This window comes from Bosea sp. 685 (assembly GCF_031884435.1).
Taxonomy (GTDB): Bacteria; Pseudomonadota; Alphaproteobacteria; order Rhizobiales; family Beijerinckiaceae; genus Allobosea.
Genome location: NZ_CP134779.1, coordinates 2,799,045 through 2,913,527 on the forward strand (window position 1 = coordinate 2,799,045; position 114,483 = coordinate 2,913,527).

Consider the following 114,483-nt stretch of genomic DNA (forward strand, 5'->3'; position numbering starts at 1 on the left):
GCCGCGCAACTGCGGCCTGCCTGACAGGTTTGGCTCTCGCGGGATGCATGGGACAAACGATTCCGGCCGCGGAGTCGATCACCAAGCCGACCATGGAGGCCTTCGCGCATTTGAGCGCCTGGCGGCCTTGGCAACCCAAGGCCGAAGAGCGGCCGCCGCAACCTCAGATCGCTCTCGTGGAAACGATGCCGGCGATAGAGCCTCAGCCGATAACCGCTCCATCGACCAAACGTCTCCAGCCGAGCAAACCACAGCCTGCCCCAACGCGCCTCGTCATGCCAAGGCCAGCCGCGCCCCAGCCAAAGCTCATTCCGGCCTCAGCCGCGGAGACCTCCGCGCCGCTGCCGACGGCAGTGTCCTGCCAGACATTCGCGCAGCCAGGCCAGCGGGTGCGCATGGAATGCAACCCGGTCAACTGAGGTCACAGGGCCAGCCGCTCCCAGGGATGCGGCCGGGAATGCTTAGTCTCCGCCGCGCTACGTTACGCAGCGCGGCGCGCCTGCATCTCGTATTCCAAAATTCAAATCGGAATTATGCGATCACGAGCCCATAATTTCGCATCCGCAGCACGCATTAAATAATGAACGACGGCCTGCCGGTAAATTCAGGCCACTGACAAAATCGTACCCGGAATCGCCGCCAACCTGAACAAATGCGCTGGGTACGCGTTGCTCCTGCATACCGCTACTTGCGGATACTGGAGGATCACATGCTCAAACGTCACATCACCCTCACATCCATCGGTTTCGTCATGCTCGCGACGACCGCCATCGCTCAGACCAGCGCTCCGGCCGCGCCGTCGCCGTCCAGCCCGGCGCCAACCCTGTCGACAGGCAGCACCAAGGCCCCGGACCAGAATCTGGCGGGTCAGGGCAAATGGCGCGCCTCGAAATTGATCGGCGTCGACATCTACGGCCCCGACGACAAGAAGGTCGGCGACGTCACCGAACTGCTGTTCGACAAGACCGGCAAGATCGAAACGGTGACCGTCGGTGTAGGCGGCTTTCTCGGCATGGGTTCGAAGGATGTCGCGCTTCCCTTCGAGCAGGTCACCTGGAGCGACCAGCCCATAGCCGCCGCCATGCCTGCTCCCGCTCCAAGCGGCGGCACAGGTACTTCGGGAGGCGGCATCGCTTCGACCCCGACCGCGTCGGCTCCCAAGGCTCCCGCGATGTACCCCGATCATGGCAAGATCAGCATGACGAAGGATCAGCTCCACTCCGCTCCGGCGGTCTCTTACAGCGGAAGCTGATCACCTCCGCGTAGACTCTACCGCACAGTTTTGCGTCGGACCCGCCTTCTCCGGAAGGCGGGTCTTTTCGCGACCAGTCAGATCAGCTCGGATCATCTGCCAAGGCGGGCGCGACGAGAGACGGGATCGCTTCCGGCAGATCGTCGGCGATCAGGCCCGGACCGAGCGTCTCGCCAGCCTTGCCGTGTAGCCAGACCGCCGCACAAGCCGCCTCGAAAGCCGGCATGGCCTGCGCCAGCAATCCGGCGATGAGGCCGCCGAGCACATCGCCCGATCCCGCAGTCGCCAGCGCCCAGGAGCCGGTCGCATTGATCGCCGCCCTGCCATCGGGACCGGCGATCACGGTGTCGGGCCCCTTCAGCACGACGACCGCGCCCGAGGCGGCAGCGGCGAGCCTCGCCCGCTCCAGCTTCGACGCCTGCGTGACGATTCGCTCATCGTCGCCAAACAAGCGCGCGAATTCGCCTTCATGCGGCGTCAGCACGCAAGGCTTAGCCCGGCGGAGCAACCATCCCGGCCGCGAGGCGAGCAGCGTCAACGCATCGGCATCGAACACCGTCGGAATGTCGGCGCGCAGCACAGTCATCACGGCAGATCTAGCCTCGGCATCGAGCCCCAGAGCCGGCCCGATCAGGATGGCGCCAAGACGCTTGTCGTCAAGCAGGCCCTGAAGCGCGGCCTCCGTTGGGATCGGCCGCTGCATCAGGGCGTCCGGTCCGCGTGCCGCATGGGCCATCAGCGCTTCGGGGCGGCAGGCAATCGTGACGAGACCCGCGCCGATGCGCAGCGCCGCCCGCGCGCCGAGCCGCGGCGCGCCGACCCCGGACAGGCCGCCAGCGACGACGAGAACGGTTCCGCGGCGGTATTTATGCGTATCGCGCTGATGCCTCGGCCAGAGCTCCCGCCACAAAGCCGGGCCATTGCGGAACATGGCAGGCTGCAACCCGCCCGCGCCGAAGACGATCTCCGGGGTCAGGCCGATCTGGGCGAGCGTGACGACCCCGCACAGCCCGCGCCCGGGCTCGAGCAGATGGCCGGGCTTCAGCCGAAAGAAGGTCACGGTCTCGTCGGCCCGCACGACTGGCCCTTCAGCCCGGCCGCTATCGCCCGACAGCCCGCTCGGCACATCGACCGCGACCACCGGCCTGTCTGCCGCATTGATCGCTAAGACGAGCCCGGCAGTATCTCCGGTCAAAGGCCGGTTGAGCCCCGCACCATAAAGCGCGTCGATGATCAGGGCGTGATCGTGCGGCGCGACCGCCGCGATCGGCTCGATCGCCCCGGTCCAGCGCGCGGCCATGGCGGCTGCGTCGCCCGTCAGGACCGAACGTTCGCCAGCCAGCGCGACGGTGACGCCAAAGCCGCGCTCGCGCAGCAGGCGCGCCGCGACGAAGCCGTCGCCGCCATTGTTTCCGGGTCCACAGAGAACCAGCACGCCGTCGCCGGGCCGAGCCCGCCGGCTAACCGCGTCGGCGACCGCCCGCCCTGCCCGCTCCATCAGCGCGAGCCCCGGCGTGCCGGCCGCGATCGTCGCACGATCGGCCGCCGCCATATCGGCCACGCCCAGCAGCATCAGCCCGGTTTTGTCAGCTCGATCCACGAAGGCATCATCCAGAAGCCGCTCATCTCCGGCAAGCACGGAGTGGCGCAAAGGTGATTGCTCTTAAATTAATCAAATGATCAATTTATGTGCTATTTTATGCCCTATCATCAGGCGTTGGGAGGCTTTCTTCCACGTGGCGGGGGGCATACGCCGATGCTATGAGCAAGAAGAGCGGGTGTTTCGCTCGCCTGACGAGACGCTGGGGCCGTCGCTGACGGAACCCTCGATGTTTTCGGCGGCGAGCAGGCGGTTCGCAAGCCTGGAGGGAAGTCCAGGTCTCATCACGCGCGAGGGAGGCCGGTCGGCGCATGAAGAAGATCGAGGCGATCATCAAGCCGTTCAAATTGGACGAGGTGAAAGAGGCGCTTCAGGAGGTCGGCCTGCAGGGCATCACCGTTTTGGAGGCCAAGGGCTTCGGACGCCAGAAGGGCCATACCGAGCTCTATCGTGGCGCCGAATACGTCGTCGATTTTCTTCCCAAGGTGAAGATCGAGATCGTGCTCGCTGACGAGATGGTCGAGGCCGCCATCGAGGCCATCAAGAAGGCGGCCCAGACGGGCCGCATCGGCGATGGCAAGATTTTTGTATCGACGGTGGAGGGGGCGATCCGCATCCGCACCGGAGAGACCGGCGCGGACGCGATCTAAGGGCTTCAATCCCGACCCATAGGTTCTGCGTCACGGTGGTTTGGACACACCGCGGATCAGTCAATGTTGAGAAACTGCTTTCAAGAGGAATGCTGAGATGAAGAGCGCCAAGGATGTCCTCAAGGCGATCAAGGACAACGACGTCAAGTATGTCGACTTCCGCTTCACCGACCCGCGCGGCAAGTGGCAGCATGTGACGTTCGACATCACGATGATCGATGAGGACATCTTCGCCGAGGGCACGATGTTCGACGGCTCCTCGATCGCGGGCTGGAAGGCCATCAACGAGTCCGACATGCTGCTGATGCCGGATCCGACGACCGCCGTCATGGACCCGTTCTTCTCCGCCGCGACCATGGTCATCACCTGCGACGTGCTCGAGCCCGCCACCGGCGAGCCCTATAACCGCGACCCGCGCGGCATCGCCAAGAAGGCCGAGGCCTATCTGAAGTCGACCGGCATCGGCGATACCATCTATGTCGGCCCCGAGGCCGAATTCTTCGTCTTCGACGACGTCAAGATCGCCGCCGACCCGTACAATACGGGCTTCAAGCTCGACAACGTCGAGCTGCCGATCAACGGCATGACCGACTATGAAGGCGGCAATCTCGGCCACCGCATCGCCACCAAGGGCGGCTACTTCCCGGTTCCGCCGCAAGATTCGGCGCAGGATATGCGCGGCGAGATGCTGGCTGCCATGGCGGCCATGGGCGCCAAGGTCGAGAAGCACCATCACGAGGTCGCCTCGGCTCAGCATGAGCTCGGCCTGAAGTTCGATACCCTGACCCACATGGCCGACACCATGCAGGTCTATAAATACGCGATCCACAATGTCGCGCAGAGCTACGGCAAGACCGCGACCTTCATGCCCAAGCCGATCTATGGCGACAACGGCTCGGGCATGCACGTCCACCAGTCGATCTGGAAGGGCGGCAAGCCGATCATGGCCGGCAACAAATACGCCGACCTGTCGCAGGAGTGCCTCTGGTACATCGGCGGCATCATCAAGCACGCCAAGTCCCTGAACGCCTTCACCAATCCCTCGACCAACTCCTACAAGCGCCTCGTCCCGGGCTATGAAGCCCCGGTTCTGCTCGCCTATTCCGCGCGCAACCGCTCGGCCTCCTGCCGTATTCCGTGGACGACCTCGCCCAAGGCCAAGCGCGTCGAGGTCCGCTTCCCCGATCCGATGGCGAACCCCTATCTCGCCTTCGCCGCAATGCTGATGGCCGGCCTCGACGGCATCATCAACAAGATCGATCCGGGCCCGGCGATGGACAAGGACCTCTACGACCTGCCGCCGCGCGAGTTGAAGAAGATCCCGACCGTCTGCGGTTCGCTGCGCGAAGCGCTGGATTGCTTGAAGAAGGACAACGCCTATCTCAAGGCTGGCGGCGTCTTCAACGACGACTTCATCGAAAGCTATATCGAGCTCAAGATGCAGGATGTGATGCGCTTCGAGATGACGCCGCACCCGGTCGAGTTCGCGATGTACTACTCCTACTGAGCCATCAGGCTCAGGCGGAATCAAGCTTCCTCCCGACCGCGCCTCTCGCGGTCCACCTGTGAAACCGGGGCAGAAATGCCCCGGTTTTTTTGTGCTTGGCGCAAGGGTGCCAGCTGAAACTTGCATAATGAAAGTCGGCGCAAATTGACTATCATCATGCAAGTCACTGAACGGGAATCGCCTGATGCGACGCAAGGATTTCGGCGCGATGAGCTGCCCGATCGCACGCAGCCTGGAGCGCGTCGGGGAATGGTGGAGCATCCTGATCCTGAGGGACGCCCTCGCCGGCATCACGCGCTTCGACGGCTTCCAGGCCAGCCTCGGCATCGCGCCGAACATGCTGACGCGGCGGCTCAATGGCCTCATCGAGAGCGGCCTGCTGGAAAAGCGCCCCTATAGCGACCGTCCGAAGCGCTTCGACTACCTGCTGACCGAGCGAGGACGTGATGTCCGCCCCGTGCTGCAGGCGCTGCTGGCCTGGGGCAACCGTCATTTCGCGCCGGAAGGTGCGAGCGTCATCATTCTGAACGGCGAAACCGGTACTGCGGCCGAGCCAGTCCTGGTTGATCGCATCAGCGGCCGGCCACTCTCGGACCCGGTCTTCCGCAATGCACCCGGTCCTGCCGCGACGGCAGCGATCCGCCTGCGCTACGCTGCCGCGGCGGAGCCGAGCGCATGAGCGCGGTTCACCCCCCGACGAGCGCCATGCCGCCGGCCCATAGCGCGCGCACCTTGCGGCTGCTCCAGGATCCGATTCTGCCGATGCTGCTGCGCATGGCCTGGCCCAATATCCTGATCATGCTGGCGCAATCGGCAACGGGCCTGATCGAGACCTGGTGGATCTCACGGCTCGGGACCGACGCGCTTGCCGGCATGGCGCTGGTCTTCCCTCCGGTTATGCTGATGCAGATGATCTCCGCTGGCGCGATGGGGGGCGGTATCTCGTCCGCCGTGGCGCGCGCGCTCGGAGCCGGTCGCCGCATCGAGGCTGACGCCATCGTTCTGCATGCGATCCTGATCAATCTCGCGCTCGGCCTGTTCTTCTCGGTCGTGATGCTGGCCTTCGGCCGGCCGATCTACCAGGCGCTCGGCGGTACGGGTGGCGAACTCGAGGCGGCGCTAGCCTATTCCGACGTGGTCTTTGCCGGTACCGCCCTCCTCTGGATCATGAATGGGCTCGCCAGCGTCATCCGTGGCACCGGCAACATGCTGGTTCCGGCGCTGGTGATCTGCGTCGGCGTCGCGCTGCTGGTGCCTCTCTCGCCACTGCTGATCTTCGGCTGGGGGCCGGTTCCTGCGCTCGGCGTCGCCGGCGGCGGGGCTGCGCTGGTGTTGTTCTATCTCGGCGGCATGCTTGTGCTGGGCTGGTATATCCTGTCGGGCCGCAATGTCGTGCGCTTCACCTGGATTCGTCTGCGCTGGGCGATCTTCGCCGACATCCTGCGCATCGGCGCCGTCGGCTCCATCACCTCGCTCTTCACAAACCTCACCATCGCGCTGTCGACGGCGATGGTCGCGGCCCATGCCGGGGTCGATGCGGTGGCCGGATTCGGCACCGCGGCGCGAATGGAATATCTCCTGATCCCGTTGGTCTTCGGCCTCGGCGCGCCGCTGGTCGCACTCGTCGGCACCAATATAGGCGCCGACCAGCCCGGGCGGGCGATGCGGGTCGCGATGATCGGCGGCGGCATCGCCTTCGTCATGACTGAGGCGGTCGGACTGGCGGCGGCGCTCTGGCCCGCCGCCTGGCTCGGCCTGTTCACGACGGCTCCGGGCGCGATCGAGACGGGCGGCCAGTATCTGCGCTATGTCGGCCCGACCTACGGCTTCTTCGGGTTGGGTCTTGCTCTCTATTTCGCGTCGCAGGGCGCTGGCCGGTTGTTGTGGCCCGTGACGGCGGGCTTCGTCCGCTTCGCCATCGCGCTCGGTGGCGGCTGGCTCGCGCTGCGCCTGAGCGGTTCGCTTCAGGCGTTGTTTGCCGCGCTGGGCCTGGCGCTCGTGGTCTACGGCGTGATGCTGTTGACCGCGGTCCGGTCGGGAGCCTGGTTCCGCAAACCGCGCTGACCTCAGGCCGCGATCACGCCTGCGCCGTGTCCGCCGATGACGCCGCGATAAGCTGCGGCGGTGCGCTCGACTTGCTCAGGAAGGACAACGCCTTCCTCAAGGCCGGCGGCGTCTTCAACGACGACTTCATCGAGAGCTATATCGAGATCGAGATGCAGGATGTGGCGGGCTTCGAGATGACGCCGCACCCGGTCGAGCTCGCGATGGACTACTCCGCCTGAGCCTTCAGGCTCTGGCGGCATCACGCTTCCTCCCGACCGCGCGTCTTACGGTCCACCTGCAAAACCGGGGCAGAAATGCCCCGGTTTTTTCTGTTGCCGCCAATACGAAGCCCGGTCTCCGATATTTCACTTTCGGCGATCGTCTTTACCTTGCCGAAAAGCTGTTGCGGTAAGGATAGTGCGCTAGGCCCCACGTAGAGTTCTCCATGACCGACATTGCCGTTGACCGCACAACCGGCCGCTTGATCAATGTCGGATGGCGCGAACGCGCGCTCATCGGCGTGCTCGACAGCTATGGCGCGCTATCGCGTCCGCTCATGCAGCGCGGCCTCTACAAGGCCTGCCGCCTCGTGGGCTCTGCTGCCTGGGCCAATCGAACGGCGCGCATCGTCTTGGGGCAGGACGCCGAGGTTCTCTTCCCCGCCCGCGATCCCTACTGGAACCGGATGCTGCTGCGGTCCTACGATCATGAACCTGAAATGGCCCGCTTCCTGCGCCAGCTTGCCGCGGTAGAGTACGGTTTCGTCGATTGTGGCGCGAATATCGGCTACTGGTCGGTCTTCGTCGCCGCGCCCTCATGCGGCGGCGGCAAGCCCGTCCTCGCGGTAGAAGCGTCGGCCACGACCTTCGCCATGCTCGCAGCCAATGCCGAGCCTCATGCCGAAAAGATCAAGATCTTCCACCGCGCCATCCTCGATCGCTCGGACATCGCGGTCTCGCTGAGCGATGCCGCTCATGAAGCGCGTGGCATCGCCGCTGAAGGCCAGGGATCGAGCGGCGAAATCGTTTCCTCCATCACCATTGATGATTTGCTCGAACGGGAGGGTTGGTCGGGGCGCAGGTTGGTCGTGAAGCTGGACGTCGAAGGGGTGGAGCGCGAGGCCCTCATGGGCATGGAACGTGCCCTCGCCCAGGATGCATTGGTGATCTACGAGGATCACGGCTCCGATCCAGCGCACGCGCTGACGCGCCATATTATCGAGGAGCGCGGTCTTCTCGTTCATCTCTTGTGCGACGACGCCATCGTCGCCATCAAGCGGGCGGATGAGCTTGATGCCTACAAGCGCGATCGGACGAAGGGCTACAACCTGATCGCGCTCAGGCGGAAGGAAAGTTGGCCGGAAGCTTTCGTTTGACGCCATTCCTGCAAGCTATGCTCGACCTCAGGCCGAAGCAGTCAGCGGCGCCTCGTCCGCGATGACGCAGCGATAGGCGTCGATAGTCCGCGCCACATGGCGCTCGATTGTCAGCGGGTCGGCCCAGTAGCGGCGATAGGCAGCCTCCCCCATGGCGGCGGTTACGGCATCGTCTTTCATCCGCTCGAGCGCCACCGCCAGTCCCTCGACATCGCCGCCATCGACCAGAATCCCGTCCTCGCCATCGACGATCCAGCTCGCTGGCCCAGTGGTGCGCGCCAGTACGACCGGCACGCCGAGCGAGCGCGCCTCGGCAATCACCAAAGGCCCCGGCTCGTACCAGAGCGAGGGCAGCACGAGGCAGCGCGCCTGGGCGATCTCGTCGAACACGCGCTCCGCTGGAACCCAGCCGCGAATTTCGGCGTCAGGATTGATCCGCCCGATCTCCTCCGCCAGCGGCCCCTCGCCGACGAAACGCACCGGCATGCCGGCGCTTAGCGCTGCACGCGCCAATATGTCGCCAGCCTTCTCCTGCGTGAAACGCCCCAGAAACAGCGCATGCCGGTTGCTCGCAACGTCCGCCGGCGGGCGCCTCTGCGCCTCCATCATGTTTTCGACCACGACATGGCGCGCGCTCTTCGGCAGGAACGGCTCGGCGAAGCGCCGGGCGAAATCGCTGACATGGATGAAGAGCGGCGCCTTGAGACTGCGCATAGCCTCGTCCGAGCGCCATTGCCGGGCGACGCGCACCAGCTTGTGGACGTAAGAGGCGCGGTCGCAATTGCTGGCGATGCAGCTGACCGACATCGGCTCGCGCGTACAGGGGGCCCCCGCCTTGAAGTCGAAATAGCCACCGACGGGACAAAACGAGAAATAGTCGTGCATGGTGATTGCGACCGGCAGCCCGCTCTCGCCCGCCGCCGCGATCGCGGCCGGGCTGAAGGCTTTGGTCCATTGATGCAGATGGACCAGCGTCCCGGCGGGCTGGCGCGACAAGAGCGCGCTCAGGAAGGCATGGGCCGGCGCATTCCAGATGCCCTGGCGCGCCGCGGCCAGCTTGCTGCCGACTTTCCAGATCTCTTCGCCCCGGAACATTTCGACCTGGATGCGCGGATGATCGAGCCGGTCGGAGACGGGGCCGATGGCGCAGGCGAAGACGATCTCGACGCCGGCCTCGGCCAGCCCCCGCGCACTCTCGATCGCGACCTTGGCTGCGCCGCCATTGACCGAGCCAAAATCGCTGATGATCACGCTGCGCATGCCTACACTCCCGCGACCTTCGCCCGAATGATCCTCGGGAGAAGCGGACCCCGCCAGCGCGACAATGCGTCGAAACGAAAAGCCTGAACGCTTCCCGGAGCCGAGGGATCGGAGCGCACCCTACAGGGCGAAAGGTTGATATTTCGTCGGAGGAAGCCGGGCGCGCCGCCTCAGCGCAGTATGAGAGCCGCGAAACCGGCGACCGCCGCGAGCGCGGCAAACAGCCAGACGAGATGCGAGGTGTGCGGTGCCTGGGAGGAGAAGTTGGGAAGCGGGCCGAGATCCTCGTGGCCGAAAGCCTCACCGGCCATGCGAGCCGCCCGTTCGAGGCCCGCGACTCTGATGTTCGGCACTGACTGACGCAACGTCACAACAACCTCCTATAACCGGGACCCTATCGCCTCGCGGCGATCCGCATAACCCCGGTAGCCATTTGATGATCCTCGCTCCGGTGTGGTTAACGCAGACTGAACAGAGCTGGTTCCAGACTCATTTGCCGAGTCTCGTGACGAATGCGCGACACTCTGTCCACAGCGCCGCATCGTATGGCGCGCCCTGTCGCATTTTTCCTCAAGCCATTTGCGCCTATAGGCAGTGTCGCAGCGCGGTTTGTATCTGCCTGCGCTATCATTCGCAGTTGCGAATCAGGGAATCGACCACGGCCATGACGGAGAACGGCGATCTTTTCGGCGGGGATGGCGACCGGCAGCCACCGGCGCAGCCAAAGCCGGAGCCGCGCGCCGTGGCTTCCGCTCCCGCCAATCCCGCAAAGCCCTCTCCCCCCCGGCGCCGCCACGCAACGGCACCTTGTCTGAAGCCGGCTATGACGCCTCGGCGATCGAGGTCCTCGAAGGGTTGGAGCCTGTGCGGCGCCGGCCCGGCATGTATATCGGCGGCACGGATGAGCGCGCCCTGCACCATCTCTTCGCCGAGGTGATCGACAACGCCATGGACGAAGCCGTGGCGGGACACGCCAGCTTCATCGATGTCGAGGTGCTGGAAGACGGCTCGATCGCCGTAACCGACAACGGCCGCGGCATTCCCGTCGACCCGCATCCGAAATTCCCGGGCAAATCGGCGCTCGAAGTCATCATGACGACGCTGCATGCCGGCGGAAAATTCGACTCCAAGGCCTATGAGACCTCCGGCGGCCTGCACGGCGTCGGCGTCTCCGTGGTCAATGCCCTGTCCGACCGGCTCGAGGTCGAGGTCGCGCGCGGCAAGATGCTCTACCGCCAGCACTTCTCGCGCGGCTTGCCGCAGGGCCCGTTGGAGACGGTCGGCGCGGTCGCCAACCGGCGCGGCACGCGCGTGCGCTTCCACCCCGATGCCCAGATCTTTGGCGAGGGCGCGCATTTCGTGCCCGCACGCCTGTTCCGCATGGCCCGCTCGAAGGCCTATCTCTTCGGCGGCGTCGAAATCCGTTGGCGCTGCGCGCCCTCGCTGCTGCAGCCTGAAGGCGATGTCGCGGCGGAAGCCATCTTCCGATTCCCAGGCGGCTTGCGCGACTATCTTGGGCGCGAGATCGAGGGCAAGGACCTCGTCGCCGAGCCGATATTCTCCGGCAAGATCACCAAGGATGGCGGCCATGGCTCGCTCGAATGGGCGATTGCCTGGCTTGCGACCGGCGAGGACGGCTTCTCCTCCTCCTATTGCAACACGATCCCGACGCCCGAGGGCGGCACGCATGAGCAGGGCCTGCGCGTCGCGTTGCTGCGCGGTCTGCGCGACCATGCCGAGCGCATCGGCCAGTCCAAGCGCATGGCCCAGGTCACCTCCGACGACGTGATGGCGACCTGCGCCGCGATGCTCTCGGTCTTCATCCGCGAGCCGGAGTTCCAGGGCCAGACCAAGGACAAGCTGGCGACGCTGGAGGCAGCCCGCATCGTCGAGAACGCGGTGCGCGACGCCTTCGACCATTGGCTCGCCGCCGCGCCGCAGCAGGCCTTGCGCCTGCTCGACTGGTCGGTCGACCGCGCTGAGGAGCGCTTGCGCCGCCGCCTCGAAAAGGAAGTCTCGCGCAAGACCGCGACCCGCAAGCTGCGCCTACCCGGCAAGCTTGCGGATTGCTCGAGCGCGGGCGCCGCCGGCTCCGAGCTCTTCATCGTCGAGGGCGATTCCGCCGGCGGCTCGGCCAAGCAGGCGCGCAACCGTGCGACGCAGGCCATTCTGCCGTTGCGCGGCAAGATCCTGAACGTCGCCAACGCCACCCGCGACAAGCTCAACGCCAATCAGCAGCTCGCCGATCTGATCCTGGCTCTGGGCTGCGGCATCGGCCTCCAGTTCCGCGAGGATGACCTGCGCTATGAGAAGGTCATCGTGATGACCGACGCCGATGTCGATGGCGCCCATATCGCCTCGCTGCTGGTGACCTTCTTCTGGCGGCAGATGCCGCGCCTGATCGAGAAGGGCCATCTCTACCTCGCCGTGCCGCCGCTTTACCGGCTCCAGCATGGCGGCAAGTCGGTCTATGCCCGCAACGACGCCCATAAGGACGAGCTGATCGAGAGCATCTTCAAGGGCAGGAAGCCGGAGATCAGCCGCTTCAAGGGCCTGGGTGAAATGATGCCGGCCCAGCTCAAGGAAACCACCATGGACCCGGCCAAGCGCATCCTGCTCAAGGTCATGGTCGAGCACGAGGCTCGCGACGAGACCTCGGAGACGGTCGAGCGCTTGATGGGCAACAAGCCGGAAGCCCGCTTCATCTTCATCCAGGAGCGCGCGGCCTTCGCCGGCGAGCTCATCGACCTGTGAGGCGCCAGGCCTGGCAAGCCCGGCCAGGCCATTGGCACCCCTTCGTTTTCGGGAGCCTGCCCGTCATAGCTGCCGGGCTGCCAAGACGGATCGGAGCCGGCACCTTGCCGGCATGTCGAACAAACCCTCCCGCGATCCCCGCCACGTCTTCGCGAGCCATGCGGCTCGCTCCCCGCAAGCCTGGCCGGTAACCGCATGGGGCAGCCTCCTCCCTCTCAAGCTCGACGCCACGGCGATCTGGTTTCCCCCGGCTGGGACGACATCGGAATTTTCCACGCCATCGCCACGAGCGGGGCGCTGGCCGTGGCGGCGGCGCAACTCGGGCTGAGCGAAGCGACGGTCGCCCGAAGGCTGAAGGCTTTCGAGGCAAGGCTCGGGCTGCAACTGTTCCGGCGCGCCGCCAATCGCCTGATCCTGACCGAGATCGGCCAGGCCCTGACGCGGGATGCAAGCGAGGTCGCCGCCGCCGCCGAGCGTTTTTCCAGCCGGGCGCGGGCAGCGCGCGCCTCGGACAGTGCGCCGGTCAAGATCACCGCCACGACCTCGATCAGCCTGTTCCTGACGATGCATGCGACGACGATTTCCGCCGCCGCCGGAGGGATCGAAATCGTCATCATCAGCACCCGCGACAAGCTCGACCTCGCGCGGGGCGATGCCGACATCGCGTTGCGCATGAGCAAGGTGCCGGAACAGCAAGGTTATTTTGCCCAGAAAATCGGGCGGCTCGTGCAGGCGCTCTATGTCCGGCGGGATATCGACCCTGCGACGGCGCCGATCATCTCGGTCAGCCGGGACGTGTCGTCGCGAATCGAAGAGCACATCCTCGAATGGGCTGCAGGCCGCCCTGTCGCGGCGCGCGTCGGCGATTCAGCGGCGCGCTACGAAAGCGTCCGCTCGGCCGGCGCGGTCTCGATGGTCCCGTGCTTCATGGGCGACGCCGATGAGACGCTGGTGCGGCTGCAGCCGCCACCGGATCGGACTGCGGACGAGATATTCCTGGTCTCGCATGAGGTTTCGCGGCAGCGGCCCGCCGTTCTTGCCGTGCTGGGCGCTTTGCGAGAGCTGTTTCGCAGCAATCGCGCCAGACTCAGCGGCCAGTTGAGCCCAGAGATCGACACCGCACGGCTCTAGCGGTTTCATAGATGACGCCGGATCGCGGCAAGGATTTGCTAACCGTCTTTTTACCGCTGATGGCGCAAGGTCATCGTGAAGGGTGCCTTGGCGCCCAAACGGTGCGGAGCGGGCCAGATGCGGCTGATCGAACTCTTCTGGAAGAACGAGCGCGGCACTATGGTCGCCAACGTCGCCAAGGCGGCCGCCGTGATCGGTTTCCTGTCGGTCGTCGCGGTGAATTTCGTCTCGACCCAGACCGCCAAGCTCGACACCGAGCGTCTGACGCAGATCGCCTCCGCTGCCTCGAAAGGCAAGCCGGTCGATCCGATGATCACGGGCTCGCTTCAGAAGACGGCGAACCAGACCCGTCTCGACCCCTGCGTGGTCCCGCGCTGAGATTTTAGGGCGGTTTCCGATCTGATGAGATCGTTCGATTGCTCTAGCTAGGCCATTGTTTTAACGCGATTTCTTCATGCGAGCCGGTGTCCGCTTCGCTCGAAAGCGCTTTATCCGAGCCAGGCCAGCAACTCGCCGGTCACGGCATCCGGCGCCTCAAGCGTCGAGAGGTGGCCGCAGCCCGGCACGACCACCAGCCTGGCATTGGCACCGATCCCGGCCGCGATCTCCTGTGCCTCGCTCAGTGGCGTGATCAAATCCTCCTCGCCGACCAAGGCGAGCGTCGGCACGCCAATCGCCGCCAGTCCGAGCCGCGAGTCGGGCCGCGTCATGATCGCGCGCTGCTGCCGGATAAAACCGTCCACACCGACCTCTTCCGCCATCCGCCTGACGAACAACCGCAGGGCCTCGTCGGCAAGGCGCGCCGGCGCGACCAAGCGCTGCCAGAGCAAGGTCGTGACATTGTCGAAGGCCCCCTTCTGCGCCAGGGCGATCATCTGTTCGCGCGGTGTGTTCGTCTCCGGCGTCGCCGGCTTGGCGCTGGTGTCGAGAAGCGCCAATCGCGTGACGCGCCCCGGCGCCTGCCGCATCACTTCGAAAGCGATATAGCCGCCCATGGACAGGCCGCAGAGCGCGAAGCGCGGCGGGGCCGCAGCGAGCAGCCGTCGCGCGATGGCGTCGAGAGTTTCGTCGCGCGCGTGCTCGGCGACGAGGATCGGCCTGCCCCCAGTGGCCAGAGCCGGCCATTGCGGCGCATAGAGGGAGGCGTCGCAGCTCAACCCCGGGATCAGAACAAGCGGTTCCTGCATGGCGTCGATCATATCCGTGATGGCCTCGTTCCAAATTCAAAGCGCGATGCCGTTCGAAAGCCATGCCCCAGTTTTCGACATCACTCTCTAGTTTATTGACTTCGCCGCGCTTTTTCTGCATTGCACGGAAGTCCGAAGGCGCGCTGGAAAGAGATGTCGCGCCACCGTCGCGGTTGATAGGTCATCCCGCCTCGAGTAACCGACCCTGAAGAAGCGCAACAATCGATGTCATTTGCCGAACTCGGCCTGAGTGAAAAGGTTCTGACTGCGGTCACGACTGCAGGCTACACCACGCCGACCCCGATCCAAGCCCAGGCCATCCCCCACGTTCTCGCCCGCCGCGACGTTCTCGGCATCGCCCAGACCGGTACAGGCAAGACGGCAGCCTTCACCCTGCCCATGCTGACCATTCTGGAAAACGGCCGCGCCCGGGCCCGGATGCCGCGTACCCTGATCCTGGAACCGACACGCGAGCTCGCCGCCCAGGTCGAGGAGAACTTCTCCCGCTACGGCGTCAACCAGAAGCTCTCCGTCGCGCTGCTGATCGGCGGTGTCTCCTTCGGCGACCAGGACGCCAAGATCACCCGCGGCGTTGACGTGCTGATCGCGACGCCCGGCCGCCTGCTCGACCACGTCGAGCGCGGCAAGCTGCTACTCACCGGTGTCGAGCTCCTCGTCATCGACGAGGCCGACCGCATGCTCGACATGGGATTCATCCCCGACATCGAGCGGGTGTGTAAGCTTGTGCCCTTCACGCGGCAGACCTTGTTCTTCACCGCGACGATGCCGCCCGAGATCACGCGCATCAGCGAGCAGTTCCTGCACAATCCGGTGCGCATCGAGGCCTCGCGCCCGGCAACCGCGGCGACCACGATCACGCAGCGCCTGATCGCCTCTAACGGGCAGGATTTCGAGAAGCGCGAGACATTGCGCAAGCTGATCAAGGAAGCCAAGGATCTGCAGAACGCGATCGTGTTCTGCAACCGCAAGCGCGATGTAGCAACGCTGCATAAGTCCTTGCAGAAGCACGGTTTCCCGGCCGTCTCACTTCATGGCGACATGGACCAGTACGCCCGCATGGCGGCGCTGGAATCCTTCCGCACCGGCGAGAACCCGATCCTGGTCGCCAGCGACGTCGCCGCCCGCGGGCTCGACATCCCCGCGGTCAGCCATGTCTTCAACTATGATGTGCCGACCCATGCCGAGGATTACGTCCACCGCATCGGCCGCACCGGCCGCGCCGGCCGCGAGGGTGCCTCTTTCACCATCGTGACGCGCCATGACGAGAAGCTCGTCACGGCGATCGAGAAGCTGATGGGCCAGCCCATCGCCTGGGAAGGCGGCGGCGTCGATACATTGCCGCCCGGCGCTCCGCGCGAGGAGCGCCATGGCGGTCGCGGCGGACGTGGAGAGGATCGCCGTCCGGCGCGTGGCGGTGGCCGTGGTCGCCCCGAGCGCGGCCCTCGCGCCGAGCCCGAGACGACACCGCGCCCGATCCGGGTGGAACGCCCCGCCTCCGATGACGAAGCCGCGCCGCGCCGCCGTCGCCCCGAGGCGGACGGGCCGACGAAGACCAAGATCCGTGGCGAGAGCCCCGCTCCTCAGGCCGCCAAGCCGGAGCGGGCGCCGGAACCTCGTTCAGCCAAGCCGGAGCGCGGCCCCGAGCCTCGCGCCGCCAGGCCTGAGCGCGCTGCTGAGCCGCGTCGGCGCGACGATGATGATGGTCCCAAGGTCAAGGGGCTCGGCGATCATGTGCCGGCCTTCCTGATGCGTCCCGTCAAGGTCGGCTGAATCCCAGAGTCCATAACAGCCTCTAATAAGATCTGACCTTAGGGCATAACCTGGCATTAACTCAGAGGCGTCATGTTTCCCGAATGGCTGCTGTTAGCGCAGCGGCCATGAACGGGCGCATGCCGCCGTTGAGACGGACAGGATGTCCCGCTTCGATGTGCAATCGAGGCTGTCATGGTCGAAAGCCATGAACCGGCTTCATGTCCGGGCTATCGGCAATGAGCGACCACGCGCAGATTTCCGCTCAATCCTGTGATCTGGCCGATCAGGTCGTCGCGGCGATGCGCGAACACGGTTCCCCGGGTTATCCGCGCGCTTTCGAGGTCTGGTACGCCCATCTCAGCGGCGAGATGCCGGCCGTGAGCATGGCGATGAACGCGATCCTCGCCGGCAGCGAGGGCAAGGTCGGTGTCGCCGACATCGACAATCTCTATGAGCGCTTCATCGGCAATGACCGGCTTGCCAAGCAGGCCGAGCGCACGAGCCTCCAAGTGCTGGGCGAGATCGACGGGCTGATGTCGCTGGTCGACAAGACGCTTGTGTCCAGCGAGCGCTATCATGGCCGCCTCTCGGCCATGTCGGAGGACGTGCCGCCGCCGGCCGACCGGCTGAGGCTGCGCGAATGGGTCGAGGCGCTGGTGCTGTCGACGCGCGAGGAGGTCTCCCGCAAGACCCAGCTCGAAGCCCAGCTCCGCAACAGCTCCAACGAGATCCGCAATCTCCGTGAGGCGCTGGAGATGACCCGCGCCGAGGCTCTGACCGATCCGCTGACCGGCCTCGCCAACCGCCGCCATTTTGAGGAAATGCTGCAGAAATCGATCGATCAGGCGACTTTGCGCCGCGAGCCCTTCGCGCTGGTCATGGCCGATATCGACTACTTCAAGAAGTTCAACGACGCCCATGGCCATCTCACCGGCGACCAGGTGCTGCGCCTCGTTGCCCGCACCATGAGGGACAAATTCAAGGAAAAGGCGGTGATCACCCGCTTCGGCGGCGAGGAATTCGCGATCATCCTGCCGGAGGCCGACCTCGTCGCCGGCAAGTTCGGCGCCGAGACCGTGCGCCAGGCCCTGCTGACGCGCGAACTCGTAAAGCGCTCGACCAACGAGAATCTCGGCCGCATCACCATCTCGCTCGGCGTCGCAGGCTATCGTCGCGGCGATACCGCCGGTTCGCTCGTCGACCGCGCCGACCAGGCCCTGATGCAAGCCAAGCGCGACGGCCGCAACCGCACCGTCACCGAAGAGGCGCTCGAAGCCTTGAGCCGCGTAGCTTGAGGCGAGACGCCTTTTGCCGCGCCGCCTCGCGCGCGAGATCCGTCCAGATTCTCAACGTATCCAAGTCATCCAGCGCGGCATCCGGCAGGCTCCAATAGCCGAGCGCGCGCTCACGGCTGCGCGCTTCATAGGTAAAAGGCCGGCAGCCAGCGGCAACGAAGCGCTCCAGCGTCGCAGGAGAGATCTTGAGATAGATGTCACCCTTGAAGACCAGGGCGAAGATCGTCTCGCCGTCATAGACACCGAGACCGCCGAACAACCTGCGCACCCGCACCGGCAAGATATCTGCGAAGAGTTCGCGGATGCCTTCGGCATCCATCGCGGCGGGCTCAGTGCGCCGCGAGCGCGCTCTCGGCGCGGGGCTTGATCTCGACCGATTCGCCGCAGCCGCAGGCCGAGACCTGGTTCGGGTTGTTGAATACGAAGGTCGAGGAGAAGCGGTCGGTCTTGAAGTCGAGCTCGGTGCCGAGCAGGAACAGCACGGCCTTGGCGTCGACGATCACGGTCGCGTCCTTCTCGGAAACGACTTCGTCGCCCTTGGCCGTCTCGCGCGCCACCTCGAAGGTGTATTCCATGCCGGCGCAGCCGCCCTTCTTGACGCCGACCCGCAGGCCGAGCGCCGGAGCGTCGGGATTGTCGAGCGCCGACTGCGCCATGATCTCGCGGATGCGCGAGGCGGCCGCGTCGGTCAGGGAGACCACCTTCAGGCCTGGAATCGAAAACATCAGAGTGTCCCTCCTCGATCGGGTTAAAGGCCCGATGAAGCAAGATTGCAGTCCACAACATAAGGATTGGTGAGCACAACGTCGAGATGCCGGAGTGCACGGCCGTCCTTTCACTGCGCGCATTGCGTGAAGCGCCCGCTCATGCACTGTGGCCGCCTCGAAGAAGGGACGAAGACGACAGACGATGACCTACCGCACGCACCGCCCCGAAGCGCTCCGCGCCCTCATCCGCGACATGGTCACCAAGGCCGGCTGGACGGAAGCCGAGGCGCGGGAGACCGCCGACCATCTCGTCCTGGCCAATCTGAGCGGCCATGACAGCCATGGCGTCGGGATGATCCCGCTCTATTTCCAGTCGCTGGCCGACGGCAATCTGAAGCCGCAATCCAGGCCCCAAGCCCGGCTCGACGCTGCTCCCTTCCTGATCGTCGATGCGCAGGTCGCGCTCGGCCAGCCCGCTGCCCGCAACGCAGTCGAGCAGGCTGGCGCAATGGCGAAGGCCGGCGGTGTCGCGATCCTGAACCTGCTCGATTCCCACCATATCGGCCGCATCGGCCATTATGCGGAAGTTGCTGCCGAAGCCGGGCTGATCTCACTATTCTGGGTCAATGTCGCCGGACGCGCACCGATCGTCGCCCCTTTCGCCGCCAAGGAAGCGCGCTTCGGCACCAACCCGCACGCGATCGGCATTCCGGTGCCGGAGGGCGATCCGATCATCCTCGATTTCGCCACCAGCCGCATGGCCCATGGCAAGGCCCGCGTCGCGCTGAACAAGGGCGTTCCGGTGCCGCCGGGCTACATCATCGACGGCGAGGGCCGGCCGACCACCGACCCCAAGCACGTCTTCCAGCACGCCATCCCGGACCTGCCGCTGGGCGCGCTCCTACCCTTCGGCGACCATAAGGGGGCAGGCCTCTCACTGATCGCGGAACTGCTCTCGGCCGGGCTGATGGGCGCCGCCCGCATCGACGAGAAGCCGCAGAAGAGCTGGATCATCAATTCGCTCTTCGGCGTGCTGATCGACCCTGCCCGGCTGGAGCCCGACGCCTCGCTCCGCAAGAGCCGGATCGAGAGCTATCTTGCCTTCGTGCGCGCCGCCAAACCGCAGGACGAGGCCAATCCCGTCCTGGCGCCGGGCGACAAGGAGCGCGCGACGCGGGTCGAACGGGCCACGGCCGGCATTCCGCTCGACGACGAGACCTGGTCGCAGATCGGTGCGGCGGCGAAGCGCTTCGGCATCGACGCCGAGAGCTACTGAACAGGGCAGCGACGATGACGCTCGCTGAATACGACGCCTTCTGCGCCACCCTCCCCGCCACGAGCCATGTCGTGCAATGGGGCGATGCCCATGTCTGGAAGGTCGGCGGCCAAGTCGGCGGCAAAGTCTTTGCCATCGCCAGGGAGAGCGCGGACGAGGCCTTCGCGGTGACCTTCAAATGCTCCTGGGCGAGCTACGACATCCTGAAGGAGCAGCCGGGCCTGCGCCCTGCCCCCTACCTCGCCTCACGCGGCATGAGCTGGATCCAGCGTCAAACCGATGAGGGCATGCCCGATGAGGTCTTGCTGGACTATCTGCGCGAGAGCCACCGGTTGATCGCCGCCAAGCTGAGCAAACGCGTCCGCGCGGAACTCGGCCTCGAGGCTTGAAACGCGCGGTATCCCGCCGCGATTTCGGACCAGACGAGACTCCTTAGAGCAGCGCCTCGCCGCGCAGCACCGGCACGCAGGAACCGCCGACCGTGGCGCGGATGCCGTCGGGCGCGCGCCAGGCCTTGAGCTTGAGCAGGCTCGGCCGCCCCATCTCGACGCCCTGCGTCAGCGTGAACTCTGCCGTCTCGCCGCCCTGAAGGGATAGCAGGAGCGCAGCCGTCGTGGCGCTGGCGCTGCCGGTTGCGGGATCCTCCCAGGTGCCGCCGAGCGGCGCGAACATCCGCGCCCGGATCGTGGCGCCGTCGCGGGCATAGATGAACAGCGCGAGCCGGCCCTCGAGCGCGGGCGTCGCGTCACGCAGGGCCCGGAAGGCCGCGATGTCCGGCAGCGCCTTCGACAATGCATCCGCGGCGACCTCGGCAAGGACGAAATGCACACCGACCGAAGCGCGGACCGGACGATGGTTGGCGACCACGATGTCGGAGGGCTGGAGACCGGCGCAGGCCGCGATCCCCTCGACCAGCAACTCTATTCCCGTGGAGAGAGCCTGGGGCGCGGCGATGGTGGCGCCCTGAACCTCGCCTTGCGCGTTGCTGGCGACCCTGACCTCGACCAGCCCGGCCAACTCCTCAAAGCGCAGCACACTGTCGCGATCCCGCCCATGGCGGGCCAGGACGAAGGCAGTGCCGACATTGGGATGTCCGGCGAAGGGCATCTCGTGACTGCGCGTAAAAATGCGCACGCGGGCGTCGTTGGCGGCATCGCTCGGCGGCAGGACGAAGGTCGTCTCGCTGTAGTTCATCTCCGCCGCAAGCGACTGCATCTCAGCATCCGAGAGACCGCGCGCATCGGTGAAGACGGCAAGCTGGTTTCCGCCGAAACGGGTCTCGGTGAAGACGTCGACGGTCTCATAGGCATATTTGCGCATGGCTGGCTCCGGCGGGCGGCATCACGCCCCGGCTTCAGATGCCACCGTTTCGCGGCTCGCAGAAATGAACAAAGCGAATGCGATCGATCAGAGCAGGAAATGGAGCCCAAAACCGAGAATGATGAAGCCGGCCGCGACGACCTGCGCCACGAAAAGCGGCTTCAACCGAAAGGCTTGTTCCGCATGCAAGCCGGCGCGCTCCGCGCGGGACATACGTTCGCGCGCCTTGAACTGCGCGGCAAGGCCGCTGCTCGCCCCGTCGCGTTCCAGGTCCATGCGCACCGCGATGAAGCCGATGACGAGGCCGAGGATGCCGAGACCGAAGAAACCGACCAGCCGCAAGGCGCCATAGGTCACGCCAAGCAGCAGCGCCGCCAGGATCGGAAAAGCGACGTAATCCCACTTCGTCATGCGCATGATGCCATCATGCATGCGCAGCGGGAGAGCGTCCAGCTCACCACATATCGAGTGCTACTCTCGCCTCGTCGGACATGCGCGACTGGTCCCAAGGCGGATCGAAGGTCATGTTGACGGTCACGCCCGAGACGCCCGGCACGGTGCTGACAGCGTTCTCCACCCAGCCCGGCATCTCGCCGGCGACGGGACAGCCCGGCGCGGTCAGTGTCATGTCGATCGCGACCTGGCGATCATCAGCGATGTCGACGCGATAGATCAGGCCGAGTTCGTAGATGTCGGACGGGATTTCGGGATCGTAGACCGTCTTCAGCGCGGCGACGATGTCGTCGGTGAGCCGATCGATCTCCTCGGGCGGCAGGCTGGAGCTCGCGCCCATGGTCGGCGCATTCGGCTTCAGTTCCTCGGCAGTATCGGTCATCGCTCATTCCAGTTCAGGCGATCAGCCGTCACGCAAACAGCGTTTCGGCCTTCCGCAGGGCTTCGACCAGTTTATCGACTTCCTCGAGCGTGTTGTAGAGCCCGAATGAAGCGCGGCAGGTCGATGTCACTCCATATCGGGCCAGAAGCGGCATGGCGCAATGGGTGCCGGCCCGAACCGCGACGCCGGCCCGGTCGATCACGGTCGCGACATCATGGGCATGGGCGCCCTTCATCTCGAAGGCGATGATGGCGCCCTTCTGCCGGGCCTTGCCGAATATGCGGATCGAGTTCATCTCGCCGAGCCGCTTCATGGCGTAGTCGTTGAGGCTCGCCTCATGCGCCGCGATGTTCTCACGGCCGAGCGCCATCATGTAGTCGAGCGCCGCGCCCAGACCGACCGCCTCGATGATCGCCGGCGTGCCGGATTCGAAGCGGTGCGGCGGGTCGTTATAGGTGATCGCGTCCTCGCTGACGGTGACGATCATCTCGCCGCCGCCTTCATAGGGCGGCAGCTTTTCCAGCCATTCACGCTTGCCCCAGAGCACGCCGGAGCCGGTCGGCCCATAGGTCTTGTGCCCGGTGAAGCAGTAGAAATCGCAGCCCAGCGCCTGCACGTCGACAGGCAGATGCACCGCACCCTGGCTGCCGTCGACGACCAGCGGGATCTTGTAGGCCCGGCAGATCGCCGCGACCTCCGCGATCGGCACGATCGTGCCGATCGCGTTCGAGATATGCGTCAGCGAGACCACCTTGGTGCGCGGCGTGATCAGCTTCTCGAACTCCTCGACGAGGAAATTGCCGTCCTCGTCGACCGGAGCCCATTTGATCACCGCGCCTTGCCGCTCGCGCCAATAGTGCCAGGGCACGATATTGGAGTGGTGCTCCAGGATCGAGAGGATGATCTCGTCACCCTCCTGGATCTTCAGATAGCGCCCGAGCGAGGATGCGACCGTGTTCAGCGAGCCTGTCGAGGAGCGCGTGAAGACGATCTCCTCCAGATGCGCCGCGTTGAGGAAGCGCCGGACGCTCTCGCGGGCCGCCTCATAGGCTTCGGTCGAGGCGTTGGCGAGGTAGTGCAGGCCGCGATGGACATTGGCGTAGTCCTCGCGCATCAGCTTCGTCATCGCCTCGATCACGACCTCGGGCTTCTGCGCAGAGGCCGCATTGTCGAGATAGACCAATGGCTTGCCGTAGACTTCTCGCGACAGGATGGTGAAATCCTTGCGGACCGCCTCGACGTCGTAAGGTTTCGCCATCGCGTTCATGTCACGCCTTTCCCGGCTCGCGCGGCTTGTCGACAAGGGCGCCGGCATGGCCCCAGTTCTCGCGCTCGATCTCCTGGATCACGATATGCGTGTTCGCGGGATTCTTGCCGAGCACGCGCACCAGCGTGTCGGTGAACTCCTTGACGATCTCCGCCTTCTGCTCGCGGGTCGCGCCCTTGGTGATCTGGAGATTGATGTAGGGCATCAGACCGCGCTCACCACCGAGGAGGCTTCGCGCAGGGAAAGCCAGGCTTCGATCTCGGCCATGACGAAGGCGCGCAGATCCTCGTCAGTCACGAACTCGACCGCCTCACCGGCGAAAGCCTGCAGCACCAGGGCTTCGGCCTGCGGCCGCGGCAGGCCGCGCGCCATCAGGTAGAAGAGTTGCTCGCCATCCATCTGCGCGACGGTCGCGCCATGGCCGCAGACCACGTCGTCGGCGAAGATTTCGAGCTCCGGCTTGTTGAACATCGAGGCGCCGTCGTTCAGCAGCAGCGTGTTGCTCTTCATGCCGCCATCGGTCTTCTGCGCATGGGGGCGCACGATGACCTTGCCCTGGAAAACACCGGTGGCCTCGCCGCCGATGATGTTCTTGAACAGCTCGCGGCTGACACCGTGAGGCACCGCATGGTCCATCACCAAAGTGACGTCGGAATGCTCGGCTCCGCCAAGCAGATTAACGCCCCGCAGGCCGATCTCGCTGTGTTCGCCGGCATATTTCACGAAATATTGCTGGCGCAGCGTGGCCGCCTTGCAGACCAGCGCAAAGCTCTCGAACTTGGCGTGAGCGCCGACTGTCGCGAGCAGGCTCTGCACCTGCACGGTCTCCGGAACCTGGCGCGTGACGAGGCGCAGATGCTGCACATCGCTCTCGTCACCGGTCTCGAAAACGATCGCGCCGTTGATCTGGGACGCCTTGGGCCCAGTGCTTTCGCTGACTTCGATGATCGTCGCCTTGACACCCTTGGCCGCGAGCACGACCGAGCGGTGGAAGATCGCAGTCTCCTCCTCGCCTGAAGCCAGCGAGACGATAGCGATCGGCTGATCGAGCTCGACACCTTCCGCAATCTCGATAAAGACGCCGTCGCGCATCAGCGCGGTATTGAGCATCAGGCCGGTATCGCTATCGGCGATGCTCGGCCCCGACAGGACGCGGGCCAGGTCCTCGCGGGCCGAGACCAGCGCCTCGGTCAGCGGCTGAACGCTCACGCCTTCGGGCAGGCCTTCAAGCGTCGAGAACTCGGGCGCGAAAGCGCCATCGACCAGCACGAGCCGGACGCCGTCGAATGGCAGCGCCGCGAGCCGGGCGGTGATCGCCGGCGTGACACTGGCAGCGGTCGCCAGCGGCTTCGCCTCGCGCAGCAGACCGCGCAGATCGGTATAGCGCCAGGATTCGAGCCGGCGATGCGGCAGGCCCTTGGCCTCGAAGCCGGCGAAGGCATCCTCGCGCAGCTTGCGCACGGGCAGTGTGCCGGGCAATTCGGCCTTCACATTGGCGAATTGCTGCGACAGGGCCTGCTCGGCCGCCGTCTTCAGCGGGGTGACTATGGCCATCACGCCGCCTCCGCATAGGCCGCATAGCCGCTCTTCTCGAGCTCCAGCGCCAGTTCCTTGCCGCCGGTCTTCACAATGCGACCCTTTGACATGACGTGCACCGTGTCGGGCACGATATGCTCGAGCAGGCGCTGATAATGGGTGATGACGAGGAAGCCGCGGCTCTTGTCGCGGAGCGCGTTCACACCCTCGGCGACGATGCGCAGCGCGTCGATGTCGAGGCCGGAATCGGTTTCGTCGAGGATGCACATCGAGGGCGAGAGCAGCGCCATCTGCAGGATTTCCATGCGCTTCTTCTCGCCGCCGGAGAAACCGACATTGAGCGGCCGGCGCAGCATGGCCTTGTCGATGCTGAGCGCATCGGCTGCGCTGTTCACGCGCTTGATGAAGTCGGGCGTCAGCAATTCGGCCTCGCCGCGCGCCTTGCGCTGCGCGTTCATCGCAGCCTTCAGGAACGTCATGGTGGCGACACCGGGGATCTCCAGCGGGTACTGGAAGGCGAGGAAGATGCCGGCGGCGGCGCGCGCATCGGCCTCCATCTCCAGCACGTTCTCGCCGTTCAGCAGGATCTCGCCGTCGAGGACCTCATAGTCCTCCTTGCCGGCGATGACATAGGAGAGCGTCGATTTGCCGGAGCCGTTGGGGCCCATGATCGCGGCGACCTCGCCGTCATTGACGGTGAGGTTGAGGCCATTGAGGATCTGCTTGTCTTCGTCAGCGATCTTGACGACGAGATTGCGAATTTCGAGCATTGTTTCGTTCCTGTGTCATCCCGTGCGCGGTGCAGCGCGAAGCGATGCGCCGCAGACACGGGACCGTTTTGTCCAGTGATAGTCCTGCAGGCGGTCCCGCATCTGCGAAGCGGCACTGGGCGCCGCATCGCGTGCGGGATGACCGCCCTTATCCAACGGAGCCTTCCAGCGAGATCGTGATCAGCTTTTGCGCCTCGACGGCGAACTCCATCGGGAGTTGCTGCAGCACCTCCTTGACGAAGCCGTTGACGATCAGCGCCACCGCATCCTCCGCCGAGAGGCCGCGCTGCTGGCAATAGAACAGCTGGTCCTCGCCGATCTTGGAGGTCGTCGCCTCATGCTCGAAGATCGCGGTCGCGGTCTTGGCCTCGATATAGGGGATGGTGTGCGCGCCGCACTGGTCGCCGATCAGCAGCGAATCGCAATTGGTGAAGTTGCGCGCGCCCGTCGCCTTGCGGTGGGCCGAGACCATGCCGCGATAGGTCGAGTCGGATTTGCCCGCCGCGATGCCCTTGGCGATGATCTTCGAGGTCGTGTTCTTGCCAAGATGGATCATCTTGGTGCCGCTATCGACCTGCTGCGCGCCATTCGACACCGCGATCGAGTAGAACTCGCCGCGCGAGCCGTCGCCGCGCAGGATGCAGGATGGGTACTTCCAGGTGATCGCCGAACCGGTCTCGACCTGCGTCCAGGAGATCTTCGAGTTCTTGCCCCGGCAGTCGCCGCGCTTGGTGACGAAGTTGTAGATGCCGCCCTTGCCCTCGGCATCGCCGGGATACCAGTTCTGCACGGTCGAGTATTTGATCTCGGCATCGTCGAGCGCGATCAATTCGACCACGGCGGCGTGAAGCTGGTTCTCGTCGCGCTTGGGCGCGGTGCAGCCTTCGAGATAGCTCACATAGGAGCCCTCATCGGCAATGATCAGCGTGCGCTCGAACTGGCCGGTGTTCTGTTCGTTGATCCGGAAATAGGTCGACAATTCCATCGGGCAGCGCACGCCCTTGGGGATGTAGACGAAGGAGCCGTCGGTGAAGACGGCGCAGTTGAGCGTCGCGAAATAGTTGTCGGTCACCGGCACGACGGTGGCGAGGTATTTCCGCACCAGCTCGGGATGTTCCTGGATCGCGTCCGAGATCGAGCAGAAGATCACGCCGGCCTCGGCCAGCTCCTTCTTGAAGGTGGTGACGACCGAAATCGAGTCGAACACCGCATCGACCGCGACCCGGTTTTCCGGCGCAACCCCGGCCAGAATCTCCTGCTCACGCAGCGGGATGCCGAGTTTCTTGTAGGTCTCCAGGATCGCCGGATCGACCTCATCGAGCGATTTCGGATCGGCGCCCTTCTTCGGCGCGGCGTAGTAGTAGATGTCCTGATAGTCGATCGGCGGGTACTGCACGCGCGACCAGGCCGGCTCGGTCATGGTCTTCCAGCGGCGGAAGGCGTCGAGCCGCCATTCCAGCATCCATTCCGGCTCGTTCTTGCGCGCCGAGATGTAGCGCACCGTGTCTTCGGTCAGGCCCTTGGCGGGCTTGTCGACCTCGATCTCGGTGACGAAACCGTATTTGTATTCGGTCACGTCGATCGACTTGACCTGATCAATGGTCTCTTGGACCGCTGCCATTGCCTACTCTCCAGTCGCGGGTTCAAGGCCCGCCGGTTTGGTCATCTATCGGAACATTCAGGCGGCCGCCTGAATCTCCCGGCCCTTGGTCGCGGCCAGTGCCTTCGCATAGGCCGCCAAAAATTGATCGATCTCTGCCTCGCAGGTGGTCCATCCGAGGCTCGCCCGCAAGGCCCCTGCGCTCATGGCAGGGTCGACGCCCATGGCGTCCAGCACATGCGAGCGCTTGACCTTGCCCGACGAGCAGGCCGAGCCGGAAGACAACGCGACGCCATTCAGGTCGAGCATGATCAGCGCCGTCTCCGCCCGAGTTCCCGGCGTGGCGAAGGCGCTGGTGTTGGGCAGGCGCGGCGCGGCGCGGCCGAAAATCACGGTATCGGGCGCGAGAGCCTGAAGCCCGGCCTCCAGCCTGTCGCGCAAGGCGGAAAGCCGATCAGCCTCCGCCTCGATGGCCTTGGCTGCAATCTCCGCCGCCATCCCGAAGCCGACAATGCCGACCACATTTTCGGTGCCGGCGCGCCAGCCGCGCTCTTGCCCGCCACCACGCATGGGCTTGTCGGCAAGCTCCAGCGCCCCGGTGCGGAAGACGAGCGCGCCGACGCCCTTCGGCCCGCCCAGCTTATGGGCGGACAGCGTCAGAACATCGACGCCCAACCTATTGATATCTATGGCGATCTTGCCGGCGGCCTGGACCGCGTCGCAATGCGTCAGCGCCCGGAAACTCCTGGCGAGGGCAGCAATCTCGGCAATTGGCTGGACCACGCCGGTCTCATTATTGGCAAGATGCAGCGAAACCAGCGCGCGCGCGCCTGGCTGCTCCGCGGCAAACCGCTCTAGCCGTCCCGCGAGCCAATCCTTGTCGGCCAGCCCGTCCGCATCGACCGGGATCGCCTCGGCCGCACCGACCGGGAACCGATGCCCGTCGCGAATGCAGGCATGCTCGGTTGCGCCATGGAGCAGCAGCGAAGCCGGCGTCCTCACGCAGTCGCGCCCGCCGCTGCAATCCATCAATCCAGGCGACAGCACGGTCGCATTGGCTTCGGTGCCACCGCTGGTGAAGACGACATTGGCGGCCTTCGCCCCGACGAGCACGGCAACCTGCGCCCGCGCCTGCTCGATCGCGGCACGGGCTGCCCTGCCCTCATTGTGAACCGAGGATGGGTTCCCAGGCAGCATCAGCGCGCACGCCATCGCCTGCGCCACGTCCGGCCGCACCGGCGTGGTCGCATTGTGGTCGAGATAGGCGCGGGTCGCTCCCGTCACGATCTCACTGGCTCCGATCCTGCCTCGCGGAAGACGGTCGGCACGAAATGCTTGAAATTGCACCCATGCGCCGTGCTATAGCCGCCCGTCCGAACCGGCCGTGGCTGGGACGACGGCTGCGCCGAAATGATGCGCTACCCGTCGGTTCCCGTATTGTTCACGGCTGTTAGAACTATTCTAAGCGCTTGATGTAGGGCGCGAGCGGCGGGGTCGTCAAGGGCGACCGGGCATTTTCGGCGGCATTTGCGCGCTGTTTTGCCCGGCGCGCGCGGCCTTGGCCCAACAAAAGGCGAGACGACAATGCCAGAGGTGATTTTCAACGGACCGGCCGGCCGGATCGAGGGCCGTTACCAGCCCGCCAAGAAGCGCGGCGCGCCGCTCGCGATCATCCTGCATCCGCACCCGCAGTTCGGCGGGACGATGAACAACCAGATCGTCTACAACCTGTTCTACACCTTCGTGAACCGGGGCTTTTCGGCGCTGCGATTCAATTTCCGCGGCGTCGGCCGCAGCCAGGGGCATTTCGACCACGGTGCCGGCGAGCTCTCGGACGCGGCCGCGGCGCTCGACTGGATGCAGGCGCTCAACCCCGAGGCCAAGAGCTGCTGGATCACCGGCGTCTCCTTCGGCGCCTGGATCGGCATGCAGCTCCTGATGCGCCGCCCCGAAATCGAGGGCTTCATGTCGATCGCGGCGATGGCCAACCGCTATGACTTCTCCTTCCTGGCGCCTTGCCCCTCCTCTGGCCTGTTCGTGCACGGCTCGGAAGACCGCGTCGCGCCGGTGAAGGAGGTCATGGCGGTGATCGAGAAGGTGAAGACCCAGAAGGGCATCCTGATCGAACATGCGGTGGTCGAGGGCGCCAACCATTTCTTCGACGGCCGTGTCGACCAGCTGATGGAGCAGGTCAGCGCCTATCTCGACCGCAATGTCGGCCCCGAGATCCCCAAGGAAGAGCGCGAGGCTCAGGAGCAGGAGTAGTCCTCAGCTCCGACCGCCCCTCGCCATCATGCTCGCCCTTGTGGCGAGCATCCATGTCTTGAATACCGCTCTCGACGAGTGAAGACGTGGATGGTCAGGACAAGCCCGACCATGACGGGCGGCCCCGATCGGGCCATGATGGCTCGCCTGCCGCGCGATGGTTGCGAGCCATGCCAAACGAACCAGCCAGCCGATTGATCATGCCATGACCAGCTTCAAATCAGACCTTCTCCATGTCCTCTCCGAGCGTGGCTACGTCCACCAGATCTCGGATCCCGAGGGCCTGGACGCTGCTGCGCTCAAAGGGCCAATCAGCGCCTATATCGGCTTCGACGCGACAGCGACCTCGCTTCACGCGGGCTCGCTGATCCAGATCATGATGCTGCACTGGATGCAGGCGACCGGCCACAAGCCGATCGCGCTGATGGGCGGCGGTACTTCGATGGTCGGCGATCCCTCCTTCAAGGAGGAGTCACGCAAGCTGCTGACGGTCGAGGACATCGAGCGCAACCTCACCGGTATCAAGCGCGTCTTCGCCAACTATCTCGATTTCGGCGGCGAATCCTCGTCGACGAACTCTGCGACGATGATGAACAACGCCGACTGGCTGCTCGGGCTGAACTATCTCGAATTCCTGCGCGACGTCGGCCGACACTTCTCGGTCAACCGCATGCTGTCCTTCGACAGCGTCAAGACACGGCTGGAGCGCGAGCAATCGCTGTCCTTCCTCGAATTCAACTACATGATCCTGCAGGCCTATGACTTCGTCGAGCTGAACAAGCGCACGGGCTGCATCCTGCAGATGGGCGGCTCCGACCAGTGGGGCAATATCGTCAACGGCATCGACCTCGGGCACCGCATGAGCAATGTCCAGCTCTATGCCCTGACCTCGCCGCTGCTGACGACATCGTCTGGCGGCAAGATGGGCAAGACGGCCTCGGGCGCCGTCTGGCTCAACGCCGAACTCATGGGCGCCTATGATTTCTGGCAGTTCTGGCGCAACACCGAGGACGCTGATGTCGAGCGTTTCCTGAAGCTCTACACCACGATGCCGATGGCCGAGATCGCCCGGCTTGCGGCGCTGGGCGGCGCCGAGATCAACGAGGCCAAGAAGATCCTCGCAACCGAGGTCACAGCCATGCTGCATGGCCGGGAGGCTGCCGAGGCGGCGTCCGAGACTGCGCGCAAGACCTTCGAGGATGGCGCGCTTGCAGACGATCTTCCCAGCGTCGCCGTGGCAAGGTCCGAGCTTGAGGCCGGTCTTGGCGTGCTGACCGCCTTCGTCAAAGCCGGCCTCGTGCCCTCGACCGGCGAGGCGCGGCGGCAGGTCAAGGCGGGCGGCCTTCGGGTCAATGACGCTGCCGTCACGGACGAGCGCGCAACGCTGACGCTCTCGGAGCTCTCGGGCGAAGGGGTGATCAAGCTGTCCTTCGGCAGGAAGAAGCACGTCCTGCTGCGGGCGCAGTAGAGCATTTTCGAGCGAAGTGGACACCGGTTCGCGTGAAGACAATGCGATAAAACAAGGAGGCAGAGCATTTCCGCGATTCGGAGAAACGCGGAAATGCTCGCAACATATCGGCCCAAAATGCGGGCTTTGGTTTCCGAAGAAGCCATCGCAACACTGGAAACGAGAACGCCGGAGCGGGTATTAGACCGCTCCGGCGTCGTGGCTTCAGCGCCCCGGCGCCGGGGCGACCTGCGGCTGCTGGATCGGCGAGCCGCCGAGCGGATCGACGAAGCGGCGCAGGATGCCGGGTGCGAGCGCCGAGAGCGGATTGATCGTCATGGTCGGAGCGCTTGCGGCGCCCGATATCCGGAAGTTCACGGCGAACAACCCGCCATACTGACTGCCACCCCCGAGCAATGCGCCAACGACCGGCACCTGGGCGAAGGCGTTGTTGAGGGCGTAGCCCGGCACGAAAGTGCCGCCAATATCGACCCGATCCCGGCCATAATCGACATTGCCCTGCAAGGTGAAGCCGAGCTGCTGTCCCCAGATCACCATGTCGGACACATCGAACCGGCTGGCTGAGCGGCTGAAGACGGCCCTGAGCTTGGTGAAAGCGACTTCGCTGACGTCAATCCGCAGCGGCGCCGGCGCCGGCCCCGCGCCACCGGTTCGATCCCCAGCCGGCGCCGCTCCCGGCTGCTCGCCGACGACCCGGCGCAAAGCCGGCTCGTCACGCACGACGAAGTCGCGGAACAGCAATTCGCCGCCCTGGCGCGTATCGCTCGGCCCCATGCTCAGGATGAGGTCGCCACCATAGGCGCGCCGGTAGAGATCGGCGAAGCGCAACAACGCGCCGCCATTCTCGGACTGGATGACGATTGCGCCCGGCGTATCGCCTTGTCGCCCCTGCTTGGCTGTGACTTCGGCCCGGCCGATCCGGCCCTGGAAGGCAAGCGCGCGCGTCTCGCCGCCGCGCTTCGACAGTTTGAGCGAAGCATTGCTGATTGCCTCGCTGTTGAAGCCGGTCAGGATCGGGACGTCGAGGTCGATATCGAGATCGCCGCCCTTGGCCGCATTCTTGTCGCCGCGCGCAGCTGGCCCCGACGCGCTCTGCAGGTCGCGGATGAAGGGGCGCACATCCGCCACAGCGCCGCGAATGACAAGCTTGGTCACATTGCCGTCGCGCTTGGCATCGACCTTGAGATTATCGCCCGGCGAGATCTTGAGCTGGGACAGCGTCGCGTTCTCGAAACCGTTCTGCTTATTCAGTTCGATCCGGCCCTTGATCAGGGCCGGCGCCGCGTCCAGCACGAAATCCTCAAGGTCGGGGCCATTGGCGTCGGCGACATAGCTGAAGCTCACACGCCCTGCCCGACCGGCCGCCTTGTTGAGGCCCGGAATGACACCGTCGAGCGTCGCCTTGGTCAGATCGATCTCGACGCGCGGTGGCGTATCGACGCCCTTGCCCAGCGCCTTCGCCACCTTGACCTGAACAGGGCCGCCGATGCCGCTCTCAGGCCCTAGCCCGCGCCTCTGGCGCGCGGCGCTGTCGAGCTGCATGGACAAGCTCGCCTCGCCCTTGCCGTGGCTGTCCTGGCGAACCTCGATCTGGCCGCGATCGCCACCGATGCGAGCCTCTCCCTTTATCAGCAAGCCGGCCTTGTCGAAGTTCCAGCTCAGATTGCCGCCTTCGAGCTTGTCGTTGCCGAGCATCACATCAGACGAAATATTGGACAGCGTGCCGACGCTCTGCACCACGACCTCGCTGGGCTTGGGGTCGTCGGCCAATGGCAAGTTGATGACGGTCTTGAGGTCGGTCATGCCCTTGATCGCGGCAGGGTCGAGCGGTCCCGATGAGAAATCCTTCAGGGCCGGGAAGGTGAACAGCGCCATCAGCGCCTCCATCGGCCCCGTCGAGCGGAACGCCACGCGCGCCGGCGCTCGCTGCATCCAGGTCTCGGCCATGCTAAAGCTGCCCTCGCTCAGCATGAGTTGCCTGCCGCTGCCCAGATCAGCCGCAGCCTTGGCGATCTGGAGCTGCACCGTTCGCCCTGTCGTCTTGCCTGAGACGACACCGTCGACCAGCGGCGGAAGCCCAGGCCCGGGCAAATAGCGCACCTGATTGGCCTCGATGACAACGCTAAGTGCGCCATCGGGCAAGCCAGCCCCCTGCAGGAAACGGGCGTGATCCTCGGCCGGCAAATCGAGTTCGACCGCGAGACTCCCGATCCGGCCAGCCGCGAATTGCCGCGACAACGCGGTATGGACATCGGGCGAGGTCCAGCGCGGCCACAGTGCCAGCACGGCTCGGACATCGGAATCTGTGGCCTTGATCGAGAAGCGTTGTGTCGGCGATTCGCCGGTCTTCTGTACCAGCCCCGTCATCTCGGCCGTGATCGCGGGCCCCTTCACCGACATGGCGTCGATCCGCACCTCGTTCGAGCGCGGATCGAGCAGCAGATTGGCCTTCAGGTTGTCGATGGCGACAGGCGGCTCCTGATCGACCCCAGGAATCTGGCCGGCAGCGTCCAGATCCAGCCTCCAGGCACCGTTCTCCTCGCGCAGCGTGCCGGCGCCCTTGAGCCGGGTCGCACCGGCATTCAGCTCGCCCATCGATATCTGGAGTACGGAGAAATCATTCTCGCTCGCGACCTCGATATGGGCCGATTCGACGGCGATCGGCGCCAACGGCCCGCCCGGAAACTGGATGGTGCCCGGCAGCACGTCGATCCGGGCCGTGATCGCCTTCTGGCCGTCCGGCTTCTGGGTCAGCGTCGCGCGGCCCTTCAGCGGCAGGCCCTCGATGGTAATCCCGCCGCTACCGAAGGCGAGCGCCACGACCTCGGCGGGCTCGAAACGGACGATGTCGATATCGGCGCGCTGCGTACCGTCGGCCTCGCTCGACAGATCGACCGCGAGCTCCTTCCAGCGCTGCCCGGTGCGGCCCTTCGCGCTCAGCCGCGTCGTCCGCTCGCCCGTGCGTGTCAGGCTGATCTCGACATCCTCGAAACCGGCGCGTTGGCGCCCATCAGGGTCGATCAGCGACAGGCGGGCGCCATGCATGCCCGCCGTCTGCAGCGCACCGAGCAGGCCTTGGCCCTGCGCCAGCGTCGCGACCGCTCCCATGATGCCGGTGAAGGCGTTCCACTGGCCCGTATCGGGCAGCGTCGAGGCCGGCTGCACTTCGGCGGGAGCCGAATCGGCATTGACAATCAGCGCCCCGTTCTTGTCGACGCCGAGGCGGACATTGACGCCGCGCAGATCGACCGAGACCAGTTTGATCTCCCCCAGCAACAGCGGAAGCGGCTCGTAGCCGAGCACGGCCTCGGGCGCGCGGATGACCGCGCCGCTGGTATGGCGAAACGTGACCTGCCTGACGCGCAGCTGCGAGTGGCCGTCGATGCGGCCGAGTTCCGCGGCCGCCGCCTCGACTGTCCAGCCCGCGCCCAGTCTCTCCTCGATCGCGCCGGCGATGCGCCCCTCGAGGCCCGATAGCGGGATCAAGCCCGTGACCAGAAGCGTCACGGCAGCGCCCGCCAGGGTCAGAACGGCGACGATGACTGCGACCGCGATCGTGACCAACCCGGCCTTCGCCCGCTTCTTCACAGCTGCGATGTCGCAGGCCTCCTGCGCGGCGGCAGTTGCCTCCGCCGGCGGGGTGCTCCCGTTCGCGTGCTGCTCTTGCAATGCCTGCGTCGTCCTGCGTTCGGGAAAGGCGTTTTCACGGGGGGTGGCCGTCAGCACTCGGACGTCAACGCCCGAATCCGGACGATGTTTCGGCGTCGCGCTCGAATCGGCATCGATACGAATAAAAACATACTAGCGGCTGCGCCTGCGCGCGCCATATTGAAGCCAGGTGGCGGAGCGCTGCTCTTGCAGACCGAAGGCGACGAAAGGAAGGCGAAACATGGCATTGAGGCAAGGCGACAAAGCCCCCGATTTCACGCTCGCGCGGGATGGCGGCGGCACGCTTTCGCTCGCTGGCCTCAAGGGACGAAAGATCGTCCTCTACGCCTATCCCAAAGACGACACACCGGGCTGCACCCTGGAGGCGATTGCGTTCAACGGCCTGCGCAAGGCCTTCGCTGACGCCGGCACGGAGATCGTCGGTATCTCGCCAGACCCGGTGAAGAGCCACGACAAGTTCAAAAAGAAGCACGGACTCGACTTCGCGCTCGCCGCCGACGAAACGCTGACCGCGCTGCAGGCCTATGGCATCTGGGTCGAGAAGAGCATGTATGGCCGCACCTATATGGGCGTCGAGCGCACGACCTTCCTGATCGACCAGGATGGCAAGATCGCCCGGATCTGGCCCAAGGTGAAGGTCGCCGGCCACGCCGACGAAGTCCTCGCCGCCGCCCAGGCGCTATGACACGGAACCGACAGGTGCGCCCTCGAAAAGCCAGGTAATTTGCGAAAGATTAACCTTAACTAACTCTAATGGCGGGATCGGCAGCGTAACATCCGGTCCCGCGTATGACACAGTTCTCCTCTGCCCCCGCCCTTCCGGTCGCCGGGCTCTTCACCCACAAGACCTACACGATGCGCCGCGCGACGGTGTTTGCCGGCCTTGCCTGGCTGACCGTCACCACGGCCTGCAGCGGCGCCGCCGGCTGGTACATTCTCAGCAAGGACGACCTGGCGGCGCGGTTGATCACGCGCGAAACCACGCGCCAATACGCCTATGAGGACCGCATCACCGTCCTGCGGGCGGATATCGACCGCCTGGCCAGCCGCGCGCTTCTCGACCAGGACGGCGTCGAGGCCCGCGTCGACGAGCTCGCGACCCGGCAGGCCGAAGTCGAATCGCGCCAGGCGCTCGTCACCGCGCTCGCCGACACGCTCCAGACCGGCGGCATCACCTCAAGCATCAAGGCCCCGCTGCGGCCCCGGATACTCAAGACGGAGGAGCCGATTCGTGCCTCGGGAATCACCAGCTTCGCGCCGATCATGCCGGCCAAGCCGATGCCGGCGCCAGACACCCCGAGCCTGCGCGGCGCCGAGACCGGCAAGGTGGACACCAACAAGACCGATGCCGGCAAGGCTGCTCCCTGGTTGTCGGGAGCCGGTGAACCCGAGCCCCAGCCCCCTGCCCAGCGGGTTGCGGCGGCGCTGACACGGCTGGACCGCGCCATCGCGACAACGGCAGGCGCGCAGCTTGCCGCGCTGAAGGACATGGATGAGAGCCTGGCCGATTCGCAGAAGCGCATGCACGGCGCGCTCGCTGAAATCGGCATCGACACCGACAAGATGAACCCGGTCGGCCCCGTGGCCGGTGGCACCGGCGGCCCCTTCGTGCCCTTCAAGATCGACCCGTCCAAGGGGCCGTTCGAGGCGACGCTGGATGCGCTGCAGCCGCGTATCGCCGCGGTTTTCCGCTTGCGCGGCCTCACCGAACAATTGCCGCTCGCTCGGCCCATGGCCGGCGATGCCGATTTCACCTCGAATTACGGCTATCGCGTCGACCCTTTCACGCGTAGCCCGGCGATGCATACCGGCGTCGATTTCCGCGCCGAGGCTGGTTCGCCGATCCGCGCCACCGCACCGGGCAAGGTCATTGTCGCCGAATATAATGGCGGCTACGGCAATATGGTCGAGATCGAGCACAGCAACGGCGTCAGCACGCGCTATGCTCATATGTCGGCGATCCTGGCCTCGGTCGGCCAGATCGTGACGACAGGCACGGTGATCGGCCGTGTCGGTACCACTGGTCGCTCGACGGGTCCGCATCTGCATTACGAGACCCGGATCAACGAGGAGCCGATGGATCCGACCCGCTTTCTGCGCGCCGGAGCCAAGCTCGCCGGACGGGCGACGCTCTAGGATTTTTCGAGCCGGAGCGGAGCTCGGCCCGCGTGACGGCACCAAGCCGAACCCAGACGAAAACAAAATGGCCGGCCCTGCCAGGGCCGGCCATTTCGCTTATTGGAGCAAGCTCGGCTCGAAACCGCCCATTCCTGAGCGTTTTCGAGCGAAGCGGTCGCCAGTTCGCGTGAAGAAAACGCGTCAAAACAAAGGGTTAGAGCAATTGCATGATCCAATTGGATCTGAAATTGCTCTAGTCGATGTCTTCGACCTCGACCTCGGTGCCATAGACCCGCTGCGCCAGCGAGGCTTCCATGAAAGGGTCGAGCGCGCCGTCGAGCACGTCGCTCGGGGCCGTCGAACTCACTCCCGTGCGCAGATCCTTCACCAGCTGATAGGGCTGCAGCACATAGGAGCGGATCTGGTGGCCCCAGCCGATATCGGTCTTCGAGGCCTGCTCGGCATTGGCCTTGTCTTCGCGCTTCTTCAGCTCGACCTCATAGAGGCGCGCGCGCAGCATGTCCCAGGCCTTGGCCTTGTTCTTGTGCTGCGATCGTTCCTGCTGGCACGAGACTGCGATGCCTGACGGGATATGGGTGATGCGGACAGCCGAATCGGTCGTGTTGATGTGCTGGCCGCCCGCGCCCTGCGCCCGGTAGGTGTCGATCCGGCAATCGGATTCGTTGATGTCGATGACGATGCGGTCGTCGACAACGGGATAGACCCAGACCGAGGCAAAGGAGGTCTGCCGCCTGGCATTCGAATCGAACGGCGAGATCCGCACGAGCCGGTGCACGCCCGATTCGGTCTTCAGCCAGCCATAGGCGTTGTGCCCCTTGAACTGCAGGGTCGCCGATTTGATGCCGGCGGTGTCGCCGTCCTGGTATTCCAGCGTCTCGACCTTGAGCTTGCGCCGCTCGCCCCAGCGCCGATACATCCGCAGCAGCATCTCGGCCCAATCCTGGCTTTCGGTACCGCCCGCGCCGGGATGGATCTCGAGATAGGTGTCGAGCATGTCGGCTTCGCCCGACAGTAGCGTCTCGACCTGCCGGCGCGCCGCCTCGGCCTCGACAGTCTTGATAGCGCCCTCGCCCTCGGTGATGGAGGCTTCATCCTCCTCCATCTCGCCGAGCTCGATCAGCGTCAGCGCGTCGTCGAGATCACGTTCGAGCTTGACGATGCCGTTGATCTGATCCTCGAGCGAGGTGCGCTCGCGCATCAGCTTCTGCGCGGTGTCGGCATCGTTCCAGAAATCGGGCCCCTCCGAGAGGGCGTTTAGTTCGGCGAGACGGCGTTGTGCTTGATCCCAGTCAAAGATGCCTCCTCAGCAGTCCAATCGACTGCTTGGCGTTGTCGAGCTGGGTCTGGATTTCAGGACGCATGGGCGTGTCAGAACTTTCGCTGAAGCTTCTTGAAGTGAAGTGCTGAGATAGGGGTGAAAGCGCCGGCTGTAAACGCCCGACGGCGTCATGGCCGGCCTTGAGCCGAGCATCTCCTGCAAGAGCTTCCTGCTCCTGCAAGAGATTCCCGGGCTTGCGCTTCACCTCACCCAAGAATGAGGTGTCCGGGTCAGTACAGGCCGCCCGTCCCGGAACCGACCGAGCGCCCGCCACCGGGCGAGACGTTGAGCGGGGTCGAGCCATCGCCGGCGGCCCCGATGACGGAGTAGCTGTCGGGCGGCGCGGTACCGGGCTTGAATGCCTCCAGGATGCCGCCCTCGCCGCCGCTACGCATGCCGGTCTTGGGATCGACCCGGATCAGCTTGATGCCAGCAGGCACGCGGAACGGCGTCGCCGGCTTGTCCTTGAGCGCCGCCATCATGAAATCGCGGAAGATCGGCGCGGCGTACTGGCCGGCTGTCGCGGAGGTGCCGAGCGACTTCGGCTTGTCGAAGCCCATATAGACGCCGACAGCGAGGTCCGGCGAGAAGCCGACGAACCAGACGTCCTTGGCCTCGTTGGTCGTGCCGGTCTTGCCGCCGAGCGGCTTGCCGACGGACTTCACCACCGTCGCCGTGCCCGCATTGACCACGCCTTCGAGGATGGAGACCATCTGATAGGCGGTCAGCGGATCGAGAACCTGGTCGCGGTTGTCGACGAGGCGCGGTTCACGCTGATTGTTCCACTTTTCGGCGTCGCAGCCTTCGCAGACGCGCTGGTCGTGCCGGAAGATGGTCGCGCCCCAGCGGTCCTGGATGCGGTCGATCAAGGTCGGGCGGATGCGCTTGCCGCCATTGACGAGCATGGCGTAACCGGCGGTCATCCGCATCACCGTGGTCTCGCCGGCGCCCAGCGCCATCGAGAGCACGGGCAGCATGTCGTCATAGACGCCGAAACGGCGGGCATATTCCGCGATCAGCGGCATGCCGACATCCTTGGCGAGCCTGACCGTCATCAGGTTCTTGGAAAACTGGATGCCATAGCGAAGAGTATGAGGCCCGGTCGACTTGCCGTCGTAGTTTTCCGGCCGCCACATGCCGAGCCCACCGCCCTGGTCGATCTCGATAGGGCCGTCGAGCACGATGCTCGACGGCGTATAGCCGTTGTCGAGCGCGGTGGCGTAGACGAAGGGCTTGAACGAGGAGCCGGGCTGGCGCAACGCCTGCGTCGCGCGGTTGAATTCCGACTGGTCATGCGAGAAGCCGCCGACCATGGCGAGCACGCGGCCGGAGAACGGATCCATCACGGTGATGGCGCCGTTGACCTCGGGCAACTGCCGCAGGCGGACCTGGCCCGGCCGGTTGTCGATGGGCTCGACATAGACGACATCGCCGACCGATACGGCCTGCGACACGCGTGCACGCCGCGTCCATTTGATGCCGTCGGGGCCGAGCGCCACGGTGGTCCGTTCACTGCGCAGCGCGCCTGAGGTCTCGTTGAGCGGGTGGAGGCCGATGCGAGCCGTGTCGCCGGTGACATCGAGAACGACGCCAAGGCGCCAGGGCGCGACATCGCCGAGCACTTTCAGCTCGCCGATCGCCAGGCCCCAGTCGCGCGCGCTCAGGTCGATCTTCTGGATCGCGCCGCGCCAGCCGCGCGCCTCATCGAAACGCACCAGCCCGTCGACCAGCGCCTTGCGCGCCATCAACTGCATCTTCGGGTCGACGGTCGAGCGCACCGAGAGGCCGCCTTCGAGCAGCTTCTTCTCGCCATAGCGATCCTGCAATTCGCGGCGAATTTCTTCGGCGAAATAGCCGGCGGCGATGTTGTTGGGCGAAACCGTGCGCGGATTGACGCCGAGGGGCTGCTTCTTGGCCGTGTCGCCGGCTTCGCGCGTGACGTAGCCGTTCTCGACCATACGATCGATCACATAGTTGCGCCGCTCGATCGCGCGCTCGCGGTTGCGGAAGGGATGCAGATCGGTCGGTGCCTTGGGCAGCGCGGCCAGATACGCGACCTCCTGCAGGTTCAGTTCATGCACCGACTTGCCGAAATAGTTCAGCGCCGCCGCGCCGATGCCATAGCTGCCCTGCCCCGGAGCCGGAGCGCCGAGATAGATCTCGTTGAGATAGAGCTCGAGGATCTTGTCCTTCGAATAGGTCGCCTCGATGCGCAGTGCGACCAGCGCCTCGCGAATCTTGCGCTCGTAGTTCTGCTCCGAACCGACGAGGAAGTTCTTCGCGACCTGCTGGGTGATGGTGGAGGCGCCCTGCGGCCTGCGATTCGAGCCGCGGCTGCGAAAATTGGTGATCGCGGCGCGCACGAGCCCTTCGGGATCGACGCCGACATGCTTGTAGAAATTCTTGTCCTCGGCCGAGAGATAGGCCTGGATGACGAGCTTGGGCACGGCCTGGATCGGCATATAGAGCCGGCGCTCGCGGGCAAATTCCGCGATCAGGCTGCCGTCGCCGGCATGGACGCGCGTCATCACCGGCGGCTCATAGTTCCTGAGCTGAGCCGAATCGGGAAGATCCTTCGAGTAATGCCAGACGAGACCGGCCGCGCCCACGGCGCCAATCACGAAGACGATCGTGCCGGCGGCAAAAAGCCACCCGAAGAGTCGCAGAACAAACCGCATAGGAGGCCCTGGCCCTCACTGTCATGGCTAGCCAGCCCGAAAAACGGGCAGCGTGAATCAATTCTATAGCATAACAGAGATGGCGGAACCGTGGCCTCAGGACCACAATTTCACGCCAAAGCCACCTGCTCGCCAAAGCCACTTGCTCGCGAAAGCCACTTGGCTCAGCGCCGGTTCTCCGCAGCCTTGCCGGCAGGCGGGCGGCCCTGCGCGAAATACCCGTCGACCGCGGCATGCACGGCCGCCACGGCCTGCGTCCGCCAGGCCGCCGAATTGAGCAATTCCGCATCCTTCGGGCTCGACATATAGCCGAGCTCGATCAGCACGGAAGGAACATCGGGCGCGCTCAGCACACGGAACCCCGCCGAGCGGAGCGGCACCTTGTGCATCTTTACCGAGCCGCCGAGCGTCTCGACGAGATTGCGCGCGAACACCGAGGAGAAGGTCCGCGTCTCACGCTTGGCCAGATCCATCAGGATGCCGGCGACGTCTTGCGTATCCTCGCTCGAATCGAGGCCCGCGACCGTGTCGGCCTGATTTTCCTTGGCCGCCAGCCGGGCCGCTTCCGCATCGGTCGCGCGCTCGGAGCCCGTATAGACCGTGGCGCCGCGCACATCCTGCGCCTGCGTCAGCGAATCCGCATGAATCGAGATGAACAGATCAGCCCCCGCCTCCCGCGCGATCTTCACCCGCTCGCCCAGCGGCACGAAGCGATCCTCATCACGAGTCATCAGGATGCGATAGCGCCCGGACGCTTCCAAGCTCTCCTTCAGCGTCATGCCGAAAGCCAGCACGACCGTCTTTTCCGCAATCGACGCCACCACCGTGCCCGGGTCGATGCCGCCATGGCCTGGGTCGATGACCACGAGCTGGCGGGTATCTCCGGCAGGCTTGACGATCTCGACCGGTGATATGGCCGCCTCGGGGCGCGTTTTCGAGGCCTCATTCGCCGCCGCCTGGAACTCCGCCCGCGAGGAGCGCTTCAGCTCGACCACGAGCTCGCCGAAGCCGCCGCGCCGGTTGCGCATCTCGGCGCGCGCGACGAGAGCGGGCTGCGCCAGGTCGATGATGATGCGCGAGCGCTCGGCCGTGAACAGGCCGAAACGGAAGGCGCTGACGAAGCCCGCGCCATTGCGCCCGGTCGTGGGCTGCATCTGGAAATTGACGGACGGCAAATCGACGATCACCCGGTCGGGCGAGGCCATCACAGATGTGCTGACGGCAACAGGCCGCGACAGCGCCACGGTCAGGCGGATGATCTCTCCGGCCTGCTCGATCCTGGCGTCGGTCGCGACCGGAAAATCATTGGCGGGCCCGGGATTGGCGTCGCCGGCGCTTACGCAGACAACGGCAAGCCAGGAGCCGAGAAGCACGCGCGAAAGCAAGCTCGCGCTGCGACGGACAAGGCCGGCGCGGAGGCTGCGGAAAGCTGGGCTGCGAAAGCGGAGCAAAGGGGTGATTGATCCCTGTCTGCGTCACCGACGCTTAACCATAAGGGCGCGAGGCCTTAACAGGGCGTTACCACGCCCGTCCCCGACCGTGAACCATGCTTGCCTGCCTCACCGTCACGATGGCTGGATGATGTGACTTGCAAATCACTGTCACCTGTCTGTAATGGGGATGGTTGCATTGCGAAGCCGCCCATGGTGCGCATCCGGATCCGAGGATCCGTCGGCGTCCGGGGTCAGGTTTAAGGCGGCCGACCCTTCCGGGTTCGGCCGCAGCAGCGCAACCGCCAACGGATCGTCCGCGGACGGCCGGCGTCAGCCACGAAAGTTCGGCGCCTGGCTAGGTCTCGCGAGCGTGCAAACGCGGCGTGCTTCGTCTTTAGGCGAGTGCGTCGCAGGTCAGGACAGATGTCGGGGCATACGACGCCGCATTTTTCATCGGTGATTCGTCCATACCTGCGGGACTGTGCCGGGGCGTTTGCCCGGCCAGGTTTCCCGAGCCGCTATCCTGTCTCGATCGAACACTTCCCCGTCCCAGACGCCGGCTTGCGCCGGCTTTTGCTCCTGCAACATGCCGGCTTTCGCCGGCCTTCACGCGGCGCCCCTGCCCGCGGCAGCGGATTCTCATCCGCAGCCCGGCGGGTTTTGATGGCGGCCGCGCCCATGGAAAATTCATATGGCCAACAAGATGCTCATCGACGCCACCCACCCGGAGGAGACCCGGGTCGTGGTGGTTCGCGGATCCCGCGTCGAGGAATTTGATTTCGAATCCGCCAGCCGCAAACCGCTGCGGGGCAACATCTATCTGGCGAAGGTGACGCGCGTGGAGCCCTCGCTCCAGGCCGCCTTCGTCGAGTACGGCGGCAACCGCCATGGCTTCCTTGCCTTCTCCGAAATTCACCCGGATTACTACCAGATCCCGGTCGCCGACCGTCAGGCGCTGATCGCCGAAGAGGCGCGCGCCGACCGTGAGGAAGAGCGCGATGAGGAGAAGCGCGAAAAGCGCGGCGGCGGTCGTCGCGACCGTGGCCGCCGAGGCGACCGCGACGGGCGCGCCAAGAAGGCGTCCCATGACGAGACCGTCACCTCCGAGATCGAGGCCGACGGCAAGGGCGCCGCGATGGTCAATGAAGGCGGGCCTGCCTTCGGCGAGGAATTCGCACCGTCAATCACCGAATCCGCGACCGAGGAAGCCGTCGAGAACGCACCCTCGCTGACCTTCGAGACGGAAACGGTCGAGGCCCTCGCCACGGACGAAGCCGCGCCGGAAGGCGAAGAGGCCCGCAAGCCGGCCGAGGACGAAGAGGACGGCGAAGACCACGCTCACGAAGACGGCGAGCATGAGGAGCCCGAGCAGCTCGGTGGCGGCGACGCGCTCGACGACATCTCCGAGCGGCCCCAGCGCCATCATCGCCGCCAGTACAAGATCCAGGAGGTGATCAAGCGCCGCCAGATCATCCTGGTCCAGGTCGTCAAGGAAGAGCGCGGCAACAAGGGCGCGGCACTCACTACCTATCTCTCGCTCGCCGGCCGTTACTCGGTGCTCATGCCCAATACCGGCAAGGGCGGCGGCATCTCGCGCAAGATCACCAATACCGAGGATCGCAAGCGCCTGAAGGAGGTTGCCTCCGAACTCGAGGTGCCCGAGGGGATGGGCATCATCCTGCGCACCGCCGGCGCCTCGCGCACCAAGGTCGAGATCAAGCGCGACTACGAATATCTGATGCGGATGTGGGAGAGCGTGCGCGAATTGACGCTCGCCTCGGTCGCGCCGGCGCTGGTCTATGAGGAGGGCAACCTCGTAAAGCGCTCGATCCGCGACCTCTACAACAAGGACATCGACGAGGTTCACGTCGCCGGCGAAGAGGCCTACCGCGAGGCCAAGGACTTCATGCGCATGCTCATGCCGAGCCATGCCAAGAGCGTGAAGGCCTATCGCGAGCAGACGCCGCTCTTCGCCGGGTTCGGCGTCGAGAGCCAGCTCGACGCGATGTTCTCCAACAATGTGACGCTGAAATCCGGCGGCTATATCGTCATCAACCAGACCGAGGCGCTGGTTGCCATCGACATCAACTCCGGGCGTTCGACCCGCGAGCACAATATCGAGGACACCGCCCTCAAGACCAATCTCGAAGCGGCGGAGGAGATCTCCCGCCAGCTCCGCCTGCGCGACCTGGCCGGCCTCATCGTGATCGATTTCATCGACATGGAGGAGAACCGCAACAACCGCGCTGTCGAGAAGAAGCTGAAGGATTGCCTCAAGGACGACCGCGCCCGCATCCAGGTCGGCCGCATCTCGGCCTTCGGCCTGCTTGAAATGTCGCGCCAGCGCATTCGCACCGGCGTGCTCGAGAGTTCGTCCGTGCCCTGCCCGCATTGCGCCGGTGCCGGCATGATGCGCTCGGCGGCTTCCGTCTCGCTGCAGATCCTGCGCGCGCTTGAGGAAAACCTGATCAAGAGCGCTTCGCATAACCTCACCGTCCGCACCCGGCCGGAGGTCGCGCTCTATGTGCTGAATCAGAAGCGCGCCCATCTCACCGATCTGGAAACCCGCTTCGCCATCGCAATCAGCATTACGGTCGACGCAACCCTGCTCGGCACGCGCTATTTCGAGGTCGAGCGCGGCGAGTTCGTCGGCAATGAAGGCCGCATCGTTCCGACCTCCTTCAAGGCGGAGGCGATCCCCGCCGATATCGACGATGACGCGCTCGACGCCGCCGCTGAAGCCGAGGCGCTCGGCGCCGAAGACGAGGGCGTCGAAGCAGGCGAGGCCACGACAACTGCTGCCGCCAATGATGACAAGCCGGACCGTGGCGATGGCGAAGCGCGCGGCGAAGGCGGCCGCAAGCGCAGGCGTCGTCGCCGGCGGCGGCGTGGCGGCGAGCGCGACGCCAATGGCGTGCGCCTCGACGGCGGCACGGATGCCGAGGGCGATGAGGATGGTCAGGACGACGACGAGGACGGCGATGAGAACGCCACCGAATCGCAGGAGACCGAGACCGTCGCTGCGGCTCCCGAGCCGGTCGTGACCGAAGTGGCGGCAGAGCCGGAAGCCGAGGCGGACGCCAAGCCGCGCCGCGGCCGCCGTGGCGGACGCAAGCCCAAAGTTGACGCCGAGACTCTGGCTGACACTGAGGCTCGGGTCGAGGTCGCCAAGGTCGTGGACGCTCCCGAGGTGGTGACCGAGGCCGTCACGGTCGAGGCTGAAGCCGCCCCGGCCGAGAAGCCCAAGCGCAGCCGCGCCCGCAAGAAGATCGTGCCGATCACCGAAGACGGTGAAGCAGCGCCGGTCGTCGCAGAAACCGCGCCGGCTGAGCCCGTCGCCGCAGAGCCGGTCGCTGCCGCGCCTGTTCCGGAACCAGAGCCCGCCCCCGTTCCTCGCGTGGTCGAGGAGCCGGTCGCAGTGGTGCTGACCCCGCCCGACCCGGACCGCCCCAAGCGCGGCGGCTGGTGGAACAAGCTGGCCGGCAGGAACTGAATGACAAGGCCGCTGCGGAACACCGCAGCGGCCTTTTTCATGAGGCGAGATGCTTGTGATGCCGCCGCCCCGCAATCGCGAAAGACAGGTGCTGACCGCGATCTGCATCGTGGCGCTCCTCGGCTTGGCCTGGATGGGATGGCAAGCGCTCGGAGGGCTTGGCGTCGGAATCCTTGGCCTTCTCGTGCTGTTCGTTGCGGTCAGGGTCGAACTTGAAGGCAACGGACCGGTCGGCGCGCAATCGAACCCGGAGTTCTATGCCAGACAGGTGCGTGCCGAGCGCGAGCAGCCTCACACCGACCGAGTGAGTCGCCGGGCGGAAAATGTGGCGTTCCTTTCATCAGCACGCGTCGGCGTGGCGGCGGGCGCTGTTCTTACTGTAGTCGGTTTCGGGCTGCTGTTTTCTGGAGCCGCGCCCAATGGGCCGATCGGCCTCTTTGAGCTTGGCGATATTTTTGTGAGTCTGTTTTTGAAGGGGCGGCCTTGGTGAAATGGCCGGCCGCTCAGTACGCGCCATTTTGAGCTCAGGCGCAGCTCAACTTGGCTTTCCCCGCGCCGGCGACGCGCAAATCACCCCGCCGCCGGCGCGAGCGGGCTGGGCGGCGGCACGGCGCTGATTGCCGCCGCTGCGCCGGCTTGCCAGGTCGCCTCCCCGCCACGCACCGTCACGGCGTTCGAGGCGAAGGGCACCCCCGCCTCGTTGAGCGCGCGATAGACCCGTTTCAACGCCTCGCGCTGGAGCGAGGAGGCCTGGTTCGGCTTGGCGGTGAATTTCAACCGGATGACGATGGCACTGTCGGTGATGTCGGCAACGCCCTGCATCTTGAGCGGCGCAATGAAATGCGGCGCGAATTCCGGATCTTCGAGCAGGGCCAGGCCCGTTTTCTTGATCGCCTTGCGCGCCTTTTCGATATCCGCCGAGTGATCGAGCCGAACGTTGAACTTCAGCGTCGCCCAGTCGCGGCTGGCATTGGTGAGGGAGGGAATCTGGCCGAACGGCACCGTATGGATCTGCCCGCTCTGGTGGCGCAACTGCATCGAGCGCAGCGATATCTTCTCGACCGTGCCCTTGAGCCGCCCGGTATCGACATATTCGCCGACGCGGAAAGCATCCTCGATCATGAAGAAGAAGCCGGAGACGATGTCGCGCACCAGCGCCTGCGAACCGAAGGAAATGGCGAGCCCCAGAATGCCGAAGCCGGCAAGCAAGGGGCCGATATCGACGCCGAGCCGCGACAGCACGACAAGCCCGGTCAGGCCGAAGACCGCGCCCAGCACGACGCCGCGCAGTACCGGCAGCACGGTGGCTAGTCGCGATGGGATGCTCTCTTCATGCGTGGCGTCCTCATCGACCGGCATCGTCGCGCCGCGCTTGGGCGCATAGGCGTCGAAGAAGCCCCGCAGGAAGACGAGGGCGACCCAGCCCGCGAAGGCGAGCATGGCGACGCCCGCCACCCGCTGCGAGAAGGCGGAGAATTCCGTCGAGCTCACGCCGAGGAGGAAGCCGCCCCAGAGCCGCGCCAGCAGATAGAAGCCGCCGACCCAGATCACGCCCCCGGCAGCTGCCCGCGCCGCATGGCCGAGCGCGAGCGTAAGCGGCGCGCGCTCGCCCAGGGCGGCGGCATGCGCCTGCCGGCAGGCCATCAGGCTGGTGATGCCGACCGCGAGGATCGGCACCAGCACGATGATGAGCTGCGTCAATCCGGCAGCCTCGGCCCAGCGTGCTCCACCCTCCATCATCGCCGCCGCGTTGCCGACCATCCAGATCGCCACGGCCGAGGTGGCATAGAGCCAGCCGGCCCCGGCTGCGATCATCCGCCGGCCTGGCCCCGGCTCATGCGATGATTCGAGGATGAGCGCCGCAAGATCGTGTCGCGCATCGATGAACCACCAGGCCTTGAACAGCGTCACGGCAATGCCGCCCAGCGTGAACAGCCCCGCGACCGGGCCGGGGCCGGCTGCGTGCTGGCCTGTGACCGCGGTCGTTAGCAGGATCGGCGAGGCGATGCCGAAGAAGACGAGCAGGCCGAAATGCCGGTCGGCCCGCCGCAGCGGCATGATCCGTCGTTCCGGCACGCCGGGAGAGAGCAGGAAACGTCCAAGGGTCAGATGTCCGGCCCCGATCACGACGCCGTTGGCGATGACACGCAAGGTCGTCGCGGCAAGATCGGGTTCGGGCAGCCAGAGCATGCGCGCGGCATGCAACGCCGCCAGGCCGACCGTGAGCGTCATCAGATCCTGGAACAGTCCCCAGGACGACGCGATCAGGCGCGGCGTGAATTCAGGCCCTTTGGGCCGCAGCCGACGCGCGAACCAACCTGCGGTCGCGAAACGGAACAGCCCCGCCGCGGCGATCGCGAGCGCCAGGCCAGCGACGATTCCCCAGCCGGCCGGAAGCCCGCTCGCACCGTTGCGGTTCTGCGCCCAGGCGCTCCGCCAGGCGTCCGGCAGCGCGGCCAGGCGCGGCACCGCGCTCACCCCTTGGGTCAGCCCATCGACGAAATGATCCCAGAACGCCTCGACCCGTGTTTCGCCCTGATCCGGGCTGCTGCTTGCCGGCGGCGTGGCAGCGTTGCTCGCGACCGCCGCTGGCGCAGCCTGGATGGGCTGGTCCTTGCCGGCGATTCTGATCTCGACCTTGTGGCCGCCGGTCGACAAGGCGTCGACCAGCTTGCGCACCGTCTCCGGTGTTTCGTCGCCCCGCAGGGTCAGCGTGACATTCGCGTTGCCTTGAGCCTGCGCGTCGCCTTGAGCCTGGGCGAAACCCGCGGACGCAAAACCCAGAGTGGCCAACACGAACAAGAGCAGCGCCAGGGTGCAGGACGCGACCGACTTGCTCGAAGACGCAAAGCAATGTCGCATCGAACCCGCTCCCAACACCAAGGACAGCGCGAGTTGCACGGGAATCCCCGCTCTTGGCAAGCGCCGGGCTCACTATGCCCGCTTTGCGCTCAGCCGCGCTTCAGCCAGGCCCCGATCCGTTCGACTGCCTGCTCGCATTCCGTGAGCGAGCCAGCGAAGGAGAGCCGCACCGTACGGGCTCCACGGCTTTCGTCGAAATCGAGCCCGGGCGTGATCGCGACGCCGGCCTGGTTCAGAACATCGCGGCAGAAGGCCATGGAATCGTTCGAATATCTGCCGATGTCGAGATAGATGTAGAAGGCCCCGTCGACAGGCAGGAACTCACCCAGCCCGATCTCCGGCAGGGCCTTCAGCAGATAGGCGCGGTTTGCAGCGTAGCCGGCCTTGATCGCCTCGCACTCCGCGGTCGCCTCGAAAGCCGCCTCGCCTGCGACCTGGCTGAGATAAGGCACCGAGATCGACAAATTCTGCTGCAACCGCTCGATCGTGCGCACCAGCCGCTCGGGCACCACGAGCCAGCCGACGCGCCAGCCGGTCATGCAGTAATATTTCGAGAAGGAGTTGACGATGATGGCGTCGGGATCGGCGGCAAGCGCTGTCGTCGCCGGCGCCTCATAGGTCAGCCCGTGATAGATTTCGTCGGAGATGTACCAGAGGCCGAGCCGACGACATTCCGCCGCTACGGCTGCGATGGCGTCGGGGGCCATCACCACACCGGTCGGATTGGCGGGGCTCATGGTCAGCACGCCGGCGAGCGGAGCCTGGGCATGGGCTCTTGCGATCAGCTCCGGCGTCAGCGCGAAACGGGTCTCGGGCCCGACCTCGATCGCGACCGGCTCCAGCCCCAGCGCGATCAAGATGTTGCGATAGGCCGGATAACCCGGAGCAGTGATGGCGACGCGCGCGCCAGGCTGGAAACAGGCCAGGAAGGCCAGGATGAAGCCGCCCGAGGAGCCCGTCGTCACCACGACGCGCTGCGCCGCCACGGTGACGCCATAGCTGTCCTGATAATGTCGGGCGATGCGTTCCCTCAGCGAATCCGTGCCGAGCGCCTGAGTGTATCCGATGCGGCCATGCTCCAGCGCGCGGCCGGCCGCCGCGCGGATCGAGGCCGGCGTCGGCGCGGAAGGCTGCCCGACCTCCATATGCACCACCGAACCGCCATTCCGCTCGATGGCGGCGGCCTGGTTCATCACATCCATGACGATGAAGGGCGAAACGCGCTCGGCCCGTGCGGCAAGCGCGGGGATAAGGAGGCTGGAAGGGGCTGGCTGGGTCATGCCGGTTGCCGTAACCGAGCAGCCCTCATCTCGCAACCGCTGTCACAGCTGTGATTTGACGCAGTCCCGGCAAGAGCCCAGAAGCAATTTTGAAGGTTTTTCGAAACCATGATGGGGCGAGATGCCCTGCCGGCCAGCGCCGGCCTGCCCGAAAGGACGACGATGATCGCGCTTCCCTTCCTTCTGCGCCTTGACCTTGCGGTGCTGCGCCGCGCCGGCCTCGCGCTCTCCGCGCTCCTGGTTGCCGGCAGCCTGACGATGGCGCCGGCCCGCGCGCAAAGCTCGGCTCTCACCCCCGAGCAGCGCAAGGCCGTGGTCGATCTGATCCGCGAGACGCTGCAGCAGAACCCCGAACTGGTCCAGGAAGCGCTGGTCGAGATCGAACGCCGCAACACGGTCGCCCAGGCTGAGGCGCAGCGTAGCGCCGTCACGGCCGAGAAGGCCCGCCTCGTCGATCCCGCCACCTCGGCGATCGTCGGCAACCCGCAGGGCGACGTCACCATCGTCGAATTCATGGATTACAATTGCGGCTTCTGCAAAAGGGCGCTGGAGGATGTCCGCGCGCTTGCCAAGGAAGACCCGAAGCTCAAGGTCGTGATCAAGGATTTCCCGATCCTCGGACCGGATTCGGTCGAGGCCAGCCGCGTCGCGGTCGCGGCCATGAATCAGCTCCAGGGCGCGAAATATTTCGAGTTCCACAACAAATTGATGGCGACCAAGGGACGCGTCAACGGCGCCAAGGCGCTCGAGGTCGCCAAGGATGCTGGTGCCGACATCGAGCGCCTGAAGAAGGACATGGACGCCTCGGCGACCAAGGCCGTGATCGAGGACACCGTCGCTCTGGGCGATCGTCTGGGCCTCACCGGCACGCCCGCCTTCATCCTCGGCGACGAGGTTGTCTTCGGCGCAGTCGGCCAGGCGGCGCTGAAGGCCAAGATCGACGCCGTCCGCAAATGCGGCAAGGCGACCTGCAGCGGCTGAGCCCTGCCGACTTTGGTCGGGCTTCGCCCTTCCCCTGCCGGTCCGCAGCGTTTATGAGGGCGGCGTCTGCCGCTTTCATGCGGTGCTGGAATCACCGCGCACCATGGTCGCCGTCCACGTCCTCAACGGTCCCAATCTCAATCTGCTCGGCACCCGCGAACCCGCCACCTATGGCGCGGTGACGCTGGCCGGCGTCGAGGAGAGGCTGAAGGCCAAGGCGCTCGCGGCCGGCGTCGAGCTGACCTTCCGCCAGACCAATTACGAGGGCGAGCTCGTCAGCTTCATCCAGCAAGCGGGCCTCGCTGGTGCGGGCATCGTCATCAATGCCGGCGCCTATACCCATACCTCGGTCGCATTGCGCGACGCGATCAAGGGCACCGAGGCGCTGGCCATCGAGGTGCATGTCTCAAATGTCCATGCCCGCGAGGAGTTCCGGCACCATTCCTACATGGCGCCGGTCTGCGTCGGCGTGATCTGCGGCTTCGGCGTCGCAAGCTACGATCTTGCTTTCGACGCGATCGTGCCGCTTCTGCAGAAGCGGCTCGCGAAACCGGCGGCCTGAACCGCCAGTATCTTCCACAGGATGGCGTGAGCGCGCTCAGCGCTCCGCTGCCAAGACGACAAAGACGGTGACACCGCCATGGCGACCAAGAGCCCGATCGACCCCGAACTTGTGCGCGAACTCGCGCAACTCCTGAACGAGACCGATCTGACCGAGATCGAAGTCGAGAAGGGCGATCTGCGCGTCCGCGTGGCCCGCACCATCACGGCAACGGTGCAGGTGCCCGCTTCCGCTGCGCCCCTGCCCGTCGCAGCGCCCGTCGCCGCAGCCCCGGTCGAGGGCAAGCCGTCCGCCGCCCATCCCGGTGCGGTCGCCTCGCCGATGGTCGGCACGGCCTATCGCCGCGCTTCGCCGGAGGCCAAGCCCTTCGTCGAGGTCGGCAGCATCGTGAAGGCGGGCGAGCGCGTCCTCCTGGTCGAGGCGATGAAGACCTTCAACGACATCGTCGCCCCCCGCGCCGGCAAGGTCGTCGCGATTCTGGTCGAGGACGGACAGCCGGTCGAATATGGCGAGCCGCTGCTGGTGATCGAGTGAGCCGGGCCCCGAGCGAGGATGGCCGATCCGATTTGGGCTTCAAGATGTTCGACAAGATCCTGATCGCCAACCGGGGTGAGATCGCGCTGCGCGTGCTGCGCGCCGCCAAGGAATTGGGTATCGCCACGGTGGCGGTGCACTCCACCGCCGACGCCAACGCCATGCATGTGCGCCTCGCCGACGAGAGCGTCTGCATCGGCCCGCCCTCGGCGCGCGAGAGCTATCTCAACATCCCCGCTTTGATCGCGGCTTGCGAGATCACCGGCGCGGATGCCGTCCATCCCGGTTACGGCTTCCTCTCCGAGAATGCCCGCTTCGCCGAGATCCTGGACCGGCACAACATCACCTTCATCGGCCCCAAGGCCGAGCATATCCGCAGCATGGGCGACAAGATCGAGGCCAAGCGCACGGCCAAGGCGCTCGGCATCCCCTGCGTGCCGGGCTCCGAGGGCGGCGTCACCGACGATGACGAAGCCTTGCGGATCGCAGCCGAGATCGGCTTCCCCGTCATCATCAAGGCGGCGTCCGGCGGCGGCGGCAAAGGCATGAAGGTCGTGCGCAATCCCGATGACATGTCGGTTGCGCTCTCGACTGCCCGCACCGAGGCAAAGGCCAATTTCGGCGACGATGCCGTCTATATCGAGAAATATCTGGAGAAGCCGCGCCATATCGAGATCCAGGTGCTCGGCGACGGCAAGGGCCACGCCATCCATCTTGGCGAACGCGACTGCTCGCTGCAGCGCCGCCACCAGAAGGTCTGGGAGGAAGGTCCCTCGCCCGCACTGAACGCTGGCGAACGCGACAAGATCGGCATGGTCTGCGCCAATGCGATGGCCAAGCTCGGCTATCTCGGAGCCGGCACGATCGAGTTCCTCTATGAGGATGGCGAGTTCTATTTCATCGAGATGAACACGCGTATCCAGGTCGAGCATCCCGTCACCGAGATGATCACCGGCATCGACCTCGTCAACGAGCAGATCCGGATCGCAGCCGGCGCCCCGCTCTCGATCATGCAGAAGGATGTGGTGATCGAGGGCCACGCCATCGAATGCCGGGTCAACGCCGAACATCCCGCGACCTTCCGGCCCTCGCCGGGTAAAATCACGTCGTTTCATACGCCGGGCGGCCTCGGCGTGCGTGTCGATTCGGCCGCTTATCAGGGCTACACGATCCCGCCGCATTATGATTCGCTGGTCGGCAAGCTGATCGTGCATGGTCGCAACCGGGCCGAATGCCTGATGCGCCTGCGCCGCTCGCTCGACGAATTCGTCGTCGACGGCGTCGACACCACGCTGCCGCTGTTCCGCACGCTGGTACGCAACCCCGACATCCTGAACGGCGACTACAACATCCACTGGCTGGAGAAATTCCTCGCAGCCGGCGGGATGGGCGAAGACGGCGCCTAAGACACCGTTCTCCACAGCCCTCATCCTGAGGAGCCGCGCAGCGGCGTCTCGAAGGATGCTTCAGAAGGCTCCGTAAGCATCTGCATCCTTCGAGACGCAGCCTATGGCTGCTCCTCAGGATGAGGGCTGTGGAGCGCGGAGACCGATTTGACTCCCCGCGCGGCCCGCGCTCCCATCACGCCATGAAGGCCCGCTCCGTGCCCGTCCGCTCGCCGCTGATCACGCCTGAGATCATGTTGCGCGCCTATACAGCCGGCATCTTCCCGATGGCGGAGAGCGCCGACGATCCTAATCTGTTCTGGGTCGAGCCCGAGATTCGCGGCGTCATCCCGCTTGCCGCCTTTCATCTGTCGTCGCGCCTGGCCCGCACCGTCCGCTCCGACCGTTTCGAGATCAGGGTCGACAGCGCCTTCGATCATGTCATCTCGGCCTGCGCCGAGCCCAAGCCCGACCGGCCCGAGACCTGGATCAATGGCCGCATCCGCGAGATCTTCGGTGAATTGTTCCGCCTCGGCCATGTCCACACGGTCGAATGCTGGCGCGAGAACAGGCTCGTTGGCGGGCTCTACGGGCTCTCGCTTGGCGGCGCCTTCTTCGGCGAAAGCATGTTCCACCGCGAGACCGACGCCTCGAAGGTAGCCCTCGTCCATCTCGTCGCGCGGCTCAGGCTCGGCGGCTACAGCCTGCTCGACGCACAGTTCCAGACCACGCATCTCGCCCAGTTCGGCACCCAGGAGGTGCCGCGCTCGGCTTATCAGGGACTGCTGGAACGAGCTGTCGCGAAACCCGGCAATTGGTGGTCCTGGCCCAAAAGCGTGGGCGTCAACGGGGCCCAGGCACTGGCCGAACTCGCTCCAGGCTGAGGCCCGAGCTTCCCGGAAGCTGACAGAGCCTCAGCTCTCATGCCAGAGCATGTCGAACGCTCTCAGCGATTGCCGCCGGCGGGGTCGCGAGGGCCGGCCGGGTTGGTCGGGAAGAAGCGCTGGCTCGGCGCCTGGCGCGGCGCGACCGGCACGCCCTGGGGCGGCTGCACATCGATGCGTCCGCCCGGCGCCGGCGCGTTTGGCGCCTGGTTGACGTCGCGGGCCGGAGCGGTGCGCGGCCGACGCGGCTCTTCGGGAACCGGAGCCTCCGGCTCCTTGGGGTCGACGACGAGTTCCGTTCCGCCTTTGCAGTCGGTCAGCCAGACATCGTAGATCGCATGCTCGACGCCGTGCAGGCCGGGGCTCGCCGCATACATCCAGCCGGTGAAGATGCGCCGGTATTCGTTGTTGAAAGTCACCTCGTCGACCTCGGTGAAGGAGGTCGTCTGCGGCGCTTCCGTCGGCGGGCGCGTCCAGCAGACGCGCGGCGTGATCTGCAACGCGCCAAACTGCACCGTCTCGTCGACCGCCACCTCGAAGGAGATGATCCGCCCGGTGATCTTGTCTAGCCCGGCGAAGACCGCAGTCGGATTGCGGATGCGATCGGCCGCAGCGGGCCCGCCCAGCGCAAACGAAACAAGCGTAGCAAGGGCCAGAACGGAAAGGCTGCGGGACGGCATGCTCAAAACGATTCTCTGTCGCGCGAGGTCTCCGCGCGCTGGCGGCTTACCATGGCAAAGCGAGCGGAAAAAGGGCGATTGCGGTCTCCGCGCCAGCCATGCCTCATCGTCACGGGCGCCTGGCTGAAGTGGCCTCCCCCGATTGCGGACTTTCTGGACACTCCCATGACACGACAGCGTGCTCATCGCACGGCAGCGTGATTTTCCTTGTTGCGAATAATTTGCAGAACTGTATCTTGCAAATAATTCGCAAGAGCAGGTGATACCCAATGGACGCCTTCGTCAGGAAGCCCCCCGCCGGTTGGCGCCAGGATCGCGGCGACGCCTCGCTCACCGACGTGCATCGCTCGGTCGACGTTCAAGGCTCCAAGCCAGGCTGGCGACGCGCGGCCGCATTCGTCGGCCCGGGCTATCTCGTCGCCGTTGGCTACATGGATCCGGGCAACTGGGCGACGTCGATCGCCGGCGGCTCCAAATTCGGCTACACCCTGCTTGTCGTCGCACTGCTGTCGAACATCATGGCGGTCGTGCTGCAGGCGCTCTGCGCGCGGCTTGCCATCGGCTCGGGCCGCGATCTCGCGCAGGCCTGCCGCGATTCCTTCCCGAAGCCGGTGGCGCTCACACTCTGGGCGATGGCCGAGATCGCCATCATCGCGACCGATATCGCGGAGGTAATCGGCACCGCGATCGGGCTCAACCTGATCTTCGGTATCCCGCTCGAGATCGGCGTCCTGATCACGGCGCTCGACGTCTTCCTGATCCTGTACCTGCAGCGGCTCGGCTTCCGCTGGGTCGAGGCGTTGATCATCACCCTGCTCGGCGTCATCGCCATCTGCTTCACCATCCAGATCGCGCTGGCCGATCCCGATTGGGGGGCGGTGATCAGGGGCTTCGCGCCGACGACGCAGATCGTCACCAATCCCGAGATGCTCTATCTCGCGCTCGGCATCCTGGGCGCGACGGTGATGCCGCATAATCTCTATCTGCATTCGGGCATCGTGCAGACCCGCGCTTATGGCGAGAGCCTGCCCGAGAAGCGCCAGGCGCTGAAATACGCCACGATCGATTCGACGGTGGCACTGACCTTCGCGCTCCTGATCAATGCCGCGATCCTGATCCTGGCTGCGGCGACCTTCAACAAGACCGGCCAGACCGATGTCGCCGAACTCGGCGAGGCGCATAAGCTGATTGGCCCGCTGCTGGGGTTGGCGATCGCACCAACCCTGTTCGGTATCGCCCTGCTCTGCTGCGGCATCAATTCGACCGTGACTGCGACGCTGGCCGGCCAGATCGTCATGGAGGGGTTCCTCAAAATCAAGCTGGCGCCCTGGCTGCGCCGTCTGATCACGCGCGCCATCGCCATCGTACCTGCCGCCGCCGTGACCATCTGGTATGGCGACAGCGGCACGGCGCGACTCCTGATCCTGACCCAGGTCGTGCTCAGCCTGCAGCTTTCCTTCGCCGTCTTCCCGCTGGTGATGTTCACAGCAGACAAGGCGAAGATGGGCGCGCTCGTCGCTCCGCGCTGGCTTGCCATCTTCGCCTGGCTGATCGCGATCGTGATCGCGGCGCTCAACATCAAGCTGCTGTTCGATTTCGTCATCGGCAGCTGACGCGACGATTGGTCTGGCGACCGCGAATCGGCTCTCTTCCGTTAGAGGCTGATCGCGGGACGACAGATGACATTGCGCCATCCAAGCGGCATCGACGAAAAGGTCGTCGCCAAGGTCGTGTCCCGACGTGGGCGTCTTCATGCCTTCGAGAGCCTGAACCCGGCGCTGACCGCGCTCGTCGTCATCGATCTGATGCGCGCCTCGGTCGAGAATGACGAAGCCTGCCGCGAGATCGTCAGCCCGATCAACCGGATGGCGGCAGCGTTGCGAGAGCGCGGCGGCACGGTGGCATGGGTCACCGCAGCGCCGATGCCGCTGGAGAGCCCTGTCCTGGCGGCGATCCATGGCCCGCAGCGCCTGCGCCATTTCCAGGACGGCGCCCGGCGCGAAGACCCACGCTCGCGGCTCTGGCACGAACTCACGCCGCAGCCCGGCGACATCCACGCCATGAAACAGGGCTACAGCGCCTTCTTCCCGGGGCGTTGCGACCTGCACGCGCAATTGCAGCGGCGCAAGCTCGACACGCTGCTGATTGCCGGGACGGTCACGAATATCTGCTGCGAATCTTCGGCTCGCGATGCTGTGGAGCTGGGCTATCGCATCGTCATGGTCTCGGATGCGAATACGGGCCACGCCCACGGCCTGCACGAGGCTTCACTGGCGACGATCTACCGCTGCTTCGGCGATGTCAGGCCGACAGCGGAGGTTCTGGAATTGATCGCGGCTGGAGCCGGATGATGTCTCTCATCTAAGTGCGAGAGCAGGAGCAATGCTCCAAACTTTTAAAAGCGATCACGTTTTTCGCATTCGGATGGAAGCGTCCGGATGCGACGTGATCGAGGGCGCGAAGCGCCCTGCCCGGCCAGCGCCTCAGCGCCCTGGCGTCCAGGCCTCGTAGTCGCCGGTTGCCGGCGGGCGGTGGCCACCAGTCAGCGTCGAGCCCTGCGGACGATAGGCCAGGGCCGTGCCGGTCCAGTTCTGCTGATGCGGCTCTTGCCACTCGCGCGGCTCGTAGCGCTCCTCGGAGGGCGCGACATCGACGGTGTGATGCAGCCAGCCATTCCAGCCCGGCGGGATCTTGGAGGCTTCCGCTTCGCCGTTATAGACGACCCAGCGACGCTGGATGCCGAGCGCCTTGTCCTTTACCCCGCCCTTGGTGCGGTAATAGACATTGCCGAACTCGTCGGCGCCGACGCGCTCGCCGAAGCGCCAGGTATGGAAGCGCGTGCCGATGGTCTGGCCGTTCCACCAGGTGAAGATCTGGAGCAGGGTCTGCTTCATTGCTCTCGTCCACGTCGGTCGGGGCTCGCGCGACTTATGGCGATAGCGCGCCACGCTGTCTAGCCTTGGCTGCCTCGGCCCAGGTGCCGATTTCCTCTTCAGCCTTACCGTTGCAGCGTATCAGACTCAGAAGGTCGAGCACCTGCGAATCCGTGGTTTCAATCCTGCGCGTTTTCTTGTTCCGGGAGATCACATTTGTCGGCGTGATTCGTGTTGTGGAAGCGATCAGGGTCGCCGAGACTTCATAATCGAGAGGATCAGGCCCCTGGCTTGCGCCGCTGGACTGCTGCGACCGAACCATCTGCTGGGCGACGGCGCTTAATTCCATCTTGAGATGCGCGGTCCCCCCGGAAACCATCGTGCTGGTGAATGTCACGAAGTTGACCGTGCCATTGGCGGAAATCCCAGTCTTATTGATGGTAAGACCCTGACCCAAGGTGCGGCATCCCGCCCTCAGCGTTGCCCACTCACCGGCGAAGGCGGGCGCCAACGGCTCCTGTTCGGTACAACTTCCCAACCCTAGGATCGTCGCAAGGAAAGCAGCGCGGCGCATCGGTCACCTCTCAATGTGGATAACACCGCGCATTCATGATCTAGCGGGCTTTAATTCCGGGCTAAATTTCGCTTGCAATGCCGTAGACCGCGGAAAGCCCTCCTTCATGATGCGCCGTCGCTCAGCCAAGCCGTGACCGATCCTTCGGCAACAGCCGTGCAAATGCGATCAGCAACAAGTCTCCTCTGTCTTGCACCTTTCGACGCAGCATCCTGTTCCGCTTGCGACCTGCACTGCAGGTCTCGCAGCTACCCGCATACCCGGCCACGATTCGGCCTTGATTCGAGACCGCGCCCATAGCGCCCGGGTTTCGCGAAGCCCGCATGGATTCAAGCACTTGATCGCGCCGCTGCAGATGCCGCTTTCGTCCGTGGTCGAAAGATCGCCCAGCTAACCATGGGTTAACCATGACAGCGCGCATTTGATGCGTTTCTTCGGCGCGCGACTGTGGCAAGCTGGCACTGCGGAGAGGATTCGTCCCGCGATTCCCAAGGCTTAGCAGCGGCCTTGAAACTTATCCCCATAACTCACACATACCTACCAGATGTCGTGTCCACAGGGTTTGATGCGCACTAATCCTTGACGAGGCGGCCCATTCGGGACTAAATTTTGACGGTCGCGTGACGGCCGGCGGAAACGCCAATCGACACCCGCAAAAGAGTTTCCAGAAGGGTCGAGGCGATCATCACGTGGCATGCCGGCAACGGCGGCGGCGAGCGATTGTTTGCGGACTATTTTGGCCGCAACCGGACGAGCGAAGGCGGGACATAGCCGCCGCGACGTCCACAGGGCACAAACCGAGTTGGGCTGACATCAGGAGCCGGTGATCAACCGGCCGCGCGGGGCTCAGGAAGCCCGCGGCATTGCATGGGGATACGAGATCATGCGCATTGAGCGCCGCTACACCTCCGCCGGCCAATCGCCCTACACGGCGATTCCGTTCCGCTCTGCCGTCAGCGAGATCCGCAATCCCGATGGCTCGATCGTGTTCCGGCTTGAAGGCATCGAGGTGCCCGAATCCTGGTCGCAGGTCGCCAGCGACGTGCTCGCGCAGAAATACTTCCGCAAGGCCGGCGTTCCGGCGGCCCTGAAGAAGGTCGAGGAAAACGACGTCCCCTCCTTCCTCTGGCGCTCCGCGCCCGACGAGGCCGCGCTCGCCAAGCTCCCGGAAGCCGAGCGCTTCGTCTCGGAGATCTCGTCCAAGCAGGTCTTCGACCGGCTCGCCGGCTGCTGGACCTATTGGGGCTGGAAGGGCGGCTATTTCTCCTCTGAAGGAGATGCGCAGGCTTTCCATGACGAACTGCGCTTCATGCTCGCGACCCAGCGCGTCGCGCCGAACTCGCCGCAATGGTTCAACACCGGCCTGCATTGGGCCTATGGCATCGACGGCCCGAGCCAGGGCCATTTCTACGTCGACTTCAAGACCGGCAAGCTGGTGAAGTCGAAGTCGAGCTACGAGCACCCGCAGCCCCATGCCTGCTTCATCCAGGGCGTGCAGGACGACCTCGTCAACGAGGGCGGCATCATGGACCTCTGGGTCCGCGAGGCACGCCTGTTCAAATACGGCTCGGGCACCGGCTCGAACTTCTCGCTGCTGCGCGGCGAGGGCGAGAAGCTCGCCGGCGGCGGCCGCTCCTCGGGTCTGATGTCCTTCCTCAAGATCGGCGACCGGGCTGCGGGCGCGATCAAGTCGGGCGGCACGACGCGCCGCGCCGCCAAGATGGTCGTGGTCGATGTCGACCACCCCGATATCGAGACCTATATCGACTGGAAGGTGCGCGAGGAGCAGAAGGTCGCCGCCCTCGTCACCGGCTCCAAGGTCGTCCAGAAGCACATGAAGGCCGTGATGAAGGCCTGCGTGAACTGCGAAGGCGATGGCGATTCCTGCTTCGACCCCGAGAAGAACCCGGCGCTGAAGCGCGAGATCAAGCTCGCCCGCAAGGCGATGGTGCCCGACAACTACATCAAGCGGGTGATGCAGTTCGCCAAGCAGGGCTACACCGATATCCAGTTCGATATCTACGACACCGACTGGGATTCGGAGGCCTATCTCACGGTCTCGGGCCAGAACTCGAACAACTCGGTCTCGCTGACCGACGACTTCCTGCGCGCCGTGGAAACCGATGGCGACTGGAACCTGACCGGCCGCACGACCGGCAAGATCACCAAGACGCTGAAGGCCCGCGACCTCTGGGAGAAGATCGGCTACGCCGCCTGGGCCTCGGCCGATCCGGGCCTGCACTTCAACACCACGATGAACGACTGGCACACCTGCGCGGCCTCCGGCCGGATCCGGGCGTCCAATCCGTGCTCGGAATACATGTTCCTGGACGACACGGCCTGCAACCTGGCCTCGGCCAACCTGCTGCAGTTCTATGATCGCGAGGCCAAGGCCTTCGATGTCGCAGCCTATGAGCATCTCTGCCGGCTCTGGACGATCGTCCTCGAGATCTCGGTGACGATGGCGCAGTTCCCCTCCAAGGAAATCGCCGAACTCTCCTACGAATACCGCACGCTCGGCCTCGGCTACGCCAATATCGGCGGCCTCTTGATGACCATGGGGCTCGGCTATGATTCCGACGAGGGCCGCGCGCTCGCCGGCGCGCTGACCGCGGTCATGACCGGCGTCTCCTATGCGACCTCGGCCGAGATGGCGGCCGAGCTTGGCCCCTTCCCCGGCTACAAGAAGAACGCCGCGCATATGCTGCGCGTCATCCGAAACCACCGCGTCGCGGCCCATGGCCAGGCTTCGGGCTATGAAGGCCTGCAGGTCACGCCGGTCCCGCTCGACCATGGCACGCTGGCGCGCCTGGGCGGCTCCAGCGCCCTCCTCTCGGAGCGCGCCCGCATCGCCTGGGACAATGCGCTCGCGCTCGGCGAGAAGCATGGCTACCGCAATGCGCAAGCGACCGTGATCGCGCCGACCGGCACGATCGGCCTCGTGATGGATTGCGACACCACCGGAATCGAGCCTGATTTCGCGCTGGTGAAGTTCAAGAAGCTTGCCGGCGGCGGCTACTGGAAGATCATCAACGGCGCTGTGCCCGACGCTCTTCGCGCACTCGGCTACCGCGAGAGCGAGATCGCCGAGATCGAGGCCTATGCGGTTGGCCATGGCACGCTGGCGCAGTCGCCCGGCATCAATCACGGCTCGCTCAAGGCCAAGGGCTTCACCCAGGACAAGATCGACGCGATCGAGAAGGACCTGAAAGCCGCCTTCGACATCAAGTTCGTCTTCAACAAATGGACGCTGGGCGAGGACTTCCTCGTCAACACGCTTAAGGTGCCGGCTGAGAAACTCGCCGACATGTCCTTCGAATTGCTGCCCTTCCTCGGTTTCTCCAAAGCCGAGATCGAGGCCGCCAACGTGCATGTCTGCGGGGCAATGACCCTGGAAGGCGCGCCGCATCTCAAGCTTGAGCACTACAACGTCTTCGACTGCGCCAACCCCTGCGGGCGTATCGGCAAGCGCTATCTCTCGGTCGAGAGCCATATCCGCATGATGGCCGCGGCCCAGCCCTTCATCTCGGGGGCGATCTCCAAGACCATCAACATGCCCAACGACGCCACCGTTGAGGACTGCAAGAGCGCCTATATGCTCTCCTGGAAGCTGGCGCTGAAGGCCAACGCCCTCTACCGCGACGGCTCAAAACTCTCGCAGCCGCTGAACTCGGCCCTGATCTCCGACGAGGACGATGAGGACGACGCCGTCGAGGCGCTGCACCAGCAGCCGATGATGGCTCGCGCCGCCCATGTCGCCGAGAAGATCGTCGAGCGCATCGTCGAGCGCGTCGAGCGCAACCGCGAGCAGGAGAAGCTGCCGACGCGTCGTAAGGGCTACACCCAGAAGGCCAAGATCGGCGGGCATACGCTCTTCCTGCGCACCGGCGAATATGATGACGGCCGCCTCGGGGAGATCTTCCTCGACATGAACAAGGAAGGCTCGGCGCTGCGCGCCTTGATCAACAACTTCGCCATCTCGGTGTCGCTGGGCCTGCAATATGGCGTGCCGCTGGAGGAGTATGTCGACGCCTTCACCTTCACCCGCTTCGAGCCGGCGGGCTTCGTCCAGGGCAACGACTCGATCAAGAACGCGACCTCGATCCTCGACTACGTCTTCCGCGAACTGGCGATCAGCTATCTCGGCCGTTACGAGCTCGCCCATATCGACCCGAGCGAGGTCGGCAATATCGGGCTCGGCAGCAGCGGCCAGAACCAGCCGGCAGCGGCTGGCGCCACCCAGCAGACCTCGGTCTCGAAGGGGCTCGTCCGCTCGCGCGCCGACAAGCTGATGCTGATCCCGGGCGGCGCGGTGCCCGAAGCCCCGCGCCAGGCCAGCCAGGCGCATGGCTATGCCACGGCCGGTGCGACCGCGCTGAAGCAGGAGCCGGCCGAGCAGCCTTATGGCGAGGCGGAAATGGCCAAGCTCGGCTTCGCGGCCCCCGCTCCCGCCGGCCAGCCCAAAGCCTCCGAGCGTCGCGCCGAGGCGATCATGAAAGGCTATGTCGGAGACAGCTGCGGCGAATGCGGCAACTTCACCCTGGTCCGCAACGGCACCTGCCTGAAGTGCAACACTTGCGGCAGCACGACGGGGTGCAGCTAGTCTGCATCGATGGGGATTGAAAAGCGCGGCATAGTGTTGCCGCGATTGCAGGAAAAATTCCGCAAACTGATAAGCGCCGCCCGGTCCCACCGGGCGGCGTTTCGCTTAAACCAGGCAGCGAAGCTCGGCTTTAACGACGGCGGACAATCCAATGCTCCCCGCAACGGCACCGCTTCGGCGAATAGTGGAAGAAATCCTCTGCGTCGCTGCCAACTCGTTGATTGGTATTCCCCCCTTCCCCGCGCCCCTTCTATCGGATCTGTAAACGGAGCTCGCATGGCTCATTCCTTAATGGCGGTGCGAGGCAGTGAAGAACACGTCGGTCACCGGAAGGGAGCGGTTCCGGAGCCGGCCCATTGCCGACTCTGGTGACTTCCGCTTTTGGGTAGCGCGGGGCCGTCCGAATTTAGGTCGTCAAAGACCTTCACGGTGTTTTCAGCTCGCTAGCGAATCCAACACGGCGGCGGCTCCCTATCGACGTCGAGTACAGACCGATATACGCCAGCTTTGCATGCCAATGGGCAAATCGCCGTTTCGCCGTTATCAAAGGGAAAGATAGCGGCAGCGAAACAGCCAGCGAGTTTTACATGAAAGACGGCCCATACCAGATCGGCGTGACCCTGCTGCGCCTGGTTCATAGCTACGATAACGCAGGCGATCTCTTCAAAGCGATCCGCAAGGCCCATCCCGACGCCAAGAAGAAGGACATCGTCCTCGCCGCTCTCGGCGTGATGATCGATCAGTCGCAGACCGATGAGATTGCGACCAGGAAGCTGCATGCGATGGCCATGGAGAACCGTGCCGAGGTCTAGGCGTTGCTTGATGGAACCGCGAACGCGGATTTCCGTTGGGAACGTGGGGCGACCACGGGACTTCACAAGTTGCCTAAGTTACGGACTACGCTCACTTTCCGTCTTCCGGCGCTTGCAAACCGGCCTAAACCCCGCTCTATCGTCGCCCATGACGAGGACGCCGAGCGGTGGGGCGATACTGTGACGCAAGGCGACACTGCCTCCGCACCACTGTTACTTGCGGCGCTGGGCTGGACGGATTTCTTTGCAGATCAATGCGAACCAGACGACGCCTGCCTCCGGCCTGCGCGCATCGACACTGTGCACCGCAGCCGCATGAGCGCAATCACACCCGATGGGCCGATCAGGCTCAAGCTGCCGGTCCATACCAATACAGGCGACTTCACGGTGGGTGACTGGGTTCTGGTGGAGCCCGGCACGCATCTGCTACGGCGCCGGCTGGAGCGCGCGACGGTGTTGGCGCGGCGCACCGAGGGCAGCATGACGCCGCAGCTTGCCGGGGCCAATATCGACACACTGTTCATCGTCACCTCCTGCAATGCTGATTTCAACGTCGCGCGCCTGGAGCGCTATCTTGCGCTGGCCAATGAGAGCGGAGCCGAGCCCGTCATCCTGCTGACCAAGGCCGATCTCGTGCCGGACGTGCAGCCCTATCTCGACCAGGCCGCCGCCCTGCAGCGCGGGCTGGCTGTTGCAACCGTCAATCCGCGCAGCCCTGACGCGGCGGCTGCCTTCGCGCCCTGGTGTGGCGAGGGCCGCACCCTCGCCCTGGTCGGCTCGTCCGGCGTCGGCAAATCGACGCTTGTGAACGCGCTTACCGGCACCATCGAGGGCGAACCGCAGCAGACCGGCGACATCCGCGCCCACGACGCTAAGGGGCGCCACACCACGACGTCGCGCTCGCTGCATGCGATTGCCTGCGGCGGCTGGGTGATCGACACGCCGGGCATGCGCACGCTCCATGTCAGCGATGCGGCGTCTGGTCTCGAAACGCTGTTCGCCGAGATCACGGAACTCAGTCCGCTCTGCCGCTTCCGCGACTGCACCCATGAGCACGAACCCGGCTGCGCGGTTCAGGAGGCAGTCGCCAAGGGCGTGATCGACCCTGAGCGTCTGGCACGCTGGCGCAAGCTCGACCTAGAGAACAGGGCAAAGACGCCGCAGGTGAAGGGGCCGAAGGGAAAGCGGCGGTAGGCGGGGCGTCCATCTCCGTGCTGGCCATGATCTTTCGACCCCTTTCGTCATGCTCGCACTCGAGGCCGATATCCACGTCTTCGCGCTGATTCTGCCGAGCCCAAACCTCAGCCGCTCGCGCCCTTTTTCACGGGGCGGGTTCTCGACCTCTTGTCCTGGTCGAGCTCGTAAGCGCGTTGGTCAGGATCCGCCAATCGCGTCTGATCGACGATTTCGTCGTGCCGACCCTCCTCCAGGAAACGACGCTGAACCTCGTGACCTCGCGCGGCTGACCGCAGCATCAGCGCGCCCTGTGCTCGGCACGGAATTTCTCGGCCGAGACGTGCCAATGCTGCTCGCCGGGCGCTCATAAAGCGCCTCATCGCCCAGATCGACTGCTGGAGCGGCTTGAATCTCTAATGCGGCGAGCGATCTCCGCGTCCGATTATCGCCACATGCCCCGCATTTGCGCACGCACATCGATCCTCGGCCCATTGCTGGGAGACCGGCTGGTGTCCACCGTCGCGACACGCGGCCAGGCGCAGCGCTCGAAATGCCCGAGCAGGCCGTTGGGAATGAACCGCGTCCGGTTCGCATAGACATGGCGGTCGCCAGTCGATGATTGGCCATGGGTGAAGAAGCGCTGCGGCACGACGAGATGCAGGTCGTCCTTGGCGCGCGTCATCGCGACGTAGAGCAGACGGCGCTCTTCCTCGATCTCCTCGGACGTGCCGGCGCCGAGATCGATCGGGATGCAGCCATCGACGACGTTCATGACGAAGACCGATTTCCACTCCTGGCCCTTGGCCGAATGGATCGTCGAGAGGACCAGGTAGTCCTCGTCGAGCAGCGGTACGCCAGCCTGATCACTGGTCGCATCGGGGGGATCGAGCGTGAGTTCGGTCAGAAAGCGCTCGCGCGACGGATAGCCTCCGGCGATCTGCTCGAGCTGGACAAGGTCGGCTTGTCGCGTCGAGGCGTCTTCATGGATGCGCTCCAGATGGGGCTCGTACCAGAGCCGCGCGCGCCCGATCTCAGCGGGCCAGCCACAGCCGCCCGAACGCAGCTCGGCGACAGCAATCTGGAGGCCTGTCCAGTCCTCGCCGGCGCGAGGTGGCGCGGGAGCGTCATGCAGCGCCGCGATGGGGTCGCAGGCCTGGGCCATATGGTCGAGCACGCGCTGCGCCGAGGTCGGCCCGACGCCGGGCAGAAGCTGCAGGATGCGGAAACCGGCGACGCGGTCGCGCGGATTCTCGACGAAGCGCAGCAATGCCAGCACGTCCTTGATGTGGGCAGCGTCGAGAAACTTCAGGCCACCGAACTTGACGAAGGGGATGTTGCGCCGGGTCAGCTCGATCTCCAGCGGGCCGCTGTGATGCGACGCCCGGAAGAGCACCGCCTGCTGCTTCAGCGTGGATCCCGCCTCGCGGTTCTCAAGCACCCGCTCGGCGATGAAGCGAGCCTGATCGGCCTCATCACGCACATGGACGAGTTGCGGCGCCGCGCCGGCGGCTCGATCGGTCCAGAGATTCTTGGTGAAGCGTTCGGCTGCCAGGTCGATGACGCCATTGGCTGCCGCCAGGATGGCGCTGGTCGAGCGGTAGTTCTGATCGAGCGTGATGATCTCGGCCGGTGGCGAGAAGGCCGCGGGGAAGTCGAGGATGTTGCGGATCGTCGCTGCCCTGAAGGAATAGATCGACTGGGCATCGTCGCCGACGACGGTGAGCCCGTGGCCCCCCGGCTTCATCGCGAGCAGGATCGAGGATTGGAGCCGATTGGTGTCCTGATACTCGTCGACCATGACATGATCGAAGCGCCCGCCGATATCGGCGGCAAGGTCAGGGTCGGCCATGACCTGGGCCCAGTAGAGCAGCAGGTCGTCGTAATCGAGCACGTTCTGGCTCTGCTTGGCCTCGACATAGGCCGCAAACAGATCCCGCAGTTCTGCCGCCCAGGCCACGCACCAGGGAAAGGATCGGCCAAGGACATCCTCGATCGGCATCTCCGCATTCACGCAGCGCGAATAGATCGACAGACATGTCGCCTTCGTCGGAAAGCGCGCTTCGGTCTTGGAAAAGCCGAGCTCGTGCCGGACGAGGTTCATCTGGTCGGCGGCGTCCTCGCGGTCATGGATCGTGAAGGCAGGATCGAGCCCGATCTGATCGGCATAGTCGCGCAGCAGGCGCGCGCCGATCCCGTGGAAGGTGCCGGCCCATGTCAGCGCGTCCGCCAGCACGCCGGCGCCATCGCCAAGTACCTTTCGGGCGATCCGCTCGACGCGCTTTGCCATCTCAGCTGCGGCGCGGCGGGAAAAGGTCATCAGCAGAATGCGGCGCGGGTCGACGCCGCTGACCATCAGATGCGCCACGCGATGGGCGAGCGTGTTGGTCTTGCCCGAGCCGGCACCAGCAATGACGAGGAGCGGCGAAGCGAAAGGGGAGCCGACGCCGTGAATGACCGCACGACGTTGCGCGGGGTTCAGCGTGTCCAGATAGGAAATCGGGGTTATGGCGTTCATCTATTCCAGCCCGCGCTCGCCGGCACGTCGTTGGAAACGAACACCAGCGATAGGCTGCGCTTGGTTCTCTGGACCATCAGACCTCGTCCTCAACGTCCAAGCGTCGGGCGCCGGCCGAGAACACGCCACGGATAAAGCCGCGCGATACAGCTTGCTGCGCATCCCGAATCAACGCGGCCTGATCATGCAGCAGGGCTCGCATCGCCGCTCGGGCATCCCCGTTGAATTCGGCCAGAACCTCGTCGATTTCCTGCTCTGAAACCTCCAGCGCGGTCTTTTCAAGCGGCTGCGGCGACATCGATTGCGTTCCCGGAAATGCGAACGTAATGAGAACGTAGCTGCCTGCGGAGTCAAGCCATGGCCAATGTCGATACGTTCTTCCTTCAACCCTTCAAAACGCACCGCAAGCGGCTCGTGCCGGGGCAGCGGGTGCTGGCGAGGACGAAACATCACGCGATCAACGACGGGGAGCGCATGGCGCGCACCGCCGAGGGGCTCGCCGTGATCCATGTCACCGCCGACGATGAAACCGGCGAGGTCAGTGCGCTCGCCGTCCTGGCGCGCCATGGCGCGATTCCCGAGGAGTTTGAAGAGCAGATCCGCGCACTGTGACGTCCTCTCGAGATCGAAACGTCAGCGCAGGGACATCCAGGCCGGAGCGACAGGCGAGCCTGCATCCGCCTCCTCGGGAGGCAGGGTGACGTTGAACGTATGCCGCGTGTAGTTCCCCGACAGCCTCAATCCCTTGGTCGTCGTGACGGCGGGCCCCTCGATTGTGAAGCGCCGCCCATTCTCGGAGCACCAAGCACCGTCGATAGCGTCCGCATGGGCTGGACTCATCGCGCAGAAAGTGAGTGCTTCGACCGCACCTGCAAGAGCCAGATCCTCCCTCTTCATCGGTTCCCTCCTCCGTGGTGACCGGTCGCCAGCGACAGCCACAATGAGAGGAGGTCTCATCAAAGCGAAGCATTTCTTGTAATTAGAATAATTCAAAACTAGATAAAGCAGGCCAGCCCGGCATCCTTTCGACCAGGATGATTCCGCCATGACGACCGTCGCTGCCTCCGCACCGCTCTGCCCCGCCAGCGCACAGCCCTGTATCTGCTTCCGTCCATTCGAGCGCTCCTGTTCGGCGAGCGCGGTGGAGCAGGCCAGGCGCTCGCCCGGCTGGTTCGGGGACCGTGTCCCGCGAGCCCTGAGCCTGTTTGGTCATGACGTCGAGACCGTCGAAGTCCTGCGGGTCGCGGCCGTCGCGGTCTCGGCCGCGCTTGTCTGGTTCCAGGTCGTCAACCCGGTGGCCGGCTGGGACGTGATCGGCGCGGCAGGCCTGCTATTTGGCGCCTGGCCAATCCTGCGTGAAGCGTTCGAGAATATCAAAGAGCGGCGAATGACCATGGAACTGTCCATGTCGATCGCCATCCTGGCGGCCGCAGCGATATCAGAGTTTTTCACCGCGCTGGTCGTCACCTTCTTCGTGCTCGTCGCCGAGGAGTTGGAGCATCTGACTGTCGATCGCGGACGGGCTGCCATCGCTGACCTCATCGACGTGATGCCTCATGAGGCGACGGTGCGCCGCGCTGGCGTGATCTCACTGGTTCCAATCGATACGATCATCGTCGGCGACCGCGTCTTAGTCGCGCCCGGCGAGAACATCCCTGTCGACGGTGTCGTGAGATCGGGCCTGTCCTATGTCGATCAGGCGCGCATCACGGGCGAATCCATGCCGGTCAAGCGCAGTGCAGGGGATGCCGTTTTCGCCGGCTCCATCAATCAGTCCGGCGCGCTCGACATCCAGGTCGATCGCATCGGCCGCGATACGAGCTTCGGGCGCATCATCGATGCGATCGAAAACGCCGAGCAATCGCGGGCTCCGGTCCAGCGCCTCGCCGATCAGCTGGCTGGCTATCTCGTCTATTTCTCCTTCGCCGCGGCGATTGTTACCTACCTGCTCACAGGCAACATCCGCGACACGATCTCGGTGATCATCGTCGCCGGCGCCTGTGGCGTCGCGGCAGGAACGCCTCTGGCGGTGCTCGGCGGCATCGGCCGCGCGGCGCGTAACGGCGCAATCATCAAGGGCGGCATGCACCTTGAGATGCTCGGCCGGATCGACACGATCGTGCTCGACAAGACGGGCACGCTGACCTTCGGCGAACCGCGCGTCTCGGCGATCCATCCGGCTGCAGGACGCACAGGGGCCGACCTGCTCAGGCTGGCGGCATCGGCCGAACTCCGCTCCGAGCACCCGCTGGCCAGGGCGATCGTGGCGGAGGCTCGCATTCGCGAGATCGCGGTGCCGGAGCCCGACAGCTTCGACTACACGCTCGGGCGCGGTGTCGCGGCGAAGTTGGGCGATGAACGCATCCTGATCGGCAGCGTCAAGCTTCTACAGGCTGAGGGGATCGACGTTCCCGCCGACCGAGCGGGCGACGCCGTCTCCTCCGAGGTCTGCGTCGCGGTCAACGGGCTCTATGCCGGGGCTTTCGCCGTCGCAGACGAGGTGCGTCCGGAGGCCGCGGACGCTATCCGCGCCCTGCATGCGATGAAGATCCGCACCATCCTGCTGACCGGCGACAATGCCAAGGTGGCCGAGAGCGTCGGCACCAGCTTAGGAATCGATACGGTCGAGGCTGGCATGCTGCCCGAGCAAAAGCTGGAGCGCGTGCGGGCGCTGGTGGCGTCCGGCGCCAAGGTCGCCATGCTCGGCGACGGCATCAACGACGCGCCGGCTTTGACGGCTGCGAGCGTCGGGATCGCGATGGGCTCGGGTACCGACGTCGCCAAGGAGAGCGCCGACATCGTCCTGCTTGCCAACAACCTGGAGCGCCTCGTTGAGACGGTTCGGATCGCCCAGCGCACGCGCGGCGTCATCTGGCAGAACTTCTCCGGTACGATCGCAGTCGACGCTCTCGGCATCGCCCTTGCCGCGTTCGGCTTCCTGAACCCGCTCTTGGCTGCCTTCATCCACGTCTCGTCGGAGTTGATCTTCATCTCCAATTCGGCACGGCTCCTCTCGACCGCCGATATGACGCGGCTTCCGCAGATCGCGCCAGAAACCGAAGCATCCAGCGCCGTAAAGGCGATCAGTCGATAGGAGCCGGTGGCCCTCGTAGAATCCGACCCTGGTCCAGGGCGCGCTAAAGCGTCACTGAATTTTATTCGCCCGCCATGCGGCGACGAAACAGAATGTGAGCCGTCCGATGCCTACAACAGTTTCAGCGCCATCGATTGCAACGCCCCCCTACGACAGTGTCGCGCGCATGCTTCATTGGCTGATGGCTTGTTTGATCCTGGCTGTGTTTCTGCTGGGCCTGCTGGTGGATACCTTCCCCAAGACCTGGGAACACGGCATCGTGGAAACCCACAAGGTGCTCGGCGTCGGCATCCTGCTGCTCGTAGCCGTCCGCTTCGCCTGGCGCCTGGTCCACCGTCCGCCGGCATCCGAGCATGTCAGCCCGCTGCTGGACCGTGCGGCCTGGCTGGGACATTACGGTCTTTATGCCCTGATGTTGGCCGTTCCGGTGATCGGGCTGGTCTATACGGCCCTGCGCGGGCAAGGCATCGACTTCGGCCTATTCTCGATCCCGCCAATCATGGAACGAAATCGGGAGCTCGGCCGCACCGTCCGCGAAGTACATGAGCTCGCGGCCTTTGCGCTGATCGGCCTGGCCAGCATCCATGCGCTCTTGGCTCTCTGGCACCACTTCATCCGCAAGGACACGACCCTATTGCGGATGCTCCCGGTCAAGCGCTGAGGAAAGTGCCCAGGCCCGAGTGAATTCGCCAGTCGGCACTTTTCGGTCGAAGGGAACGAAGGCCAAGGCTGCGATCGCCAGGACCGCGACCAGCGCCCAGGCTTCGTTGCGACTGCACCAGAGCCGCCTTCTCGACCAGCGGTGTCAAAAGCGCTTCTGCCTGCGCATCGAGCGGTCCCGGCGGCCGGGCCGCTATCAGCTCAAGCGGCACGCCGATGAACTTCGCCGTCTCGACGTCGCCGGCCTGCGACCTTTCCATGATAGCCGTGCCGTGAGTGGGCGAGCGGCTGTAGATGACCGTGTCGATCAGGGCGAGGCCGATCGCCCCACCGAGGTATGCGGCGCTGCGCTCGGGCCAGCCGAGGGGCTGGAAATACCAGTCGAGCGGCTTGACGGCATATCGCCGGTCGATGACCGAGGTCTCGAACACACGAGCGAGGCGTTGGAAGTCTGGATATCGCTCGGCAAAGCTGTGATGCGCGGCTGCGGCGACGTCGCGCTGCTTGAACTCGTGAGGTGGAACGGCACTGGCAACTGCGACGAGGTGACTGGATCGGCCATCGGCACTTTCAGGCACGGCGCCCGCAATCGCCCGACACGGACGGGGATGCTGCACCCTGCTGACTACGGTTCAGACAGCTCTTAAATTCCAGAGTTTGGCTGCGTGATTCCGACGCGCTTCGACAAGGCCGCGCCTGATGGGTATTTTCCGACTCTGTACCCACCTCGCTCAACATGCCCTTTGAAAAGCGGCCAGGACGTTCTGGGACAATTGAGCACGCTGCAGGCGAACCGCTGCTCTCGCGACGCGAATACACCGAAGCGGAACTCTTCAGGCAAGGCTTGTTTTTCTACGGATCCGATATGTTGTTTATCTGGCCGAATGATGTTGCACCGAGGTTTTAGGCTGCGTGAGGGCGGCGCGAGTTCAACGGTCTTGATCGGGGGGAAACGATATTTCAAAAACGGGACGGTCCAACATCACCGAGAGCCATGGCCGGGTCCGCGATCTGAGCGTTTGGCTCGCGGATGCAAACGCGGGGCTCAGCAAAGAGGCGCAGTTCCACGGCTTTTTAGAGGAAAGTCCCGATGCCATTGTTATCGTTGACCAGACTGGTTGCATTAGTTTTGCCAGCACCCGCGTCGAGGCCATGTTCGGTCACGTTCCGAGTGACCTGACTGGAGAACCGCTTAGCATCCTAATTCCAGAACGGTACAAAGACCTTCATGCGGGTCGTCTTGATCGTTTTATAAGCAATCCCATTCCCCGCATGATGGGCACCGGCTTGGACCTAAGGGGTCTTCGTAAGGACGGCAGCGAATTCCAGGTCGAGATCAGCTTGAGCCCGCATCGTACCGACGACGGAATGGTCGTGGTCGCCGCTATAAGGGATGTAGAGGTCGCCAAGCGGTTGCAGGAGCTGCTGTTGGGGGAACTGCATCACCGGGTAAAAAACATGTTGGCGACGGTGATTTCGATTACCTCACAGAGCTTGCGAACAGCGCAAAGCCTGGAAGAAGGCCGGTCAGCTGTCGCGAGCCGATTGGTTGCCTTGGGCAGGGCGCATGATCTGCTTCTTGAATCAAAATGGCTGGGAGCGAAATTAAGCGACATCATTCATGACGCTATCGAGCCGTTCGATAGCCAGGACGTCCGAAGATTTGTGGTTCAACATACTCCCGTTCAGATCGCTTCTGAGGTGGTCCTGCCGCTCACCATGTCTCTGAACGAACTATGCACGAATGCGGTCAAGTACGGCGCTTTGTCCACCGCAACGGGGCGCATCGACATTACATCGACTGTCGACGACAAAGCGCAACGGCTAAAGCTGACATGGACGGAGAGTGGTGGCCCGGCGGTCCGGGAGCCGTCTCGACCCAGTTTCGGGACACGCCTCATCAACGGCCTAGCCGATCAGCTTCATGGTAAAGTTCGATTGAAATATGAGCCGACAGGACTCGTATACGAGCTCGACATTCCTCTTGCCCGATCTCCAGGCGCGTAAAGGCGCAACTTTCTATCGGTCGGCAACCTTGCGCAGTGCGATTTCGATCTGCCCCCCGCAGTAAGTATCGCCGTAATCGTGGCGGGCTCTTTCGGCCAGGCTGGCCAGGGCCGGTATGGCGGCTACGCGGCGTGCAAGTGAACTGGTCAAGGGCGCGGCACGGTCGAAGATCGACGCGATTTCGGTAAACCGCTCCGCCATGGTCATCCACAACGTCGCGGTCACGACGTCGGCGATCCCTGGCTCCCTTCCGCCCAGAAGAAAGCCGGCCTCTTCAGTCAGGCCGTGCCGACGACCGGTCTCTTCCCAGAAGGACATCCACTTTTCCAGACGTGGCACGAATGCGCGCCACTTGGCGTCGGTCCACATCGACTGGCCTCCCTGGAGCGTGAGTTCATCGATGACGTCATTGGCGTCGTTGACGATCTTCATCATCAGCGCTCGCAACGGCACCGCTGCCGGCATGCGCTCCAGCGTCTCACCGAGGTAGAGGACGATCGCGGGCATCTCGGCGATGGCGAAGTCGTTGACATGGTCGATCAGGAGCGGCGGGCCCATGAAAGGAACGGGCATGTCCTCGACCGGCCGCTTCATCAGCTTGCCGATTTCCTCGTCTCCAGCCTCGCGCCACTCCTTGCCTGCCCAGGCGAGCACCGCCCGAACGAACTGGCCTCGAAACGGAACCGACCAGTAGTAGAGCGTGTAGTCCGGCATCGGCGGGGTCCTCCATGGTGGATGCGATGGTCGTCAACGCGCAGGAGGAGATTTCTGTTCGGCCCAAGCCGGCTTTCCGTTGGGCAAATACAGGCGGCACGTCAGTACGCCGTCCACGGCCGCCTCGATGGAGCGGCTGTGGCCATCGTCCAGATCGGCCGGAAGGCCGCTGCTTTTCTCGATCGGCCACGCGCCAAGTGTGAACCGGCATGCCATGTGACCCGCGTCAGCGCTCAAGCTTATTAGAGCGTCGTGGGGTCATGCGGTATGACAATCCCAAGGTCAATTCGAATGCCTATTCACATCCGGAGCGCGAGCGAATGCGGCCGGTGGGTATTTTCCGACTCTGTACCCATCCCGCTCAACATGCGCCTTTGAAATGCGGCCAGGGACATTCTGGGACAGTTGAGCACGCTGCAGGCGATCCGAGCGGCGCGCACATCAACCGGCCAATCCGCTCCACCCGCTCGCAAGGAAAACACCATCATGAAGGGTTTCGTCGGCGACATTGAGGATCTCACCGAGGCAAATGCCGATTTTCGGCGCGTCCTCTACACGGGCAAGCATCTTCAGCTCGTCTTGATGTCGCTGAGCCCCGGAGACGATATCGGGGAGGAAATTCATGCCGATCGCGATCAGTTTTTCCGCATCGAGAAGGGCAAGGGGCACTTCCTGATCGACGGCATCACCCACAAGGTCAAAGGCGACGACGCCTTCCTCGTGCCAGCAGGCGCCAGCCACAATCTGACCAATATCGGCGACAAGCCGCTCAAACTCTACACGCTTTACGGCCCCCCAAACCACATCGACCGACTGGTCCAGACGTCGAAGGGAGAGGCGCAAATCTCGAACGAGACGTTCACGGGCAAGACGACCGAAGCGCGCTGAGACAAGCGCGGCTGCGCTATCGGTCGTCGTCACCGGAAAGCCGGCACAGGCCGTCGCGGCTGGGGCCCTGGCGGCATCCTGCCTATCGCTCGCAAAAGATCTCAACAGCCAAATAAGGATATGCTCGCATGTCGTCGCTCCCGGATGGCTCTCGCCTGGCCTGCTACGCAAGCATCATGATCCCCGTCAATCTCGGGCCGGGCGCAGATGGTCCGATCAAGGTCGCTGCATCGCTCGCTCACGGATATTCGAGTCGGTTGATCGGAGTGGCGGCCGAAAACCTCGAGTTCGCCTATTACGGTGACGGTATCGCCGCAGTCGATGCCGTCATGTTCGAAAGCGCCAAGCAAACGAATGCCGACAACCTTGCCAAGGCGGAAGCTGTGTTTCGCCGTGCAGTCGGGACGACGCACGTTGCCGAATGGCGCTCCGCCACCTGTGCGATGCGCGATTTCGTCCTGACGCAGGCGCGTGCGGCTGACCTCGTGGTGCTTGCGCGGCAAGGACCGTCCGACCCTGAACAGGGGAACATGGCCCTTTCACCAGGCTCGCTGGTCATGGACCTCGGGCGGCCCATCCTCGTTGTTCCGCCTGGCGTCGAGACCCTGTCTGCCCAACGCGTCGTGGTCGCCTGGAAAAACACGCGCGAGGCACGGCGCGCAGTCTGGGACGCGTTGCCGCTGCTGAAGCGGGCTGAATTCGTCATGGTAACCTCGGTCGGCGACGACGCCGAGACGCAAGGCGCCAGCGATGTCTGCCAGTATCTGGTCGAACACGGCGTCTCAGCCCGCGCCGTCCTTCGGCTCGGCGAGAGCAAATACGCGATCGATGAACTGACCGAGCTTGCCGCACTGGAGCGCGCAGACCTGATCGTCGCAGGCGCCTACGGGCATAGTCGCGCGCTCGAATGGATCTTCGGTGGCCTGACGAACGACTTGCTGGAAACGACACCTGTCTGCTGCCTGCTGTCGCATTGACCGGCATGCCAGTCGAGATCGCCCCGGCTAGGCTGGCGAGGAGCTCTCGCTCACCCATGCCGTGCTCTACGGCCTGGGTGTCACGATCGGTGCGGGCATCTATGTCCTTGTCGGCTTGGCCGCAGATCGCGCCGGCATGCATGCGCCGCTCGCGTTTGTCGGCGCCGCGTTGGTGATGGCCTTCAGCGCGGCGTCCTTCGCCGAACTCGGCACGCGCATGCCCGTCAGCGCCAGCGAAGCGGCTTATGTCCAGGCCGCCTTCAGTCGAAAGTGGCTCAGCCTCGCGATCGGCCTGCTCGTGATCGCGGCCGCGACAATATCGGCCGCGACGATCAGCGTGGGGAGCGTCGGCTATCTCAAGGTCTTCCTCGATCTGCCGGATCGCTGGCTCATCGTCGGCGTCGTCGTCACGATGGGGGCCATCGCGTGCCTGTCCACGGCGCAATCGGTCACGGTCGCCGGCATCATGACGCTGATCGAAGTCGGCGGGCTCGTGCTGATCATCGTTGCGGGACTGGCCGCCGGCACGGGCGTCGTTACGCGCCTTCCCGAAATCTGGCCGGCGTCAAGCGATCTGGCGGCCTGGATTGGTATCTCCGGTACCACGTTGGTCGCCGTCTTCGCCTTCATCGGCTTCGAGCATCTGGTGAACATCTCGGAAGAGATGAAAGACCCGACGCGCACCTTGCCGCGGGCGCTCTTCCTGACGTTGGGCATCACCGCGCTGGTCTACGCCTTGATCGTCTGGATCGCGGTCGTTGCCGTCCCTCCACAGGAACTCGCAGGTTCGTCGGCTCCACTCGCTTTGGTCTTCGAGCGCCTGACCGGCATGCCCCTGATCTGGATGAGCATGATTGCCGTGGTGGCGACGCTCAACGGCATCATCGTCCACATGATCATGATCTCTCGCGTGATCTACGGGATCGCGGAACAAGGGCAGTTGCCCCGCTTACTGACGCGGCTCAACCGCACGACCGGTACGCCCCTGCTCGCAACCCTGATCGGCATCGTCTTGGTGCTGTTCCTGGCGCTGGCCGTTCCGCTTGCTGGCCTCGCCGACCTGACGGCCCGGTTCACGTTGGCGATCTTCTCGATCGTGAATCTATCGCTGATCGTCATCAAGAGCCGCGAGCCAACCGCACCGCCGGGTGTCTTCATATGTCCAATATGGGTTCCGACGGGAGGCCGGCTGTCGAGCCTCGCCTTGCTGGGGCTCGACCTGCACGTGAACTGACACGGGCGGGCGGCTGGCTTATGTCCTGACGCTGCCGCAGACGCCGTGCATGTTGGCCACATTGCGACTATCGCCATTTTGGAAACAGAACCCTCCCCGCTTTGGCATTCAGCTTGGTCAACATTTGGCGTGTCAGGATGGTTTTGATACGGCCGGCTTCCTTGGGATCGACTAGGTAGCGCACTATGGCGTCGAGCCAGCCGTCATCGTTTGTCCGAAAGAACACGGTTGGCTCCTCGCGGACATCGAGCTGGTCGACGGGCGTCTTGTCGAGCACACGCCGGAAGGCTCGCACACGCTCCGCCATCGATACGCCGACCTCTGCCTTGGCAACCGCCATCATCACGTCGGTTACAAAATCGAGATCGCTGTCATAGGCGACGTAGAACCGGATTTCGTCCCAGATATAGGGGAACAGCACCCAGGAGTAGTTGTAGACCGGCGCGTTCAGGACCAGCGAATTTGGAAACTTGACGATCCGGCCGCTTGGGTGATCGGTGGACAGATATTGCCCGCCGAACTCCCACAGCGTCGTGTCGAAGTAGCTGATATCGATGACGTCTCCGGTCACACCCGCGATCTTGATCCGGTCGCCGACACGGTAGGGACGCCGCGACAGGATGAAGACCCAGCCGACGAAACTCGTCATCGGGGTCTGCAGAGCAAAACCCGTCAACACCGAGACGATGCCCAGTGCGACCGGCACGGTGTACCAGGTCTGCGAGATCGCCGAGAGCAGCACGAGGCAGATCAGTGCGATGGCGATCAATCGGATGACGAGCCGCAGATTGAAGAAGGTGACACTGTCATCGACCGTATGCTTGTCGATGAGGGCATCCGCGAACCTCTTGCCACCGAGAATGAGCGCCGTCAGCAAGAGCGCGAGCGAGCCATGCAAGGCAATCGACGCGTAAGGTTCGGCGAGCCCGCGTGTCGGCACATCAAAAGCCGCTGTCGCGACGAGAAGTGCCGCCGAGAGAAGAACGCCAAGGGCATACCACCAGAGCGAGGCGCGGCCTCGCGGCTTCGCCTTTCCCTTGTTGCCCGGCTCCATCGCTGCAGCTTCCTTGAGCGCCGCCCGCGCCTGCTGGGTCGGCGCTGCAGCAGTCCAGGGCTTATGTGCCGGGCGGTCCATCATGTGTTTGGTACGATCTGTTTGCGGCGTCAGACACTGTCAGCGTGGCACCCTATTTCGAGGCAAGCTCATGACGAGAGCATCGGAAAACACGTAGCGACAGGTCGCTCCCTTCGACGTCGCGCCCCTGGGCAGAAGGCAAGGGCAATCGGTCGATCTGCCGCCGATAGGTAGAATCCACATCTGTCGTCGGCCTTCGGCTCGGAGCTAGCTCTTATGCCGGTCACATACGGTTGGACCCGGCTGCGCCGTTCTTCGGCGTCCACGTCGTTGGAGCGCGCGGAGCGTCATGCTCCATCACTCAGGAAGTCGGAGACGCTCATCGATGTCTTCTCACGCCGCGCTCGCGCCCACCGCCTCCGGAGCGCCCCGATCCACGGTGCATCCGGTTCTTTATGCCAAGCTGGCAAACTGTCGGTTCAGTGATCCGTCGGGGCTACGCACGGAACGGCGTCTCGGCCATGTCTACGCGATCGACGTGCCAGCCTATGCCAAGCTGTTGCTCGTGACGGACGCCGTGATCAATATCGCGCCGACCCTCGATCAGAAGCACGACATCTGCCAGAACGCCATCGACGTCCCGGGCGCATGTGTGCCGATTATCCTGACCAGCCGTTCGGATTCGATGAACATCCGGCTGGCCTCAGTGGCCCTCGCCAAGATCGTCGATACCGCTCGCAAGCCGGCAGGGGGCGTGTCGTGAGCCTGCCGGTCCTGCTGACCTTCAATCCCGGCTCGTCGACCATCAAGCTCGGCGTGTTCGCGATGAACGCGAACGGGCCGATCAGGCTGGGACACGGGGCGATCGACCTGTCGCAGGTGCCCTTAGTGCTGCGTCTGGTCGAGGACGGCACGGCTAAGGAGATCGCGCTTTCGGCCAAGCCGGACGGCGACCTGCACGCCGTCATCGACGAGATGCTTGGCTGGCTCACGCGTCATTTCTCATTGAACGACATCGTGGCGGCCGGTCATCGTGTCGTGCATGGCGGGGATCGCTTCACAGGACCGACGCTGATCACCGACGAGACGCTTGGCGCAATCGAGGCACTGATCCCACTCGACCCGTTGCACCAGCCGCAAAGCGTCAGGCTGATCAAGGCAGTCGCGCATCTGCGACCGCAGATGAGACAGACCGCGTCGTTCGACACCGCCTTTCATCGTAGCCAGAGCGATCTTGTCCGCCGTTTCGCCCTGCCGCGTACGTTGTTCGATCAAGGCATCAAGCATTTCGGCTTCCACGGGCTCTCCTACAAATTCATCGCCGGTGAGCTTGCGCGCAGTCATGGCGATATCGGCAAGGGCCGGGTCGTGGCCGCGCATCTGGGGAGCGGTGCGAGCCTCTGCGCGCTGGAGGGTGGGCTTAGCCGCGACACCAGCATGAGCTTCTCGACGCTGGACGGCATCCCGATGGCGACGCGTTGCGGCGCACTCGATCCCGGCGTCATCATCCATCTCGTCAAGCAGCTCGGCTGGTCGATCGAGCGGGTCGAGGACGTGCTCTACCATCAGTCGGGTTTGCTCGGCATATCCGGAATTAGTGGCGACACCCGCGAGCTCTGCGCCAGCGCAGAGCCGCAGGCCAAGGACGCGCTCGACCTCTTCGCGTTCAGAGTTTCGCGCGAGATCGCCGCGCTCGCCAACACGCTCAGCGGGCTGGACAGTCTCGTCTTCACAGCCGGCATCGGCGAGCATCAGCCTTCGATCCGTGCTGCAATCTGTCAGCACCTTGCATGGCTGGGCGTCCATATCGATCCCTCCGCCAACGCGACCAACACGACCCGGATCGACGCAAGCGGAAGCAAGGTCGCAGTCCTCGTTATTCCGACCGACGAGGAGCAGGTCATCGCGGAAGAGGCCAGTTCGGTCCTGGCTCCGACACACGGCGTCTCGCACGCCATAGCCTGATCGGCAAAGTCCCATGCCAGACGCCACAGCGCTCAAGCCCTCCGCCTCAGATGACAGTCTTCGGACATTCTGGGCTTTGTCGCCAAAGCAGATTTGCGTGGCGTTGGAGTGCACGACGGATGGTCTTTCATCGATCGAGGCCGCCAAGCGTCTCGACCAATACGGTCCCAACAGCGATGCTACGGCCAAAACCGACAGCCGCTTGCGTGCCGTGCTCCGGCGCATGCTGGAGCCGCTGTCTCTGATCCTGCTGGCCGCCGGCATCGTCTCTGTGGCGACTGGCGACACGATCGGTGGTTCGATCATCGTCGCCATTCTTGCGCTCTCGATCGGTCTCGACACCGTGCAGGAAGGCCAGGCGATGAAGGCCGCCGAGGTGCTGCGCCGTTCGGTTGCGCTGAAGGCCGAGGTCAAGCGCGATGGTGCCTTCGTGCAGATCGATGTCGAGAAGGTCGTCCCCGGCGACCTCTTGCGCGTGCGGGCCGGCGACATCATCCCGGCAGATGCGCTCATTCTCGACAGTACAGCTTTCACGGCCGGCGAGGCAGCGCTGACCGGAGAACCCTACCCGGTCGAGAAGCGTGCCGGAGCGAGCGAGGCGAAAAGCGCGGCACAGGCCACCAACGCACTCTTCAGAGGCGCCGTGGCACAGACCGGTGAAGCGATCGCGCTGGCCGTGGGGACGGGACGAGCCACCCTGTTCGGCTCGGCGGCTGCGGCTCTCGCGGAGAACGCCGATCCGTCGCCCTTCCAGCGGGATCTCCATCAGTTCGGGCTTGTGGTCGCTCGGGCCACCATGGGCCTCGTCGTCGTCGTTCTGGCCGCGCGCGTCATGCTCGGGCGCCCGGTTCTGGATTCACTGCTCTTCGCCGTGGCCTTGGCCGTCGGTCTGACGCCTGAGCTTCTGCCGATGATCACGACCGTGACGCTTTCTCGCGGCGCGTTACGCATGGCGCGCCGCAAGGTGATCGTGAAACGGCTTGCCGCGATCCATGATCTGGGCGCGATGACGGTCCTCTGCACCGACAAGACCGGCACTCTAACCTCTGCCGAGATCACCCTGGCGCGCAGTCTCGGGCCGGCCGGAGGCGAGGATGCGCACCCGGCGATGCTCGCTGCCATTGCCGCCGAACTGGGCGGTGACCGAGGTGCATTGGATGCAGCCCTGATCAAGGGCAGCGCGGAGGCCGGCAAGGGATGGACACTGTCGGGCCGTCGCGCGTTCGATTTCTCGCGCCGCATCGGCTCCGTGTTGGCATCGAGCCCCGACAGTGCTTGCCTGATCGCCAAGGGCGCGCCGGAAGCCATTCTGGAACGTTGCACGCTGCGACGCGTCGGAGCAGGAACAGCACCGATGGATGCCGCAGCCCACGCTGCTGCGACGGAACTGGTTCGCGCTCTGGCGCAGGACGGCCTTCGCAGCATCGCTGTCGCCTCGCGCCCCTGGTCGGGCGCGGTGCGCGAGCTCGCCGCGGCGGACGAGGCCGATCTGGTCTTCGAGGGGCTTTGTGCCTTCGCTGACCCACCAAAGGCAACGGCGGCGGCCGCCATCGCGCGGCTCGCTGCCGCCGGGATCTCGGTCAAGATCCTCTCGGGCGACGATCCCGTCGTGGTCAAACGATTGGCGGGGCTCGTCGGCTTGCGTGCCGACAAGGTCCTGAGCGGCACCGATATCGCGGGCTTGAGCCATGACGCGCTTGCGGTGCAGGTCAGGACAGTGGACGCCTATGGCAGGCTCGCGCCGGACCAGAAATTCAAGATCGTGAAGGCGCTTCAGGCCAGAGGCGCCATCGTCGGCTATCTCGGCGACGGCATCAATGATGCCCCGGCACTCAAGGCCGCCGACATCGGGCTATCGGTCGATGGCGCAACGGGTGTCGCGCAGGCCGCCGCCGACATGATCCTGCTCGATTCCGATCTTGCGGTCGTGGCCGACGGCGTCGACGAAGGGCGCAGGACCTTCGCAAACATCCTGAAATATGTCCGGATGGGTGCAAGCTCCAATTTCGGCAACATGATCTCGATGGCGGTGGCCTCGGTCATGCTGCCGTTTCTGCCGATGCTGCCGACGCAGATCCTGCTCAACAACCTGCTCTACGACCTCTCCGAGATCGGCATTCCCTTCGACACGGTCCGCCCGGAGGCGACCGCGAAACCGCAGGTCTGGGATATGAGCAGCCTGCTCCGTTTCGCTGCGGTCCTCGGGCTCCTGTCCTCGCTTTTCGATCTTGTCACCTTCGGCACGCTGATCTGGATCTTCAAGGCGTCGCCGGAAGAGTTCCGCACGACCTGGTTCCTGGAATCGATGGCGACGCAGATCCTCGTCATCTTCATCATCCGGACCAATGGCAGACCCTGGGCCGATCTGCCGAGACCGATCCTCACCGCGACATCGCTCACGGCCTTGCTGGTGGCGATGGCCCTCCCCTTCACGCCCATGGGCGCCTGGTTTGGCTTCGTCGTGCCGCCTGCATCGCTGATCGCTGCCATCGGCGCGATCGCCGTCGTCTACCTGATCGCGGCGGAGTTGCTGAAGCCGTTTGCCCTGGCCGCACGAGCGCGCCGGAAGATGCCGGTGCGCCACCGCCCCGCGCCTGCGCGGACTGCGTAGATTCCGACGCTGATGACGGAGTAGGTCGCGGGCTGAGCGAGTGGCTGATCTCGTCTCTGCGATGGCCGTCCGCAGGACGCGCATGAGGGAAAGCCGAGGCTTGTTGCAGCCATCGCAGCAGCCGACAACTGATCGCAGAGCGCCACAGTGCGCAGCCGCAATTTCATAGTTGCGCTCTCCGAGGAGCCGATTGAATGCTGACCGATAGCGAAATCCGGAAGAACGTGACCGACGAGCTGGCCTGGGCTCCAGAGGTCGCTGCGGCAGAGATCGGCGTGATAGTCCATAACGGTGTCGTCACCCTGCTTGGACATGTGCGGAGCTTTTGGGAAAAGGATGCGGCGACCCGCGCCACGCGCGGTGTTCGCGGTGTGCGCGGGGTCGCCGAGGAGTTGGAGGTGGCCCTGTCGAACGACGCTCAGTTGTCGGACGAGACGATAGCCGCCCGCGCCATGTTCTGCCTGGCGTCCGACGTCTCCATCCCGAACGACCTGGTCAAGGTCACGGTCGAGAAGGGTGTCGTTACTTTGACGGGCGTATTGTGCTGGCACTATCAGCGCGAGGAGGCCGAGTTCGCTGTTAGCAAGATCGCGGGCCTGACGGGGCTGGTCAATCAAATCACATTGAAGCCGCGCAAACTTCCCTATGACGTCGCGGCATCGGTGACGCAGGCCTTCACGCGCGGCGGTCTGAACCAGCTCGACCGTATCACGATCAAAGTCCACGCAAGCGAAATCAGGCTGGGTGGCTATGTCCATACGCCGCACGAGCGCGAAATCGCCGAGATGGCGACATGGTCCGTTCCAGGCGTCACCAAGGTCGAGAACGCGATCGGCGTCTACTGAGACTGGGCATTGTCAGCTTCCGCGTCGCGCGGCTGAAACGTCGTGTCCTGGCTGGTGGAAGAGGTCCTTCGGATGAAGGCCGAGGGGTCCCCCCTGCCCCTTCCGCTATCTGCTCCTGACGCTCGCGCCTGAGCGCTGCTTCCGCAGACGTCTTCGCCGAAAGGACCGTGTCGAGGCACGCTTGCGAGAGCGGTCTCCCCGCGCACTGCAGCCTCTCGATTGGGTAGTTTCCGAGGCTGTCGGGCAGCGAGCGCTTGCACCACCCTTGCGGCCACGGATGGGGCCTTCGTCTCTACCGTCGGCACGCCGATGCTCCTCAAGGTTCTCACGGCCCAAAAGATCGAGCCGGAGCTGCCGATCACGCAGTGCTCCAAGCTCGCCGACATCCTCGAGGGCTACGAAACCTTCGCAAACGCGACCAAGACCAAGGTTCTGAGGGTGATCATCGAGGCCTGACAGGATTTGCGACCGCCATTTGGCGGACTCCGAACGAAGACATCTCAAAGGAACAGTCATGACCTATCAGAGCACCAACCCCTTCAACGGGGTGGCCGTCGAGTCCTTCAACGATATGACCGACAAGGAGCTCGATTCAGCGATCGCGACCGCCGCTGCCTGCTTCGAGACATGGCGGAGGAAGAGTTACGCTGAGCGGGCCGTGATCATCGCGAAGGCCTCGGCCCTGATGCATTCCAAGGCCGACTCCCTGGCGAAAACGATGACGCTGGAGATGGGCAAGCGCATCGGCGAGGCACGCGGCGAGGTCGAGTTCAGCTCGCGGATTCTGGCCTACTACGCCAAGAACGCCGAACGCTTTCTCGCGCCGGTGAAGCTCAACCCGACAGTTGGCGAGGCTCATATGGAGAGCAGCCCGATCGGGGTGATCTTCGGCGTCGAGCCGTGGAATTTCCCCTATTATCAGCTTGCCCGCATCGCGGGGCCGCATCTGATGGCCGGCAACGTCCTGGTCGTGAAGCATGCCGGCATCGTGCCGCAATGCGCGATCGCCTTCGAGAAGCTGCTGATCGAGGCCGGGGCGCCGATCGGCCTCTACACCAACCTGCTGATCTCACATGAGCAGGCCGACAAGGTCGTCGACGATCCGCGGGTCAAGGGCGTCTGCCTGACCGGTAGCGTCGCGGCGGGCCAGAGCGTTGCGGCGAGAGCCGGCCGCAACCTGAAGATCTCCTCCATGGAACTGGGCGGTAGCGACGCCTTCATCGTGCTGGAGGATGCCGATCTGGATCGCACCATTCCCTGGGCGGTCTGGGGGCGGATGTACAACACCGGCCAGACTTGCTGCGCCGCCAAGCGCTTCATCGTCGTCGAGGCACTTGCCGACAAGTTCCTGGCCAGGTTCAAGGCGGCATTCGAGGCGCTGAAGGCCGGCGACCCGATGGATGAGAAGACGACGCTCGGCCCGCTCTCCAGCGAGGCAGCTCTGCTGCAGTTGCTTGGACAGGTGAAGCTTGCCGTCGACAAGGGCGCGAAGCTGGTCACCGGTGGCAAGCGCATCGATCGATCCGGCTCCTATATGGAGCCCACCATCCTGACAGACATCAAGCCCGGCAACCCGGCCTTCCGGGACGAGTTCTTCGGTCCCGTGGCGATGTTCTTCCGGGTCAAGGATGAAGACGAGGCCATCGCGCTCGCCAACGACTCCGATTTCGGCCTCGGCGGTTCCGTCTGGTGCAAGGACATCGCGCGCGGCAAGCGCGTCGCCAGCCGCGTCGAGACGGGCATGATGTTCATCAACAACATCGACTGGTCCGATGCCGAACTTCCCTTCGGCGGCATCAAGAACTCCGGCTACGGCCGCGAGCTCGGTGACATGGGCATCCAGGAATTCGTGAACAAGAAGCTGGTTCGCGTCGCCTCCATGCACGCGCCGGCCTGACGGCCCCGCACTGCCGGCCGATGACGCCTGGCGTCGTTGGCCGGCGCTCGAACCGCGCTGTCCGGAGATAGCCAGATGTACGTCAACATCGCCGTTCTCAAGGAGACACAGCTGCATGAGCGTCGCGTCGCACTTCGTATTGCCTGACACTGAGCTTGTCAGGCTCGAAGGGTGCCGGCGACGGATGTCTCAGCGATCGCCCAAGCCAAGACAAGCGATCATGGTCTCGATCACACGCTTCGTCTCTTCAGGATCGCGAACCTGAATTGCGCTGACGCCCGCATCCTTCACCGGCTCGTCGTTCCCTCCTGGAAACAAGGCGTCGCCGGCGAAGATCATCTCGTCCAATCGCACGCCCAGAACGTCACGCAGCTTTCTGATCCCGTAGGCCTTGTCTATTCCTGGTCTCGTGACATCGACCGACGTGGTTCCGCCGAGACGTACGGAGAAGTCCGGAATCGATTGGTCGAGCAGAGCCTTGATGCCTTTGCGCTTGGCGAAATCGGGATCCCATTTTGCCTTCTCGTCCAGCGGCGCCTGCTGGCCGATGGCCGAAAAAGTGATCTGGCTGCCGCGATCCTCGATTTGCGGCCCCCAGATCCGGTCAGGAGCGATCTTCAAGGCTGCAACAGCAAGCGCGATGGATTTGACGATCATGTCCTTGTCGTCTTCGGCCAGATCGTCGGAGTACAGCTTCTCCCAGCGCGTCGTATAGCGGTAGAACTTGGTGCCGCACGTCGGAAGCAGCGAGAGGCGATGAATGTTGGCCGTCATCTCCAGGCGGGCAACGACCTGAGTCTCGAACTGCGGCCAGTCGCCGCCCGAGATGATGGCGACGGGAACGATGTCGAGCAGCGAGCCCAGCAGCCTCCCCATTTCTGCGTCGATCGGAGACTTGCTTTGAGCAAGCGTGCCATCGAGATCGAAAATGGCCAGCGCTTTCATGGTTCAGCGTCGATCACGATGAGACAGGGCTGTCATGATTGCCTCGGAGCTGATGTCGCATTGAGGTTCCGCCTCTTGATGGAGGGCGTTTCGAGATGGCCAGGCGCCCACTCCGGTCGCGACAAAAGCTGTCATGAAGGTGATCCGCATGGCCTCGTCTCTCGATCAGGACGCGCCGCCCAAACATGCGGTCGGCTGACGATCCGACCATAGGCTTGCACCATTCGCGAACCCAGCGGCGGAAACTACGCACGGCACGCCATTAGAAATGCGCTCAATGCGCGATTGAAGGCAACTCACTCGCGGCACCCACGCGAGCCGTCGCACATCAATCGGTTCCTTATACCCTTTCGGCTCGGCACAGGCGCGCGCCGCCGCCTCAAAGCTGAGTAGTTTCCGATTCTGCCGGTGTGACATCAAGGGCGGCTAAGCTTTGGAGCTTCGCCATGAGAAGGCGCCCCACCGACGCGCAGCATCAGGAGACACGGATGACGATCGAGAAGGCTCTCCGGCTGGACATCGAGAAGCCCTGGGGTTGCATTGATCGCGGACGTTGGGCGGGGCATTCCACTGCCCATGACATGATCGGCGAGACTTGGTTCCAGCGGCCCAACGCGGTCGATGTGGAGCCGGAATTGCTCGTAAAGCTCCTCTACACCAGCCAGCGTCTCTCGATCCAGGTCCATCCTGACGATGCATCGGCAAGGGCTATGGGGCTTCGGAACGGCAAGACCGAAGCCTGGTACGTGCTCGCAGCGGCTCCTGGCGCCGAAGTGGCTGTCGGGCTCAAACGCCCGATCACCGATGCCGAACTGCGCGTCAGCATCGTCGATGGCTCGATCGAGAGCCTGATCCGGTGGCGGCCGGTGAAGGTCGGCGAATTCGCTTTCGTGCCCGCCGGCACGATCCACGCGATCGGTGCGGGTCTCGTCTTGGCCGAGATCCAGCAGCGCAGCGACACAACCTTCAGGCTGTTCGACTATGGCCGTGGCCGCGAGCTTCAGATCGCGAGCGCGCTCGCCGTCGCGCGAGCGGAGGTGGCGCCCTCTCAGGCCGGCTCTCTGCGGCTGTCGCAAGCCCGGACGCTGCTCCTGGCCGACCCGCATTTCGTGATCGAGCATTTGGATCTGCCGGGGCATTCGGCTTGGCGATTGTTCGCCGAGCACGAGACTTGGCTGTTGGGGATTGCGGGCGAAGCGCTCGTCGGCGAAGTCGGATTTACGATGGGCGAGAGCCTCTATCTGCAGGAGCAGCAAGCGACGCTGCAGGTTGGTGCATCGGGCCTTCGGGCCTTGGTCGCCTATGTCGGCGGCGCATCCGATCCGATGCTACTCACCGAGATCGACCTCAAAACGGAAACATCGCCGGTCGCCCGGGTGCCACCGCTCTCCAATCCCGGCAGGCTGCCGCCCGCAATGGCCAACACGCCGGAGGATGCCCAATGACGCGACAGCAGAAGATCGCCTTCATCGGCAACTCACTGCCGCGCCGTTGCGGCATCGCGACCTTCACGACCGACCTGCATCAGGCGATCGCCAGGTCCGGCTCCGTGCAAGGTGCCGGCATCGTGGCCATGACCGACCACGACCACGTCTATGATTATCCGCCCACAGTCCGGTTCCAGGTGCGCGACGACCGTATCGAGGACTATGTCGGCGCCGCCGAGTTCCTGAACAGGGGGACGTTCGACATCGTATCGCTGCAGCACGAATTCGGCATCTTCGGCGGGGAGACGGGTAGCCATATCATGGCGCTGCTCTCGCGCCTGACGATGCCGGTCGTCAGTACGCTCCATACGGTTCTCGCGCAGCCGACGCCGGCCTATCGTCGCGTCATGGATCAGGTCATCGACGCATCGGCGAAGATCGTGGTCATGGCTGAGAAGGCCCACGAGCTCCTAGAGGCCGTCTATCGCGTGCCGTCCGACAAGATCGAGGTGATCGCCCACGGTATCCCGGCCTTCCCGTTCGTAGAGCCCGACGATGCCAAGACGCAATTCGGCTTTGCGGGCCGGACCGTGATCCTGACCTTCGGCCTGCTCTCGCCCAACAAGGGCATCGAGGTCATGATCGACGCCATGCCGGCGATCATCGCGAGCCGGCCCGACGCGCTCTACCTCGTGCTCGGCGCGACACACCCCAACCTCGTGCGGGAGCAGGGTGAGGCCTATCGCGCGAGCCTGATTGCGCGCGTCAAGGAACTGGCGGTCGAAGGCCATGTCGTCTTCCTCGACCGTTTCGTCGATCGGCCGACCCTGCTGGGCTTCATTGCCGCATGCGATGTCTATGTGACGCCCTATCTGAACGAGGAGCAGATGACCTCGGGCACGCTGGCCTACAGCTTCGGCCTGGGCAAAGCCGTCGTCTCGACGCCCTATTGGCACGCCCAGGAGTTGCTCGCGCACGGGCGTGGCATCATCGTACCGTTCGGCGATGCGGTGGCCACCGGTGCCGAGATCGCAACGCTGCTCGGGGATGCGCCTCGCCTGCGGTCGATGCGCAAACGCGCCTATGCCAGCAGCCGCTCGATGACATGGGAACGCACCGCGGAACGCTATCTCTCCGTCTTCGCGCGGGCGGGCATCTTGCAACGCTCCAAGCTCGTCGCTCGCCAGAATCCGCGGCCCGCCGCCACGCCCCTGCAGGAGCTGTTACCGGACACGAAGACCGGCCATCTCATTGCGATGTGATGATACGGGTCTGTTCCAGCACGCCATCCACGGCGTTCCCAATCGCTCCCACGGCTATTGCGTCGATGACAGTGCTCTCGCCGTAGGACGCGGCGATCATCCGCCTTGTCCCCTTGGCCGAACGGTACGCGGCGCGGATTGCGCCGCATTGTCAGGGCATGCGGCGGATACGCGGAGGAGCGATCTCACCTTGTCGTCGGCATCCTCACCATCGCCTCGAGAAGCCGGTCGATCGGCACGGTCGCAAAGGTCGTGAAGCTGTCGGCGATGGCATAGGGAAGCAACAGCGTTCGCTGATGAACCATCGCGCCACAGCTGTAGAGGACATTGGGGACATAGCCGTCATGGTCGCCCGTATCGGGACGGATCAAAGGCTCGGGCAGCCTGGCGAGCAGCTTCGACGGGTCATTCTTGTCGAGCAGACAGGCGCCAAGACAATAGTTGCGGACCGCGCCGACTCCATGGGTGATCACCAGCCAGCCCTCGTCGATCTCGATCGGCGAGCCGCAATTGCCGATCTGGACGAATTCCCATGGGTAGCGCGGCGTGACGATCTTCACACCAGCATCCCAGCTATAAAGATCGTCCGACACCTGCAGCCAGATATTCTCATGGTCCTGTCGGCCGAGCATGGCGTAGCGGCCATTGATCAGCCGGGGAAACAGAGCCATGCCCTTGTTGTCGGTCCCGGGTCCGCGCAGCGCCGTCAGATCGATCGTCACGAAGTCGGTGGTCCGCAAGATCTCCTGCCGGATGCCGGCGCCGCTGAACGCCGTATAGGTGCCGAGATAGGTGGCCTCGCCGTCATCGTCGACGAAGCGGACCAGCCGAAGATCCTCGATTCCGTGACGCTGGGCCGGCGTCACCGGGAAGATCACGATTTCTGACGGATCGCGAGCTTCCTCACAAAACAGCCTGACGCCTGGATCGTCCGCCGCGCCGCCCGGAATGGCCTTGATACGCGGCGAAATGGCCTGAACGCTGGGCGGATCGATCTTGACCTCGCCTTTCGCCGACCAGAGGCCAGTGCGGAAAGTGACAGATGAGATATTGCCCTCCCCGATGCCGCGAAGAGACAACAAAATCCGAACATCTCCGGGTACAAGGCCGGTCTGATCGGGATGCGGCACGATGCTCGGGTTGAACAATGCCCCCGCCTCGAACGAATACTCCTCGCTGAAATAGGCACCCACGAGCAAGGATTGCTCGGCGTCGATCGACCCGGGATCAATGACCAGCCCGTTCACCTCATGGAAACGGCGCAGCAGGACTTGAGGGACATCGCGATGATGTTTTGCCAAGCTTTGGGTGAAATGCGTGAGGCCGCAGTGCACCTCTGCCTTGTCGAGCCCCAGCACGCGATCTGTAATGCGCTGCGCGCGCGATTGGTTCGGAGAGATGAAGGGCGCCTGGTCGTCGGCGGGGATGAATGGCCTGATCACCACGCGCGACGGATCGGGCAGGAGCCTGACCGGCAGATGAGTCAGGAGATCAATGGCTGACATGGCCATCCTCGGCGCCGATCTGAAGCTCGGCCTGCAATGGCCCGGCATTCCATTTGGCGATGACGGGTATCTGCGGGTGGCCAGGCTTAGGGCCAAGGACGCTCACAGATGCTGGATCGAGTGCGAAATGTTGGCCTTCTAGGATCGCAAGACCGATCCAGCGGACCGCCAAGGCGCAACCGAAATGGCCATGGGAGAACAGCGCGATATTGCCCTCGAGCGCCAAAATGCCAGCGATCAGCCTGTCAGCCCGCTCGGCGACCTGCGCTGGCGTTTCGCCATTCGGACAGCCGTCACGAAAGATGTTCCAACCGGGCGCTTCCTTGCAGATGTCGTCGCTGCTGCGGCCCTCATAGTCGCCATAGTCCCATTCCGACAGATCGGCTGAAATCCGAGCTTGTTCGCCAAGCCCTGCCAGCATGCAGGTGTCGCGGGCGCGAAGAAGCGGACTGGTCAGCACGAGTTCGAAGGGCGTGTTCGCCAGGTACGGCCGCAGCCTGCGCGCCATGACGGTGCCCTGCTCGGTCAGAGGCAGGTCGGTCCTGCCCGTATGCCGGCCCGAGCGCGACCATTCGGTTTCGCCGTGGCGGATCAGGTACAATCTGGGGAGTGTGGGTTTCACCGCGCCGACGCCGCGGCCGGAGTGAGTTCCATCGCTGCGTCATAGGCTCCGCGACGCGCTGCGTGGTTGCACATGGCTCGATGGGCGAGTGCTGCTTGAGCGGCTTGCACCCGATCGTCCTGCCCTGCCCAGATCTGAAGGGCCGGTTGCTGGATCGCTCGCGCAAACGAAAACGCCAGCTGCCACGGCATGCGCCCGCGAAACCGGAGATTCATCGCGTTGAGCCGTGCGGAGGCGAGTTCGCCCGTTTGGCCACCCGACAGAAAGGCGATGCCCGGAACCGAGGCCGGAACGGTGTGCAGCAGGCAATTCACCGTGGCATTGGCGATGGTGTCTGCGTCCTCCTGGTTCGCACAGTCCAGACCGGGCAGCACCATGTTCGGTTTGAGGATCATGGCTTCAAGCATCACGCCTTGTTCGTCGGCATGGCGAAAAAAGGCGCGCAGAACCGCTTCGGTCACCTCGGCACAGCGCGCCAGATCGTGGCTGCCCTCCATCAGCACTTCGGGCTCGACCACGGGCACTAGCCCGACCTGCTGACAGATTGTCGCGTAACGCGCGAGAGCCTGCGCATTCGCCTCGACGCATCCTCGACTGGGACGATCTGCGTCGACCGCGATCACGCCGCGCCATTTGGCGAAGCGCGCGCCCATTTCGGCATAGGTGGCGAGCCGGGCCTGCAAGCCATCGAGTCCTTCCGTGATCTTTTCACCGGGATGTCCCGCAAGCTCGATCGTGCCGGCATCGACCTTGATGCCGGGCAGGATTCCGGCATCATCGAGTACAGAGACGAACGAGGCCTCGCCGCCGGTCCTCTGGCGGATCGTCTCGTCGCAGAGGATGGCCCCGGAGATCGACTGTCCGAGGCCGGGCGTCGTGACGATCAGCTCGCGCCAGGCACGGCGCCTGTCGGCCGTCTCGGGAATGCCGAGCGCGGCAAAGCGCCGGTTGCAGGTGCCGATGCTTTCGTCGATCGCCAGAAGCCCCTTGTCGTCGGCGACCATCGAGCGCGCGATGCCGACCAGATCGTCGATGCTCATATCGGCGCCCCCCAAGTCCAGTCGAGGATTTCGGGCAGGTCCTGGCCGTGGCGGTCGATGTACCGTTTGTGCTCGACCAGTTTGTCGCGCATCGATTGCTGGAGATAGGCGCCCCGGCTGCCGGTCTGCGGCAGCCGATCGATCGCGTCGATCACCAGGTGGAAGCGGTCAAGCTTGTTTTGCACGCGGATGTCGAACGGCGTCGTGATCGTGCCTTCCTCGCAATAGCCGTGAACGTGGAGGTTGCGGTTGGCGCGGTGGTAGGTGAGCTGATGGACCAATCCGGGATAGCCATGAAAGCCGACGATCACGGGCCGGTCGCGCGTGAACAAGGCATCGAAATCGCGCTCGCTGAGCCCATGGGGATGCTCTGCACAAGGCTGGAGCTTCATCAGGTCGACGACATTGACGACCCGGACCTTCAACTCGGGAAGATGCTGTCTCAGGATCGACGTCGCGGCCAGGATTTCAAGGGTCGGCGTGTCGCCGCAGCTCGCCATCACGACGTCGGGCTCGCCATCCTGATCGTTGCTCGCCCATTGCCAGATACCGATGCCCTGGGTGCAATGCATGATGGCTGCATCGATCGTCAGCCATTGCGGCAGCGCATGCTTCCCCGCGATGACGACATTGATGTAATGGCGGCTACGCAGGCAATGATCGACCACTGAGAGCAGGCAGTTGGCGTCAGGCGGGAGATAGACGCGAACGATATCGGCCTTCTTGCTGACGACATGATCCAGGAAGCCGGGATCCTGGTGCGTGAAGCCGTTATGATCCTGCTGCCAGACATGGGAGGCGAGCAGGATATTGAGCGAGGCGATGTCGCGTCGCCACGGGATTTCCTTGGTTACTTTGAGCCATTTGGCGTGCTGGCCGACCATCGAGTCGACGATGCGGATGAAGGCCTCATAGCTATTGAACAGCCCGTGGCGTCCCGTCAGCAGATAGCCTTCGAGCCAGCCTTCGCATTGGTGCTCGCTCAGCATCGCATCGATCACGCGACCGGTGGGGCCAAGGAATTCGTCCTTGGCTTCAGTCAGAGCATCCCATTGGCGGTTCGTGACCTCGAACACGGCGCCAAGCAGATTGGACAGCGTCTCGTCGGGGCCGAAGATCCGGAAATTGTCCGGGTTCTTCGTGACCACATCCCGCAGGAACCGGCCGAGGACCGGCGTATCCCCGCCGCTGACAGCACCGGGCGCTGGCACGGTGACCGCATGCGCGCGGAAATCGGGCATCCGCAGGTCGCGCAGAAGCATTCCGCCATTGGCATGCGGGTTGGCGCCCATCCGCCGGTTGTCCTCGGGCGCCAGCGCAGCAAGCTCGGGGACAAGCGCGCCAGCCTCGTCGAACAGGTCTTCGGGTCCGTAGGCCTTCATCCAATTTTCCAGCGCCTGGACATGCCTTGGGTGTGCGGCGTCGACCAAGAGCGGCACCTGATGCGAGCGGAAGGTGCCTTCGATCTGCAGACCATCGACAGTCTTCGGGCCGGTCCAGCCCTTGGGCGAGCGCAGCACGATCATCGGCCATCGCGGGCGTGTCGTGTCGTTATTCTCTCGCGCGTTCTGCTGGATGACGCGGATCTCCTCGATCACCGTTTCGATCGTCGCCGCCATCTGCTGGTGCATCACGTGGGGATCTTCGCCTTCGACGAAATGCGGCGTCCAGCCGTTGCCGCGGAAGAATTGCTCGATCTCGTCATGGTCGATCCGCGCGAAAATCGTGGGATTGCTGATCTTGTAGCCGTTCAGATGCAGGATCGGGAGAACCGCGCCATCGGAGACGGGATCGAGGAACTTGTTGGACTGCCAGGCGGTCGCCAACGGCCCCGTCTCGGCCTCGCCATCGCCGACCACGCAGGCGACGATCAGATCGGGATTGTCGAGCGCTGCGCCGAAGGCGTGGCTGAGCGAATAGCCGAGCTCGCCACCCTCGTGGATCGATCCCGGCGTGGTCGGTGCGACATGGCTCGATATGCCGCCGGGAAACGAGAATTGTGTGAACAGCCGCTTCATCCCGGCTTCGTCTTGCGAGATGTCGGGGAAAAACTCGCTGTACGAACCTTCCAGATAGGTGTTGCCGACGATCGCGGGACCGCCATGGCCAGGCCCGGCGATGTAGATCATGTTCAGATCGCCTGCGCGGATGGCCCGGTTCAGATGGACATAGATGAAGTTCTGGCCGGGCGTCGTGCCCCAATGCCCCACCACCAAAGGCTTCACATGGTTGAGCGTCAGCGGCTCGCGCAGGAGCGGATTGTCGTAGAGATAGAGCTGACCGACGGAGAGATAATTCGCCGCGCGCCAATAAGCGTCGGTCAGGCGCAGTTCCTCGGCTCCGAGGCAAGGCTCAGATGCCGACGGGACGTCGACATGGAGAGCGCCGTCACGCGCAATGATCGAAAGGTTCATGGCTGCGGCTCCGCGTCATGTGAGGATCGGCGGCGGCGCTCGTCACCGGGGGGATTTCAGCGCAATATCGAGCAACCCTGCCCACTGGGTAAGGATCGGAATCTACGTACCCGGTGCGATCCGGGCCGTTGCCTGCTTCCGTTTCACCGGTCGATCCGCCGAGATCAAAACCACCCCGGTCAATAGGTCGATCAGCGACCGGGCTCGTGTCGATCGGTTCTGCGATCACTCCGCCTCGAAATCCTCGCAGGTCTCCCCAAACAGAGAGAGCCCTTCCTCGAGGTAGTCGGAGAGCAGCGGCAGCCCCATCAGATAGGCTGCCGTGCGGGCGTTATGGGCGTGTCTGGCGTCCGCCTGAAGCGTGCTCCAATCGGCGATGCCAGCATCGCCTCGCCCCAGCCAGGCCAGCGCCACGAGATCGATCTGCTCGTCGACATTCAGATCGTGGATGAAGCTCGTCAGTTCGTGCTGGACCGGATCGCTTCTGTCGTCCTCCAAGATATCCACCATGCCGTCGTCGCTGGCGTTGGAGCCGGAATCCGGATCCGTGACGTTTTCCTTTTCGTCGAACTGCCGCGCCTTCGATAGAATGAAGCAGACCTTGCGGGTGGCGATGGCCAGATCGGGTATGTCGGTCATTGATCTCTCCGGATTGCGGCGCGTCGTGGCAAACGAAACGCGGCCCGAGCAGGTCAGGCCGCCGAATGGCATGCGATAGGCAGGCGACGCTCTCGCCTCCTTCAGCGCTTGTCGTCGGCCTTCGATTCAGTCTTGCCGTCGAACGCTGCTTTGACCTCGGCCTTTGTGATCCTGGCCGCCGGCTCGCCTCGTTCGTTGAGGTTCTGCTCTTCGGTGCCGTCCCCCATCATTCCGGGATGGACGATGTCAGCAAGCTTCTTGCCGTTCTTGGCGTCGGGTTTGGAGGTCATCTGAAATCCTTCATGCCGGTACGGCCCGACGCTGCAACGCCCCGGCCGCTGGGCAAATGCCCTGCCGGCCTATCGGACGATCGCAACGATAGCGACCGATGGCTCTGGGACGGAAGCTTCGGAAAACACCCATCGCGCGCTCACGCTTCTCAGCCGGCGTGAGGTGAAGCCCGAGCGGCAAGCTTTGGCGGCGGTAATGCGTATTTTCCGAGGCTGCCTGTTCCGAATGGGCCCGGGCCATATGCCCATCGGAATCCTGGCCGACCGCGCCCTCGCTTGGGATTCGCGCCATTCCGATGACCGTTACCTCAAGCGCAGGAGCCTTCCATGGCCTCCAAGATGCACGCTGCCGTCGTCGAGATGTTCGGCAAACCCCTGGCTTTCCAGGAGGTCGCGATCCCGACCCCGGGGCCGGGCCAGATCCTGGTCAAGACCGAAGCCTGCGGCGTCTGCCACACGGACCTTCACGCCGCCCATGGCGACTGGCCGGTGAAGCCGACATTGCCCTTCATTCCGGGCCATGAGGGCATCGGACGGGTCGTGGCGGTCGGAGCAGGCGTCACGATCGTCAAGGAGGGCGACCGGGTCGGCGTGCCATGGCTCTACTCGGCCTGTGGCCATTGCGAGCACTGCCTCTCGGCCTGGGAGACGGTCTGTGGCGAGGCGGAGTTCGGCGGCTACACCAAGAATGGCGGTTTCGCTGAGTACATCCTCGCCGACCCAAACTACGTCGCGCATATTCCCGATGGCCTGACACCTCAGGAAGCCGCTCCACTCATCTGCGCGGGCATCACGACCTATAAGGGCATCAAGGTTGCCGATGTGCGACCTGGCGAATGGATCGCGGTCTCCGGCGCCGGCGGCCTTGGCCATTTGGCCATCCAGTACGCCAAGGCAATGGGCCTTCAGGTTTGCGCGGTCGATATCGACGACGGCAAGCTCGAGCATGCCAGGCGCCTTGGGGCCGATCTCGTCGTCAACGCGAAGACCCCCGACGCAGTCGAGGCGATCAGGGCCGGCACCGGCGGCGGGGCGCATGGCGTGCTGATCACGGCCCCGTCTCTTGGCGCCTTCAAGCAGGGCATCGCCATGGCTCGTAAACGCGGCACCTGCGTCCTCGTCGGCCTCCCGCCGGGTGAGTTCCCCGTGCCGCTCTTCGACGTGGTCGCCAACTGCATCACGATCCGCGGCTCCTTCGTCGGCACGCGCGAGGACATGGCCGAGGCACTCGCCTTCGCAGCTGGGGGGATGGTCAAGGCCGACATTGAGCTTCAGCCGCTTTCAGCGATCAATTCGGTCTTCGAGCGGCTCCAGCATGGCGATGTTCCATCCCGCGTCGTGCTCGATTTTGCCGTGGTCTGACCGGCGCATCTTGGCCGCCCTGCCCGCCGATGCGGCCTCGCGGGCGGCTCCCAACATCTCTTCCAAGGGGTGATCGACATGACCAAACTTGATGCCGGCAAGGCCGGTACGTTCAAGATCGGCAGCGACCTCACGATCAACCGCCTCGGCTTCGGCGCGATGCAGCTGACCGGCAAAGGCATCTGGGGCAAGCCTGATGATCGCGACGAGTGCCTGGCCACCCTGAAGCGCCTTCCTGAGCTTGGCGTGAACTTCATCGACACCGCCGATTCCTACGGGCCGGACGTTTCCGAACATCTGATCCACAAGGCGCTTCATCCCTATCGCGACATCCTCGTCGCGACCAAGGCTGGCATGGTGCGAGGCGGCCCCGACATCTGGCATCCGCTTGGTCGCCCGGACTATCTTCGCCAGCAGGCCCTGATGAGCCTGCGCTTCCTGGGCGTGGAACAGATCGGACTGTGGCAGCTGCATCGGATCGACAGGAACGTGCCCCGCGATGAGCAGTTCGGCGCGATCAAGTCGCTGCTTGATGACGGTTTGATCCGGCACGCCGGCCTCAGTGAGGTCTCGGTCGAAGACGTCGAGGCGGCAAGGAAGGTGTTTCCGGTCTCCACGGTTCAGAACCGCTACAATCTGATCGACCGGACCAGCGAGGCTGTGCTGGCCTATTGCGAGACGCATGGCATCGGATTCATCCCGTGGTTTCCACTGGCTGCTGGCGAGCTCGAAAAGCCGGGATCGCTGCTGGATGGCATCGCCGAGACGCATCGCGCGACACCTGGTCAGATCGCCCTGGCGTGGCTTTTGAAGCGCAGCGATGTCCTCCTGCCGATACCCGGCACGTCGCGCGTCTCGCATCTGGAGGAGAATGTGGCTGCGGCAAACATCACGCTATCGGCCGAGGAGTTCGCGGCGCTGGATCGGGCGGGCCGAGCGGTCTTCGAGAAACGCTGAAGGGCCTATTCCATGGAACACAGCCATGACCACGCGCATGAGCATGAGGAGACGGCGGCGGCTGTCGGGAGCGGCGTCTATACGTGCCCGATGCACCCACAGATACGACAGGCCAGCCCAGGGAATTGCCCGATCTGCGGCATGACGCTCGAATTGGTGGTGCCAATTGCCGAAACGGCCCCCAGTCAGGAGCTTCGCGACATGACGCGCCGCTTCTGGGTTGGCCTCGTTGTCGGCCTGCCGGTCTTCTTCCTGGAGATGGGAGCCCATATACCGGCCCTGGGATTGCACGATCTCGTGCCGCTGCGGATCTCGATCTGGATCCAGCTCGTCCTGTCGACCCCTGTTGTGCTTTGGGCGGGGTGGCCCTTCCTTGCACGCGGCTGGGCTTCCGTGACCAGCCGCCACCTGAACATGTTCACGCTGATCGCGTTGGGAACGGGCACAGCCTATCTCTACAGTCTCGTTGCAGCCTTCGCGCCAGGCCTCTTTCCAGAGCGCTTCCATGGTATGGGCGGCACGGTCCCCGTCTATTTCGAGGCTGCAGTCGTCATCACGGTGCTCGTCCTACTCGGTCAGGTGCTCGAATTGCGGGCTCGCGAGCAGACCGGCGGCGCTATTCGCGCGCTCCTGAATCTCGCACCGAAGACCGCCCGCCGCCTGCGCGATGGCGCCGACGACGAGGAGATCCAGGTCGCCGAGGTGAGGGTCGGAGAGCGGCTTCGTGTCCGCCCAGGCGACGGCATCCCTGTCGACGGAAAAGTCATCGAAGGCCGCAGCGCCGTGGACGAATCCATGGTCAGTGGCGAAGCCATGCCTAATGCCAAAGGGCCGGGCGACATGCTGATCGGTGGCACCGTCAACGGCACGGGCTCGCTCGTGATGCAGGCCGAGAAGGTCGGTGTGGACACCATGCTGGCGCGCATCGTCGCCATGGTTTCGCAAGCGCAGCGCAGCCGTGCGCCGATCCAGCGCCTGGCCGACACCGTGGCCGGCTGGTTCGTGCCCGCGGTTCTCGGCATAGCGGCTCTCTCCTTTGCGGCGTGGTGGGTCTGGGCCCCTGAGTCCGCCTTCTCATATGCGCTGATCGCAGCGGTATCCGTCGTCATCATCGCCTGTCCCTGCGCGCTGGGGCTGGCCACGCCGATGTCGATCGGAGTGGGTGTGGGAAAGGGTGCGAGCGCCGGCATCCTGATCAAATCCGCCGAAGCACTGGAACGGATGGAAAAGATCGACACGCTCGTCGTGGACAAGACCGGCACCCTTACCGAAGGCAAGCCAAAGGTCACGAAGGTGATCGCCCGCGGCCGCAGCGAAGCTGATCTGCTTGCCATGGCGGCCGCTCTCGAACGGTCGAGCGAACATCCACTGGCCAGCGCGATCCTGGTTGCTGCAAAAACAGCAGGGGCCAGGTCATTGGACGCGGCTGATTTTACATCAGTCACCGGCAAAGGCGTGACGGGGGTGGTCGACGGCAGACGGGTTGCGCTGGGCAATGCACGCCTGATGGCGGACGAAGGCGTCGTGCTCGGCGACCTGGAAAGCAAGGCCGTCGAGTTGTGTCGCGAAGGAGGCACAGCCCTATTCGTCGGTATCGATGGCCAGGCAGGCGGCCTCGTGGCGATCGCCGATCCCATCAAGTCGACGACACAGGCTGCCATCACGGCACTGAAAGCAGACGACATCCACGTCGTGATGTTGACTGGCGATAACCAGACGACGGCTGCGGCGGTAGCGCGCACGCTTGGGATCACCGACGTGCATGCCGAGGTCCTGCCGGAGGACAAGCAGCGGATCGTCAAGACACTAAAGGCGAGCGGCAAGGTCGTAGCCATGGCGGGCGATGGCGTGAACGATGCCGCGGCTCTGGCGGAAGCCGATGTCGGTATCGCCATGGGCACAGGAACCGAAGTTGCCATCCAAAGTGCGGGGATGACGCTCGTGAAAGGCGACCTTGCCGGCATCGTGCGGGCCAGAAGCCTGAGCCGCCAAACCATGCGCAACATCCGCGAGAACCTCGTCTTCGCATTCGCTTACAACGTCATCGGCATCCCCGTCGCAGCCGGCGTGCTCTATCCGGCTTTCGGTATCCTGCTCAGCCCCGGCGTCGCCGCCCTGGCCATGTCGCTGAGCTCCGTTTCGGTCATCGGCAATGCGCTTCGGCTGAAGGCGCTCAAGCTGTGATTCGCCCAGGGACATATGGTGCAGGGTCCTGAATGACGAGCTTACCGCCTGATCCTCGTTTCGCTCGGCCGAACTGCGTGTTTTCCGACCCTGTCGCGACGGCGGCGGTGCCGCGTAGCCTGACCTGGGCTGGATGATCCGATCGACAAGCACGGCAGCGCTCGTTTCGGATCGTGGTCGGCTGATCTGTCGGAGCCTGCCGCGTAGCGCGGTGGCACAGCTCCCTCATCCGAAGATTAGGGAGCCAACGATGTCTCACGACACAGAACTGCAGAAGTCCGTTCTCGCCGAGTTGAGCTGGGAGCCCAGCATCAGCTCCGCCCATATCGGCGTCACCGCCGATAATGGCGTGGTCTCGCTCTCGGGCCATGTCGAAAGCTTCATGGAAAAGCACGCGGCCGAAAGCGCCGCGCGCCGCGTCAAGGGCGTCAAGGCCGTCGCCGAAGAGATTGAGGTCCGCCTTCCGTTCCATGTGAAGCGCGCTGACGACGAGATCGCCGCCGCGGCCGTCAACCGATTGTCCTGGGATGTCTCCATCCCCAAGGACACCGTGAAGGTGACAGTCGATCAGGGGTGGGTCACGCTAAGCGGCCAGGTCGAATGGCACTATCAGAAGGATGCGGCTGAACTCGATATCCGCGGTCTTTTCGGCGTTCTCGGCGTCTCCAGCCAGATCACGATCAAGCCGCAGGTCGATACCGCCAATCTCAGCGACCAGATCACCCATGCCTTGCATCGCTCCTGGTTCTTTGATCCCAAGACCGTCTGGGTGAACGCAACGGGCGGCAAGGTGCGACTGACCGGCACCGTCCACAGCTGGCATGATCGGCAGGTCGCCGGCGATACGGCCTGGGCAGCGCCCGGCACCACGGCCGTCGACAACGAAATCGCCGTCATCTGACGATACATGCGCCATCGGTCCCAATCACGGAACGATGGCGCATTCGTATCAACCGATCTGCAGCCAGGAGTTTGCCATCGTGACGAAGATCGAACGGACTACGGATCGCAGCGCCTCGAAGGCCTATCTCGTCGGAGGCGGCATCGCGTCATTGGCGGCTGCTGCGTTCATGATCCGCGATGGCGACATGCTTGGCCACAACATCACGATCATCGAGGAATCCGGCACGATCGGCGGAAGCCTCGACGGCTCGGGATCGCCCGATGCAGGCTATGTCCTGCGCGGTGGTCGCATGATCGAGAGCAAGTATCTGTGCACTTTCGCGCTCTTTGACTCGATCCCGACGCTCGACGATAGCCGCACGGTCACGCAGGAGATCATTGCGTGGAACGAAACCATGAAGACGTCATCGAAATCCCGTCTCGTGCGAGACGGTGCCAGGGAGACGGCGCCGCGCTTCGGGCTTAGCGAAAAGCACATCCTGGCGATCGAACGCCTCGCGATCGAGCCCGAGTTCATCCTTGGACGGACGCGGATCTCCGATCAATTCGATGCCGCGTTCTTCAAGACCAATTTCTGGTTCATGTGGTGCACGACCTTCGCGTTCCAGCCATGGCACAGCGCCGTCGAGTTCAAGCGCTATCTGGTCCGCTTTGCTCACATGGTCTCTGGCTTCAACAGGCTGCAGGGCATCATGCGCACCACGTACAACCAGTACGACTCGATGGTGCGGCCGTTGCAGAAATGGCTGCTGGCGCGCGGCGTCGCGTTCGAGCTCGGCACCCGCGTCACTGACCTGAGGTTCTCCGAACGCGATGGCGTCCGCAGCGTCGACCAAATCCTCTTCGAACGTGCGGGCTCGAACGGCGCGATCACGGTCGGCGAGGCTGACTCAGTTATGGTCACGCTCGGCTCGATGACGGAGGCGTCGAGCCTCGGGGCCATGGATCGCGTTCCGCTTATGCTGGACAAGATCGGCGGGGCTTGGTCTCTTTGGGAGAAGCTGGCGGCCAATCGGCCTGAGCTCGGCCATCCCTCCGTCTTTTCCGATCATGTCGAGGAGTCCAAATGGATCTCCTTCACCACCACGCTGCACGATCAGAGGCTCCTCGATTTCGTGCGCAACCTGACGGGAAACGTTCCAGGCGAAGGCGGGCTGATCACATTCCCGGAGTCGAGCTGGCTCGCCTCGATCGTCATTCCCCATCAGCCGCATTTCATCGGCCAGCCTGACGATGTCAGTGTGTTTTGGGGTTATGGCCTCTCGGTCGATGCGCCCGGCGACTTCGTCAAAAAGCCGATGTCGCAATGCACTGGCCGCGAGATCATGACAGAAATCCTCGGCCATCTGCGGCTAGAGGCCGATGATGCGGCGATCATTGACGCGTGCACCTGCATTCCTTGCATGATGCCCTTCATCACAAGCCAATTCCTGCGCCGGGAAGCGGGCGACAGGCCGCAGGTTGTCCCTGACGGCTATGACAACCTGGCTCTGATGGGCCAATTCTGTGAGCTGCCCGACGATGTCGTCTTCACGGTCGAGTACTCTATTCGGTCTGCCCAAACCGGCGTTTACGCACTGCTTGGCCTGAAGCGCGAGCCACCGCCAGTCTACAAAGGGAGCTTCGACCCGCGGGTTCTCTATCGGGCGTTCCGCGCGCTTCACGACGTTGCAGCCTGAGACTGTCGCGACTGGACGTTTCAGGGCCGCGTGCCTGCGGGCAGTGCGAGCGGGCACGCTCTATTTCGTGATCGTCTTCGCTGCCGGCTTCGCTCTGGGAACGATGCGCATCCTGTTCATAACGCCAGCGTTCGGGGCGGTTCCGGCCGTTACGCTGGAAATGCCGCTGATCCTTGCGGTCGCGTGGCTGACTGCTCGCGCGATCATTTCAAGGCTCGCCATTCCTCAAGCAGCCATGCCGCGCCTCATCATGGGCGGGTCAGCCTTCGCTTTGCTTATGACAACGGAATTCGCCCTTTCGGCCTCCCTCTTTGGAGGGGGCGGCCAGTATCTCGCCAATCTGACGACAGGCGCGGGCTTGATCGGTCTGGCGGGCCAGATCGTTTTCGCACTCGTGCCATTGGCGCAGATTTGGCTCTGCGATCGATAAGTGCTTGCTCGTCTCAGGCCTGCTGTCGCAGCTTGGCTTCGCTGAGCGCTCTTGCGATGGCCCGAACCAGATCCGCCTCCTGGAAGGGTTTTTGAAGCACGATCGCCTCAGGGCTCAGCGAAGTCTTGGTCAGCCGATCGCCGCTGACGAAAACATGCGGAATGAAGCCGTCCCTGAGGATCTCGGCGACAGCCGTCAATCCGCTGCCCTGGCGTAGGCGAGCATCGACGATCATCAGATCCGGCCGGCACCGGGTGGCTTCCCGAATGGCCTCCGCTTCGGTCGCCGCAATGCCGCTCACAACATGCCCGAGTTCCATCAGGACCTCGGCAAGCAGCGTGGCGATGACGGGTTCATCTTCGATGACGAGCACGTGGAGCTTTGTCATAAGGCGCCATTTTCCAAACGAAATCGCCAGCGTGGACGACAAAGTGCAGCCGATTGGTCGATTGGCCCGGTTTTTAACCGCCAATGCGGACCAGTGATCGATTCTAGGGTCGTTCGGTTGGCCCCCGGCCATTTCACATGGCGCAAAGTGAGCCAAAAATAAATGCGCAAGAAGGCTCGCACTCGATTTCGGCCCGTTGGCCGAAATAAGTTCCGGCTCAGAAACCAGATTAATGCGATAATACCGGAACAATAAGGGTCGGAATTTACTTAGAACAAGGCGGGTCGAGCCGGGCATCGTTATCAGATTATTTTATGCTCGATGTCCCCGTGAGATTTCGACGCCGCCGGCGTGCTTGCCGACGTTTACCTATGGCTGCGCTCTATGCATGCCAGAAAGCGCTATCTCGATGCCGGCTCGTACACATGACGACGCAACGGCAAAGGACCGCCCCGTTCAGCAGACAAAAGTGGCGCGAGGCAAGACCGCGCACTTGGACGGACCCATTGTCGTTGGAATTGGAGCCTCAGCAGGAGGATTGGCGGCCTGCCGGAAACTGCTCGACGCCATGCCCGATACTGATGGCTTGGCATTCGTTCTCGTTCAGCACCTTGATCCCAATCACCCCAGCATGATTGCAGAACTGCTGTCTTCGCACACGTCCTTGACGGTGCGGGAGGCGAGTGAAGGCGTTCGGCTGGAGCGCGGCCATCTCTATGTCATCGCGCCGGGCACCTCCCTCTCGGTTGTTGGGGGCGCGCTCCATGCTTCAGTCCCTCAACAGCGCCATGGGGCTCGGCTGCCGTTCGACTTTCTGCTTCAATCGCTGGCGAAGGAATACGGCTCGCGCTGCATCGCCATTGTGCTTTCAGGGACAGGCGCAGATGGCAGCGTTGGGCTCAAGGCGATCAAATCCAAGGGGGGCATCGTCTTCGCGCAAGATCCCGAGGAAGCCGGATATGACGGCATGCCCCGCAGCGCCATAGCGACGGGCGGCGTCGACCGCATCCTGCTGGCAGCCGAGATTCCCGAAGCGCTGCTTGAGAGCGCCAAAAAGATCCATGACGACCCGGCCATGATGGAGCGCGTGGCGACTGACAAGGAGCAGAGCTGGCTCGCAGACGTCATAGACCTCCTGAAAAACAACACCCGCCATGATTTCACATTCTACAAACCCGGCACCTTGCTGCGCAGGATCGAACGCCGGCGCGGGTTGGCGGGAATCGAGGCCGGCGACATGTTGGCCTATCTCGATGTCCTGCGCCAAAATCCTGCAGAGCGCGATCTGCTCGCGAAGGATTTGCTGATCAACGTCACGAGCTTCTTTCGGGATTCGAAGACATTCTCTCTGCTGGCGGAGAGCATCATTCCCGAGATGGTCAGCAAGCAGCCGGCAGACCGGCCATTGCGCATATGGATCGCCGGATGCAGCACGGGCGAGGAAGCCTACTCGCTGGCCATGCTGTTTCGCGAGCAGATCACCGCTGCCAAGAGTAACGTCAAACTTCAGCTTTTCGCCTCTGACATAGACGCTGACGCGGTCTTGCGCGCCCAGGAGGGGTTATATCCAAACACGATCGAGGATGCCGTCTCCGCTGACAGGTTGGCGCGATTCTTCAAAAAAGAAGGTCAAAACTACCGAATCCTGCCTGACGTGCGCGGAATGGTCGTCTTCACGGTCCAGGATCTACTGGCCGATCCGCCATTCTCGCGCCTGGACATGATTTCGTGCCGGAATGTGCTGATATACCTTCAGCCCGAAGCCCAAACGAAGATCCTCTCCCTGTTTCACTTTGCACTGCGGGAGGGCGGAACTTTGCTGCTTGGCAGCTCCGAGACCGTCAGCCACGCGGAGGGCCGCTTCGCGGTCATTGCGAAAGACCAGCGCATCTACCGTCATATCGGCCGCAGTCATCCTGGTGATGCGCGCTTCTCCGGCAGTGCGGCCGAACTTATCCGGCTTCCACAGCGTACGGGCCAGGGGCAAGCGGTCTCACGTCAGAGCGCACTTGCCGAGTTATGCAAACGCGCTGTCATCGAAGCCTATGCCCCTGCCGCGGTCCTGATCAACAGCGCCCACGAGTGCCTTTACAGTCTGGGGCCGACGGACCTCTACCTTCATGTCGCACCGGGCTACCCGAGCCATGACATTCTGGCGATGGCCCCGGAGGGCGTAAGAACCAAGTTGAGGGCCGCTATCCATAAGGCAACGCAAAGCAACGCTGCCGTGAAGCTCGATGGGATCAGGCCTCGGCGCGGCCCTCAGAATTACGCCTTCAGCATCGCGGTCCTGCCGTTGAAGCATGAGGGCGAAGCGCTCTTTCTGGTCTCCTTCATCGATGTGCCGAAACACGACAAAGCGCCGGTGGTATCGACCTCTTCAACCGACGCGCCCCGGGTCGGGGAGCTCGAACAGGAGCTCGACGCCGCAAGGGCGGAGCTCAAGGACGCCATCCGCAACCTCGAAATTTCAAGCGAGGAGCAGCGGGCGATCAACGAGGAGGCGCTCTCGGTCAACGAGGAGTTCCAGTCGACCAATGAGGAACTGCTGACCTCGAAGGAAGAACTGCAATCTCTGAACGAGGAACTGACCGCGCTCAACGGCCAGCTCCAGGAGACCCTGGAGCGACAACGCACGACCTCGGATGACCTGCAAAACGTGCTCTACAGCACCGACGTCGCCACCGTCTTTCTCGATCGCGATCTGAAGATCAGATTCTTCACACCGGCCACGAAGGCGCTGTTCAAGATCATACCCGGCGATGTCGGCAGGCCGCTTGAAGACCTGAATTCACTCGCAGTCGACAGCTCTCTACCGGTAGATGCACGCACCGTACTGCAGACGCTGGCGCCGCTTGAACGGCGCATCGAGGCTCGAAATGGCGTGTGGTTCGTGCGCCGCATCATGCCCTACCGCGCTCATGACAACAGTGTCGAAGGTGTTGTCATCACCTTCACCGATATCACCGAGCAGAAGAAGACCGCACGCGCGCTCGATAATGCGCGCAAGCAGGCGGAGCTCGCCAATGTCGCCAAATCGCGCTTTCTGGCCGCTGCGAGCCACGATCTAAGGCAGCCCCTGCAGGGCCTTGCGCTGTTGCAGGGACTGCTGGCCAAGGTCGTCGAAGGCGATAAGGCCAAGACACTCGTCGCCCGGTTGAGCGATACGGTCGACGCAATGTCGGGCATGCTGAACACGCTCCTCGACATCAACCAGATCGAAGCGGGGACCGTCCATGCCGAGATCGTGGATTTCCCGATCAAGGATTTGCTTGATCGCCTCCGGGAGGAATTCGCCTACCACGCCCAGGCGCAGGGGCTTGCCTTGAGGGTGGTCTCGTCAAGCCTGGTCGTTCGCAGCGATCCGCATCTGCTGGAGCAGATGATCCGCAACCTGGTCTCCAACGCATTGAAATACACCAAGACAGGCAAGGTCCTGCTCGGGTGCAAGCGACGTGGCGGCAAGCTCTGCATCGAGATCTGGGATACCGGGATCGGCATTCCCAAGGATGAGCTTCATGCGATCTTCGACGAGTATCACCAGCTCGATAACGCCGCGCGCCAACGAAGCCTCGGTCTTGGCCTGGGATTGTCGATCGTGCAGCGCCTCGGTGGCCTGCTCGATCACGCGGTCGGGGTTCGCTCCAAGCAAAATAAGGGGTCGGTCTTTACGATCGAACTCGCCTTGCTGCGCCAAACCGCCCGTCAGCCGCAAAAGACCCAGCTGCATCTCGAGGCTGTCGCTCCTGCCCTCGATATCGCCCATCGCACAGGGACCGTACTCCTGATTGAGGATGATCCCGAACTGCACGATCTGCTTGAACTGCTTTTGAAGGATGAGGGCCACCAGGTTCTGGCGGCGACCGATGGTCTTGCCGCGCTTGCCATGATGACAAGCGGCGCGTTGCGGCCAGACGTGATCCTGTCGGATTTCAATCTGCCGAAAGGCATGAATGGCCTTGAAACCGCGGCGAAATTGCGTGAGCGGGACCACCGCGAAACGCCGGTGATCATCCTTACCGGCGACATCTCGACTGAGACCCTGCGCGCGATCAAGCTGCTGAACTGCATGCACCTGAACAAGCCCGTAAAGGTCGAGGAGGTCACGCAGGCAATCCAAAACATCCTGGAACGGAAAGCCGACCCTGAAGCGATCATCCAGACGAGAACGTTGGAAAACAATAATGAGAACCCCGAAGTTTTCATCGTCGATGACGACCATCAGATCCGGGATACATTGCGCCTCTTCCTGGAACAGGCCGGTCACAGGGTGGCAGCCTATGCAAGCTGCGAGGGTTTCCTTGCAGCCTATCAACCCGGCGATGGCAATTGCCTTCTGGTCGACGCCTATCTTCCGGGCATGACTGGACTTCAGTTGCTTCGACATTTGAATGAGGAAGGCCATCATCTCCCTGCCATCATGATCACTGGGAACAGCGACGTGGCGATGGCGGTGGAGGCGATGAAGACCGGCGCGTCGGACTTCATCGAAAAGCCGGTGGGCTGTACTGAACTTCTCGCCAGCGTAGCCCGCGCGATCGATCAGTCGCGCGACTCCAACCAACGCGCCGCCTGGAAGGCGAACGCCACGAAAAGCCTGGCTGGGCTGACAGCGCGGCAGCACCAGATCATGGATCTGGTTCTAGCTGGACATCCCAACAAGAACATCGCTGCAGATCTTGGCATCAGCCAGCGCACGGTCGAAAACCACCGTGCTTCGATCATGCACAAGACGGCCTCGAAGTCGCTTCCCGCCTTGGCCAGGCTGGCGCTGGCCGCGTCATAAATCTGGCCCCCTCCCCGACTGCGGCCAAGGTCTTGTAGGCAGCAGGCTCGTGCGCGCCGAGCCTGCGTAGTTTCCGACGCTGGCGCGTGCTTTCGCTGGATTTATCGTACCCCGAACGATCGGCCAGTCGCTTTCCGAACTAGCCCTGCGTTCGAGGAATCTCCCATGCGTTTGATCGCCGCTGCCCTACTCCTTGCTACCGGTCTCGCGGGTTGCCAGACCATGGAGCAGTCGCGCCGCAGTGCCGATGAGCTTTGCAGCGAGTCGGGGCTACGGCCGGGCACGCGCCCGTTCAGGAACTGCGTCAGCTCTCGCTATCGCGAAGAGCGCCGCCAGGCGGATGCGGCCGCCGGCGCACTGGTCGTGGGCGCGACCGCCGGGCTGGTCGGAGCGGCGATCGTCGCCGATGAACGGTCATACCGGTACGACAGGCGCGGCTTCTACGGCGAGCCCGGCTATTTTGGGCAGCCGGGCTATCCATACGGGCCGGGCTATGACAGCCCGCAGCCCTATCTTCGCGGCGGCTGCGATGTCTGGGGCTGCTAGAGCATTTTCGAGCGAAGTGGCCACCGGTTCGCGTAGAGAAAATACGACAAAACAAGGCTCTAGTCGCCCGTACTCGGCTTGGTCATCGCTCCATTGTCTGTCGATCGTTCCAGGGGCGCGGTCAGCCACATCTTCGCAAAAAGCGGTTCAGCTCCAAGGAGACTGCTCATGACCTATTCAACAGTGCTGGTTCATCTGCAGGTGGGCGCGCCAAACACGGTGCTCCTGAAGGCTTCGGCCGATTTCGCCGAGTTATTCCGGGCCGATGTGGTCGGCGTAAGCGCCTGCCAGCCGGCGCCGATCCCTTACGGCGACGGCTACACGTCCGGCACCTTGATTCAGGAATGCCGCGATGAGTTGGAGAAGGAAACGACGGATGCGGAGACCGAGTTCCGCTCAGCCTTTCAAGGACGAGCTCCTCATCTGACGTGGCGCTCATCGGTCGATTTCGCGTGGCCTGCCGACTACATCGCCGAGCAGGCACGCACAGCCGATCTGATCATCACGGCTCCCGAGCAAGGCGGCTCGATGTTCGATGGATCGCGCCAGGTCAGCATCGCCGACCTCGTCATGTCCGCCGGCCGGCCGGTCCTGATCGTCCCGCCCTCTGTCGGGACTATCGATCTGGGCCATATCGTGGTCGGCTGGAAGGACACGCGGGAAGCCAGGCGGGCCATCAGCGATGCTTTGCCGCTGCTGAAAAAGGCCGGCCACGTGACTGTCGTCGAATTGGCCAGCACTGGCGACCTCCCGGCCGTACGCGACCGTCTAGCCGACGTCATCGGTTGGCTTGGGCGCCACGGCATCACGGCCGAGGCGCTCGCGGAGACGCCGAAAGAAGACGACGCCGCGCGCCTTGGGGATATCACCCGGGACAAGGGCGCAGGCGTATTGGTGGCAGGCGCCTATGGCCACAGCCGTGTTCGGGAGTGGGCCTTCGGCGGTGTCACGCGCAGCCTTTTGCACAATCCGGGAGGCTGTACTCTTCTGTCACACTGAGTGAGAAGACACGGCGATCCAAGACCAAATGCGCCTTGGCTACAAAAATGCCCGCGATGCGCCCTGGCTTGCGAGACGAGGGATAATTTCGGCCGTGCCCTCGCCAATGTCCTCACCCAATCGCAACGTAGCAATGAGAAGGCGGCAGCCGCCGTCTGATCCCAGAGGCGGTCTCGACCACTGTCCGTCCGCCCTCTCATGCGCCGACGATCACACTTGCCGCAGGACGCCGCGCCGAGAAGGGAAGCGCTGGGCCGTGCCCGTACCGCATGACGATGTCGGGCCGGCGGCCGCCCATGCCGAGGAGCGCCGCCAGGGCCGGCCGCAGGGCCGCGACTTCGACAGGCTGGTTGACGAAGCAATGCTTGAAGTTTTGCAGAAAAAAGCGTGGCCGAGATTGCCGTCAGGCATGTCAGAGGGGTCAAGGCTGTCGCGGAAGAACTCGAAGTGCATTGGGCGTTCGGGGAGCAACGCACCGATGTCGAAATCGCAGCCGCAGCTGTCGATCGGCTCGCAGGGAATACATCCATTCCGCCGAACACCATTTAAGTCCAGGTCGAGAAGGGATGCGTGACACTGTTTGGTAGCGTCGAATGGCTTTTCGAGCGCGAGGCCGCCGCTCAAGAAGTTGTCAGCCTTCTCGGGGTTGTCGAGCTATCCAACCTGATCGAGATCAAAACCCGCGCTAACGCTCACAACATCGGTGAGGCCATCAAGACGGCACTCCAGCTTCGTCATTCTACGATCCCCGAAAGGTCGGCGTCAGCGCCTCCAATGGCCATGTCGTCCTGAGCGGCAGAGTGCATTCCGATTCCGAACGCCAGATGGCGGACCGTACAGCCTGGAGTGCTCCCGGTGTCACTCTGGTGGAAAACGCTCTCACCGTTGATTGAGCCTGACGCCCCAACGTCTGGGTATTTTCCGATCCTGAGCGCCGCACTCTTTTGGCTCTAGGAAGAATGCTCCGTCCCTCTCGCAGAGCTGACGGACTGTACCGCGCATCTTGGCCTGCGAGGCCGGGCGGGCCGGCCAGATAATCATCACTTCGGCTCGCAAGCCGAAGCCGGCTTTCCACGCGATGCGCAGGGCTTCGCGTTGAAGAGATGCACACATCCTTTTCGCTCCAAAACGCCAGGTGACATTATGAAGACGACCACGAAACTGTTCGCAGCACTTGCTACCCTGTCGGCGCTTTTGCCGGTCGCCGCGTCGGCAAGGCCGGCGGTAAGAGCCGGTGAACTCGTCTGCAACGTAGCGAGCGGAACCGGCATGATCTTGACCTCCGAGAAGGCGCTGACATGCCGCTATGACGCCGCCGGCGGGCGGCTGGAATTCTACACCGGAACGATCAAGAAATTCGGCCTCGATATCGGAAAGACGACCGAGGGCGGCATGATCTGGACGGTCGTCGAGCCGGCCTTGAAGCCGGGTGGGCTGGCTGGCACGTATAACGGTGTGACAGCTGAAGTGACGGTCGGTGTTGGTGCAGGGGCCAGCGTCCTCGTTGGCGGCAACGACGGCGCCGTGACCCTCCAACCGCTGTCTTTCCAAGGTCAGACTGGTGCGAACCTCGCCGTCGGCGTTGGTTCGCTGACGCTGAACGAAATCTCGGCACCGCCTGCGAGGCGGTCGCACAAGCGCCACCACAGCTACCATGGCAGAATGCATCAAGGCTGATCCGGTCACCCTTGTTCCGGCAGTGAGCTGGCCCCAGACGTGACCGATTCCCACAACCGCCCTTGGCTGAGCACCCCTTCGCCAAGGGCGGTCTTATACGCAGCTCTGGCGGCCAACTGTCTCGTAGCCGTCACCAAGATCGCTGCGGCGGCCTGGACGGGCAGCTCCGCTATGACCAGCGAGGCCGTTCACTCCGTCGTCGATACGTTGAACGAGATCCTGCTTCTCTATGGCGTTCGTCGAGCCGACCGTCGTCCGGACATCGACCATCCGCTCGGCTATGGCCGTGAACTCTACTTCTGGAGCTTCATCGTCGCGCTGCTGGTTTTTGCACTCGGCGCCGTGGCCGCGATCTTTGAGGGCATCGACCACATCCTGCATCCCGAACCCGTGCAGGACCGCATCGTGATCTACGGCGTGCTTGCGGTGGCTTTCGCGGTCGATGGCGCTTCCTGGCTCGTCGCTTTGCAAAGGTTCAGGCGCACCAAGCGCGATCTTGGATTCTACGAGGCGCTCCGGCGGAGCAAGGATCCGCCATCCTTCATCGTGCTTCTGGAAGACAGCATCGCGCTTCTTGGAATCGGCGTGGCCGCGGCAGGGACGTTTGCGGCTGCCGCATTTCATGAACCGATCCTGGACGGCGTCGCATCGATCGTCATCGGACTGCTTCTGGCCGCAACCGCCCTGCTTATAGCGCGGGAAAGCAAGAGCCTTCTGATCGGAGAGCGAGCCGATCAGGCATTGTCCCATTCCATTCTCGGCATCGTCGCCGGAGAAAACGGCGTATCGGGAGCCAATGGACTTCTGAGCGTCCAATTGGCGCCGGACCAGGTCCTCGTGGCGCTCAGCGTCGAGTTTGACGACGAGATGCGCTCAAGCCAAATCGAAGATCAGGTCATCGCCGTGGAACAGAAGATACGTGCGGCTCATCCCGAGGTCGTCGCACTCTTCATCAAGCCCCAGACCGCCAAGGGCTTCGCCGCGGCGCGACGGGCGCGCTTCGGCGACACTCCCTGACAGCCGCGGACGACGATGCGAGATCGTGTTGGCCCCGCCGAGGCTCGTTGAATGGGCCGTAAGCGGGGCCTGACATCACCAACCGTAGCCGCCCCAGCCATAGTGGCTATGCAGGCGCTTCTCGTAGATGTCGTTGATGATGGCGGCCGGGTCCCATGCCGGGCTGGACTTTACCCGATCGCGCGTGACGTCGAGATAGATCTTTTCTTGGGACCAGCTGATTTCGCTCACCGCATAGGGCGATATCAGCACCTGTTTGCCCATCCACCAGTTGCTGGTGTCGAGGACCAGATACCTGATGCCCCAACTCGCATCATCGATCAGCAGGTTATCGACGTGGCCTATATCACCGTCGGTGGCGTGCACGTGGTAGCCATTGACCTCCGCGATGCTGCGAAGGTGCGGATCCCCGCTGTCGCCGTGGTTGCCCAAGCCCAGGTCGTCGTAAAGCTCCTTGTTTCCGAAGTAGCGAGACGGTCCGAGGCCAGCACCTGCGATGTCCGAGCCATAGAGCTCGCCACCCCAAAGGGGGCTCCAGCCATAGTAGCCGTAGAGATCGGATTCATGCTGTCGCGAGACCGGCTGATCCGTGCTCAAACCCGGACTGTCTTTCACCTGCAGCTTCGTCAGGGTGACCTGGAGCGTCTGTTGAGCGTAGTCGATCCGGCCGATCGCCGATGGATGGAGAAGAACCTTGTGCTCCGCCAGCCAGCCGCCGGTATCGACCACGAGCCATCGGACCTGCCATGTCCTGTCATCGAACAGCAGGTCCTTGACCGTGCCTATCGAGCCGTCTTGCGCCTCGACCGAATAATCTTTGAGTGCAGATGCGGCTAGCAGCATGGTGTGCCCTCTCGAAGTTTGGCCGCTGTCAAAGCCAAACATCAGCAGAACCACGACGTCACCGCATCCCAACCGAGATTTGGATAACCATGCAGGATCACAGAAAGGCGACTGGAGCAGCAGCTACGATCAGAAATGTACGGGCACGGCGTTGGGCCACGATAGGCTCGGAAACTACGCAGCCTCTTAGCCTGCCCCATCGAGTGACTTAGTTTCAGTCTGCTGCATCATTGGCTTTCCGTTGCGGCCGGGACGATGACAACGCGAGGCGCACCGTTCCGGCGAGACGGGCCCTCCCCTTCCAGCGCGATCGGAAAGCCGTTTCGGGGCCGACATTGGAGAAGCTGATCCTCGCGGAGGCGACCAAGGGAAGCTTCCGGGCCCCGCCCTAGCCCCGGACCACTGCCGCTTGCCAAAAGGGAGCCAGACGCTAGGCTAAATCATGCTCCGATCCCTTCAGACGCTTCGCGATACGTCGGTGGGCGCCCGGATTCTCGCAGCCGATGGCGATCATCTCGCAGTGGTCGGCGGCGGAGACGACTACTACATGCCCTGGCATTGGCATGACTGCCTGATGATCCTGCTGCCCCGCATGGGCTCGATCGACTTCCGCGACGAGACCCGAAAAGCCGGCACCTGGCTGAGCGAAGACCGCTTCGTTATCGTACCCAAGGCCCTGTCCCACCAGACCGCCGCCCGCCGCACCGGCCACGACCATCTGGCCATCTACGCCACGGACGACCAATTGGCCGGAATTGAAGGCCGCGTCGGATCCCTAAGCCGGGTCCGCGCCAAGCTCGGCGCCCCCACATTCTTCGCGATATCACCGGCAATGCGGTCGCTCCTCGGCCTGTGCGAGGCCAGCGAAACGACCGATCTGGCAATGCAGTCGGCACGAGGGCATCTGCTGGCCGCATTGCTCATGAACTGTCTGAGCCAGATTGAACGCGGCGAGCCACTCTCGACGTCGACCCCGGATACGCATGGCGATGCGCTCGTCTCCGAAGTGAAATCCTACATCTCAAACAATCCTTCTACTGACCTTTCGCTGGATCTGATTGCTGATGCGTTCGGTCTGTCCCGTCGCCATGTCACCCGGCTGTTTCGCGAGAAGACCGGCATGACGATCGGTGAATTTCATGAACGCGAACGCGTCGGCCGGGCACGCGCATTGCTGACCGAGACCGATCTGCCCGTCGGTGAGGTTGCCTGGAGGGTCGGACTGGAATCCGGCTCGGCTCTTGCCCGGATGATGCGGCGCGTAGCCGGAATCACG

At 64.1% G+C, this 114,483-nt stretch carries 99 protein-coding genes and 3 pseudogenes (2 of these 102 running past the window's edge); 61 read left to right on the top strand and 41 right to left on the bottom strand.

The features are described from left to right. Together RMR04_RS14660 and RMR04_RS14665 are read left to right on the top strand one after the other, a co-directional pair. On the top strand, positions 1–419 hold the 3' portion of the coding sequence (locus RMR04_RS14660; RefSeq protein WP_311915326.1) for a hypothetical protein. It extends 16 nt beyond the left edge of the window; 419 of the gene's 435 nt are visible here — the last part of the coding sequence; its start codon lies off the left edge, out of view; its stop codon occupies positions 417–419. A 290-nt stretch (positions 420–709) separates the two neighbouring features. Then, entirely contained in the window at positions 710–1,252 is a 543-nt protein-coding gene (locus RMR04_RS14665) for a PRC-barrel domain-containing protein (protein ID WP_311915327.1), read from the top strand. An 82-nt stretch (positions 1,253–1,334) separates the two neighbouring features. Here the strand turns inward: RMR04_RS14665 and RMR04_RS14670 are convergent, their stop codons facing one another. Then, positions 1,335–2,852, bottom strand: a complete 1,518-nt coding sequence (locus RMR04_RS14670) for an NAD(P)H-hydrate dehydratase (RefSeq protein WP_311915328.1) — start codon at positions 2,850–2,852, stop codon at positions 1,335–1,337. Positions 2,853–3,163: 311 nt separating this feature from the next. Here RMR04_RS14670 and RMR04_RS14675 point away from each other — a divergent pair, with 311 nt between their 5' ends. From RMR04_RS14675 to RMR04_RS14700, 6 genes and pseudogenes are all read left to right on the top strand, one after another. Continuing rightward, positions 3,164–3,502, top strand: a complete 339-nt coding sequence (locus RMR04_RS14675) for a P-II family nitrogen regulator (protein ID WP_066620066.1) — start codon at positions 3,164–3,166, stop codon at positions 3,500–3,502. A 97-nt stretch (positions 3,503–3,599) separates the two neighbouring features. After that, positions 3,600–5,009 (top strand): type I glutamate--ammonia ligase, encoded by a 1,410-nt coding sequence (gene glnA, locus RMR04_RS14680; RefSeq protein WP_311915329.1) that lies wholly within the window; start codon positions 3,600–3,602, stop codon positions 5,007–5,009. Positions 5,010–5,193: 184 nt separating this feature from the next. Further along, positions 5,194–5,688, top strand: coding sequence for a winged helix-turn-helix transcriptional regulator (locus tag RMR04_RS14685; RefSeq protein ID WP_311915330.1), 495 nt, complete (start codon positions 5,194–5,196; stop codon positions 5,686–5,688). Continuing rightward, positions 5,685–7,073 (top strand): MATE family efflux transporter, encoded by a 1,389-nt coding sequence (locus RMR04_RS14690; protein WP_311915331.1) that lies wholly within the window; start codon positions 5,685–5,687, stop codon positions 7,071–7,073. Before RMR04_RS14685 ends, RMR04_RS14690 begins: the two co-directional genes overlap by 4 nt. Before the next feature lie 53 nt (positions 7,074–7,126). Then, a pseudogene (gene glnA / locus RMR04_RS14695) lies at positions 7,127–7,294 on the top strand (glutamine synthetase); the annotation flags it as partial. A gap of 206 nt (positions 7,295–7,500) precedes the next feature. Next, positions 7,501–8,430, top strand: a complete 930-nt coding sequence (locus tag RMR04_RS14700; protein WP_311915332.1) for an FkbM family methyltransferase — start codon at positions 7,501–7,503, stop codon at positions 8,428–8,430. Between the two features lie 27 nt (positions 8,431–8,457). Here the strand turns inward: RMR04_RS14700 and RMR04_RS14705 are convergent, their stop codons facing one another. Then, positions 8,458–9,690, bottom strand: a complete 1,233-nt coding sequence (locus RMR04_RS14705; protein ID WP_311915333.1) for a glycosyltransferase family 4 protein — start codon at positions 9,688–9,690, stop codon at positions 8,458–8,460. A gap of 170 nt (positions 9,691–9,860) precedes the next feature. Further along, positions 9,861–10,061, bottom strand: a complete 201-nt coding sequence (locus RMR04_RS14710) for a hypothetical protein (protein ID WP_311915334.1) — start codon at positions 10,059–10,061, stop codon at positions 9,861–9,863. Between the two features lie 436 nt (positions 10,062–10,497). Here RMR04_RS14710 and parE point away from each other — a divergent pair, with 436 nt between their 5' ends. The 3 genes from parE to RMR04_RS14725 all read left to right on the top strand — a co-directional run bounded on the left by parE (position 10,498) and on the right by RMR04_RS14725 (position 13,953). Further along, positions 10,498–12,444 (top strand): DNA topoisomerase IV subunit B, encoded by a 1,947-nt coding sequence (gene parE / locus RMR04_RS14715; protein WP_311915335.1) that lies wholly within the window; start codon positions 10,498–10,500, stop codon positions 12,442–12,444. Between the two features lie 195 nt (positions 12,445–12,639). Further along, positions 12,640–13,575, top strand: coding sequence for a LysR family transcriptional regulator (locus RMR04_RS14720; protein WP_311915336.1), 936 nt, complete (start codon positions 12,640–12,642; stop codon positions 13,573–13,575). 117 nt (positions 13,576–13,692) lie between these two features. Then, entirely contained in the window at positions 13,693–13,953 is a 261-nt protein-coding gene (locus RMR04_RS14725) for a hypothetical protein (RefSeq protein ID WP_311915337.1), read from the top strand. A gap of 110 nt (positions 13,954–14,063) precedes the next feature. Here RMR04_RS14725 and RMR04_RS14730 read toward each other — a convergent pair whose 3' ends face one another. After that, positions 14,064–14,762 carry an alpha/beta fold hydrolase gene (locus RMR04_RS14730; RefSeq protein WP_311915338.1) on the bottom strand — a complete coding sequence of 233 codons (699 nt, stop codon included), beginning with the start codon at positions 14,760–14,762 and terminating at the stop codon, positions 14,064–14,066. A 225-nt stretch (positions 14,763–14,987) separates the two neighbouring features. On the opposite strand from RMR04_RS14730, the gene RMR04_RS14735 reads away from it, so the two are divergent. Next, positions 14,988–16,553, top strand: coding sequence for a DEAD/DEAH box helicase (locus RMR04_RS14735; RefSeq protein WP_311915339.1), 1,566 nt, complete (start codon positions 14,988–14,990; stop codon positions 16,551–16,553). A 218-nt stretch (positions 16,554–16,771) separates the two neighbouring features. Then, complete coding sequence (locus RMR04_RS14740; RefSeq protein ID WP_311915341.1) at positions 16,772–17,830, top strand: GGDEF domain-containing protein; 1,059 nt, start codon at positions 16,772–16,774, stop codon at positions 17,828–17,830. Here RMR04_RS14740 and RMR04_RS14745 read toward each other — a convergent pair. Together RMR04_RS14745 and RMR04_RS14750 are read right to left on the bottom strand one after the other, a co-directional pair. Beyond that, positions 17,790–18,149 (bottom strand): TfoX/Sxy family protein, encoded by a 360-nt coding sequence (locus RMR04_RS14745; protein ID WP_311915342.1) that lies wholly within the window; start codon positions 18,147–18,149, stop codon positions 17,790–17,792. The two genes, RMR04_RS14740 and RMR04_RS14745, sit on opposite strands and share 41 nt — an antisense overlap. 10 nt (positions 18,150–18,159) lie before the next feature. After that, positions 18,160–18,555 carry a HesB/IscA family protein gene (locus RMR04_RS14750; RefSeq protein ID WP_181011698.1) on the bottom strand — a complete coding sequence of 132 codons (396 nt, stop codon included), beginning with the start codon at positions 18,553–18,555 and terminating at the stop codon, positions 18,160–18,162. A 184-nt stretch (positions 18,556–18,739) separates the two neighbouring features. On the opposite strand from RMR04_RS14750, the gene RMR04_RS14755 reads away from it, so the two are divergent. Together RMR04_RS14755 and RMR04_RS14760 are read left to right on the top strand one after the other, a co-directional pair. Beyond that, positions 18,740–19,813, top strand: coding sequence for a malate/lactate/ureidoglycolate dehydrogenase (locus tag RMR04_RS14755; protein WP_311915344.1), 1,074 nt, complete (start codon positions 18,740–18,742; stop codon positions 19,811–19,813). Positions 19,814–19,827: 14 nt separating this feature from the next. After that, complete coding sequence (locus RMR04_RS14760) at positions 19,828–20,202, top strand: MmcQ/YjbR family DNA-binding protein (protein ID WP_311915345.1); 375 nt, start codon at positions 19,828–19,830, stop codon at positions 20,200–20,202. Between the two features lie 43 nt (positions 20,203–20,245). Here RMR04_RS14760 and RMR04_RS14765 read toward each other — a convergent pair whose 3' ends face one another. The 9 genes from RMR04_RS14765 to RMR04_RS14805 form a co-directional block, all read right to left on the bottom strand. Then, positions 20,246–21,133, bottom strand: coding sequence for a PhzF family phenazine biosynthesis protein (locus RMR04_RS14765; protein WP_311915346.1), 888 nt, complete (start codon positions 21,131–21,133; stop codon positions 20,246–20,248). Positions 21,134–21,220: 87 nt separating this feature from the next. Further along, on the bottom strand, positions 21,221–21,550 hold the full coding sequence (locus RMR04_RS14770; protein WP_311915347.1) for a hypothetical protein: 330 nt from the start codon (positions 21,548–21,550) through the stop codon (positions 21,221–21,223). A 37-nt stretch (positions 21,551–21,587) separates the two neighbouring features. Continuing rightward, a complete protein-coding gene (locus RMR04_RS14775) occupies positions 21,588–21,926 on the bottom strand; it encodes an SUF system Fe-S cluster assembly protein (RefSeq protein WP_410492264.1) in 339 nt (112 codons plus the stop codon). Positions 21,927–21,996: 70 nt separating this feature from the next. After that, positions 21,997–23,235: a cysteine desulfurase gene (locus tag RMR04_RS14780; RefSeq protein WP_311915348.1), complete on the bottom strand. Its 1,239-nt coding sequence runs from the start codon at positions 23,233–23,235 to the stop codon at positions 21,997–21,999. Between the two features lies 1 nt (position 23,236). Then, complete coding sequence (locus tag RMR04_RS14785) at positions 23,237–23,440, bottom strand: tautomerase family protein (protein ID WP_092165436.1); 204 nt, start codon at positions 23,438–23,440, stop codon at positions 23,237–23,239. Next, a complete protein-coding gene (locus tag RMR04_RS14790; protein WP_311915349.1) occupies positions 23,440–24,789 on the bottom strand; it encodes a SufB/SufD family protein in 1,350 nt (449 codons plus the stop codon). The genes RMR04_RS14785 and RMR04_RS14790 overlap by 1 nt, the downstream gene beginning before the upstream one ends. Continuing rightward, positions 24,789–25,541, bottom strand: a complete 753-nt coding sequence (sufC, locus tag RMR04_RS14795) for a Fe-S cluster assembly ATPase SufC (RefSeq protein ID WP_311915350.1) — start codon at positions 25,539–25,541, stop codon at positions 24,789–24,791. Before sufC ends, RMR04_RS14790 begins: the two co-directional genes overlap by 1 nt. Positions 25,542–25,689: 148 nt before the next feature. Continuing rightward, positions 25,690–27,162, bottom strand: a complete 1,473-nt coding sequence (sufB, locus tag RMR04_RS14800) for a Fe-S cluster assembly protein SufB (RefSeq protein WP_311915351.1) — start codon at positions 27,160–27,162, stop codon at positions 25,690–25,692. 57 nt (positions 27,163–27,219) lie between these two features. Next, positions 27,220–28,425, bottom strand: a complete 1,206-nt coding sequence (locus tag RMR04_RS14805; RefSeq protein ID WP_311915352.1) for a cysteine desulfurase family protein — start codon at positions 28,423–28,425, stop codon at positions 27,220–27,222. A gap of 300 nt (positions 28,426–28,725) precedes the next feature. Between RMR04_RS14805 and RMR04_RS14810 the strand changes: the two genes are divergently transcribed. Further along, positions 28,726–29,406, top strand: coding sequence for an alpha/beta hydrolase (locus RMR04_RS14810; RefSeq protein ID WP_069691513.1), 681 nt, complete (start codon positions 28,726–28,728; stop codon positions 29,404–29,406). 205 nt (positions 29,407–29,611) lie between these two features. Next, positions 29,612–30,874, top strand: a complete 1,263-nt coding sequence (gene tyrS, locus RMR04_RS14815) for a tyrosine--tRNA ligase (protein ID WP_311915353.1) — start codon at positions 29,612–29,614, stop codon at positions 30,872–30,874. 204 nt (positions 30,875–31,078) lie between these two features. Here the strand turns inward: tyrS and RMR04_RS14820 are convergent, their stop codons facing one another. Next, the gene (locus tag RMR04_RS14820) at positions 31,079–34,600 is read right to left on the bottom strand and encodes a hypothetical protein (protein ID WP_311915354.1); all 3,522 of its coding nucleotides are present in this window, start codon (positions 34,598–34,600) and stop codon (positions 31,079–31,081) included. 163 nt (positions 34,601–34,763) lie between these two features. On the opposite strand from RMR04_RS14820, the gene RMR04_RS14825 reads away from it, so the two are divergent. Continuing rightward, entirely contained in the window at positions 34,764–35,228 is a 465-nt protein-coding gene (locus tag RMR04_RS14825) for a peroxiredoxin (protein WP_311915356.1), read from the top strand. 104 nt (positions 35,229–35,332) lie between these two features. Then, complete coding sequence (locus RMR04_RS14830; protein ID WP_311915357.1) at positions 35,333–36,679, top strand: M23 family metallopeptidase; 1,347 nt, start codon at positions 35,333–35,335, stop codon at positions 36,677–36,679. A gap of 235 nt (positions 36,680–36,914) precedes the next feature. Here the strand turns inward: RMR04_RS14830 and prfB are convergent. The 4 genes from prfB to RMR04_RS14850 all read right to left on the bottom strand — a co-directional run bounded on the left by prfB (position 36,915) and on the right by RMR04_RS14850 (position 42,063). Then, positions 36,915–38,043, bottom strand: a protein-coding gene (gene prfB, locus RMR04_RS14835) for a peptide chain release factor 2 (RefSeq protein WP_311915358.1) whose coding sequence is annotated in 2 segments (ribosomal slippage) — positions 36,915–37,973 and positions 37,975–38,043 — 1,128 coding nt in all. Because the reading frame shifts where the segments join, the coding sequence is not laid out codon by codon here. Next, positions 37,972–38,214, bottom strand: coding sequence for a hypothetical protein (locus RMR04_RS14840; protein ID WP_311916079.1), 243 nt, complete (start codon positions 38,212–38,214; stop codon positions 37,972–37,974). The genes prfB and RMR04_RS14840 overlap by 72 nt, the downstream gene beginning before the upstream one ends. Before the next feature lie 16 nt (positions 38,215–38,230). After that, entirely contained in the window at positions 38,231–40,678 is a 2,448-nt protein-coding gene (locus tag RMR04_RS14845) for a penicillin-binding protein 1A (RefSeq protein WP_311915359.1), read from the bottom strand. Between the two features lie 164 nt (positions 40,679–40,842). After that, the gene (locus tag RMR04_RS14850) at positions 40,843–42,063 is read right to left on the bottom strand and encodes an N-acetylmuramoyl-L-alanine amidase (RefSeq protein WP_311915360.1); all 1,221 of its coding nucleotides are present in this window, start codon (positions 42,061–42,063) and stop codon (positions 40,843–40,845) included. A gap of 739 nt (positions 42,064–42,802) precedes the next feature. On the opposite strand from RMR04_RS14850, the gene RMR04_RS14855 reads away from it, so the two are divergent. Then, positions 42,803–45,604 (top strand): Rne/Rng family ribonuclease, encoded by a 2,802-nt coding sequence (locus RMR04_RS14855; RefSeq protein WP_311915362.1) that lies wholly within the window; start codon positions 42,803–42,805, stop codon positions 45,602–45,604. Positions 45,605–45,662: 58 nt separating this feature from the next. Beyond that, positions 45,663–46,094 carry a hypothetical protein gene (locus tag RMR04_RS14860; protein ID WP_311915363.1) on the top strand — a complete coding sequence of 144 codons (432 nt, stop codon included), beginning with the start codon at positions 45,663–45,665 and terminating at the stop codon, positions 46,092–46,094. Positions 46,095–46,174: 80 nt separating this feature from the next. Here RMR04_RS14860 and RMR04_RS14865 read toward each other — a convergent pair whose 3' ends face one another. Beyond that, positions 46,175–48,466 (bottom strand): mechanosensitive ion channel family protein, encoded by a 2,292-nt coding sequence (locus RMR04_RS14865; protein WP_311915364.1) that lies wholly within the window; start codon positions 48,464–48,466, stop codon positions 46,175–46,177. 89 nt (positions 48,467–48,555) lie between these two features. Continuing rightward, on the bottom strand, positions 48,556–49,746 hold the full coding sequence (locus RMR04_RS14870; RefSeq protein WP_311915365.1) for a pyridoxal phosphate-dependent aminotransferase: 1,191 nt from the start codon (positions 49,744–49,746) through the stop codon (positions 48,556–48,558). A 111-nt stretch (positions 49,747–49,857) separates the two neighbouring features. On the opposite strand from RMR04_RS14870, the gene RMR04_RS14875 reads away from it, so the two are divergent. The 5 genes from RMR04_RS14875 to aat all read left to right on the top strand — a co-directional run bounded on the left by RMR04_RS14875 (position 49,858) and on the right by aat (position 54,092). After that, entirely contained in the window at positions 49,858–50,727 is an 870-nt protein-coding gene (locus RMR04_RS14875; RefSeq protein ID WP_311915366.1) for a DsbA family protein, read from the top strand. A 103-nt stretch (positions 50,728–50,830) separates the two neighbouring features. Further along, positions 50,831–51,289, top strand: a complete 459-nt coding sequence (gene aroQ / locus RMR04_RS14880) for a type II 3-dehydroquinate dehydratase (RefSeq protein ID WP_069691500.1) — start codon at positions 50,831–50,833, stop codon at positions 51,287–51,289. Positions 51,290–51,367: 78 nt separating this feature from the next. Beyond that, positions 51,368–51,823 carry an acetyl-CoA carboxylase biotin carboxyl carrier protein gene (gene accB, locus RMR04_RS14885; protein ID WP_311915367.1) on the top strand — a complete coding sequence of 152 codons (456 nt, stop codon included), beginning with the start codon at positions 51,368–51,370 and terminating at the stop codon, positions 51,821–51,823. A gap of 44 nt (positions 51,824–51,867) precedes the next feature. After that, positions 51,868–53,229, top strand: coding sequence for an acetyl-CoA carboxylase biotin carboxylase subunit (accC, locus tag RMR04_RS14890; RefSeq protein WP_311915368.1), 1,362 nt, complete (start codon positions 51,868–51,870; stop codon positions 53,227–53,229). A gap of 182 nt (positions 53,230–53,411) precedes the next feature. Beyond that, positions 53,412–54,092, top strand: coding sequence for a leucyl/phenylalanyl-tRNA--protein transferase (gene aat, locus RMR04_RS14895; RefSeq protein WP_311915369.1), 681 nt, complete (start codon positions 53,412–53,414; stop codon positions 54,090–54,092). Positions 54,093–54,154: 62 nt separating this feature from the next. Here aat and RMR04_RS14900 read toward each other — a convergent pair whose 3' ends face one another. Further along, on the bottom strand, positions 54,155–54,772 hold the full coding sequence (locus RMR04_RS14900; RefSeq protein ID WP_311915370.1) for a DUF2155 domain-containing protein: 618 nt from the start codon (positions 54,770–54,772) through the stop codon (positions 54,155–54,157). A gap of 269 nt (positions 54,773–55,041) precedes the next feature. Here RMR04_RS14900 and RMR04_RS14905 point away from each other — a divergent pair, with 269 nt between their 5' ends. Continuing rightward, positions 55,042–56,385, top strand: coding sequence for an Nramp family divalent metal transporter (locus RMR04_RS14905; RefSeq protein WP_311915371.1), 1,344 nt, complete (start codon positions 55,042–55,044; stop codon positions 56,383–56,385). Positions 56,386–56,451: 66 nt separating this feature from the next. Then, positions 56,452–57,123, top strand: a complete 672-nt coding sequence (locus tag RMR04_RS14910) for a cysteine hydrolase (protein ID WP_311915372.1) — start codon at positions 56,452–56,454, stop codon at positions 57,121–57,123. Between the two features lie 132 nt (positions 57,124–57,255). Here the strand turns inward: RMR04_RS14910 and RMR04_RS14915 are convergent, their stop codons facing one another. After that, a complete protein-coding gene (locus RMR04_RS14915) occupies positions 57,256–57,666 on the bottom strand; it encodes an NADH:ubiquinone oxidoreductase subunit NDUFA12 (protein WP_311915373.1) in 411 nt (136 codons plus the stop codon). Positions 57,667–57,700: 34 nt separating this feature from the next. Then, positions 57,701–58,219 carry a hypothetical protein gene (locus RMR04_RS14920; RefSeq protein ID WP_311915374.1) on the bottom strand — a complete coding sequence of 173 codons (519 nt, stop codon included), beginning with the start codon at positions 58,217–58,219 and terminating at the stop codon, positions 57,701–57,703. Positions 58,220–59,102: 883 nt separating this feature from the next. Between RMR04_RS14920 and RMR04_RS14925 the strand changes: the two genes are divergently transcribed. The 3 genes from RMR04_RS14925 (at position 59,103) to rsgA (ending at position 64,828) form a co-directional block, all read left to right on the top strand. After that, the gene (locus RMR04_RS14925) at positions 59,103–62,822 is read left to right on the top strand and encodes a vitamin B12-dependent ribonucleotide reductase (protein ID WP_311915375.1); all 3,720 of its coding nucleotides are present in this window, start codon (positions 59,103–59,105) and stop codon (positions 62,820–62,822) included. A gap of 587 nt (positions 62,823–63,409) precedes the next feature. Next, entirely contained in the window at positions 63,410–63,634 is a 225-nt protein-coding gene (locus RMR04_RS14930) for a hypothetical protein (protein ID WP_311915376.1), read from the top strand. Between the two features lie 180 nt (positions 63,635–63,814). Continuing rightward, complete coding sequence (rsgA, locus tag RMR04_RS14935; protein WP_311915377.1) at positions 63,815–64,828, top strand: ribosome small subunit-dependent GTPase A; 1,014 nt, start codon at positions 63,815–63,817, stop codon at positions 64,826–64,828. Positions 64,829–65,252: 424 nt separating this feature from the next. On the opposite strand, the gene RMR04_RS14940 is transcribed toward rsgA, so the two are convergent. Together RMR04_RS14940 and RMR04_RS14945 are read right to left on the bottom strand one after the other, a co-directional pair. Then, a complete protein-coding gene (locus tag RMR04_RS14940; RefSeq protein ID WP_311915378.1) occupies positions 65,253–67,325 on the bottom strand; it encodes an ATP-dependent helicase in 2,073 nt (690 codons plus the stop codon). A gap of 76 nt (positions 67,326–67,401) precedes the next feature. Then, on the bottom strand, positions 67,402–67,623 hold the full coding sequence (locus tag RMR04_RS14945; RefSeq protein ID WP_311915379.1) for a hypothetical protein: 222 nt from the start codon (positions 67,621–67,623) through the stop codon (positions 67,402–67,404). A gap of 59 nt (positions 67,624–67,682) precedes the next feature. Here RMR04_RS14945 and RMR04_RS14950 point away from each other — a divergent pair, with 59 nt between their 5' ends. Further along, entirely contained in the window at positions 67,683–67,937 is a 255-nt protein-coding gene (locus RMR04_RS14950; RefSeq protein WP_311915380.1) for a hypothetical protein, read from the top strand. 21 nt (positions 67,938–67,958) lie between these two features. On the opposite strand, the gene RMR04_RS14955 is transcribed toward RMR04_RS14950, so the two are convergent. Then, a complete protein-coding gene (locus RMR04_RS14955; protein WP_311915381.1) occupies positions 67,959–68,222 on the bottom strand; it encodes a hypothetical protein in 264 nt (87 codons plus the stop codon). Positions 68,223–68,370: 148 nt separating this feature from the next. On the opposite strand from RMR04_RS14955, the gene RMR04_RS14960 reads away from it, so the two are divergent. Beyond that, entirely contained in the window at positions 68,371–70,419 is a 2,049-nt protein-coding gene (locus RMR04_RS14960) for a heavy metal translocating P-type ATPase (RefSeq protein WP_311915382.1), read from the top strand. A gap of 106 nt (positions 70,420–70,525) precedes the next feature. Then, positions 70,526–71,080, top strand: a complete 555-nt coding sequence (locus RMR04_RS14965) for a cytochrome b (RefSeq protein WP_311915383.1) — start codon at positions 70,526–70,528, stop codon at positions 71,078–71,080. On the opposite strand, the gene RMR04_RS14970 is transcribed toward RMR04_RS14965, so the two are convergent. Continuing rightward, the gene (locus RMR04_RS14970) at positions 71,070–71,657 is read right to left on the bottom strand and encodes a beta-ketoacyl-[acyl-carrier-protein] synthase family protein (RefSeq protein ID WP_311915384.1); all 588 of its coding nucleotides are present in this window, start codon (positions 71,655–71,657) and stop codon (positions 71,070–71,072) included. The genes RMR04_RS14965 and RMR04_RS14970 overlap by 11 nt on opposite strands. Positions 71,658–72,180: 523 nt before the next feature. On the opposite strand from RMR04_RS14970, the gene RMR04_RS14975 reads away from it, so the two are divergent. Next, positions 72,181–73,086, top strand: coding sequence for an HWE histidine kinase domain-containing protein (locus RMR04_RS14975; protein WP_311915846.1), 906 nt, complete (start codon positions 72,181–72,183; stop codon positions 73,084–73,086). A gap of 12 nt (positions 73,087–73,098) precedes the next feature. Here RMR04_RS14975 and RMR04_RS14980 read toward each other — a convergent pair whose 3' ends face one another. Then, complete coding sequence (locus RMR04_RS14980; protein WP_311915385.1) at positions 73,099–73,800, bottom strand: glutathione S-transferase; 702 nt, start codon at positions 73,798–73,800, stop codon at positions 73,099–73,101. Positions 73,801–73,869: 69 nt separating this feature from the next. After that, positions 73,870–73,995, bottom strand: a pseudogene (locus tag RMR04_RS14985) (exodeoxyribonuclease III); the annotation flags it as partial. A 291-nt stretch (positions 73,996–74,286) separates the two neighbouring features. Between RMR04_RS14985 and RMR04_RS14990 the strand changes: the two are divergent. The 3 genes from RMR04_RS14990 (at position 74,287) to RMR04_RS15000 (ending at position 76,899) form a co-directional block, all read left to right on the top strand. After that, entirely contained in the window at positions 74,287–74,688 is a 402-nt protein-coding gene (locus RMR04_RS14990) for a cupin domain-containing protein (RefSeq protein WP_311915386.1), read from the top strand. 176 nt (positions 74,689–74,864) lie between these two features. Continuing rightward, the gene (locus RMR04_RS14995) at positions 74,865–75,665 is read left to right on the top strand and encodes a universal stress protein (protein WP_311915387.1); all 801 of its coding nucleotides are present in this window, start codon (positions 74,865–74,867) and stop codon (positions 75,663–75,665) included. A gap of 61 nt (positions 75,666–75,726) precedes the next feature. Next, the gene (locus tag RMR04_RS15000; RefSeq protein WP_311915388.1) at positions 75,727–76,899 is read left to right on the top strand and encodes an APC family permease; all 1,173 of its coding nucleotides are present in this window, start codon (positions 75,727–75,729) and stop codon (positions 76,897–76,899) included. A 67-nt stretch (positions 76,900–76,966) separates the two neighbouring features. Here the strand turns inward: RMR04_RS15000 and RMR04_RS15005 are convergent, their stop codons facing one another. Beyond that, a complete protein-coding gene (locus RMR04_RS15005; protein ID WP_311915390.1) occupies positions 76,967–78,034 on the bottom strand; it encodes a mechanosensitive ion channel family protein in 1,068 nt (355 codons plus the stop codon). A 325-nt stretch (positions 78,035–78,359) separates the two neighbouring features. Between RMR04_RS15005 and RMR04_RS15010 the strand changes: the two genes are divergently transcribed. The 6 genes from RMR04_RS15010 (at position 78,360) to RMR04_RS15035 (ending at position 85,292) form a co-directional block, all read left to right on the top strand. Then, the gene (locus RMR04_RS15010; protein WP_410492249.1) at positions 78,360–78,737 is read left to right on the top strand and encodes a hypothetical protein; all 378 of its coding nucleotides are present in this window, start codon (positions 78,360–78,362) and stop codon (positions 78,735–78,737) included. Further along, positions 78,734–79,939, top strand: a complete 1,206-nt coding sequence (locus RMR04_RS15015) for an acetate/propionate family kinase (protein ID WP_311915391.1) — start codon at positions 78,734–78,736, stop codon at positions 79,937–79,939. Before RMR04_RS15010 ends, RMR04_RS15015 begins: the two co-directional genes overlap by 4 nt. A gap of 13 nt (positions 79,940–79,952) precedes the next feature. Then, entirely contained in the window at positions 79,953–82,550 is a 2,598-nt protein-coding gene (gene mgtA / locus RMR04_RS15020) for a magnesium-translocating P-type ATPase (protein ID WP_311915392.1), read from the top strand. A gap of 194 nt (positions 82,551–82,744) precedes the next feature. After that, the gene (locus RMR04_RS15025) at positions 82,745–83,395 is read left to right on the top strand and encodes a BON domain-containing protein (protein WP_311915393.1); all 651 of its coding nucleotides are present in this window, start codon (positions 82,745–82,747) and stop codon (positions 83,393–83,395) included. Between the two features lie 309 nt (positions 83,396–83,704). Further along, a complete protein-coding gene (locus RMR04_RS15030; protein WP_311915394.1) occupies positions 83,705–83,851 on the top strand; it encodes a hypothetical protein in 147 nt (48 codons plus the stop codon). A gap of 58 nt (positions 83,852–83,909) precedes the next feature. After that, positions 83,910–85,292 (top strand): NAD-dependent succinate-semialdehyde dehydrogenase, encoded by a 1,383-nt coding sequence (locus RMR04_RS15035; protein ID WP_311915395.1) that lies wholly within the window; start codon positions 83,910–83,912, stop codon positions 85,290–85,292. A 189-nt stretch (positions 85,293–85,481) separates the two neighbouring features. Here RMR04_RS15035 and RMR04_RS15040 read toward each other — a convergent pair whose 3' ends face one another. After that, positions 85,482–86,237 carry an HAD-IIB family hydrolase gene (locus tag RMR04_RS15040; RefSeq protein WP_311915396.1) on the bottom strand — a complete coding sequence of 252 codons (756 nt, stop codon included), beginning with the start codon at positions 86,235–86,237 and terminating at the stop codon, positions 85,482–85,484. Positions 86,238–86,683: 446 nt separating this feature from the next. Here RMR04_RS15040 and RMR04_RS15045 point away from each other — a divergent pair, with 446 nt between their 5' ends. Continuing rightward, positions 86,684–87,682, top strand: a complete 999-nt coding sequence (locus RMR04_RS15045; RefSeq protein ID WP_311915397.1) for a class I mannose-6-phosphate isomerase — start codon at positions 86,684–86,686, stop codon at positions 87,680–87,682. Beyond that, positions 87,679–89,011 (top strand): annotated as a pseudogene (locus RMR04_RS15050) (glycosyltransferase family 4 protein); the annotation flags it as partial. The gene RMR04_RS15045 and the pseudogene RMR04_RS15050, both read left to right, overlap by 4 nt. A 100-nt stretch (positions 89,012–89,111) precedes the next feature. Here the strand turns inward: RMR04_RS15050 and RMR04_RS15055 are convergent. From RMR04_RS15055 to RMR04_RS15080, 6 genes are all read right to left on the bottom strand, one after another. Then, a complete protein-coding gene (locus RMR04_RS15055; RefSeq protein ID WP_311915398.1) occupies positions 89,112–90,431 on the bottom strand; it encodes a glycoside hydrolase family 130 protein in 1,320 nt (439 codons plus the stop codon). After that, positions 90,418–91,053: a histidine phosphatase family protein gene (locus RMR04_RS15060; protein WP_311915399.1), complete on the bottom strand. Its 636-nt coding sequence runs from the start codon at positions 91,051–91,053 to the stop codon at positions 90,418–90,420. The genes RMR04_RS15055 and RMR04_RS15060 overlap by 14 nt, the downstream gene beginning before the upstream one ends. Then, positions 91,050–92,057 carry a class I fructose-bisphosphate aldolase gene (locus RMR04_RS15065; protein WP_311915400.1) on the bottom strand — a complete coding sequence of 336 codons (1,008 nt, stop codon included), beginning with the start codon at positions 92,055–92,057 and terminating at the stop codon, positions 91,050–91,052. Before RMR04_RS15065 ends, RMR04_RS15060 begins: the two co-directional genes overlap by 4 nt. Before the next feature lie 32 nt (positions 92,058–92,089). Then, a complete protein-coding gene (locus RMR04_RS15070; protein ID WP_311915401.1) occupies positions 92,090–94,507 on the bottom strand; it encodes a phosphoketolase family protein in 2,418 nt (805 codons plus the stop codon). Between the two features lie 225 nt (positions 94,508–94,732). Next, on the bottom strand, positions 94,733–95,146 hold the full coding sequence (locus tag RMR04_RS15075; RefSeq protein ID WP_311915403.1) for a DUF3775 domain-containing protein: 414 nt from the start codon (positions 95,144–95,146) through the stop codon (positions 94,733–94,735). 101 nt (positions 95,147–95,247) lie between these two features. Then, on the bottom strand, positions 95,248–95,436 hold the full coding sequence (locus RMR04_RS15080) for a hypothetical protein (RefSeq protein ID WP_311915405.1): 189 nt from the start codon (positions 95,434–95,436) through the stop codon (positions 95,248–95,250). A gap of 327 nt (positions 95,437–95,763) precedes the next feature. Here RMR04_RS15080 and RMR04_RS15085 point away from each other — a divergent pair, with 327 nt between their 5' ends. The 6 genes from RMR04_RS15085 (at position 95,764) to RMR04_RS15110 (ending at position 102,951) form a co-directional block, all read left to right on the top strand. Further along, positions 95,764–96,798 (top strand): zinc-dependent alcohol dehydrogenase, encoded by a 1,035-nt coding sequence (locus RMR04_RS15085; protein ID WP_311915406.1) that lies wholly within the window; start codon positions 95,764–95,766, stop codon positions 96,796–96,798. 78 nt (positions 96,799–96,876) lie between these two features. Further along, positions 96,877–97,755: an aldo/keto reductase gene (locus RMR04_RS15090; RefSeq protein WP_311915847.1), complete on the top strand. Its 879-nt coding sequence runs from the start codon at positions 96,877–96,879 to the stop codon at positions 97,753–97,755. Between the two features lie 12 nt (positions 97,756–97,767). Next, on the top strand, positions 97,768–99,939 hold the full coding sequence (locus tag RMR04_RS15095) for a copper-transporting P-type ATPase (RefSeq protein WP_311915408.1): 2,172 nt from the start codon (positions 97,768–97,770) through the stop codon (positions 99,937–99,939). Between the two features lie 250 nt (positions 99,940–100,189). After that, positions 100,190–100,840, top strand: coding sequence for a BON domain-containing protein (locus RMR04_RS15100; protein WP_311915409.1), 651 nt, complete (start codon positions 100,190–100,192; stop codon positions 100,838–100,840). Then, positions 100,761–102,521 (top strand): oleate hydratase, encoded by a 1,761-nt coding sequence (locus RMR04_RS15105; protein WP_311915410.1) that lies wholly within the window; start codon positions 100,761–100,763, stop codon positions 102,519–102,521. The genes RMR04_RS15100 and RMR04_RS15105 overlap by 80 nt, the downstream gene beginning before the upstream one ends. Positions 102,522–102,588: 67 nt before the next feature. Then, on the top strand, positions 102,589–102,951 hold the full coding sequence (locus RMR04_RS15110) for a hypothetical protein (protein WP_311915411.1): 363 nt from the start codon (positions 102,589–102,591) through the stop codon (positions 102,949–102,951). Between the two features lie 13 nt (positions 102,952–102,964). Here RMR04_RS15110 and RMR04_RS15115 read toward each other — a convergent pair whose 3' ends face one another. Then, positions 102,965–103,636, bottom strand: a complete 672-nt coding sequence (locus RMR04_RS15115) for a response regulator (protein ID WP_311915412.1) — start codon at positions 103,634–103,636, stop codon at positions 102,965–102,967. A 271-nt stretch (positions 103,637–103,907) separates the two neighbouring features. On the opposite strand from RMR04_RS15115, the gene RMR04_RS15120 reads away from it, so the two are divergent. The 8 genes from RMR04_RS15120 (at position 103,908) to RMR04_RS15155 (ending at position 112,364) form a co-directional block, all read left to right on the top strand. Next, positions 103,908–108,125, top strand: a complete 4,218-nt coding sequence (locus RMR04_RS15120; protein WP_311915413.1) for a CheR family methyltransferase — start codon at positions 103,908–103,910, stop codon at positions 108,123–108,125. Positions 108,126–108,290: 165 nt separating this feature from the next. Continuing rightward, on the top strand, positions 108,291–108,671 hold the full coding sequence (locus RMR04_RS15125; protein WP_311915414.1) for a hypothetical protein: 381 nt from the start codon (positions 108,291–108,293) through the stop codon (positions 108,669–108,671). Positions 108,672–108,839: 168 nt separating this feature from the next. Beyond that, positions 108,840–109,670, top strand: a complete 831-nt coding sequence (locus RMR04_RS15130; RefSeq protein WP_311915415.1) for a universal stress protein — start codon at positions 108,840–108,842, stop codon at positions 109,668–109,670. Positions 109,671–110,057: 387 nt separating this feature from the next. Continuing rightward, entirely contained in the window at positions 110,058–110,219 is a 162-nt protein-coding gene (locus tag RMR04_RS15140) for a BON domain-containing protein (RefSeq protein ID WP_311915416.1), read from the top strand. A 21-nt stretch (positions 110,220–110,240) separates the two neighbouring features. Beyond that, positions 110,241–110,462 (top strand): hypothetical protein, encoded by a 222-nt coding sequence (locus RMR04_RS15145; protein WP_311915417.1) that lies wholly within the window; start codon positions 110,241–110,243, stop codon positions 110,460–110,462. Between the two features lie 8 nt (positions 110,463–110,470). Beyond that, positions 110,471–110,563, top strand: coding sequence for a hypothetical protein (locus tag RMR04_RS32115; protein ID WP_410492250.1), 93 nt, complete (start codon positions 110,471–110,473; stop codon positions 110,561–110,563). A 250-nt stretch (positions 110,564–110,813) separates the two neighbouring features. Further along, positions 110,814–111,347, top strand: a complete 534-nt coding sequence (locus RMR04_RS15150; RefSeq protein ID WP_311915418.1) for a DUF992 domain-containing protein — start codon at positions 110,814–110,816, stop codon at positions 111,345–111,347. 66 nt (positions 111,348–111,413) lie between these two features. Further along, entirely contained in the window at positions 111,414–112,364 is a 951-nt protein-coding gene (locus RMR04_RS15155; RefSeq protein ID WP_311915848.1) for a cation diffusion facilitator family transporter, read from the top strand. A gap of 75 nt (positions 112,365–112,439) precedes the next feature. Here the strand turns inward: RMR04_RS15155 and RMR04_RS15160 are convergent, their stop codons facing one another. After that, on the bottom strand, positions 112,440–113,261 hold the full coding sequence (locus tag RMR04_RS15160) for a PRC-barrel domain containing protein (RefSeq protein ID WP_311915419.1): 822 nt from the start codon (positions 113,259–113,261) through the stop codon (positions 112,440–112,442). A 388-nt stretch (positions 113,262–113,649) separates the two neighbouring features. On the opposite strand from RMR04_RS15160, the gene RMR04_RS15165 reads away from it, so the two are divergent. Continuing rightward, positions 113,650–114,483 carry the 5' portion of a helix-turn-helix domain-containing protein gene (locus tag RMR04_RS15165; protein WP_311915420.1) on the top strand. Its footprint extends 42 nt past the window's final position, so the window shows 834 of its 876 coding nt (coding positions 1–834); its start codon is at positions 113,650–113,652; its stop codon lies beyond the right edge, outside the window.

What these genes read in the sequence shown, in the direction of transcription:
- RMR04_RS15080 (WP_311915405.1), bottom strand. Translation starts at nt 95,436, where the DNA reads ATGACCTCCAAACCCGACGCCAAGAACGGCAAGAAGCTTGCTGACATC.
- RMR04_RS15005 (WP_311915390.1), bottom strand. Translation starts at nt 78,034, where the DNA reads ATGGACCGCCCGGCACATAAGCCCTGGACTGCTGCAGCGCCGACCCAG.
- RMR04_RS15035 (WP_311915395.1), top strand. Translation starts at nt 83,910, where the DNA reads ATGACCTATCAGAGCACCAACCCCTTCAACGGGGTGGCCGTCGAGTCC.
- RMR04_RS15105 (WP_311915410.1), top strand. Translation starts at nt 100,761, where the DNA reads ATGATCGGCAGGTCGCCGGCGATACGGCCTGGGCAGCGCCCGGCACCA.
- RMR04_RS14955 (WP_311915381.1), bottom strand. Translation starts at nt 68,222, where the DNA reads ATGAAGAGGGAGGATCTGGCTCTTGCAGGTGCGGTCGAAGCACTCACT.
- RMR04_RS15100 (WP_311915409.1), top strand. Translation starts at nt 100,190, where the DNA reads ATGTCTCACGACACAGAACTGCAGAAGTCCGTTCTCGCCGAGTTGAGC.
- RMR04_RS15085 (WP_311915406.1), top strand. Translation starts at nt 95,764, where the DNA reads ATGGCCTCCAAGATGCACGCTGCCGTCGTCGAGATGTTCGGCAAACCC.
- RMR04_RS14905 (WP_311915371.1), top strand. Translation starts at nt 55,042, where the DNA reads ATGGACGCCTTCGTCAGGAAGCCCCCCGCCGGTTGGCGCCAGGATCGC.
- RMR04_RS14705 (WP_311915333.1), bottom strand. Translation starts at nt 9,690, where the DNA reads ATGCGCAGCGTGATCATCAGCGATTTTGGCTCGGTCAATGGCGGCGCA.
- RMR04_RS14790 (WP_311915349.1), bottom strand. Translation starts at nt 24,789, where the DNA reads ATGGCCATAGTCACCCCGCTGAAGACGGCGGCCGAGCAGGCCCTGTCG.
- RMR04_RS14965 (WP_311915383.1), top strand. Translation starts at nt 70,526, where the DNA reads ATGCCTACAACAGTTTCAGCGCCATCGATTGCAACGCCCCCCTACGAC.
- mgtA (WP_311915392.1), top strand. Translation starts at nt 79,953, where the DNA reads ATGCCAGACGCCACAGCGCTCAAGCCCTCCGCCTCAGATGACAGTCTT.
- aat (WP_311915369.1), top strand. Translation starts at nt 53,412, where the DNA reads ATGAAGGCCCGCTCCGTGCCCGTCCGCTCGCCGCTGATCACGCCTGAG.
- RMR04_RS14725 (WP_311915337.1), top strand. Translation starts at nt 13,693, where the DNA reads ATGCGGCTGATCGAACTCTTCTGGAAGAACGAGCGCGGCACTATGGTC.
- RMR04_RS14900 (WP_311915370.1), bottom strand. Translation starts at nt 54,772, where the DNA reads ATGCCGTCCCGCAGCCTTTCCGTTCTGGCCCTTGCTACGCTTGTTTCG.
- RMR04_RS14860 (WP_311915363.1), top strand. Translation starts at nt 45,663, where the DNA reads ATGCCGCCGCCCCGCAATCGCGAAAGACAGGTGCTGACCGCGATCTGC.
- RMR04_RS14675 (WP_066620066.1), top strand. Translation starts at nt 3,164, where the DNA reads ATGAAGAAGATCGAGGCGATCATCAAGCCGTTCAAATTGGACGAGGTG.
- RMR04_RS15030 (WP_311915394.1), top strand. Translation starts at nt 83,705, where the DNA reads ATGCTCCTCAAGGTTCTCACGGCCCAAAAGATCGAGCCGGAGCTGCCG.
- sufB (WP_311915351.1), bottom strand. Translation starts at nt 27,162, where the DNA reads ATGGCAGCGGTCCAAGAGACCATTGATCAGGTCAAGTCGATCGACGTG.
- RMR04_RS14785 (WP_092165436.1), bottom strand. Translation starts at nt 23,440, where the DNA reads ATGCCCTACATCAATCTCCAGATCACCAAGGGCGCGACCCGCGAGCAG.
- RMR04_RS14995 (WP_311915387.1), top strand. Translation starts at nt 74,865, where the DNA reads ATGATCCCCGTCAATCTCGGGCCGGGCGCAGATGGTCCGATCAAGGTC.
- RMR04_RS15040 (WP_311915396.1), bottom strand. Translation starts at nt 86,237, where the DNA reads ATGAAAGCGCTGGCCATTTTCGATCTCGATGGCACGCTTGCTCAAAGC.
- RMR04_RS15055 (WP_311915398.1), bottom strand. Translation starts at nt 90,431, where the DNA reads ATGTCAGCCATTGATCTCCTGACTCATCTGCCGGTCAGGCTCCTGCCC.
- RMR04_RS15095 (WP_311915408.1), top strand. Translation starts at nt 97,768, where the DNA reads ATGGAACACAGCCATGACCACGCGCATGAGCATGAGGAGACGGCGGCG.
- RMR04_RS14950 (WP_311915380.1), top strand. Translation starts at nt 67,683, where the DNA reads ATGGCCAATGTCGATACGTTCTTCCTTCAACCCTTCAAAACGCACCGC.
- RMR04_RS14920 (WP_311915374.1), bottom strand. Translation starts at nt 58,219, where the DNA reads ATGCGCCGCGCTGCTTTCCTTGCGACGATCCTAGGGTTGGGAAGTTGT.
- RMR04_RS14870 (WP_311915365.1), bottom strand. Translation starts at nt 49,746, where the DNA reads ATGACCCAGCCAGCCCCTTCCAGCCTCCTTATCCCCGCGCTTGCCGCA.
- RMR04_RS14760 (WP_311915345.1), top strand. Translation starts at nt 19,828, where the DNA reads ATGACGCTCGCTGAATACGACGCCTTCTGCGCCACCCTCCCCGCCACG.
- RMR04_RS14945 (WP_311915379.1), bottom strand. Translation starts at nt 67,623, where the DNA reads ATGTCGCCGCAGCCGCTTGAAAAGACCGCGCTGGAGGTTTCAGAGCAG.
- RMR04_RS14915 (WP_311915373.1), bottom strand. Translation starts at nt 57,666, where the DNA reads ATGAAGCAGACCCTGCTCCAGATCTTCACCTGGTGGAACGGCCAGACC.
- RMR04_RS14810 (WP_069691513.1), top strand. Translation starts at nt 28,726, where the DNA reads ATGCCAGAGGTGATTTTCAACGGACCGGCCGGCCGGATCGAGGGCCGT.
- RMR04_RS14735 (WP_311915339.1), top strand. Translation starts at nt 14,988, where the DNA reads ATGTCATTTGCCGAACTCGGCCTGAGTGAAAAGGTTCTGACTGCGGTC.
- RMR04_RS14755 (WP_311915344.1), top strand. Translation starts at nt 18,740, where the DNA reads ATGACCTACCGCACGCACCGCCCCGAAGCGCTCCGCGCCCTCATCCGC.
- RMR04_RS14865 (WP_311915364.1), bottom strand. Translation starts at nt 48,466, where the DNA reads ATGCGACATTGCTTTGCGTCTTCGAGCAAGTCGGTCGCGTCCTGCACC.
- RMR04_RS14765 (WP_311915346.1), bottom strand. Translation starts at nt 21,133, where the DNA reads ATGCGCAAATATGCCTATGAGACCGTCGACGTCTTCACCGAGACCCGT.
- RMR04_RS14930 (WP_311915376.1), top strand. Translation starts at nt 63,410, where the DNA reads ATGAAAGACGGCCCATACCAGATCGGCGTGACCCTGCTGCGCCTGGTT.
- sufC (WP_311915350.1), bottom strand. Translation starts at nt 25,541, where the DNA reads ATGCTCGAAATTCGCAATCTCGTCGTCAAGATCGCTGACGAAGACAAG.
- RMR04_RS14750 (WP_181011698.1), bottom strand. Translation starts at nt 18,555, where the DNA reads ATGTTTTCGATTCCAGGCCTGAAGGTGGTCTCCCTGACCGACGCGGCC.
- aroQ (WP_069691500.1), top strand. Translation starts at nt 50,831, where the DNA reads ATGGTCGCCGTCCACGTCCTCAACGGTCCCAATCTCAATCTGCTCGGC.
- RMR04_RS14690 (WP_311915331.1), top strand. Translation starts at nt 5,685, where the DNA reads ATGAGCGCGGTTCACCCCCCGACGAGCGCCATGCCGCCGGCCCATAGC.
- RMR04_RS15065 (WP_311915400.1), bottom strand. Translation starts at nt 92,057, where the DNA reads ATGGTCGCCGACGACAAGGGGCTTCTGGCGATCGACGAAAGCATCGGC.
- RMR04_RS14910 (WP_311915372.1), top strand. Translation starts at nt 56,452, where the DNA reads ATGACATTGCGCCATCCAAGCGGCATCGACGAAAAGGTCGTCGCCAAG.
- RMR04_RS14960 (WP_311915382.1), top strand. Translation starts at nt 68,371, where the DNA reads ATGACGACCGTCGCTGCCTCCGCACCGCTCTGCCCCGCCAGCGCACAG.
- RMR04_RS15130 (WP_311915415.1), top strand. Translation starts at nt 108,840, where the DNA reads ATGACCTATTCAACAGTGCTGGTTCATCTGCAGGTGGGCGCGCCAAAC.
- RMR04_RS15125 (WP_311915414.1), top strand. Translation starts at nt 108,291, where the DNA reads ATGCGTTTGATCGCCGCTGCCCTACTCCTTGCTACCGGTCTCGCGGGT.
- RMR04_RS14825 (WP_311915356.1), top strand. Translation starts at nt 34,764, where the DNA reads ATGGCATTGAGGCAAGGCGACAAAGCCCCCGATTTCACGCTCGCGCGG.
- RMR04_RS15090 (WP_311915847.1), top strand. Translation starts at nt 96,877, where the DNA reads ATGACCAAACTTGATGCCGGCAAGGCCGGTACGTTCAAGATCGGCAGC.
- RMR04_RS14770 (WP_311915347.1), bottom strand. Translation starts at nt 21,550, where the DNA reads ATGCGCATGACGAAGTGGGATTACGTCGCTTTTCCGATCCTGGCGGCG.
- RMR04_RS14730 (WP_311915338.1), bottom strand. Translation starts at nt 14,762, where the DNA reads ATGCAGGAACCGCTTGTTCTGATCCCGGGGTTGAGCTGCGACGCCTCC.
- RMR04_RS14855 (WP_311915362.1), top strand. Translation starts at nt 42,803, where the DNA reads ATGGCCAACAAGATGCTCATCGACGCCACCCACCCGGAGGAGACCCGG.
- RMR04_RS15150 (WP_311915418.1), top strand. Translation starts at nt 110,814, where the DNA reads ATGAAGACGACCACGAAACTGTTCGCAGCACTTGCTACCCTGTCGGCG.
- RMR04_RS14720 (WP_311915336.1), top strand. Translation starts at nt 12,640, where the DNA reads ATGGGGCAGCCTCCTCCCTCTCAAGCTCGACGCCACGGCGATCTGGTT.
- RMR04_RS15025 (WP_311915393.1), top strand. Translation starts at nt 82,745, where the DNA reads ATGCTGACCGATAGCGAAATCCGGAAGAACGTGACCGACGAGCTGGCC.
- RMR04_RS15010 (WP_410492249.1), top strand. Translation starts at nt 78,360, where the DNA reads ATGTCTTCTCACGCCGCGCTCGCGCCCACCGCCTCCGGAGCGCCCCGA.
- tyrS (WP_311915353.1), top strand. Translation starts at nt 29,612, where the DNA reads ATGACCAGCTTCAAATCAGACCTTCTCCATGTCCTCTCCGAGCGTGGC.
- RMR04_RS14940 (WP_311915378.1), bottom strand. Translation starts at nt 67,325, where the DNA reads ATGAACGCCATAACCCCGATTTCCTATCTGGACACGCTGAACCCCGCG.
- RMR04_RS14775 (WP_410492264.1), bottom strand. Translation starts at nt 21,926, where the DNA reads ATGGGCGCGAGCTCCAGCCTGCCGCCCGAGGAGATCGATCGGCTCACC.
- RMR04_RS14980 (WP_311915385.1), bottom strand. Translation starts at nt 73,800, where the DNA reads ATGCCGGACTACACGCTCTACTACTGGTCGGTTCCGTTTCGAGGCCAG.
- RMR04_RS14665 (WP_311915327.1), top strand. Translation starts at nt 710, where the DNA reads ATGCTCAAACGTCACATCACCCTCACATCCATCGGTTTCGTCATGCTC.
- RMR04_RS14745 (WP_311915342.1), bottom strand. Translation starts at nt 18,149, where the DNA reads ATGGATGCCGAAGGCATCCGCGAACTCTTCGCAGATATCTTGCCGGTG.
- RMR04_RS14780 (WP_311915348.1), bottom strand. Translation starts at nt 23,235, where the DNA reads ATGAACGCGATGGCGAAACCTTACGACGTCGAGGCGGTCCGCAAGGAT.
- RMR04_RS15045 (WP_311915397.1), top strand. Translation starts at nt 86,684, where the DNA reads ATGAGAAGGCGCCCCACCGACGCGCAGCATCAGGAGACACGGATGACG.
- RMR04_RS14700 (WP_311915332.1), top strand. Translation starts at nt 7,501, where the DNA reads ATGACCGACATTGCCGTTGACCGCACAACCGGCCGCTTGATCAATGTC.
- RMR04_RS14740 (WP_311915341.1), top strand. Translation starts at nt 16,772, where the DNA reads ATGAGCGACCACGCGCAGATTTCCGCTCAATCCTGTGATCTGGCCGAT.
- RMR04_RS15120 (WP_311915413.1), top strand. Translation starts at nt 103,908, where the DNA reads ATGCCCGATACTGATGGCTTGGCATTCGTTCTCGTTCAGCACCTTGAT.
- RMR04_RS14845 (WP_311915359.1), bottom strand. Translation starts at nt 40,678, where the DNA reads ATGCGGTTTGTTCTGCGACTCTTCGGGTGGCTTTTTGCCGCCGGCACG.
- RMR04_RS14685 (WP_311915330.1), top strand. Translation starts at nt 5,194, where the DNA reads ATGCGACGCAAGGATTTCGGCGCGATGAGCTGCCCGATCGCACGCAGC.
- RMR04_RS14830 (WP_311915357.1), top strand. Translation starts at nt 35,333, where the DNA reads ATGACACAGTTCTCCTCTGCCCCCGCCCTTCCGGTCGCCGGGCTCTTC.
- accB (WP_311915367.1), top strand. Translation starts at nt 51,368, where the DNA reads ATGGCGACCAAGAGCCCGATCGACCCCGAACTTGTGCGCGAACTCGCG.
- RMR04_RS15115 (WP_311915412.1), bottom strand. Translation starts at nt 103,636, where the DNA reads ATGCCCGGCTCGACCCGCCTTGTTCTAAGTAAATTCCGACCCTTATTG.
- RMR04_RS14875 (WP_311915366.1), top strand. Translation starts at nt 49,858, where the DNA reads ATGGGGCGAGATGCCCTGCCGGCCAGCGCCGGCCTGCCCGAAAGGACG.
- RMR04_RS15070 (WP_311915401.1), bottom strand. Translation starts at nt 94,507, where the DNA reads ATGAACCTTTCGATCATTGCGCGTGACGGCGCTCTCCATGTCGACGTC.
- glnA (WP_311915329.1), top strand. Translation starts at nt 3,600, where the DNA reads ATGAAGAGCGCCAAGGATGTCCTCAAGGCGATCAAGGACAACGACGTC.
- RMR04_RS14925 (WP_311915375.1), top strand. Translation starts at nt 59,103, where the DNA reads ATGCGCATTGAGCGCCGCTACACCTCCGCCGGCCAATCGCCCTACACG.
- accC (WP_311915368.1), top strand. Translation starts at nt 51,868, where the DNA reads ATGTTCGACAAGATCCTGATCGCCAACCGGGGTGAGATCGCGCTGCGC.
- RMR04_RS15075 (WP_311915403.1), bottom strand. Translation starts at nt 95,146, where the DNA reads ATGACCGACATACCCGATCTGGCCATCGCCACCCGCAAGGTCTGCTTC.
- RMR04_RS14990 (WP_311915386.1), top strand. Translation starts at nt 74,287, where the DNA reads ATGAAGGGTTTCGTCGGCGACATTGAGGATCTCACCGAGGCAAATGCC.